The sequence below is a fragment of the Serpentinimonas sp. SMBJO2 genome (assembly GCF_056341105.1).
The window spans coordinates 1,812,949-1,924,820 of sequence record NZ_CP150628.1 but is presented as its reverse complement, the minus strand read 5'-3'; the positions used below and the strand labels follow the sequence as shown (position 1 = coordinate 1,924,820).

Annotated in this window: 105 protein-coding genes and 2 tRNA genes (2 of these 107 only partly in view); 78 read left to right on the top strand and 29 right to left on the bottom strand. The window is 67.4% G+C overall.

Annotated elements, in window-relative coordinates:
- The 15 genes from AAAZ40_RS08900 to AAAZ40_RS08830 all read left to right on the top strand — a co-directional run.
- A protein-coding gene (locus tag AAAZ40_RS08900; protein ID WP_476660035.1) for a phage tail tape measure protein crosses the window boundary here: on the top strand, window positions 1–1,414 show its 3' portion. It extends 1,223 nt beyond the left edge of the window; the window shows 1,414 of its 2,637 coding nt (coding positions 1,224–2,637); its start codon lies beyond the left edge, outside the window; the stop codon is at window positions 1,412–1,414.
- A gap of 5 nt (window positions 1,415–1,419) precedes the next feature.
- Window positions 1,420–2,337 (top strand): phage tail protein, encoded by a 918-nt coding sequence (locus tag AAAZ40_RS08895; RefSeq protein ID WP_476660034.1) that lies wholly within the window; start codon window positions 1,420–1,422, stop codon window positions 2,335–2,337.
- Entirely contained in the window at window positions 2,334–2,564 is a 231-nt protein-coding gene (locus AAAZ40_RS08890; protein WP_476660033.1) for a tail protein X, read from the top strand. Before AAAZ40_RS08895 ends, AAAZ40_RS08890 begins: the two co-directional genes overlap by 4 nt.
- Window positions 2,561–3,595: a phage late control D family protein gene (locus tag AAAZ40_RS08885; RefSeq protein ID WP_476660032.1), complete on the top strand. Its 1,035-nt coding sequence runs from the start codon at window positions 2,561–2,563 to the stop codon at window positions 3,593–3,595. The genes AAAZ40_RS08890 and AAAZ40_RS08885 overlap by 4 nt, the downstream gene beginning before the upstream one ends.
- Window positions 3,592–4,026 (top strand): phage baseplate assembly protein V, encoded by a 435-nt coding sequence (locus tag AAAZ40_RS08880; protein WP_476660031.1) that lies wholly within the window; start codon window positions 3,592–3,594, stop codon window positions 4,024–4,026. The genes AAAZ40_RS08885 and AAAZ40_RS08880 overlap by 4 nt, the downstream gene beginning before the upstream one ends.
- Before the next feature lie 3 nt (window positions 4,027–4,029).
- Window positions 4,030–4,332 carry a PAAR domain-containing protein gene (locus tag AAAZ40_RS08875; protein WP_476660030.1) on the top strand — a complete coding sequence of 101 codons (303 nt, stop codon included), beginning with the start codon at window positions 4,030–4,032 and terminating at the stop codon, window positions 4,330–4,332.
- Between the two features lie 47 nt (window positions 4,333–4,379).
- Entirely contained in the window at window positions 4,380–4,730 is a 351-nt protein-coding gene (locus AAAZ40_RS08870; protein ID WP_476660029.1) for a GPW/gp25 family protein, read from the top strand.
- Entirely contained in the window at window positions 4,727–5,545 is an 819-nt protein-coding gene (locus tag AAAZ40_RS08865) for a baseplate assembly protein (RefSeq protein ID WP_476660028.1), read from the top strand. Before AAAZ40_RS08870 ends, AAAZ40_RS08865 begins: the two co-directional genes overlap by 4 nt.
- Complete coding sequence (locus AAAZ40_RS08860) at window positions 5,538–6,701, top strand: phage tail protein (RefSeq protein WP_476660027.1); 1,164 nt, start codon at window positions 5,538–5,540, stop codon at window positions 6,699–6,701. The genes AAAZ40_RS08865 and AAAZ40_RS08860 overlap by 8 nt, the downstream gene beginning before the upstream one ends.
- A complete protein-coding gene (locus AAAZ40_RS08855; protein WP_476660026.1) occupies window positions 6,698–7,108 on the top strand; it encodes a phage tail-collar fiber domain-containing protein in 411 nt (136 codons plus the stop codon). The genes AAAZ40_RS08860 and AAAZ40_RS08855 overlap by 4 nt, the downstream gene beginning before the upstream one ends.
- Before the next feature lie 12 nt (window positions 7,109–7,120).
- Window positions 7,121–9,688 carry a hypothetical protein gene (locus AAAZ40_RS08850; RefSeq protein ID WP_476660025.1) on the top strand — a complete coding sequence of 856 codons (2,568 nt, stop codon included), beginning with the start codon at window positions 7,121–7,123 and terminating at the stop codon, window positions 9,686–9,688.
- A gap of 133 nt (window positions 9,689–9,821) precedes the next feature.
- Window positions 9,822–10,280, top strand: coding sequence for a hypothetical protein (locus tag AAAZ40_RS08845; protein ID WP_476660024.1), 459 nt, complete (start codon window positions 9,822–9,824; stop codon window positions 10,278–10,280).
- Between the two features lie 2 nt (window positions 10,281–10,282).
- Window positions 10,283–10,636: a diversity-generating retroelement protein Avd gene (gene avd / locus AAAZ40_RS08840; RefSeq protein ID WP_476660023.1), complete on the top strand. Its 354-nt coding sequence runs from the start codon at window positions 10,283–10,285 to the stop codon at window positions 10,634–10,636.
- Window positions 10,637–10,923: 287 nt separating this feature from the next.
- Window positions 10,924–11,076 carry a hypothetical protein gene (locus tag AAAZ40_RS08835; RefSeq protein WP_476660022.1) on the top strand — a complete coding sequence of 51 codons (153 nt, stop codon included), beginning with the start codon at window positions 10,924–10,926 and terminating at the stop codon, window positions 11,074–11,076.
- A 3-nt stretch (window positions 11,077–11,079) separates the two neighbouring features.
- The gene (locus AAAZ40_RS08830) at window positions 11,080–12,231 is read left to right on the top strand and encodes a reverse transcriptase domain-containing protein (RefSeq protein WP_476660021.1); all 1,152 of its coding nucleotides are present in this window, start codon (window positions 11,080–11,082) and stop codon (window positions 12,229–12,231) included.
- Window positions 12,232–12,259: 28 nt separating this feature from the next.
- Here the strand turns inward: AAAZ40_RS08830 and AAAZ40_RS08825 are convergent, their stop codons facing one another.
- Window positions 12,260–15,622, bottom strand: a complete 3,363-nt coding sequence (locus tag AAAZ40_RS08825; RefSeq protein WP_476660020.1) for a transglutaminase family protein — start codon at window positions 15,620–15,622, stop codon at window positions 12,260–12,262.
- A 357-nt stretch (window positions 15,623–15,979) separates the two neighbouring features.
- Here AAAZ40_RS08825 and AAAZ40_RS08820 point away from each other — a divergent pair, with 357 nt between their 5' ends.
- From AAAZ40_RS08820 to clpA, 4 genes are all read left to right on the top strand, one after another.
- Entirely contained in the window at window positions 15,980–17,428 is a 1,449-nt protein-coding gene (locus tag AAAZ40_RS08820; RefSeq protein ID WP_476660019.1) for a circularly permuted type 2 ATP-grasp protein, read from the top strand.
- A gap of 14 nt (window positions 17,429–17,442) precedes the next feature.
- Entirely contained in the window at window positions 17,443–18,399 is a 957-nt protein-coding gene (locus AAAZ40_RS08815) for an alpha-E domain-containing protein (protein ID WP_476660018.1), read from the top strand.
- 247 nt (window positions 18,400–18,646) lie between these two features.
- Entirely contained in the window at window positions 18,647–18,985 is a 339-nt protein-coding gene (gene clpS, locus AAAZ40_RS08810; protein ID WP_476660017.1) for an ATP-dependent Clp protease adapter ClpS, read from the top strand.
- A gap of 78 nt (window positions 18,986–19,063) precedes the next feature.
- Complete coding sequence (clpA, locus tag AAAZ40_RS08805; protein ID WP_476660016.1) at window positions 19,064–21,409, top strand: ATP-dependent Clp protease ATP-binding subunit ClpA; 2,346 nt, start codon at window positions 19,064–19,066, stop codon at window positions 21,407–21,409.
- Window positions 21,410–21,450: 41 nt separating this feature from the next.
- On the opposite strand, the gene AAAZ40_RS08800 is transcribed toward clpA, so the two are convergent.
- Window positions 21,451–22,485: a WD40 repeat domain-containing protein gene (locus AAAZ40_RS08800; protein ID WP_476660015.1), complete on the bottom strand. Its 1,035-nt coding sequence runs from the start codon at window positions 22,483–22,485 to the stop codon at window positions 21,451–21,453.
- A gap of 220 nt (window positions 22,486–22,705) precedes the next feature.
- Between AAAZ40_RS08800 and sbcB the strand changes: the two genes are divergently transcribed.
- The 9 genes from sbcB to AAAZ40_RS08755 all read left to right on the top strand — a co-directional run bounded on the left by sbcB (window position 22,706) and on the right by AAAZ40_RS08755 (window position 31,413).
- The gene (gene sbcB / locus AAAZ40_RS08795) at window positions 22,706–24,196 is read left to right on the top strand and encodes an exodeoxyribonuclease I (RefSeq protein ID WP_476660014.1); all 1,491 of its coding nucleotides are present in this window, start codon (window positions 22,706–22,708) and stop codon (window positions 24,194–24,196) included.
- An 89-nt stretch (window positions 24,197–24,285) separates the two neighbouring features.
- On the top strand, window positions 24,286–25,011 hold the full coding sequence (locus AAAZ40_RS08790) for a YebC/PmpR family DNA-binding transcriptional regulator (protein WP_476660013.1): 726 nt from the start codon (window positions 24,286–24,288) through the stop codon (window positions 25,009–25,011).
- Between the two features lie 8 nt (window positions 25,012–25,019).
- Window positions 25,020–26,300 carry a phosphoribosylamine--glycine ligase gene (gene purD / locus AAAZ40_RS08785; protein WP_476661718.1) on the top strand — a complete coding sequence of 427 codons (1,281 nt, stop codon included), beginning with the start codon at window positions 25,020–25,022 and terminating at the stop codon, window positions 26,298–26,300.
- Window positions 26,297–27,217, top strand: coding sequence for an oxygen-dependent coproporphyrinogen oxidase (gene hemF, locus AAAZ40_RS08780; protein WP_476660012.1), 921 nt, complete (start codon window positions 26,297–26,299; stop codon window positions 27,215–27,217). The genes purD and hemF overlap by 4 nt, the downstream gene beginning before the upstream one ends.
- Window positions 27,214–27,954 carry a nicotinate (nicotinamide) nucleotide adenylyltransferase gene (gene nadD, locus AAAZ40_RS08775; protein WP_476660011.1) on the top strand — a complete coding sequence of 247 codons (741 nt, stop codon included), beginning with the start codon at window positions 27,214–27,216 and terminating at the stop codon, window positions 27,952–27,954. Before hemF ends, nadD begins: the two co-directional genes overlap by 4 nt.
- Entirely contained in the window at window positions 27,951–28,700 is a 750-nt protein-coding gene (rsfS, locus tag AAAZ40_RS08770) for a ribosome silencing factor (protein ID WP_476660010.1), read from the top strand. The genes nadD and rsfS overlap by 4 nt, the downstream gene beginning before the upstream one ends.
- On the top strand, window positions 28,697–29,164 hold the full coding sequence (gene rlmH / locus AAAZ40_RS08765) for a 23S rRNA (pseudouridine(1915)-N(3))-methyltransferase RlmH (protein WP_476660009.1): 468 nt from the start codon (window positions 28,697–28,699) through the stop codon (window positions 29,162–29,164). The genes rsfS and rlmH overlap by 4 nt, the downstream gene beginning before the upstream one ends.
- A gap of 6 nt (window positions 29,165–29,170) precedes the next feature.
- Window positions 29,171–29,800: a Maf family protein gene (locus AAAZ40_RS08760; protein ID WP_476660008.1), complete on the top strand. Its 630-nt coding sequence runs from the start codon at window positions 29,171–29,173 to the stop codon at window positions 29,798–29,800.
- 41 nt (window positions 29,801–29,841) lie between these two features.
- A complete protein-coding gene (locus tag AAAZ40_RS08755; protein ID WP_476660007.1) occupies window positions 29,842–31,413 on the top strand; it encodes an Rne/Rng family ribonuclease in 1,572 nt (523 codons plus the stop codon).
- A 40-nt stretch (window positions 31,414–31,453) separates the two neighbouring features.
- Here the strand turns inward: AAAZ40_RS08755 and msbA are convergent, their stop codons facing one another.
- Window positions 31,454–33,244: a lipid A export permease/ATP-binding protein MsbA gene (msbA, locus tag AAAZ40_RS08750; protein ID WP_476660006.1), complete on the bottom strand. Its 1,791-nt coding sequence runs from the start codon at window positions 33,242–33,244 to the stop codon at window positions 31,454–31,456.
- A 222-nt stretch (window positions 33,245–33,466) separates the two neighbouring features.
- Between msbA and tolB the strand changes: the two genes are divergently transcribed.
- The 6 genes from tolB to AAAZ40_RS08720 all read left to right on the top strand — a co-directional run bounded on the left by tolB (window position 33,467) and on the right by AAAZ40_RS08720 (window position 38,643).
- A complete protein-coding gene (gene tolB / locus AAAZ40_RS08745) occupies window positions 33,467–34,801 on the top strand; it encodes a Tol-Pal system beta propeller repeat protein TolB (protein ID WP_476660005.1) in 1,335 nt (444 codons plus the stop codon).
- 38 nt (window positions 34,802–34,839) lie between these two features.
- Window positions 34,840–35,475 carry a peptidoglycan-associated lipoprotein Pal gene (gene pal / locus AAAZ40_RS08740; protein ID WP_476660004.1) on the top strand — a complete coding sequence of 212 codons (636 nt, stop codon included), beginning with the start codon at window positions 34,840–34,842 and terminating at the stop codon, window positions 35,473–35,475.
- Window position 35,476: 1 nt separating this feature from the next.
- Window positions 35,477–36,334: a tol-pal system protein YbgF gene (gene ybgF / locus AAAZ40_RS08735; RefSeq protein ID WP_476660003.1), complete on the top strand. Its 858-nt coding sequence runs from the start codon at window positions 35,477–35,479 to the stop codon at window positions 36,332–36,334.
- 114 nt (window positions 36,335–36,448) lie between these two features.
- The gene (locus AAAZ40_RS08730) at window positions 36,449–37,558 is read left to right on the top strand and encodes a YeeE/YedE family protein (RefSeq protein WP_476660002.1); all 1,110 of its coding nucleotides are present in this window, start codon (window positions 36,449–36,451) and stop codon (window positions 37,556–37,558) included.
- A 79-nt stretch (window positions 37,559–37,637) separates the two neighbouring features.
- Window positions 37,638–38,471 (top strand): tRNA threonylcarbamoyladenosine dehydratase, encoded by an 834-nt coding sequence (locus AAAZ40_RS08725; protein WP_476660001.1) that lies wholly within the window; start codon window positions 37,638–37,640, stop codon window positions 38,469–38,471.
- 96 nt (window positions 38,472–38,567) lie between these two features.
- Window positions 38,568–38,643: transfer RNA gene (locus tag AAAZ40_RS08720), tRNA-Lys, on the top strand.
- 56 nt (window positions 38,644–38,699) lie between these two features.
- Here AAAZ40_RS08720 and fliS read toward each other — a convergent pair.
- The 8 genes from fliS to AAAZ40_RS08680 all read right to left on the bottom strand — a co-directional run bounded on the left by fliS (window position 38,700) and on the right by AAAZ40_RS08680 (window position 48,977).
- Window positions 38,700–39,257: a flagellar export chaperone FliS gene (gene fliS / locus AAAZ40_RS08715; protein ID WP_476660000.1), complete on the bottom strand. Its 558-nt coding sequence runs from the start codon at window positions 39,255–39,257 to the stop codon at window positions 38,700–38,702.
- A 131-nt stretch (window positions 39,258–39,388) separates the two neighbouring features.
- On the bottom strand, window positions 39,389–40,519 hold the full coding sequence (rffA, locus tag AAAZ40_RS08710) for a dTDP-4-amino-4,6-dideoxygalactose transaminase (RefSeq protein WP_476659999.1): 1,131 nt from the start codon (window positions 40,517–40,519) through the stop codon (window positions 39,389–39,391).
- Window positions 40,516–41,097, bottom strand: a complete 582-nt coding sequence (locus tag AAAZ40_RS08705) for a GNAT family N-acetyltransferase (RefSeq protein ID WP_476659998.1) — start codon at window positions 41,095–41,097, stop codon at window positions 40,516–40,518. Before AAAZ40_RS08705 ends, rffA begins: the two co-directional genes overlap by 4 nt.
- Before the next feature lie 88 nt (window positions 41,098–41,185).
- The gene (locus AAAZ40_RS08700; protein ID WP_476659997.1) at window positions 41,186–41,518 is read right to left on the bottom strand and encodes a hypothetical protein; all 333 of its coding nucleotides are present in this window, start codon (window positions 41,516–41,518) and stop codon (window positions 41,186–41,188) included.
- A gap of 117 nt (window positions 41,519–41,635) precedes the next feature.
- Entirely contained in the window at window positions 41,636–45,328 is a 3,693-nt protein-coding gene (locus tag AAAZ40_RS08695; protein WP_476659996.1) for a glycosyltransferase, read from the bottom strand.
- 68 nt (window positions 45,329–45,396) lie between these two features.
- On the bottom strand, window positions 45,397–46,260 hold the full coding sequence (locus AAAZ40_RS08690; RefSeq protein WP_476659995.1) for a flagellin N-terminal helical domain-containing protein: 864 nt from the start codon (window positions 46,258–46,260) through the stop codon (window positions 45,397–45,399).
- A gap of 183 nt (window positions 46,261–46,443) precedes the next feature.
- A complete protein-coding gene (gene fliD, locus AAAZ40_RS08685; RefSeq protein ID WP_476659994.1) occupies window positions 46,444–47,901 on the bottom strand; it encodes a flagellar filament capping protein FliD in 1,458 nt (485 codons plus the stop codon).
- 224 nt (window positions 47,902–48,125) lie between these two features.
- Window positions 48,126–48,977, bottom strand: a complete 852-nt coding sequence (locus AAAZ40_RS08680) for a flagellin N-terminal helical domain-containing protein (protein ID WP_476659993.1) — start codon at window positions 48,975–48,977, stop codon at window positions 48,126–48,128.
- Window positions 48,978–49,283: 306 nt separating this feature from the next.
- Between AAAZ40_RS08680 and AAAZ40_RS08675 the strand changes: the two genes are divergently transcribed.
- Genes AAAZ40_RS08675 through AAAZ40_RS08660 form a run of 4 tightly spaced genes read left to right on the top strand, consistent with a single transcriptional unit; the run spans window position 49,284 to window position 52,425 of the window.
- The gene (locus AAAZ40_RS08675) at window positions 49,284–50,015 is read left to right on the top strand and encodes an endonuclease/exonuclease/phosphatase family protein (protein WP_476659992.1); all 732 of its coding nucleotides are present in this window, start codon (window positions 49,284–49,286) and stop codon (window positions 50,013–50,015) included.
- Window positions 50,012–51,247, top strand: a complete 1,236-nt coding sequence (gene clsB / locus AAAZ40_RS08670; RefSeq protein WP_476659991.1) for a cardiolipin synthase ClsB — start codon at window positions 50,012–50,014, stop codon at window positions 51,245–51,247. Before AAAZ40_RS08675 ends, clsB begins: the two co-directional genes overlap by 4 nt.
- A 26-nt stretch (window positions 51,248–51,273) precedes the next feature.
- Complete coding sequence (gene folE / locus AAAZ40_RS08665; RefSeq protein ID WP_476659990.1) at window positions 51,274–51,999, top strand: GTP cyclohydrolase I; 726 nt, start codon at window positions 51,274–51,276, stop codon at window positions 51,997–51,999.
- A complete protein-coding gene (locus AAAZ40_RS08660; RefSeq protein ID WP_476659989.1) occupies window positions 52,000–52,425 on the top strand; it encodes a BLUF domain-containing protein in 426 nt (141 codons plus the stop codon).
- Here AAAZ40_RS08660 and AAAZ40_RS08655 read toward each other — a convergent pair.
- The 3 genes from AAAZ40_RS08655 to gpmA all read right to left on the bottom strand — a co-directional run bounded on the left by AAAZ40_RS08655 (window position 52,409) and on the right by gpmA (window position 55,581).
- Window positions 52,409–53,203 carry a HesA/MoeB/ThiF family protein gene (locus tag AAAZ40_RS08655; RefSeq protein WP_476661717.1) on the bottom strand — a complete coding sequence of 265 codons (795 nt, stop codon included), beginning with the start codon at window positions 53,201–53,203 and terminating at the stop codon, window positions 52,409–52,411. The two genes, AAAZ40_RS08660 and AAAZ40_RS08655, sit on opposite strands and share 17 nt — an antisense overlap.
- Window positions 53,204–53,242: 39 nt before the next feature.
- Entirely contained in the window at window positions 53,243–54,709 is a 1,467-nt protein-coding gene (locus AAAZ40_RS08650; protein ID WP_476659988.1) for a S41 family peptidase, read from the bottom strand.
- A gap of 128 nt (window positions 54,710–54,837) precedes the next feature.
- Window positions 54,838–55,581, bottom strand: coding sequence for a 2,3-diphosphoglycerate-dependent phosphoglycerate mutase (gene gpmA, locus AAAZ40_RS08645; protein ID WP_476659987.1), 744 nt, complete (start codon window positions 55,579–55,581; stop codon window positions 54,838–54,840).
- Window positions 55,582–55,662: 81 nt separating this feature from the next.
- On the opposite strand from gpmA, the gene AAAZ40_RS08640 reads away from it, so the two are divergent.
- The 4 genes from AAAZ40_RS08640 (at window position 55,663) to AAAZ40_RS08625 (ending at window position 57,982) form a co-directional block, all read left to right on the top strand.
- A complete protein-coding gene (locus AAAZ40_RS08640) occupies window positions 55,663–56,088 on the top strand; it encodes a rhodanese-like domain-containing protein (protein ID WP_476659986.1) in 426 nt (141 codons plus the stop codon).
- Window positions 56,089–56,119: 31 nt separating this feature from the next.
- The gene (gene grxC / locus AAAZ40_RS08635) at window positions 56,120–56,374 is read left to right on the top strand and encodes a glutaredoxin 3 (RefSeq protein WP_476659985.1); all 255 of its coding nucleotides are present in this window, start codon (window positions 56,120–56,122) and stop codon (window positions 56,372–56,374) included.
- Between the two features lie 87 nt (window positions 56,375–56,461).
- Complete coding sequence (gene secB, locus AAAZ40_RS08630; RefSeq protein ID WP_476659984.1) at window positions 56,462–56,932, top strand: protein-export chaperone SecB; 471 nt, start codon at window positions 56,462–56,464, stop codon at window positions 56,930–56,932.
- A gap of 21 nt (window positions 56,933–56,953) precedes the next feature.
- Window positions 56,954–57,982, top strand: a complete 1,029-nt coding sequence (locus AAAZ40_RS08625; RefSeq protein ID WP_476659983.1) for an NAD(P)H-dependent glycerol-3-phosphate dehydrogenase — start codon at window positions 56,954–56,956, stop codon at window positions 57,980–57,982.
- 28 nt (window positions 57,983–58,010) lie between these two features.
- On the opposite strand, the gene panC is transcribed toward AAAZ40_RS08625, so the two are convergent.
- Both panC and panB read right to left on the bottom strand, forming a co-directional pair.
- On the bottom strand, window positions 58,011–58,874 hold the full coding sequence (panC, locus tag AAAZ40_RS08620) for a pantoate--beta-alanine ligase (protein WP_476659982.1): 864 nt from the start codon (window positions 58,872–58,874) through the stop codon (window positions 58,011–58,013).
- Window positions 58,875–58,966: 92 nt separating this feature from the next.
- Window positions 58,967–59,842 (bottom strand): 3-methyl-2-oxobutanoate hydroxymethyltransferase, encoded by an 876-nt coding sequence (gene panB, locus AAAZ40_RS08615; RefSeq protein ID WP_476659981.1) that lies wholly within the window; start codon window positions 59,840–59,842, stop codon window positions 58,967–58,969.
- A gap of 83 nt (window positions 59,843–59,925) precedes the next feature.
- On the opposite strand from panB, the gene nadC reads away from it, so the two are divergent.
- The 3 genes from nadC to lgt all read left to right on the top strand — a co-directional run bounded on the left by nadC (window position 59,926) and on the right by lgt (window position 63,721).
- Complete coding sequence (gene nadC / locus AAAZ40_RS08610) at window positions 59,926–60,870, top strand: carboxylating nicotinate-nucleotide diphosphorylase (protein ID WP_476659980.1); 945 nt, start codon at window positions 59,926–59,928, stop codon at window positions 60,868–60,870.
- A 118-nt stretch (window positions 60,871–60,988) separates the two neighbouring features.
- Window positions 60,989–62,899 (top strand): dihydroxy-acid dehydratase, encoded by a 1,911-nt coding sequence (ilvD, locus tag AAAZ40_RS08605; RefSeq protein ID WP_476659979.1) that lies wholly within the window; start codon window positions 60,989–60,991, stop codon window positions 62,897–62,899.
- Between the two features lie 3 nt (window positions 62,900–62,902).
- A complete protein-coding gene (gene lgt / locus AAAZ40_RS08600) occupies window positions 62,903–63,721 on the top strand; it encodes a prolipoprotein diacylglyceryl transferase (protein WP_476659978.1) in 819 nt (272 codons plus the stop codon).
- Between the two features lie 33 nt (window positions 63,722–63,754).
- Here lgt and AAAZ40_RS08595 read toward each other — a convergent pair whose 3' ends face one another.
- Window positions 63,755–64,198 carry a universal stress protein gene (locus tag AAAZ40_RS08595; protein ID WP_476659977.1) on the bottom strand — a complete coding sequence of 148 codons (444 nt, stop codon included), beginning with the start codon at window positions 64,196–64,198 and terminating at the stop codon, window positions 63,755–63,757.
- 153 nt (window positions 64,199–64,351) lie between these two features.
- Between AAAZ40_RS08595 and AAAZ40_RS08590 the strand changes: the two genes are divergently transcribed.
- The 8 genes from AAAZ40_RS08590 to AAAZ40_RS08555 all read left to right on the top strand — a co-directional run bounded on the left by AAAZ40_RS08590 (window position 64,352) and on the right by AAAZ40_RS08555 (window position 72,092).
- A complete protein-coding gene (locus tag AAAZ40_RS08590) occupies window positions 64,352–66,835 on the top strand; it encodes a heavy metal translocating P-type ATPase (RefSeq protein ID WP_476659976.1) in 2,484 nt (827 codons plus the stop codon).
- 4 nt (window positions 66,836–66,839) lie between these two features.
- Window positions 66,840–66,977 (top strand): cbb3-type cytochrome oxidase assembly protein CcoS, encoded by a 138-nt coding sequence (gene ccoS / locus AAAZ40_RS08585; protein ID WP_476463265.1) that lies wholly within the window; start codon window positions 66,840–66,842, stop codon window positions 66,975–66,977.
- A gap of 70 nt (window positions 66,978–67,047) precedes the next feature.
- Entirely contained in the window at window positions 67,048–68,538 is a 1,491-nt protein-coding gene (ccoN, locus tag AAAZ40_RS08580; RefSeq protein ID WP_476659975.1) for a cytochrome-c oxidase, cbb3-type subunit I, read from the top strand.
- Window positions 68,539–68,549: 11 nt separating this feature from the next.
- Window positions 68,550–69,179, top strand: coding sequence for a cytochrome-c oxidase, cbb3-type subunit II (ccoO, locus tag AAAZ40_RS08575; protein ID WP_476659974.1), 630 nt, complete (start codon window positions 68,550–68,552; stop codon window positions 69,177–69,179).
- A gap of 20 nt (window positions 69,180–69,199) precedes the next feature.
- The gene (locus AAAZ40_RS08570; protein WP_476659973.1) at window positions 69,200–69,337 is read left to right on the top strand and encodes a cbb3-type cytochrome oxidase subunit 3; all 138 of its coding nucleotides are present in this window, start codon (window positions 69,200–69,202) and stop codon (window positions 69,335–69,337) included.
- A gap of 29 nt (window positions 69,338–69,366) precedes the next feature.
- Window positions 69,367–70,272: a cytochrome-c oxidase, cbb3-type subunit III gene (gene ccoP / locus AAAZ40_RS08565; protein WP_476659972.1), complete on the top strand. Its 906-nt coding sequence runs from the start codon at window positions 69,367–69,369 to the stop codon at window positions 70,270–70,272.
- 24 nt (window positions 70,273–70,296) lie between these two features.
- Entirely contained in the window at window positions 70,297–71,727 is a 1,431-nt protein-coding gene (gene ccoG, locus AAAZ40_RS08560; RefSeq protein WP_476659971.1) for a cytochrome c oxidase accessory protein CcoG, read from the top strand.
- Between the two features lie 59 nt (window positions 71,728–71,786).
- Complete coding sequence (locus AAAZ40_RS08555) at window positions 71,787–72,092, top strand: hypothetical protein (RefSeq protein WP_476659970.1); 306 nt, start codon at window positions 71,787–71,789, stop codon at window positions 72,090–72,092.
- A gap of 34 nt (window positions 72,093–72,126) precedes the next feature.
- On the opposite strand, the gene fnr is transcribed toward AAAZ40_RS08555, so the two are convergent.
- Window positions 72,127–72,846: a fumarate/nitrate reduction transcriptional regulator Fnr gene (gene fnr / locus AAAZ40_RS08550; RefSeq protein WP_476659969.1), complete on the bottom strand. Its 720-nt coding sequence runs from the start codon at window positions 72,844–72,846 to the stop codon at window positions 72,127–72,129.
- Between the two features lie 150 nt (window positions 72,847–72,996).
- Here fnr and hemN point away from each other — a divergent pair, with 150 nt between their 5' ends.
- The 10 genes from hemN to AAAZ40_RS08500 all read left to right on the top strand — a co-directional run bounded on the left by hemN (window position 72,997) and on the right by AAAZ40_RS08500 (window position 84,393).
- Window positions 72,997–74,376, top strand: a complete 1,380-nt coding sequence (gene hemN, locus AAAZ40_RS08545; RefSeq protein ID WP_476659968.1) for an oxygen-independent coproporphyrinogen III oxidase — start codon at window positions 72,997–72,999, stop codon at window positions 74,374–74,376.
- A gap of 38 nt (window positions 74,377–74,414) precedes the next feature.
- Window positions 74,415–75,125: a sulfite exporter TauE/SafE family protein gene (locus tag AAAZ40_RS08540; RefSeq protein WP_476659967.1), complete on the top strand. Its 711-nt coding sequence runs from the start codon at window positions 74,415–74,417 to the stop codon at window positions 75,123–75,125.
- A 241-nt stretch (window positions 75,126–75,366) separates the two neighbouring features.
- Window positions 75,367–76,698, top strand: a complete 1,332-nt coding sequence (gene aceA / locus AAAZ40_RS08535; protein WP_476659966.1) for an isocitrate lyase — start codon at window positions 75,367–75,369, stop codon at window positions 76,696–76,698.
- Window positions 76,699–76,954: 256 nt separating this feature from the next.
- Complete coding sequence (gene thrS, locus AAAZ40_RS08530; protein ID WP_476659965.1) at window positions 76,955–78,862, top strand: threonine--tRNA ligase; 1,908 nt, start codon at window positions 76,955–76,957, stop codon at window positions 78,860–78,862.
- Between the two features lie 44 nt (window positions 78,863–78,906).
- Window positions 78,907–79,515 carry a translation initiation factor IF-3 gene (gene infC / locus AAAZ40_RS08525; protein WP_476661716.1) on the top strand — a complete coding sequence of 203 codons (609 nt, stop codon included), beginning with the start codon at window positions 78,907–78,909 and terminating at the stop codon, window positions 79,513–79,515.
- Window positions 79,516–79,638: 123 nt separating this feature from the next.
- Window positions 79,639–79,842: a 50S ribosomal protein L35 gene (gene rpmI / locus AAAZ40_RS08520; protein WP_045535757.1), complete on the top strand. Its 204-nt coding sequence runs from the start codon at window positions 79,639–79,641 to the stop codon at window positions 79,840–79,842.
- Between the two features lie 27 nt (window positions 79,843–79,869).
- Window positions 79,870–80,247 carry a 50S ribosomal protein L20 gene (gene rplT / locus AAAZ40_RS08515; RefSeq protein WP_476659964.1) on the top strand — a complete coding sequence of 126 codons (378 nt, stop codon included), beginning with the start codon at window positions 79,870–79,872 and terminating at the stop codon, window positions 80,245–80,247.
- Window positions 80,248–80,437: 190 nt separating this feature from the next.
- On the top strand, window positions 80,438–81,508 hold the full coding sequence (gene pheS, locus AAAZ40_RS08510) for a phenylalanine--tRNA ligase subunit alpha (RefSeq protein WP_476659963.1): 1,071 nt from the start codon (window positions 80,438–80,440) through the stop codon (window positions 81,506–81,508).
- 56 nt (window positions 81,509–81,564) lie between these two features.
- Complete coding sequence (pheT, locus tag AAAZ40_RS08505; protein ID WP_476659962.1) at window positions 81,565–83,994, top strand: phenylalanine--tRNA ligase subunit beta; 2,430 nt, start codon at window positions 81,565–81,567, stop codon at window positions 83,992–83,994.
- Window positions 83,995–84,027: 33 nt separating this feature from the next.
- Window positions 84,028–84,393: an integration host factor subunit alpha gene (locus AAAZ40_RS08500; protein WP_476661715.1), complete on the top strand. Its 366-nt coding sequence runs from the start codon at window positions 84,028–84,030 to the stop codon at window positions 84,391–84,393.
- A 43-nt stretch (window positions 84,394–84,436) separates the two neighbouring features.
- On the opposite strand, the gene AAAZ40_RS08495 is transcribed toward AAAZ40_RS08500, so the two are convergent.
- Window positions 84,437–84,510: transfer RNA gene (locus AAAZ40_RS08495), tRNA-Gly, on the bottom strand.
- A gap of 80 nt (window positions 84,511–84,590) precedes the next feature.
- Here AAAZ40_RS08495 and serS point away from each other — a divergent pair.
- On the top strand, window positions 84,591–85,928 hold the full coding sequence (serS, locus tag AAAZ40_RS08490) for a serine--tRNA ligase (protein WP_476659961.1): 1,338 nt from the start codon (window positions 84,591–84,593) through the stop codon (window positions 85,926–85,928).
- A 31-nt stretch (window positions 85,929–85,959) separates the two neighbouring features.
- Here serS and gloA read toward each other — a convergent pair whose 3' ends face one another.
- The 5 genes from gloA to AAAZ40_RS08465 all read right to left on the bottom strand — a co-directional run bounded on the left by gloA (window position 85,960) and on the right by AAAZ40_RS08465 (window position 92,036).
- Window positions 85,960–86,373: a lactoylglutathione lyase gene (gene gloA, locus AAAZ40_RS08485; protein ID WP_476659960.1), complete on the bottom strand. Its 414-nt coding sequence runs from the start codon at window positions 86,371–86,373 to the stop codon at window positions 85,960–85,962.
- A 20-nt stretch (window positions 86,374–86,393) separates the two neighbouring features.
- The gene (locus tag AAAZ40_RS08480) at window positions 86,394–88,190 is read right to left on the bottom strand and encodes a DEAD/DEAH box helicase (RefSeq protein ID WP_476659959.1); all 1,797 of its coding nucleotides are present in this window, start codon (window positions 88,188–88,190) and stop codon (window positions 86,394–86,396) included.
- A 264-nt stretch (window positions 88,191–88,454) separates the two neighbouring features.
- Window positions 88,455–89,534 carry a zinc ribbon domain-containing protein gene (locus tag AAAZ40_RS08475; RefSeq protein WP_476659958.1) on the bottom strand — a complete coding sequence of 360 codons (1,080 nt, stop codon included), beginning with the start codon at window positions 89,532–89,534 and terminating at the stop codon, window positions 88,455–88,457.
- A 23-nt stretch (window positions 89,535–89,557) separates the two neighbouring features.
- On the bottom strand, window positions 89,558–90,583 hold the full coding sequence (locus AAAZ40_RS08470; protein WP_476659957.1) for a hypothetical protein: 1,026 nt from the start codon (window positions 90,581–90,583) through the stop codon (window positions 89,558–89,560).
- 136 nt (window positions 90,584–90,719) lie between these two features.
- Window positions 90,720–92,036 (bottom strand): zinc ribbon domain-containing protein, encoded by a 1,317-nt coding sequence (locus AAAZ40_RS08465; protein ID WP_476659956.1) that lies wholly within the window; start codon window positions 92,034–92,036, stop codon window positions 90,720–90,722.
- Between the two features lie 190 nt (window positions 92,037–92,226).
- On the opposite strand from AAAZ40_RS08465, the gene ettA reads away from it, so the two are divergent.
- From ettA to AAAZ40_RS08450, 3 genes are all read left to right on the top strand, one after another.
- Window positions 92,227–93,891, top strand: coding sequence for an energy-dependent translational throttle protein EttA (ettA, locus tag AAAZ40_RS08460; RefSeq protein WP_476659955.1), 1,665 nt, complete (start codon window positions 92,227–92,229; stop codon window positions 93,889–93,891).
- A gap of 125 nt (window positions 93,892–94,016) precedes the next feature.
- Window positions 94,017–94,796, top strand: a complete 780-nt coding sequence (locus AAAZ40_RS08455) for a helix-turn-helix domain-containing protein (protein WP_476659954.1) — start codon at window positions 94,017–94,019, stop codon at window positions 94,794–94,796.
- A 52-nt stretch (window positions 94,797–94,848) separates the two neighbouring features.
- Entirely contained in the window at window positions 94,849–95,217 is a 369-nt protein-coding gene (locus AAAZ40_RS08450) for an Hpt domain-containing protein (protein WP_476659953.1), read from the top strand.
- A 48-nt stretch (window positions 95,218–95,265) separates the two neighbouring features.
- On the opposite strand, the gene AAAZ40_RS08445 is transcribed toward AAAZ40_RS08450, so the two are convergent.
- The gene (locus tag AAAZ40_RS08445) at window positions 95,266–95,751 is read right to left on the bottom strand and encodes a YqaA family protein (RefSeq protein ID WP_476659952.1); all 486 of its coding nucleotides are present in this window, start codon (window positions 95,749–95,751) and stop codon (window positions 95,266–95,268) included.
- Between the two features lie 175 nt (window positions 95,752–95,926).
- On the opposite strand from AAAZ40_RS08445, the gene dusB reads away from it, so the two are divergent.
- The 3 genes from dusB to purH are packed head-to-tail and all read left to right on the top strand — an operon-like array spanning window position 95,927 to window position 98,824.
- Window positions 95,927–96,949 carry a tRNA dihydrouridine synthase DusB gene (gene dusB, locus AAAZ40_RS08440; protein ID WP_476659951.1) on the top strand — a complete coding sequence of 341 codons (1,023 nt, stop codon included), beginning with the start codon at window positions 95,927–95,929 and terminating at the stop codon, window positions 96,947–96,949.
- Window positions 96,946–97,194, top strand: a complete 249-nt coding sequence (locus AAAZ40_RS08435) for a helix-turn-helix domain-containing protein (protein WP_476659950.1) — start codon at window positions 96,946–96,948, stop codon at window positions 97,192–97,194. Before dusB ends, AAAZ40_RS08435 begins: the two co-directional genes overlap by 4 nt.
- Before the next feature lie 25 nt (window positions 97,195–97,219).
- On the top strand, window positions 97,220–98,824 hold the full coding sequence (gene purH / locus AAAZ40_RS08430; protein WP_476659949.1) for a bifunctional phosphoribosylaminoimidazolecarboxamide formyltransferase/IMP cyclohydrolase: 1,605 nt from the start codon (window positions 97,220–97,222) through the stop codon (window positions 98,822–98,824).
- A 290-nt stretch (window positions 98,825–99,114) separates the two neighbouring features.
- Here purH and AAAZ40_RS08425 read toward each other — a convergent pair whose 3' ends face one another.
- From AAAZ40_RS08425 to AAAZ40_RS08410, 4 genes are read right to left on the bottom strand one after another with little or no spacing between them, the layout of a single operon-like run.
- The gene (locus AAAZ40_RS08425) at window positions 99,115–99,888 is read right to left on the bottom strand and encodes a peptidylprolyl isomerase (RefSeq protein ID WP_476659948.1); all 774 of its coding nucleotides are present in this window, start codon (window positions 99,886–99,888) and stop codon (window positions 99,115–99,117) included.
- 42 nt (window positions 99,889–99,930) lie between these two features.
- A complete protein-coding gene (locus AAAZ40_RS08420; protein ID WP_476659947.1) occupies window positions 99,931–100,221 on the bottom strand; it encodes a BolA family protein in 291 nt (96 codons plus the stop codon).
- A 19-nt stretch (window positions 100,222–100,240) separates the two neighbouring features.
- On the bottom strand, window positions 100,241–100,657 hold the full coding sequence (gene msrB, locus AAAZ40_RS08415) for a peptide-methionine (R)-S-oxide reductase MsrB (RefSeq protein WP_476659946.1): 417 nt from the start codon (window positions 100,655–100,657) through the stop codon (window positions 100,241–100,243).
- Between the two features lie 37 nt (window positions 100,658–100,694).
- On the bottom strand, window positions 100,695–102,173 hold the full coding sequence (locus AAAZ40_RS08410; RefSeq protein ID WP_476659945.1) for a protein adenylyltransferase SelO: 1,479 nt from the start codon (window positions 102,171–102,173) through the stop codon (window positions 100,695–100,697).
- Between the two features lie 94 nt (window positions 102,174–102,267).
- On the opposite strand from AAAZ40_RS08410, the gene AAAZ40_RS08405 reads away from it, so the two are divergent.
- From AAAZ40_RS08405 to AAAZ40_RS08370, 8 genes are all read left to right on the top strand, one after another.
- The gene (locus AAAZ40_RS08405; RefSeq protein WP_476659944.1) at window positions 102,268–103,905 is read left to right on the top strand and encodes a 3-(methylthio)propionyl-CoA ligase; all 1,638 of its coding nucleotides are present in this window, start codon (window positions 102,268–102,270) and stop codon (window positions 103,903–103,905) included.
- A 115-nt stretch (window positions 103,906–104,020) separates the two neighbouring features.
- Entirely contained in the window at window positions 104,021–105,274 is a 1,254-nt protein-coding gene (locus AAAZ40_RS08400; RefSeq protein WP_476659943.1) for a branched-chain amino acid ABC transporter substrate-binding protein, read from the top strand.
- A gap of 16 nt (window positions 105,275–105,290) precedes the next feature.
- On the top strand, window positions 105,291–106,316 hold the full coding sequence (locus AAAZ40_RS08395; RefSeq protein ID WP_476659942.1) for a branched-chain amino acid ABC transporter permease: 1,026 nt from the start codon (window positions 105,291–105,293) through the stop codon (window positions 106,314–106,316).
- Between the two features lie 13 nt (window positions 106,317–106,329).
- Window positions 106,330–107,628, top strand: coding sequence for a branched-chain amino acid ABC transporter permease (locus tag AAAZ40_RS08390; RefSeq protein ID WP_476659941.1), 1,299 nt, complete (start codon window positions 106,330–106,332; stop codon window positions 107,626–107,628).
- Window positions 107,625–108,395, top strand: a complete 771-nt coding sequence (locus AAAZ40_RS08385; RefSeq protein ID WP_476659940.1) for an ABC transporter ATP-binding protein — start codon at window positions 107,625–107,627, stop codon at window positions 108,393–108,395. Before AAAZ40_RS08390 ends, AAAZ40_RS08385 begins: the two co-directional genes overlap by 4 nt.
- Before the next feature lie 20 nt (window positions 108,396–108,415).
- Window positions 108,416–109,111: an ABC transporter ATP-binding protein gene (locus AAAZ40_RS08380; RefSeq protein ID WP_476659939.1), complete on the top strand. Its 696-nt coding sequence runs from the start codon at window positions 108,416–108,418 to the stop codon at window positions 109,109–109,111.
- Window positions 109,112–109,253: 142 nt separating this feature from the next.
- On the top strand, window positions 109,254–111,368 hold the full coding sequence (locus tag AAAZ40_RS08375) for a 3-hydroxyacyl-CoA dehydrogenase NAD-binding domain-containing protein (protein ID WP_476659938.1): 2,115 nt from the start codon (window positions 109,254–109,256) through the stop codon (window positions 111,366–111,368).
- 54 nt (window positions 111,369–111,422) lie between these two features.
- On the top strand, window positions 111,423–111,872 hold the start of the coding sequence (locus AAAZ40_RS08370) for an acetyl-CoA C-acyltransferase (protein ID WP_476659937.1). 726 nt of this gene lie beyond the right edge of the window; the window shows 450 of its 1,176 coding nt (coding positions 1–450); its start codon is at window positions 111,423–111,425; its stop codon lies off the right edge, out of view.

Sequence of the window (111,872 nt, the reverse complement as noted above, 5' to 3'; positions counted from 1 at the left end):
CGCCGCCGGGTCGGACTTGGTGTCGCAGGACTTTGCCCGGCGCATGGAGGCCAGCAGCGAGCAGATGAAGCGCTTTGGCGTGCTGGCGCGCGACATCGGCGTCTCCATCGGCGAGGCCCTGCTGCCGCCGCTGGTGTCGATCATGGAGACCGTGGCACCGTTTGCGCGCACGCTGGCCGCCTGGGCGCAGGCGCATCCGGCCCTGATTCAGGGCGTGGTGGCCCTGGGGCTGGCGCTCACCGCAGGCAAGCTGGCGGTGCTGGGTGCGGGCTGGGCGGTGAGCTTCCTGATTCTTTCGCCCCTGAACGCCTTGCGCACGGCGCTGCTGATGGTGGGCGGGCGTTGGCTGTGGCTCAAAGGCTTGTGGCAGATTGGCGCGTTTGCGCCGGCGCTGCGCGCCCTGTCTGGCCTGGGCGCGGCTTTCAAGGCGGTGTTGCCGCTGGCGGCCGCGTTTGGCAAAGGCCTGTGGATGGCGGTTTTTATGCCGCTCAAGCTGCTGGCGCAGGGCGTCTGGGTGCTGGCGCGGCTGCTCGGCGGCGCCCTCAAGGGCGCGCTGCTGGCGGCGGGCAAGGCGCTGCTGTGGCTGGGGCGGGCGCTGATGCTCAACCCGATCGGCCTGGCGGTGACGGTCATCGCGGGCGGCGCCTACCTGATCTGGCGCCACTGGGATCGGCTCGGGCCGCTGTTTGCCAGCCTCTGGGGCGGCATTGCCTCGACCCTGTCGGTTGTCTGGGGTCGCATTGCATCGACGGTGGGCGGCGTCTGGAGCGCGCTGCGCAGCGGCTTTGCCCAGGCCTGGGTCTGGCTGCAGGGTCTGCCCGCCCAAATGCTGTCCCTGGGCACCGCCCTGGTCGACGGCCTGGCGCAGGGCATACGCCAGCGCATCGGCGCTGCCGTGGAGGCGGTGCGCAGCCTGGGCCAGAGCGCGGTGGCGGGGCTGCGCAACTTGCTCGGCATCCGCTCGCCCTCGCGCGTGTTTGCCGCCCTGGGCGCGCACCTGGGGCAGGGGCTGGCGCAGGGCATGTACGCCAGCGCCAACGGCGTGGCGCAAGCCGCCGCCGGGCTGGCCGCTGCGGCCACCTTCGGCATGAGCGCGGCGCAGCCGACTCCGCTGCTGCTGCCGCAGCCCGCGCCGCTCGTGCAGCCCGCGCCGCAGCATCTGCCGGCCATGCAGCCCCAGCTTCTGCCACTGCCGCAGCCAGCCAGCGCCGCGCCCGCCAGCGCCGCCCCCACCCCCGGTGCGGCCGCCGGCATGGCGCTGCACTACGCGCCCGTGCTCACAATCCATGCGACAAGCGCCGAGCCCGGCGCGGTGCGCGAGCAGGTGCAGCAGGCGCTGCACTTGAGCCAGGCCGAGTTCGAGCGCTACATGCGCCGCTATCAAGCCGACGCCGCCCGGCGTGCGATCCAGTAGCCAGCATGGCCAACCTCTACGCTGTCCTGGGCCAGACCGAGCTCGAAATCGTGACCTGGCTCTCGGGCCTGGACATGAGCTGGAGCGCCAGCTACGCCGAGCAAGCCCTGATCGGGCACAAGGCGCTGCTGCAGCACACCGGCTTTGGCCCGACCGAGGTGCGCCTGCGCGTGCTGCTGCACGCCCAATGGTGCCAGCCGGCCGAGGAGCTGGCGCGCCTCAAGCGCCTGCTCGAGGCCGCCGAACCGGTGGCCTTTGTGCTGGGCAGCGGCGAGTACCGGGGCACCTTTGTGGTCGCCGAGCTGCAAGCCGTCACCACCCAGACCGACGGCGCCGGCGTGCTGATCGCGCTCGAGGCCGATGCCACCTTGCGCGAATACATCGGCGACCCGGCGCAGCCCAACCCGCCGGGCGTGATCGCGCAGGGCTTGCGCATCCCCGTAGCGGCGCGCGCCGACACCCCGGCCGCGCCCGCCAGCCCCTTGAGCGCGCTGGCGCGCCAGGTCAGCGCGGCGCTGGCGGCCGGGGCGCGCGTAGCGCAAGCCGCCAGCGGCCTGCGCTCGCTCGCCGCGCTGGCGCAGCGCAACCCGCTGGCGGCGCTGGCGCAAGTGCCCCAGCAGGCACAAAGGCTCAACGCCGCCGCTGCCGCCCTACCCACCGCCGTGCTGCCCGCGCTGCCCCGGCCTGGTGGGCTGGAGGCGGCGGCGCAGGTGGCGCGCAGCCTGGGCGCGGCACAGCAGGCGTTGCACGCTGCCGCGCAGCGTCTGCAAGGCGCGCAAGCCGCCGACCTGGGCGCGCGCCTGCCGCAGGCGCTGGCGCTGGCGCAAGGGGCGCAGGCGCACACCGAAGCCGCCGCCGCGCCGCTGGCGCTGCTGGCCGCGCAAGCCAGCGCGCGCCTGGACGACGCCGGGAGCACAGCATGAGCGGCCAGCATCTGGAGCACATCACGCGCGCTGGCGAGCGCTGGGACAGCATCGCCTGGCACTACTACCGCGACGTGCGCCAGATCGCGCGCCTGCTCGACGCCAACCCGCACCTGGCCGCCAGCGCGCTGCTGCCCTCGGGCCAGGTGCTGCGCGTGCCGCTGATCGAGGCCGCGCCCGCCGCCGCGCCCAACCCGGCCGCGCTGCCGCCCTGGAGGCGCGCATGAACCGCCCCAGCGCCTTGGCGGCGCGCGTGCGCATCGTCTACCACGGGCGCGACATCAGCGCCGATCTCGCGCCCTACCTGGCGCGGCTGGAGTACATCGACCGGTTGGACGCCGAATCCGACAGCCTCGACCTCGAGCTGGCCGAGCACGACGGCAGCGCCTCGCGCTGGCTGGCGCACTGGTACCCCGAGCACGGGCTGGAAATCGAAGCCGCGCTGGGCTACACCCACACGCCCTGGCACACGCTCGGGCGCTTCGAGGTCGACAGCGTGCAAGCCGACGCGCCGCCGCTGCGCCTGCGCATCCGCGCGCTGGCGGTGGGCCTGAGCAAGGCGCTGCGCACGCGCGCCAACCATGCCTACGAGGGCCTGACGCTGGCCGCCATCGTCGACCAGGTAGCGCAGCGCTTGGGGCTGCAGCGCCGTGGCGATGTGGCGGCGCTGGCGCTCGACCGCGTCACCCAGCACCAGGAGAGCGACTGGAGCTTCCTGGCGCGCCTGCTGCACGACTACGGCTACACCCTCAAGCTCACCGACAACAACCGCGTGCTGGCGGTGGCGCGCCTGCGCACACTGGCCCAGGCCGAGCCGCTGCGCCTGCTGCGCCCATCCGACCTGACGGCGTGGAGCTGGAGCGAGCGCGCCGCCGACGTGCCGCAGGCCAGCGAGGTCAGCTACCACGACCCGGCCAGCGCCGAGCTGCTGACGCAGCGCAGCGACGGCGCCCAGGTACACGACGCCGCCGCGCCGCGCGCCGCCGACCGCGACCGCGCCGTGCTGCGCGCGCGCAGCGCCGCCCAGGCGCAGGCGCGCGCCCAGGCCATGCAAGAGCGCCACGAGGCCGAACGCGCCCAGCTCGAGCTAAGCCTCATGGGCGACGCGCGCCTGTGCGCCGGTGCCGCCTTCGACCTGGCCGGCCTGGCGCGCCTGGACGGGCGCTACGTGGCCACCCAAGCGCGGCACACGCTCGACGCTGGCGGCTACCAGACCCACCTGACCCTGGCGCGCTGGCGCGCCAGCGGCACGCCATGAGCCTGAGCTTGCCCCGCCAGCCGACCGAGGGCGCAGCGCTGCGCCTGGGCTTTGTGGTCGCGCTCGACCTGCAGCGCTGCCGTGTGCGCGTGCGCTTCCCCGACCTCGACGGCCTGGAGAGCCACTGGCTGCCGGTGCTGCAAGCCAAGACGCACCGCGACCAGTACCACCACCTGCCCGACCTGGGCGAGCACGTCGCCTGCCTGCTCGATGCGCGCCTGGAAGACGGCGTGGTGCTGGGCGCGCTCTACAGCGCGCGCGACGCGGCGCGCGTGCAGGGGCCGGATCAGACCGAGCTGCGCTTTGCCGACGGCACCCGCATCCGCTACGACCGCACGCGCGCGCACCTGGAGGTGGACTGCGTCGGCGACGTCACCATCCGCGCCGCCGGCCGCCTGCGCCTGCAAGGCGCACGCATCGACCTCAACTAGCCCATGCCAGCCGCGCACCGCCACCGCGACCTCTGCAGCGGCCACGGCTGCTGGCCGCCGCGCCCCAACGCCCAGGCCAGCACCGATGTGCGCATCAACGGGCGCGGTGCGCACCGCGTCGGCGACGCCTGGGAGGTACACTGCTGCCCAGCCATACCCGAGTGCCACGGATCGGTGCAAGCAGGTGGCTCGCCCACGGTCTACGTCAACGGCCAGGCGCTGGCGCGCGTGGGCGACGCGGTGGCTTGCGGCAGCGCCTGCGCCAGCGGCAGCGCCGACGTGTTCGCAGACGATGCCACGGGCTAAACGCCTTTAATTCACAGCCGCGCCGCCACGGCCCAGAATGGGCCGCCATGAGCACCTGGCCGCGTCAACACCACTGGCAAGTCGCCCTCGGCGGCGACGGCTATGCCACCGGCCTGGACGATCTGCGCCAGGCCATCGCCACCATCCTGCGCACCCCGCGCGGCAGCGTGCCGCTGCGGCCCGAGTTCGGCAGCGACGTGGCGCGCTACCTCGACCACCCGATCAACCGCGCGCGCCCACACCTGGTGCGCGAAACCGTGGAGGCCATCCGGCGCTGGGAGCCGCGCGTGAGCGTGGTGCGCGTGCTGGTCACGCTCGCGGCCGAGGCGCAACTGCGCATCGAAGTCATCTTCCGCACCGCCGACGGCATCGAAGCCAGCGCCGAGGTGCTGCCATGAGCGCAGCCGCGCCGCTGCGTCTGCTCGAGGACGACCCGCAGGCCATCAGCGCCGAGCTGGTGCGCGCCTTCGAGGCCGCCAGCGGCAAGACGCTCTACCCGGCGCAGGTCGAGCGCCTGTTCGTCGACCTGATCGCCTACCGCGAAACCCTGCTGCGCGGCCTGATCAACGACGTGGCGCGGCAAAACCTCGTGGCCTACGCGCGCGCGCCCATGCTCGACTACCTGGGCGAGCTGGTCGGCGTCGCGCGGCTGGAGGGCGAGGGCGACGAGCGCCTGCGCGAGCGCATCCGCCTGGCACCCGAAGCCTTCAGCACCGCCGGGCCGCGTCTGGGCTACCGCCACGCCGCGCTGTCGGCGTCGGTACACATCATCGACGCTGCTGTCGATTCGCCCGCGCCTGGCTGGGTGCGCATCCATCCGCTGGCCGACACCGGCCTGCCCAGCGCCGAGCTGCTCGATGCCGTGCTCGCCGCCGCCAGCGCCGAAGACGTGCGCCCGCTGTGCGACCAGGTCGAAGTGCGCGCGCCGCTCGATATGCCGCAGCGCATCGAGGCCGAGCTGACGCTGTGGCGCAGAGCCGACGCCGCCGCCACCTTGGCGCTGGCGCAGGCGGCGCTGGAGCGCTACTGCACCGAGCTGGCCAGCGCACTTGGGCGCGACGTGGTGCGCTCGCAGATCATCGCCGCGCTCTCGGTGCCCGGCGTGTACCGCGTGGAGCTTGTCGCGCCGAATGCGGACACAGCCACCCCCGCGCACGCCTGGGCGCACGTGACGCAGCGCAGCCTGCGCATGGCCGGAGTGAGCGATGGCTGACTGGCTGCCCGACCCCGCCGCCCCCGACGTGCTCGCGCTCGACGCGCGCCTGGGGCCGCTGACCAGTCTGGTGCCGCGCCTGTCGGCGCTGCCGGTCGACCAACTGCTGGTCTACCTCGTCGACCAGGTCGACGCGCGCTGGCTGCCCGCGTTGGCGCAGCAGTTCCACCTGGGCGCACTCGAGGGCTGGGCGCTGGCGCGCGACGCCGCCGCGCAGCGTGCGCTCATCAAGCGCGCCATCCCCTGGCAGCAAAAAAAAGGCACACCCTGGGCGCTGCGCGAGGTGCTGCGCCAGCACGGGCTGGCGGTCGAGATCATCGAGCAAGCCGACCAGCGCCGCATCTACGCCGCCTTGCTGCCGCAGCGGCTCGATGCGCGCTGGCGCTTATCCAGCGCGGTGCGCCTGCGCGCGCTCGACCGCCAGACCTACATCCCGCAGATCGAGCACTGGGCGCAGTTCGTGGCCCGCATCAACCTGGCCGACGCGCTCGAGTCCGGCCAACTGCCGCTCATGCAAGCCCTGGTGCGCGAGTGGACGCCGCTGTCGCGCCACCCGATCTGGCAGCTCTGGCTGGCGCTGCACGCGCCGCACCTGCTGGCGGCCAGCGCCGCCGTGCGCGCCACGCTGCACAGCAGCCGCCTGCACCCTTGGGGCAACCGCAGCCTGTCGACCTACCCCGATGCGCTCTGGCGCTTGGGCACTGACGGTGCCGCCCTGCGCCTGCCGCAGCCCTTCGGCTTTGCGCTCGGGCGCTTGCACGGCGCACGCCCCGGCGCCCGCTTGCACGGCACCCGCGTCGGCCACGGCGTGCGCGCGCAACTGCCGCTGGCGCAAGCCAGCGCCTGGCGGCCCGAACGCCTGCCGCTGCAGCTTGCCCCCGCCGTCACCCCGCCCACCACGCTGTTCAAGCGCCCGCGCCGCCTCGATGGCCGCTGGCGCTTGAGCAGCGCGCGCCTGCGCGCCGGGCAACGCCTGCGCCCCGGCGGCCTGCGCCTGGCGGCGCAAACCCTGCACGAGTGCCCGCGCCTCGATGGCCGCTGGCCGCTCGGTGCCGTCACCCACCCGGCCGCACCCGTACACCTGCGCCTGTCGCCGCACTGGCGCGTCGGCGGCGCGCGCACCCCCACCCTCAGCATCACCCGCATCCAGCCATGAGTACACCCAGCCCACCCACTCTGTTGCGCGCCGAAGCCGTGGTCACCGACTACTGGCGCGAGCGCCTGGCCGAACACTGCGCCGGTGGCCGCGCGCTGCCGCGCATCACCCACATGGCCTTCGGCGACGGCGGCCATGTCGGCTCCAGCGCCCGGCCCGCCCCAGCCAACCGCAGCGCGCTCTACGCCGAGCGTGTGCGTGTGCCCATCGTCAGCCAGTCGCGCCCCGCGCCCACCGAGGCGCTGTCCATTGCCGAACTCAACGCCGCCAGCGCCCCGCCGGGCATGGCGTTTTCTGAGGCTGGCCTGATCGACGCCGACGGCGGCCTGGTCGCCTGGCGCACCATGGCACCCAAGGTCGTCGACGCCGGCGAAGTCTACGAAGTCCGCATCATGCCCCGCTTTTAAGGAGTCCCACCCATGAGCACCCTGCCGCACCACCCCATCACCCCGATCCCGAACAACGAGCCCGAGGCCATCCCGGCCCTGTGGAACGTGCGCTACGCCGAGATCGACGCCAACTTCAGCGCCCTCGACCAGCGCTCAGCCGCCAGCGCCGCCGAACTGGCCGCCGCGCGCGCCGGTCGGCCAGACCTGGGTCAGACCATCAACGCCATCATCACCCAGATCGGCGGCATCTCGGGCACACTCTCGGGCTTGGCCTCACCCGCCTCGGTGCAGCAAGCCGTGAACCTGGACTGGCTGTACCGCAACCGGCGCATCGCCTTCGAGCTTTTTGCCGCTGGCTACCAGTTGCAAAACCACCCGGGTGTCGCCGTCACCGGCGGCATCATGGGCGACGACTCGCTCGACGTTGCCAGCACCGCCGACGTGCGCGTGGGCGAAGACTATCTGCTGTCCGACGCCGGCGCCACCGCCCTGGTGCGCGTCACCGCCATCCACTCCGCCACCCGGCTGCGCCTGTCGGCCAACTTGGCGCGCCATTGGGGCGCAGGCGCCACCCTCAGCGGCTCGACGCTGGTGGCGCGCGCCGAAGGCGGCGTCAACGCCGTCGTGGGCGACCAATGGGTCTCGCGCGCCCTCAACCTGGGCGACGACCACACCCCGCGCGCCGTCGTCATCCGGCGCAGCCTCAATGCCGGCGAAGTGCGGCTGTTCTTCCGCGATGAGCACACCCCCGCCTGGAGTGAGCGCCCGTGGTCGGTGCGCCGCTCGGGCGGCGGCACCACCGGCATCCCCGAAGGCTTTGCCGACTTCGAGTACCTCGTGCCCATGCGCGGCGACGGCTTTTTGCGCCTGGAAGTCGCGGGCGAAGCCATGACCATCCGCCACCTCGTGGCCCTGGGCAGCGCCACCGGGCAGGCCGGCTTCGTCAACCCCGCCATGCGCCCGGCTGCGCCTGTCATCAACGCGCCCGCCAACGGTGCCACCAACGTGGTGGAGACGCCCACCCTGTCGGTGGCGGGCTTTGCCAGCCCGGCGGGCAACGCCTTTGCCTCGACCCAGTTCCAGATCAGCACCAACGCCACCTTCGCCACCGTGCTGCACGACAGCGGGCCGCGCGCCGCGCTCACCTTCTCGGTGCCAGCCGGGGTGCTGCCGGTCAATACCACCTTCCACGTGCGTGCGCGCGTCACCGACGCCGCCGGCCTGGTCTCTGACTGGTCGGCCAGCAGCAGCTTCACCACCCGCGCCAGCTACGCCTTTGTCAACACCCCGGCTGTCATTGCGCCCACGCCGGGGCAGACGGATGTGCCCGAGCAGCCCACCTTCCAGACCGCCGCCTTCGCCACCACCGGCGGCGCCGACGCCCATGCCTCCAGCCAATGGCAATTGCGCTTGAGCAGCGGCACCTGGGCCGCGCCGCTGTGGGATTCGGGCGCCAGCGCAGCCGCTCGCACCAGCCTCACCCTGCCCGCCGGTGTGCTGCTGGCCGGGCAAACGCAGTACGTGTTGCGCGTGCGCCACACCGGCACCAGCCTGGGGGCATCCGAATGGTTGGCGGATGTGGCCTTCACCACGCGCCAGCAGTTCGCGCACATCATTGGCATCGTGCAAACCGCCACCGGCGGCGGGGCCGGGGCCTGGCAGCGCGTCGACGAGCACTTCAACAACCTCAGCACCACCACCGCCACCTTCGCCAACCACCCGGTCTATGCCGGCATCGTCGACCAGACCATCGACGGCCAGGCCATGGTGCGCGTGCCGCGCTTTTTCTTTCGCACCGGCACCGTGCCCAGCGGGCCGCACGCCGGGCGGCGTTTTTGGCTCATCTCCGACCAGCCGGCGGCCAACTTTGCCGTCCACCCGGCCTTCATGCACGCCGGGGCGCAGATTGCGCAATTCTGGGTCGGCAAGTTCCAGGGCACCAACGACGGCGGAACACGCCTGGGCTCGGTGGGTGGTGTTGCGCCGCTGGTGTCGATCGACTTCCCGACCATGCAGGCGCGCGCCAACGCGCGCAACACCGGCGGCGTGACCGGCTTTGCGCTCTGGGACGTGTACCAGCTCGGCGCCATCCAGATGCTGGCCCTGATCGAGCTGGGCGGCTCCGACAGCCAGGCTCTCATCGGTCAAGGCCATGTGGCGGGCTCAAGCGCACTCAACGTCGACCACGCCACCGTGGCGCAGGCCACCTGGCGCGGCATCGTTGGCCTCTGGGGCAACGTCTGGCAGATGCTCGACGGCTTGCAGACCGATGCCAGCTCGCGCTACCGCATCTGGGGCACCGACGGCCAGCGCAGCTACCAGACCAGCAGCCGCACCGCCCCAGCCAGCGGCGCGCCGCTCACCATGGCCAGCGACAGCGCCGGGCTCGTCAACCTGGGCGCGGTCTTTGCGCCCGACGCCGTGGCTGCATCCGGCCAGGGCAGCTTTGGCGACCACTTCTGGCAAGCGCCCAACTGCGTCGCGTATCACGGCGGCAGTTGGGGCAACGGCGCGCACGCCGGTCTGTTCTCTCTCAGCCTCAGCAACGCCGCGTCGAACGTGCACACGAGCTTCGGCGGCCGCCTCGCAAAGGTGTAAAGCGTCATGTGGCCTGCGTCATGTGGCTGTTGGGCTGCCCCGCCGAGCGGGGCGGCCCCGGCGCGCATGCAGCCGCGCGACTTGATGCGCGTGCTGCATCCCATCATCAACCTCAACCCCCAAGGAGCCTTTCATGCACATTGAAAACCGCACCCTGCACCTGAGCCGCCAGGGTGCAGAGCACGCCATCGCCCTGCCCACACTCGCGGTCGCATCCACCGTCTGCGTCTGGGCCGTACCCGCCGACTACCGCGCCGACGGGCTGTTCGTCTCGGTGCGCATCCCCGGCGTAGCGCAAGACATCCCGGCCTGCGACCTTGCCGCCTGCACCCTGCTCGGCGAACTCGATCTCGAGCCCGACGCCGCCGCCGTCGAAGCCGCTGCCGCCGCCGAGCGACTGGCCGAGGTCAATCGCCTGGCTGCCGCCGCCATCCAGGCTCGCTACCCCATCCACCGCCAGCTCAACCTGCTGCGCGACGGCCCCGCCGCCGAGCGCAAGGCCATGGCCACCTACATCAACGCCGTGCGCGACTGGGCCAACTCGAGCGCGCCCGACGCGGCCGATCTGCGCGCCATCGAGCAGGCGGCTTGAGCGTGGCGCAACCCGCCCCGTATCTGGCCTTGCTGACCAAGCTCGAAGAACTCGATGCCTACACCCACACCGTGCTGCACCAATTCCCGCGCCTGGAGCGTCATCTGCTTTGCGCCGACCTGCGCGCCGCCATGAACCGGCTGCTGCGCCTGACCATCGTCGCCTGGAAACGCCGCCAGAAAGCGGCCGCCCTGTTCGACCTCGACGTGGAAATCGAATTGCTGCGCGGCCTGGTGCGCAAGGCGCACCGCGCCGCTTACATCAACAGCCACCGGCTGGGCGTGTGGATGCGTCACATCAACGAAATCGGCGCCATGGTCGGTGCCTGGATCAAATACGAAGGGGTAAGCGCATGAATTAGTCCTTGCAATCAAATAAAGGAGCAGGGCTTATAACGGCGGCAATTGGGGCAACGGCGCGAACGCCGGTCTGTTCTATCTCAACCTCAACAACGCCGCGTCGAACGTGAACACGAACATCGGCGGCCGCCTCGCAAACGACCCACGCCAGCAGGCGCGTCGCCCACCGGGCGCGCGTCCAGCGCGCATCCTTTGGGGTCTTGCTCCCGACCCTTGCCGGTCTGGGCCAGTGGCTGCGCGATACAGCCGACATGCTGGACGGTCGGTGCACGTTGGCTGTAGACATGGACTCTGACCCGCCCGTGCCGGTTTCGGTGCAGACCGAGGTGCTGCACAAGGGTCTGCAGCACATGACCCGGCTGCTCAAGGACGAGGTGGAACAAGAATGCCGCGAGCGACTGCTGAAGAAAGCGGTGCCGCACCTATTCGACGCCTGACCCATGCCCCGCACCCACAACGGCCTTTGGCCTGATCTCATCGCCTTCGAAAACCTGCACGCCGCCTACCGCGCTGCGCGCATGGGCAAGCGCTACAGCCCCGACGTCATGCGCTACGCCCTCAACCTCGAAGAAAACCTCATCAACCTGCACAACCACCTCGTTTGGCGCAGTTGGCAGCCCGGCGCCGCGCGCGCCTTCGTCGTCTTCGAGCCCAAGCGGCGCCAGATTCAAGCCCCGCCCTTTGCCGACCGCGTGCTGCACCACGCCCTGGTGCGCCGCGTCGAACCCCTGTTCGAGGCCGGCTTCATCGCCGACACCTACGCCTGCCGCAGCGGCAAAGGCACGCAAGCGGCTGTGGCGCGTGTGCAACACTTCATGCGCGTTGCCAAGCGCGCCTGGGGCGAGCGCGCCTACGTCCTCAAGGCCGATATCAGCAAATACTTCGCCAGCATCCGGCACGACGTCCTTATGGCAGAAATCGAGCGCACCATCGCCGACCGCGACGTGCTCTGGCTCTGGCGCGCCGTCATCGGCGGCTACGGCCACGAAGGCGGAGTCGGCCTGCCCGTCGGTGCGCTCACCAGTCAGCTCGCCGCCAACATCGTGCTCAACCGGCTCGACCACATCGCCAAAGACGAACTCGGTCTGCGCTTCTACGCCCGCTACATGGACGACTTTGTCGCCATCCTGCCCGACAAAGCCAGCGCACAGCGCGCCCTGCGCGATCTCGGTGCAGCCGTCAATGGCCTGGCCCTGACGCTCAACCCCAAGACCGGCATCCATCCCTGGCAGCGCGGCATCGACTTTTGCGGCTACCGCATCTGGCCCACCCACATCCTGCCGCGCAAGCGCAACATCAAGCGCGCGCGCCTGGCCTTCAAGCACATGGCCGCCGACTACCACGACGGCCACATCGACCTCGACTACGTGCGCCAGCGCGTCAAGTCCTTCCTTGCCTACGCCAAACACTGCAGCGCCCGCCGCAGTGTCGAATCCGCCCTGGGCGACCTCATCCTCGCCCGTAAAACTGCCGCCCAATGTCGCACGCAATCCGAGCAAAACGCCGCCCAATGTCACACGCAATCCGAGCAAAACGCCGCCGAATGTCGCACGCAATCCGAACAAAACCCAGTTCCGTCGCACGCAATGTGATCACGCGTCGCAAACAATTCGAACAGGCCTACCGGCTCGGCTGCGTGGCTTGCAGCGCCAGCGTGCCCGGGGTGTGCCCCATGCGGAAGAAGCGTTCCAGGCGCCGGCTCTCGGCTTCGAAGGCGTTGACTGGCAGGCGTTCGTGGTTGCGCCCGCCCGGGTGCATGACGTGGTATTGGCAGCCGCCCACCGAGCGCCCCAGCCAGGTGTCGAAAATGTCGAAGGTCAGGGGTGCGTGCACGCCCACGCCCGGGTGCAGGCTGGAAGCCGGGTTCCAGGCCTTGAAGCGCACGCCAGCCACGTATTCGCCCGCCAGGCCACTGGGGTGCAGCGGCAGCGCGCGCCCGTTGACGCCCAGAGCATAGCGGCTGTCGTTGTAGCCGCTGAGCTTGACCTCCAGCCGCTCGACGGAAGAATCGACGTAGCGCACGGTGCCGTGGGTCGAGCCTTCCTCGCCCAGCACATGCCAGGGTTCGAGCGCGTGGCGCAGCGTCAGCACCATGCCGCGCGCCGCCAGTTGGCCGATGAGTGGAAAGCGAAACTCGAAGTGCGGCTCGAACCAGGCGCGTTCAAAACCAAAGCCGTGTTGCGCCAGGTCGTCGAGTACGTCCTCAAAGTCCAGGCGCACAAAAGTCGGCAGCAGGAAGCGGTCGTGCAGTTGGGTGCCCCAGCGCGTGAGGCGAGCGCGCCCAGGTTGCTGCCAGAACCGGGCCACGAGTGCGCGCAACAGCAGTTGCTGCACCAGGCTCATGCGCGCGTGCGGTGGCATCTCGAAAGCGCGCAGTTCGAGCAGCCCCAAGCGTCCACTCGGCCCGTCGGGGCTGTACAGCTTGTCGATGCTGAACGCGCTGCGGTGCGTGTTGCCGCTGACATCGACCAGGATGTTGCGCAAGCAGCGGTCCACTTGCCAGGGCGGCATCTGCTGCCCGTAAAGTTCGCGGCTGCGTTCGATCTGGCTGAGTGCGATCTCGAGCTCGTACACCTGGTCGTTGCGCGCTTCGTCCACGCGCGGGGCCTGGCTGGTCGGGCCGATGAACAGGCCGCTGAACAGGTAGCTCAGGCTGGGGTGGTTGTGCCAGTAGGCCAGCAGGCTGGCCAACAATTCGGGGCGGCGCAAAAAGGGGCTGTCGAGCGGCGTGGCTGCACCGAGCACGAAATGGTTGCCGCCCCCGGTGCCGGTGTGGCGCCCGTCGATGAGGAACTTCTCGGCGCACAAGCCCACTTGCTGCGCCGCCTCGTACAAAAACTCGGTGCGTTCGACCAGTTCACCCCAATGCCGGGCCGGGTGGATGTTGACCTCGATCACGCCTGGGTCGGGTGTGACTTGCAGCATCTGCAAGCGCGCATCGCGTGGCGGTGGGTAGCCCTCCAGCACGATCGGCAGCCCCAACTGCGCGGCCGTGGCCTCGACGGCGGCGAGCAGGTCGAGGTAGTCTTCCAGCTCGGGCAGCGGTGGCATGAAGACGTACAGGCACGACTGCGGCGCACTGCCCTCCTTGGGGTCGGGTTCGCAGCCGTTGCCGCGTTGCGGGTCGCGCGCTTCCACGCACAGGGCGGTGCGCACCAGCCAGGCGGCAGATTCACCGCGCTGCGGCATGCGCGCCGCCACAGCCGGCGCTGCGGCGCTGCCCAGGGGAGGCTGCGCATAGCGTAGGCGCAGGGCGCTGGCGGCGGGTAAGTCGGGGCGTGGCTGAGCCGGGTCGGGCTCGGTGGGCAAGGGGCAGTCGCTCGCTGCCACCCAGGGCAGCGCGTCCAGCGGCAGGCGGTAGCCCATGGGTGAATCGCCAGGAATCAGGTACAGGCGCTGCTCGCGCAGGAACCAAGGCCCGCTGCGCCAACGGCTGCTGGCGGCACACGAGCCCGGCGCAGCGGGCTGTGCCTGCAAGGGCAGGGCGTAGCCGACCACGGCGTCCAGCCCCTGGCGAAAGACGCGGCGCAGGCGGGCGCGTTCGAGTTCGTCGTCGAGCCGGGCTTCGAGCGGGTCCACGTTGAGCGGCAGTCGGCCTTCGCGCCAGAGGTGGTACCAACTGTCTTCGTAAGCCGGCTGGACGGTCTCCAAACCCAGGCCGAGGCGCTGCGCCAAGGCAGCGATGAAGCGCTGTGCGTCGGCGCTGTCGCAGCGCTGGGGCGCGTGTTCGCCGTCCAGCAGCGCTGGGTTGTGCCAGATCGGCTCGGCGTCGGTGCGCCAGTAGAGCGACAGCGCCCAGCGCGGCAGGGGCTCGCCCGGGTACCACTTGCCCTGGCCCAAATGGACGATGCCGCCGGCGCCGTAGCGTTCGCGCAAGCGCTGCAGCAGCTCCAGCGCGTAGCGGCGCTTGCTCGGGCCCAGCGCAGTGGTGTTCCACTGCGGCGCGTCGCGCTCGCTGCTGCTGACGAACGTGGGCTCGCCGCCCATGGTCAGGCGCACGTCGCCGCGCTCGAGCTCGGCGTCGACTTGCTGCCCCAAAGCATGAATTGCCTGCCACTGCGCCTCGCTGTAGGGCTTGGTCACGCGCGCGCTTTCGTGTACGCGCTCGAGCCGCATCTGGTGCTCGAACGCGACTTCGCATTCGTCCAGCGCACCGCTGATCGGGGCCGCGCTCGAAGGCTGTGGCGTGCAGGCCAGGGGAATATGGCCCTCGCCAGCCAGCAGGCCCGAGGTCGGGTCGAGCCCGATCCAGCCCGCGCCGGGCAAATAGACCTCGCACCAGGCGTGCAGGTCGCAAAAGTCCTGCGCCGCGCCAGCCGGGCCGTCGGTGGGCTTGACGTCGGGCTTGAGTTGAATCAGGTAGCCCGAGACGAAGCGCGCCGCCAGCCCCAACTGGCGCAGCATCTGCACCAGCAGCCAGGCGCTGTCGCGGCACGAGCCGGTGGCGCGGCCCAAGGTTTGTTCCGGCGTTTGCACACCAGGTTCGAGCCGTATGGTGTAGGCAATATCGCGTTGCAGTTGCTGGTTGAGCGCGACCAGAAAGTCCACCGTGCGCGCCGCTGCGCCCGCCAACTGGGCGCGCGTGGGGGCCAGATACGCCTGCAAGTGCGGCCCGGCTGGGGCGGCTTCCAGGTAAGGTGCCAGTTCGGTCTGCAAGTCGCTCGGGTAGGCAAAGGGGAAGGTTTCGGCGTAGGGCTCCAGAAAGAAGTCGAACGGGTTGTGCACCGCCATTTCCAGCACCAGATCGATGGTGACCTGAAAGCTGCGCATGGGCTGCGGGAACACCACCCGGGCCAGGTAATTGGCGAACGGGTCTTGCTGCCAGTTGATGAAATGCTCGGCAGGCTCGATGCGTTGCGCGTACGACAGCACCTGCGAGCGCGTGTGCGGTGCCGGGCGCAGCCGCAGCACCTGCGGGGCCAGTTTCACCCAGCGGTCGTAGCGGTAGTGGGTGACGTGGTTGAGGGCAACATGGATCGGCATGGCAGACTTTCGCTGATTTGGGTTGCACCGGTAAAGGGCGGGCCGGCAGCGCCACCCGCGCGGGGCAAGCGCTTGCTGGCAAGCGGGCACTGTGCATGCAAGCAAGGATTGCGCCAGGGCTCATTGCAGCCGCTGCGCCCCGGCACCGGGCATGGCAACCCGGCGCAGGCCCAAGATGGTGCAGCTTGTGCGGCGTTTGCCCCAGCGCGGTGCGTTGGGCTGCGTGCCTGGGGCAAGGGCAGGGGGAGAGGGAGGGCGATGGGGCCAAGCAACAAACCAGGGCCGCTGCCGGCAGGGCTGGCCTGGATTTTGCTTGGCAGGCTTGCAGGAGCGCACCGTTTGCCTCCCCCTGTCACCATGAGCAGCCCCCTTCCATACGACGAAATGTACGACGCCTGCGGGCAGGTACGGGCGCACTACCAGGCCTATGCACGCTGGCTGGCCGAGCAGCCCGCCGCGGCCATGGCCGACATGCGCGAGCAAGCCGAGATGATTTTTCGCCGCGTCGGCATCACCTTTGCGGTCTATGGCGAGAAGGACGAAAACGGTGCTGGCACCGAACGCCTGATCCCCTTTGACCTGATTCCGCGCGTGATCCCGGCGCACGAGTGGCGCAGCATCGAGCAAGGGCTGATCCAGCGCGTCAATGCCCTGAACCGCTTCATCCACGACATCTACCACGGCCAGGAAATTGTGCGCGCGGGCATCGTGCCGCAGGAACAGATCGCCGGCAACGCGCAGTTGCGGCCCGAAATGCGCGGCGTGGCCGTGCGTGGCGGCGTCTACGCGCACATTGCGGGCATCGACATCGTGCGCGCGCCGCGCCCCGGCAGCGCCGAGGGGGCCGAGTACTACGTGCTCGAAGACAACCTGCGCGTGCCCAGCGGCGTGAGCTACATGCTCGAAGACCGCAAGATGATGATGCGCCTGTTTGCCGCACTGTTCAGCGAAAACCGCGTCGCGCCGGTCGACCACTACCCGGACTGGTTGCTCGACACCCTGCGCGCCGTCAGCCCGGCCCATACCACCGAGCCGACTGTGGTCTTGCTCACGCCCGGCATGTACAACAGCGCCTATTTCGAGCACGCCTTCCTGGCGCAACAAATGGGCGTCGAGCTGGTGGAAGGCCAGGACTTGTTCGTCAAGGACGACTTCGTCTACATGCGCACTACGCGCGGCCCGCGCCGCATCGACGTGATTTACCGCCGCGTCGACGACGACTTCCTGGACCCGAACGCCTTTCGGAGCGACTCCACCCTCGGCTGCCCGGGCTTGCTGCAGGCCTACCGCAAAGGCCGCGTGACGCTTTGCAATGCCATCGGCACCGGCGTGGCCGACGACAAGTCGATCTACCCCTACGTGCCGCAGATGATCGAGTTTTACCTCGGCGAGCGCCCGATCCTGCAAAACGTACCGACCTTTCAGGGCCGCAACAGCGAGGATTTGGCCTACATGCTGGCGCACCTGAAGGAGCTCGTGGTCAAGGAGGTGCACGGGGCTGGCGGCTACGGCATGTTGGTGGGCCCGGCGGCCAGCGGTGCAGAAATCGAGGCCTTCCGCGCCGCGCTGCTGGCCAACCCGCAAGGCTACATTGCCCAGCCTACCCTGAGCCTGTCGACCTGCCCAACCTACGTCGAGGAAGGCATTGCGCCACGCCACATCGACCTGCGGCCCTTTGTGCTGAGCGGCAAGAAAGTGCAAATCGTGCCCGGCGGCCTGACGCGGGTTGCGCTCAAGGCCGGCTCGCTGGTGGTCAACTCGTCCCAGGGCGGCGGCACCAAAGACACCTGGATACTGGAAACCTGACGGAGACGCGAGCCATGTTGTCACGCACTGCCGACCACCTGTTCTGGATGGCGCGCTACACCGAACGCGCCGAAAACACCGCGCGCATCCTCGACGTCAACCACCAAAGCGCCTTGTTGCCGCAACCCAGCGCCATGGCCGAGGCTGGTTGGGCCGGGCTGTTGCGCATTTGCGAGCTGATGCCGGCCTACCAGCAGCAGTACGGCGAAGTCACCCCGGCCAAGGTGCTGCACTTCATGGTGTGCAACGAAGACAGCCCGTCGAGCATCGTCAGTTGCCTGCGTGCCGCGCGCGAAAACGCCCGCGCCGTGCGCGGCGTCCTGACCACCGAGCTGTGGGAGACGCAAAACCAGACCTGGCTTGAGCTGCAGCGCCGATTGCGCAATGCCAGCATAGCCAAGGACCCGTCGGAGTTTTTTGAATGGGTCAAGTACCGCTCGCACCTCTCGCGCGGGGTGGCGGTAGGCACCATGCTGCAAGACGAGGCGTTTCACTTTTACCGCCTGGGCACCTTCCTGGAGCGCGCCGACAACACCGCGCGGCTGATCGACGTCAAGTTTCAGAGTGCCCACAACGAGCTCTACGGCAGCATGGGGCGGCCCGAGCAAGAACTGGATTTTTACCATTGGAGCGCGATTCTGCGCAGCGTCAGCGCCTTTGACGTCTACCGCAAGGTCTACCGCACCCTGATCACGCCCGAACGTGTGGCTGAACTGCTGATTCTGCGCCCCGATATGCCACGCAGCCTGCTGGCGTGCATGAACGAGGTGGTGAACAACCTGCGCGCCGTGCGCAACGAGTCGTCGGCCGAAACCGAGCGCCACGCCGGCAAGTTGCGCGCCGAATTGCAATTTGGCCGTGTGGAAGAGATCCTGGCCAACGGCTTGCACGCCTTTCTGACGCAGTTCCTCGACCGCGTCAGCCTGCTCGGGCAGCGCATCAGCCAGAACTTCCTGATGCCGGTGCCGTAAGCCGGTGCCGAGTTGCGGCCCATAGGCGCGCCGATCGAGCTCCACTGCCGCACGGCAGCACGGGTGGTGGGCTGCAACTGCATCGGGTTTTACCACGAGTTCACGCGCTTCCTGCTCTGGCGCAACCTGCGTGACCCGTGCGCGTACGCGTGGAAAGACGGCTGCGGTGGTGTTTTCCTGCCCCAGCCTGCCCCTAAGTCAGTTCAGACAGCCTGCAGGCGAACGTATAGCTGCGTAAAATTCCGCTATGCCTATTCAGCCCGACCTCAAACCACGGTTGCCTGCAGACGACGGTGCCACGGTGCTCGAGCGCCGCCGCCAGCGCGTGCGCCCACCCAAGCTGCACCAGGTGCTGCTGCTCAACGACGACTTCACCCCGATGGAGTTCGTGGTGCAGGTGCTGCAGGAGTTTTTCAACAAAGACCGCGAGCACGCGACCCAGATCATGCTCAAAATCCACCTCGAAGGGCGAGGGGTGTGTGGCGTGTTCACGCGCGACGTGGCCCAGACCAAGGTCGATCAGGTGCTGCAAGCCGCGGCGCACCACGGCCACCCGCTGCAGTGCGTGTCTGAACCCATTGAATAAGGGCGGATTTGCCCCAATTGCTGCGCACAGATGCCGCAAATCGCAGTAAATTACAGGCTAGACTGAAGGAAACGCACCATGATCGCCCAGGAACTCGAAGTCAGCTTGCACATGGCCTTCGTGGAAGCGCGCCAGCAGCGCCACGAATTCATCACCGTCGAGCACCTGCTGTTGGCCCTGCTCGACAACCCCAGCGCCGCCGATGTGTTGCGCGCCTGTTCGGCCAAACTTGACGAGTTGCGCAAGTCCTTGTCGCACTTCATCAAGGACAACACGCCTCAGGTCGCCGGGGCCGACGAGGTCGACACCCAGCCCACGCTGGGCTTCCAGCGTGTGATCCAGCGCGCCATCATGCACGTGCAGAGCACCGGCAACGGCAAGAAGGAAGTCACCGGCGCCAATGTGCTGGTGGCGATCTTTGGCGAGAAAGACTCGCACGCCGTTTACTACCTGCACCAGCAGGGCGTGAGCCGGCTCGACGTGGTCAACTACATCGCCCACGGCATCAAGAAGAGCGACCCGCCCGAGCCCGCCAAGCCCTCCGAGGGCGGCGCCGCCGACAACGAGGAAGCCAGCGGCGAGAGCAAAGCCCCCGAGAAGGCCTCGCCGCTCGAGCAGTTCACGCAAAACCTCAACGTGCTGGCGCGCGACGGCAAGATCGACCCTCTCATCGGCCGCGACTACGAGGTCGAGCGCGTGATCCAGATTCTGTGCCGCCGGCGCAAGAACAACCCGCTGCTGGTGGGCGAGGCCGGGGTAGGCAAGACGGCGATCGCCGAGGGCCTGGCCTGGCGCATCGTGCAAAAAGAAGTGCCCGAGGTGCTGGCCGAGGCCACCGTCTATGCGCTCGACATGGGTTCGCTGCTGGCGGGCACCAAGTACCGCGGCGATTTCGAGCAGCGCCTCAAGGGCGTGCTCAAGTCGCTCAAAGACAAGCCCAACGCGATTTTGTTCATCGACGAGATCCACACCCTGATCGGCGCCGGCGCGGCCTCGGGCGGCACGCTCGATGCCTCCAACCTGCTCAAGCCGGCGCTCTCGAGCGGCGTGCTCAAGTGCATCGGCGCCACCACCTTCACCGAGTACCGCGGCATTTTCGAGAAAGACGCCGCGCTCAGCCGCCGCTTCCAGAAAATCGATGTGGTCGAGCCCACGGTGGCGCAGACCATCGACATTCTCAAGGGCCTGAAAAGCCGTTTCGAAGAGCACCACAGCGTCAAGTACGCGGCGGCGGCGCTGCAGGCGGCGGCCGAGCTTTCGGCCAAGTACATCAACGACCGCCACCTGCCCGACAAGGCCATCGACGTGATCGACGAGGCCGGCGCGGCGCAGCGCATCCTCACCCCGTCCAAGCGCAAGAAAACCATCGGCAAGGCCGAGGTGGAGGAAATCGTCGCCAAGATCGCGCGCATTCCGCCCGCCAGCGTGAGCAGCGACGACCGCGGCAAGCTGCAAACCCTGGAGCGCGACCTCAAGGCGGTGGTGTTCGGGCAAGACAAGGCGCTCGAGCTGCTGGCGGCCAGCGTGAAAATGGCGCGATCGGGGCTGGGCAAGCCCGACAAGCCGATCGGCGCCTTTCTGTTCAGCGGCCCCACCGGCGTGGGCAAGACCGAGGCCGCCAAGCAACTGGCCTTCATCCTGGGCATCGAGCTGACGCGCTTCGATATGTCCGAATACATGGAGCGCCACGCCGTGAGCCGGCTGATCGGCGCGCCCCCCGGCTATGTGGGTTTCGACCAGGGTGGCTTGCTCACCGAGGCCATCAGCAAGAAGCCGCACTGTGTGCTGCTGCTCGACGAGATCGAGAAGGCGCACCCCGACATTTTCAACGTGCTGCTGCAGGTGATGGACCACGGCTCCCTGACCGACAACAACGGGCGCAAGGCGGATTTTCGCAACGTGATCCTGATCATGACCACCAACGCCGGCGCCGAGACCATGAACAAGGCGGCCATCGGTTTCACCAACGTGCGCCAGGCCGGCGACGAAATGGCCGACATCAAGCGCCTGTTCACGCCCGAGTTTCGCAACCGGCTCGACGCCATCGTCGGCTTCAAGGCGCTCGATGAGCAGGTCATCATGCGCGTGGTGGACAAATTCCTGCTGCAGCTCGAGCAGCAACTGGCCGAGAAAAAGGTCGAGGTCAGCTTCAGCGACGCCTTGCGCAAGCACCTGGCCGCCAAGGGCTTCGACCCGCTGATGGGCGCGCGCCCGATGCAGCGCCTGATCCAGGACACCATCCGGCGCTCGCTGGCCGACGAGCTGCTGTTTGGCCGCCTGACCGAAGGCGGGCGGCTCGAGGTGGACATCGACACCAGCAACCCAGAAAAGCCCGAAGTCAAGCTCGACATTCAGCCGCTGAGCAAAAAAGAGCGCCAAGCCCGCGCCGAACCGGCCGAACCCGAAGAGGCCACGGCCGACTGAAGACCGATGCTGGGCTGGGGGCTGGGGGCTGGGGCTGGGGCTCAACCCAGCCGCCAGACCAGCACTTGGCCGCTGGTCGCGGCGACCAGCACCTGACGGGTTTGCGCATCGAAGCCGATATCGAGCACGCCCAGGCGCTCGGTGCGGTCCAAGGGCGAGCGCGGCAGTTGCCAGCTTTGCCGCAGCTGCCCGCTTTGCACCGTCCACAGGTTGATCTGGCCGTTGGCGGCGGCGGTGAGCAGCAGCGCGCCATCGGCCGAAAACCGCGCCTGGCTGAAGCCGCCGCGCACTCCGCCCAAGGTCGGGTGCAGCACGGTGCCCTGGGCCAGGTCCCAGATCCGCCCTTGGCCGTGCGCCGGGCCGGCAAACAGGAGCCGCCGGTCGGGCGAGAACACGGCGGTGGTCACCGGGGCCTCGAATTTCCAAGTGATGAAGGCCGCGCCCCGCTCCAGGTCCCAAGCGCGCAGCAGGCCGTCGTCGGCGCCGGTCGCGCCCAAGGCCGCGTCGGCGCTGATGTCCACCGCGCGCACCGCCTCGGCGTGCGGGATGACCACCGGCAGGCGCACGTTGTGGCCGTCGAGCAGCCAGGCTTCGCGCGAGTTCAGGCCGGCCAGAATGCGTCGGCCCCGGTTGGCCACCGCCACGCTGCGTACGCTGGCCTGTGCGCTCCAGTGGCCAAGCACGCGGCCAGTGCCCAAATCCCAATGCACCAGGTTGTGGCGCTCGGCCGTCACACCGCGCGTGCCGTCTGGGGCAAAGGCGCTGGCAAACACCTGCGCCAGCTCTTGCTCGGCGTGGCTCAGGGTGGCCAGGCGCTGCTGGGTGCGCCAGTGCCACAGCCCGGCGCCTTGCTGCACCGAGCCGACCAGCACCTGCTCGCCGTCGGCGCTCAGGCGCATCGACAGCACGCCGCCGTAGCCCAGCGCCACGGTTTGGTGCGGCGCTTCGGCGCAGCCGCTCAGCCCCAGGCTGCCCAAGGCGCCCAGACTGGCCAATGCGCCGCGCAGCACCAGCCTGCGGTTGGGGTGCCAAACCGGGGGCTGCTCCGGGGCAGCAGGGGGCAATGAGGGGTTCATGGCGTGGCGCAAATCGGGGCAGAGAGCGAGACAGTCATCGGCAGCAAGGCGGGCAGCAAGAGCGAAGCAACGGGGCGGGGTGCGGCAGGAGTCTGCCAGCATAACGCATCGGGCGGGCGCAACCGGCCCGCGGTCGAGGGGGCGCTGTGCCAGCTGGGGATGAGCTGGCGGTTTCGCTGCCACCCAGGGCCGCGCACGACTTGGGCTTTAATAGCACCTCATGAAGCCACACACCTTTCTTTGGCACGACTACGAAACCTTTGGCGCCAAGGCGCGGCTGGATCGGCCGGCGCAGTTTGGCGCCGTGCGCACCGACGCCGAGCTCAACCCCATCGGCGCGCCGCTGATGTTCTACTGCCGCCCGGCGCCCGACTATCTGCCCGACCCCGAGAGCTGCCTCATCACCGGCATCACGCCGCAGCAGTGCCTGCAACACGGCCTGCCCGAGCACGAGTTCGCCCAGCGCATCGAGGCCGAGCTGGGGCAGCCCGGCACCGTGGGCGTGGGTTTCAACTCAATCCGCTTTGACGACGAATTCACCCGCTTCATGCTCTGGCGCAACCTGCTCGACCCCTACGCGCGCGAGTGGAAAAACGGCTGCGGCCGCTGGGATCTGCTCGACGTGCTGCGCCTGTGCTACGCCCTGCGCCCCGAGGGCTTGCAGTGGCCGCTCAAGGCCGACGGCCGGCCCAGCTTCAGGCTCGAAGACCTGGCGCGCGCCAACGGCATCGAGCACGGGGCGGCGCACGATGCCCTGTCCGATGTGTACGCGACGCTGGGCTTGGCGCGGCTGCTGCGCCAGCGCCAGCCGCGTTTGTTCGACTTTGCCTTTGGTCTGCACAAAAAAGAGCAGGTGGCGCACGAGCTGGGGCTGCCGACCACGCCGCAGCGGGCCCAGCCTTTTTTGCACGTGTCGGGGTTTTTCCCGCCCGAGCGCGGCTGCCTGGCGCTGATGTGGCCGCTGGCCAGCCACCCCAGCAACCGCAACGAGCTGCTGGCCTGGGACCTGGCCCACGACCCCGCCGAGCTGGCCACGCTCAACGCCGCCGAGGTGCGCGCGCGGCTCTTTGTGCGCCCTGAGGACCTGCCTGCGGGGGTCAAGCGCCTGCCGCTCAAGAGCGTGCACCTGAACAAATCGCCCATGGTGGTGGGCACACTCAAAACCCTGCGCCCCGAGCTGGCGCAGCGCTGGGGCATCGATCTGGAGCAGGGGCTGCGCCACGCTGAGCGCGCCGCGATGTTGCCCGATTTGAGCGCGCTCTGGCGCGCGGTCTATGAGCGCGACGGCGGCACCCAAACCGCCCACGCGGCTGCTCAGACCGCCGCCCAGCCAGACCCCGAGCAGGATCTGTATGGTGGCTTCGTGGGCGACGCCGACCGCCTGCGCCTGCTGGAGTTGCGCCAGCAACCAGCCGACGGCCCGGCGTGGACGCGCACGCCATTTGACGACCCGCGCCTGGCCGAGCTGGTGTGGCGCTATCGGGCGCGCAATTTCCCCGAGCTGCTCAGTGCCGACGAACAGGCGCGCTGGCGCGCGCACTGCCAGGCGCGGCTGCTGCATGGCCAAGGCGGGGCGCTGACGCTGGAGCGCCAGATGGCGCGCATCGACGAGCTGGCCGAGCAGGCCGGCGAGCGCGGCGACGAACGCGCCGAAGCCATTCTGGGCGAATTGCACGACTACTCTCAGACCCTGGCCGAGGCCCTGACCTAGCCCCCACCCTCCAGCCCCTTACAATGGAGGGTTTGCTGCCACCGCTTCGGGCGGCAGCCCCAATTTTTTATCCATTCGAGGCTTGAGCCATGGCAGGGCATTCCAAATGGGCCAACATCCAGCACCGCAAGGGGCGCCAGGATGAAAAACGCGGCCGGGTCTGGACCCGCGTGATCCGCGAAATCATGGTGGCGGCGCGCCAGGGCGGCGGCGACACTGCGGCCAACCCGCGCCTGCGGCTGGCGATCGACAAGGCCAAGGCGGCCAACATGCCGGCCGACACCATCAAGCGCAACATCGACAAGGCCACCGGCAACCTCGAAGGCGTGCAGTACGAGGAGATCCGCTACGAAGGCTACGGCATCGCCGGCGCGGCCGTGATCGTCGAAACCATGACCGACAACCGCGTGCGCACGGTGGCCGAAGTGCGCCACGCCTTCAGCAAGCACGGCGGCAACCTGGGCACCGAAGGCTCGGTGGCGTTCCAGTTCAAGCACTGCGGCCAGTTCATCTTCGCCCCCGGCGTGCCCGAAGAGCGGCTGTTTGAGGTGGCGCTGGAAGCCGGGGCCGAAGACGTGCTCGGCAGCGACGACGGCGCCTTCGAGGTGCTCACGGCGGTGGCCGATTTCGAGGCCGTGCAGCAGGCGCTGCAGGGCGCCGGTCTGCGCCCCGAGCTGGCCGAAGTGACGCTGCGCGCCGACAACCCAGTGGCCTTGAGCGGCGACGACGCGCTGCGCATGCAAAAACTGCTCGACGCCCTGGAAGACCTCGACGACGTGCAAAACGTCTATCACAACGCAGAACTCAACCCATGAACGCAGAACTGAAGGTGCTGGTGGTCGGCGGTGGCGGACGCGAACACGCGCTGGCCTGGAAGCTCAAGCAGTCGCCGCTCGTGGCGCAGGTTTACGTGGCGCCGGGCAACGGCGGCACCGCGCTCGACCCGGCGCTGCAAAACGTGCCCATCAGCGACCCGACCGAGCTCGCACGCTGGGCGCAGCAGCAGGGCATCGCCCTGACCGTGGTCGGCCCCGAGGGGCCGCTGGCGGCGGGCATCGTCGATGTCTTTCGCGCCCACGGCCTGCGCATCTTTGGCCCCACACAGGCGGCGGCGCAGCTCGAGAGCTCCAAGGCCTACTCCAAAGCCTTCATGCAGCGCCACGGCATCCCGACGGCGGCCTACCAGGTCTTTGCCGACGCGCGCGCCGCCCACGCCTACGTGGAGCAAATGGGCGCGCCGATCGTCGTCAAGGCCGATGGCTTGGCCGCTGGCAAGGGCGTGGTGGTGGCACAAACGCTGGCCGAGGCGCACGCCGCGATCGACTTCATGCTGCAAGGCCAAGCGCCGGGGCTGGCCCACAACGCCGGCGGGGCGCGGGTGGTGATCGAAGCTTTTTTGCAGGGCGAAGAAGCCAGCTTCATCGTGCTCTGCGACGGCGTGCAGGCGCTGGCGCTGGCCAGCAGCCAAGACCACAAGCGCCTGCTCGACGCCGACCTGGGCCCCAACACCGGTGGCATGGGGGCCTACTCGCCGGCTCCGGTGGTCACGCCCGAGGTGCACCAGCGCGCGCTCGACGAGGTGATCTTGCCGACGCTGCGCGGCATGGCCGCCGACGGCATCCCCTACACCGGCTTCCTCTATGCCGGGCTGATGATCGGCCCCGACGGCAGCGTGCGCACGCTCGAGTTCAACTGCCGCTTGGGCGACCCCGAGACGCAACCGATCCTGCTGCGCCTGCAAAGCGATCTGGCCGCGGTGTTGCTGGCGGCCACCGAGCAGCGCCTGCACGACATCGAGCTGCAATGGGATGAGCGCGTGGCGCTGGGCGTGGTGCTGGCCGCGCACGGCTACCCACAGCAGCCGCGCACGGGCGACGCCATCACACTCAGCGCCCCCGATGACCCCGACGCGGTGCTGTTCCATGCCGGCACGGCCCTGCAACAGGGGCAGCTGTGCACCGCCGGCGGGCGCGTGCTGTGCGCCACCGCCCTTGGGGCCGACGTGGCGCAAGCGCAACGCCGCGCCTACCAACTGGTGCAGGGCGTACACTACCCTGGCATGCAATACCGACACGACATCGGCTTCAGGGCCTTGCCGGCATGAGCGGCGCGCCCACTGCCGCCATGCGCGACTACCTGCTGGGCTTGCAGCAGCGCATCACCTCGGCCATCACCGAGATCGACGGCCAGAGCTTTGTCTCCGACGCCTGGGAAAAGGCCCCCGGCGAGCCCTTGCAAGGCAATGGCGTGACGCAGATTCTGGAGGGCGGCGAGGTGTTCGAGCGCGCCGGTTGCGGTTTTTCGCACGTCCAGGGCCCGCGCCTGCCGCCTTCGGCCACCCAGCACCGGCCCGAACTGGCCGGGGCGCCGTTCGAAGCGCTCGGGGTCTCGCTGGTGTTTCATCCGCGCAACCCCTACGTGCCCACGGTGCACATGAACGTGCGCCAGATCACCGCGCTGCCTTCGGGTGGCGGCGCGCCGGTGAGCTGGTTTGGCGGCGGCATGGACCTCACGCCCTATTACGGTTTCGAGGAAGACGCGCAGCACTTTCACCGCACCTGCGCCGCCGCCCTGGCCCCCTTTGGCGCCGACAAATACCCACGCTTCAAGGCCTGGTGCGACGATTACTTCTACCTCAGGCACCGCAACGAGGCCCGCGGCATCGGCGGCATCTTCTACGACGACCTGTCCGAACTCGGCTTCGAGGGCGGGCTGGCGCTCACCCAAGCGGTGGGCGACGCCTTTTTGCACGCCTACCTGCCGCTGGTGCAGCGGCGCCGCGACATGCCCTACGGTGAGCGCGAGCGCCAGTTTCAGCTCTACCGGCGCGGCCGCTATGTCGAGTTCAACCTGGTGTGGGACCGCGGCACCCACTTTGGCCTGCAATCGGGCGGGCGCAGCGAATCCATTCTGCTTTCGATGCCGCCGCTGGTGCGCTGGGCTTACCAGGAACAACCGGCGGTGGGCACGCCCGAGCACCGGCTGACGAGCGAGTTTTTGCTGCGGCGAGACTGGTTGTGAGCGCCACCCCAGCGGCCGCGCAGCGCATCGGCGTGTTTGGTGGCGCCTTCGATCCGCCGCACTGGGCGCACCGGGCGCTGGCCGAAACGGCGCTGGCCCAGCTGGCGCTCGACGCGCTGCTCATTTTGCCAACCGGCCACGCCTGGCACAAAAGCCGCCCGCTCACGCCCGCGCCGCACCGGTTGGCGATGTGCAGGCTGGCCTTTGATGGGCTCGAGCGCGTGCACATCGACGCGCGCGAAACCCACCGCCCCGGCCCCAGCTACACCGCCGACACCTTGCAAGAACTGGCCGCCGAACACCCGGGGGCGCAGCTTTTTCTGGTGTTGGGGGCCGACCAGCTGCTCGCTTTCCAGAGCTGGCAGCGCTGGCAGGAGGTGCTGCGCCATGCCACGCTGGCGGTGGCCAATCGGCCCCTGCACGCCGACGGCAGGGTGGCCGACGGGCCGGTGGCCGAGCCCGATCTGAGCGGCGTCGATCTGCCTTTCGCGCGCCTGCACATGCCGCTGCACCCGATCAGCGCCACGGCGGTGCGCGCGCGCGTGCAGCGCTCGGGTGGCTCGAGCGGCGTGGGCGCCGCCCCAGGCGGCCAAGGGGATTGCACCCGCCCTGCAGACCAGGCCAACCCCGGCCGATTGCACCTGCCTCACCAGGCGGCACCCGCGCTCGAGCTGCTGGTGCCGGCCGCCGTGGCGCGGTATATTTCCGATCATCACCTTTACCTACAGCCAGAATGAGCAGCCCAACCCGCAGCGCACCCAGCCGCCAGACCGCTGGCCCCAACAGCCGCGGCACCGCGGCGGCTTCAGCCGTCCTGGCCAGCTTGGGCGCCCCAGCCGCCAGCCCGCAGAGCGAGAGCACCGCCAAGCGCAATACCCAAAAGCTGCAGCGCGCCGCCGTCGATGGCCTGGAGGACGTGAAGGCGCAAGACATCCGGGTTTTCAACACCGAGGCGCTGTCGGCGCTGTTCGAGCGCGTGATCGTGGCCAGCGGCACCTCCAACCGGCAGACCAAGGCGCTGGCGGCCAGCGTGTGCGACGCGGTGCGCGAGGCCGGCTTTGACAAGCCGCGGGTGGAGGGCGAAGAAAACGGCGAGTGGATCGTCGTGGACTGCGGTGCGGTGGTGGTGCACGTGATGCAGCCCAGCATCCGCCAGTACTACCGGCTGGAAGAAATCTGGGGCAGCAAGCCGGTGCGCTTGAAGGTTGGCGCGCCGGCCCCGGCGGCCCGACCCGCCGCCGCCAAGGACAAACCCGTCGCCGACCAGCCCAAAGCCAAGCCCGCCAAGGCCAAAGCCGCTGAGGATGCGCCCAAGGCCAAGCCCGCCAAAGCCAAGCCCGCCAAGGCCAAAGCCGCTGAGGATGCGCCCAAGGCCAAACCCGCCAAAGCCAAGCCCGCCAAGGCCAAAGCCGCTGAGGATGCGCCCAAGGCCAAGCCCGCCAAGGCGACCAGGCCGCGCCAGCCCGCCCCGCCCAAGACATGAAGCTGGTGCTCGTCGCCGTAGGGCAGCGCCTGCCCGATTGGGCGCAAGCCGCCTGCGACGATTTCGCCAAGCGGCTGCCGCCCGAGGCGCGCTTCGAGTTGCGCACGGTCAAGGCCGAGCCGCGCGGCCACAAGGCGGTCGAGCAGCTGCTGGCGGCCGAGCGCGCGCGCATCGAAGCGGCGCTGCCCAAAGGGGCGCGGCTGGTGCTGCTCGACGAGCGCGGCAGCGCCTGCACCACGGTCGCGCTGGCGCGCCAGTGGCAGCAGTGGCAGCAGCAGGGCGTCGACGTGGCGCTGCTCATGGGTGGCCCAGACGGCATCGACCCGGCCTTGAAGGCCGCTGCGCAGCAGAGCCTGCGCCTGTCCGACTTCACCTTGCCGCACGCGCTGGCGCGCCTGCTGCTGATCGAGCAACTCTACCGCGCCTGGTCGCTCAACGCCGGGCACCCCTACCACCGCGAGTAAACGCCGATGCCCGACCACGCTGCCGCCCCTTGGCTGTACCTGGCTTCGCAAAGCCCGCGCCGGCGCGAGCTGCTGGCGCAGTGGGGCTGGCGTGCCGAGCCGCTGCTGCCCGAGACCGAGCCAGATTTGCACGCCCTCGAGGCCCTGGAAGCCGTGCGGCCGCACGAGGCGCCGGCGCGCTACGTGCAGCGCGTGACCCGGCTCAAGCTGCAGGCGGCGCTGCAGCGGCTCGAGCGCCGGGGCTGGCCGCCGGGGCCGGTGTTGTGCGCCGACACCACGGTCGCCCTCGGGCGCGAGATCTTCGGCAAACCCGCCGACGCCGCCGCGGCCGCGCAGATGCTGCAGCGCCTGGCCGGGCAGCGCCACTGGGTGCTCACTGCCGTGGCGCTGGCGCACCAAGGCCAGGTCTGGCAGGCCTTGAGCCGCTCCACGGTCGAGTTCGCGCCCTGGAGCGCTGCCGAGATCGGGCGCTACGTGGCCAGCGGCGAGCCGCTGGGCAAGGCCGGGGCCTACGCCATCCAGGGCCGCGCCAGCCAGTGGATTCGGCGCATCAGCGGCAGCCACAGCGGCATCGTCGGGCTGCCGGCCTATGAAACGGCGCAGCTGCTGCGCGCCGCCGGTCTGGCGCTGCCCTAGGCCGCCGCCAGCCCCCCAGCCCCCCAACCAAAAATCCCCCCATGACCCAAGACATCCTCATCAACTGGTCGCCGCAAGAGACGCGGGTGGCGGTGGTCGAGCACGGCGCGGTGCAGGAGGTGCACATCGAGCGCGCCCTCGAGCGCGGCCTGGTGGGCAACGTCTATCTGGGCAAGGTGGCGCGCGTGCTGCCGGGCATGCAGTCGGCGTTCATCGACATCGGGCTCGAGCGCGCCGCCTTTCTGCACGTGGCCGACCTGTTGCCCAACATCAGCGCGCGCCATCTGGGCAAGGAACGCCCGGCCACGCCCGCCGCTGCCGCAGCGCCGGCGCTGCCAGCCGCGCCCGCCACGCCCGCCACGCCCGAAGCCACCGAGCAGGCCGCAGCGCCCACCGAGGCCGGCAACGGCGCCCTGCCGATCGAGCGCCAGCTGTTCGAGGGCCAGGCGCTGCTGGTGCAGGTGCTCAAGGACCCGATCGGCTCCAAGGGCGCGCGCCTGACGGCCCAGATCAGCGTCGCCGGCCGTCAGCTGGTGTTTTTGCCGCAGGATCAACATCTGGGCGTGTCGCAAAAAATCCCGCCCGCGCAGCGCGAGGCCCTGCGCCAGCGCCTGCAAGCGCTCACGGCGGGCGAGGGCGGCGGCTTCATCCTGCGCACCAACGCCGAAGACGCCAGCGACGAGGAACTGGCCGAAGACGTGGCCTACCTGCGCAAAATCTGGGCCCACATCAAGGCGGCGGCGGCGCGCTTGCCCGCCCCCAGCCTGTTGCAGCAGGATTTGAGCCTGTTGCAGCGCGTGCTGCGCGACCTCGCCAGCGCCGAGACGCAATCGATCCAGGTCGATTCGCTCGAGCAGTTTGCCCAGTTGCAGCAGTTTGCGCGCGCCTACATGCCCGCCATGCTCGAGCGCATCGGCCACTACCGCGGCGAACGCCCGATCTTTGATCTGTACCAGATCGACGAAGAAATCGCGCGCGCGCTCGGGCGCCGGGTCGAACTCAAATCGGGCGGCTACCTGGTGATCGACCAGACCGAGGCGCTGACCACGATCGACGTCAACACCGGCGGATTCGTCGGGGCGCGCAACTTCGACGACACCGTTTTTCGCACCAACCTCGAGGCCACGCAAGCCATTGCGCGCCAGCTGCGGCTGCGCAACCTGGGCGGCATCGTGATCGTCGATTTCATCGACATGCTGCGCGAGGCGCACCGCGAGGCGGTGTTGACCGAGCTGCGCAAGCAACTGGCACGCGACCGCGTCAAGACCAACACCGGCGCGTTTTCGCAGCTCGGGCTGCTGGAGATGACGCGCAAGCGCAACCGCGAGTCGCTGGCGCAGATGCTGAGCGAAAGCTGCCCGGCTTGCGGCGGCAGCGGTCGGGTCAAGACCGCGCGCAGCGTCTGCTACGACATCCTGCGCGAGATTTTGCGCGAGGCCCGCGCTTTCAGTCCGCGCGAGTTTCGCATCGTGGCGGCGGCACCGGTGATCGAGCTCTTGCTCGACGAGGAAAGCGCGCACCTGGCGGGCTTGAGCGAGTTCATCGGCAAGCCGATTTCGCTGCAAAGCGAGGCCGCGCTGCGCCCCGACCAGTACGACATCGTGTTGCTGTAGCGCGCTTGGGTGGCGCCCAGCCGCGCCGCCGGGTCAGACCTCATTCCGACCATTTGCCCCCCAGGCTGAGCGCGTGCAGCCGCGCATACACGCCGTTGGCGGCCAGCAACGCCTCGTGGCGGCCCTGCTCGACGATCTGGCCCTGCGCCAGCACCAGCACCCGGTCGGCGTGTTCGATGGTCGAGAGCCGGTGCGCGATCACCAGCGTGGTGCGCCCGCGCATCAGCCGCTGCAGGGCCTCTTGCACCAGGCGCTCGGATTCGTTGTCGAGCGCCGAGGTGGCTTCGTCCAGAATCAGGATGGGTGCGTCTTTGTAGATCGCGCGCGCAATCGCCAGCCGCTGGCGCTGGCCGCCCGAGAGCTCGGTGGCGTTGTGCCCGACCGGGGTGTGCATGCCCTGCGGCAGGGTCTGCAGCAGCTCGCCCAGGTTGGCCGACTCCAGCGCCTGGCGCACCCGTTCCTCGTCAAACTCGGCGCCCAGGGCCACGTTGGCCGCCAGGGTGTCGTTGAACATCACCACGTCTTGGCTGACCATGGCGTACTGGCGCCGCAGGCTGGCCAGATCCCAGTCGGGCAGCGGCACGGCATCGAGCCGCACCGTGCCGGCGCTGACCTCGACGAATCGCGGCAGCAAGTTGGCCAAGGTGGTTTTGCCCGAGCCCGAGGGGCCCACCAGCGCCACCACCTCACCGGCCGCCACCTCGAGGCTGATGCCGCGCAGCGCCGCGTCGTCTTTGCTGCCGTACTGCACCCACACCTGCTCCAGGCTCAGGCGCCCGACGGCGCGATCGGTGCGGTGCGTGCCGCCGCGCTGCACCGGGGTGTGCTCGATCAGCTCCAGCGCGCGCTCCAGCGCCGCCAGCCCGCGCGTGATCGGGGTCACGAGGTCGGCCAGTTGGCGGATCGGGCTGATGAGCATCAGCATGGCGGTGACAAAGCCGACGAAGCTGCCCACCGTCACGCCGCTGGTCGCACTTTGCCAGAGCGCGATCATGATCACCGTGGACAGCGCGGCGGCGGCCAGCATCTGCGTCAGCGGAGCCACGGCGGCCCCGGCCACGGTGGCCTTGAGCGCCAGCCGGCGCAGCACCTGGTTGAGCCGCTCGAAACGCTGCGTCTGCTGCCCCTGCGCCCCGTGCAGCCGCACCACGCGGTGCGCCAGCGCGTTTTCTTCCACCACGTAGGCCAGCTCGTCGGTGGCCAGTTGGCTGCTGCGCGTCAGGCGGTACAGGCGCTTGGAGAGCACCCGCATCACCCAGGCCAGCGGCGGAAACAGCGCCAGCACGATCAGCGTCAGCTGCCAGTTCAAGAACAGCAGATAGGCCAGCAGCGCGATCACGGTGAGCACATCGCGCACCAGCGTCAGCACGCTGTTGACCAACAAGTGGGCCCCGGTCTGCACCTCATAGACCAGGGTGTTGGAGAGCTTGCTGGCGCTTTGCTCGCCATACAGCGTCAGTTCGGCGTCGTTGAGGCGCTCGAACATGGCGCGGCGCAGCTGCACCAAGGCCCCCGCCGCCACGTAGCTGAGCGCGTACTTGGCGGCAAAGGTGGCCAGGCCGCGCACGGCAAACAGCCCCATCAGCGCCACCGGCACCAGCCAGAGCGGAAAGCTGCCGGCCACAAAGCCTTCGTCGAGCAGGATTTGCAGCAGCGCCGGGATCGCGGGCTCGGTGAGCGCGGCGATGAGCGCGCCCAGAAAAGCCAGCCCCAGCGCCCCCTTGTGCGCGCGGAAATAGGGCCACACCCGCAGCAGGCGTTGGCCCAGGGAGCGGACATCGGTCGGGGCGGTGTGGGCGGCCTCGTGGGCGGGGGCAGGGCGGTCGTGCAAGATCGGTGCGTGTCAAAACTGCGGGCAGCAAGCGCTGCCGTGGCCTGGCCTGCAGCGCGCCGGCTGCGCGGCGAACAGGGGAACTTTAGGGGCCTGCGGCCTCACCCAGCAGGTACGAAGCGCAGCACTTCCGCTATTATCGGTCTGATGCGCCGGTGGCTGGGGCGCTGGCAGCCTGCCAGCAAAGCCCGGCCGCGTTCCACTGTTTCTGTTTCTTGATTCATGCACCCGTCACTCTTGCAAACGCCTTTTCCCACACCCGCCGGCCTGAGTCGGCGCCGTTTCCAGGCCTTGGCGGCGCTGGGCGGGGCCGGCTTGGCTTTGGGTGCGTGGGGGCCGGCACAGGCGCAGTTCCGAGTCGAGGTCACCGGGGTCGGCCTGCAGCAGATCCCTTTTGCCATCGCCCCGTTTCGGCTGGCCACCGGACTGCCGCAAGATGTGCCGGCGATCGTGCGCGCCAACCTCGAGCGCAGCGGCCAGCTGCGTGCCCTGCCCGGGGGCAGCGCCATCCTCGACGAAACCGCCCGGCCCGACTTGGCCCCTTGGCGCGCCGCCGGCGTCGATGCGCTCATCACCGGCAGTGTGAACCGCTTGGCCGATGGGCGCTTTGATGTGCGCTTCAGGCTCTGGGACGTGGTGCGGGCGCAAGACCTCGGGGGCCTGAGCTTCCCCGTGCCCGCCAGCGACCTGCGGCTGGCGGCGCACCGCCTGTCCGATTTCGTCTATGAGCGCCTGACCGGCGACCCGGGGGTTTTTGCCACCCGCATCGCCTACATCTCGCGCCACGGCGAGCGCCACAACCTGTGGGTGGCCGATGCCGACGGCGAAAACGCCCAGACCGCCTTGGCCAGCGCCGAACCGATCATCTCGCCGGCCTGGTCGCCCAATGGGCAACAGCTGGCATATGTGTCGTTCGAGGCGCGCCGACCGGTCATCTACACCCACGAAGTGGCCACTGGGCGCCGCCGCTTGCTGGCCGGCTTTCGCGGCTCCAACAGCGCCCCGGCGTGGTCGCCCGACGGGCGCCGGTTGCTGGCCACGCTCACCTTTGGCGGCGCGTCGCAGATTTTTGCCATCGACGCCGCCGGTGGCGGGCAGCCGCAGCGCATCACCCAGACCAGCGGCATCGAGACCGAACCGGCCTTTACCCCCGACGGGCGCTGGGTGTATTTCGTCAGCGACCGCGGCGGCTCGCCGCAGATCTACCGCATGACCCCTGCCGGTGCCGACACGACCCGCATCACCTTCGAGGGCAACTACAACATCTCGCCGGCCGTCAGCCCCGACGGCCGCTGGTTGGCCTACATCGCGCGCATCGGTGGCGCGTTTCGGGTCTGCGTGATGGAGCTTGCCAACGGCCGCATCACCCCCTTGACCGACACCAGCGCCGACGAAAGCCCCAGTTTTGCGCCCAACAGCCGCCTGATCATGTACGCCACCCAGGCCCAAGGCCGGGAAGTGCTGATGACCACCTCGCTCGATGGCCGCATCAAGACCCGGCTGGCCAGCGCGCCGGGCGGCATCCGCGAGCCCGACTGGGGCCCGTTCCAGCGCTAAGGGCTTCGAATTCACCCATTTTCATCTACAAGACCACCATGCAATCACTCTTTGGCCCCCTGTTCGGCAGCGCAGTCAAGCGCGCCGGTTTGCATCCCCAGCCGCTCACGCGCACGCTCCAGGCCGCCACCGTGCTGTGCGCCGCCCTGCTGTTGGCCGCTTGCGGCTCCAATGTCAATTTGGCCGAAGACGTGCCGGTGCAAGACCGCACCGCCGTGCCGGTGCAGCAGATCGGGGTCGCGCCGGCGGCACCGGCTGTTGCGCCGCCAGGGGCGGCAGCGGTGGATCAGCGCGCCGTGGCCCCGGTGCAGGCTGGCACCACCGCCATTGGGCAGCCGCCGGCGCACCTGGCGCGCTTGGTGTTTTTTGATTTCGACCAATACACCGTGCGCGCCGAATTCATTCCCCTGCTCGAAGGGCACGCGCGCTTTCTGGCGGCCGACCGCCAGCGCCGCGTGGCGCTCGAAGGCCACACCGACGAGCGCGGTGGCCGCGAATACAACCTCGCGCTGGGCCAAAAGCGCGCCGAAGCGGTGCGCCGCTCGCTCGCCCTGATGGGGGTGCAGGACGCGCAGATGGAGGCGGTCAGCTTTGGCGAAGAAAAACCGGCCAGTGCCGGCACCGACGAAGCCGCGCACAGCCAGAACCGCCGCGTCGAACTGGTTTATCGCTGACATGCCTGCACGTTCCACCTTTGCTGGCGCCCGTCTGGGCGCATGGGGTCTGCTGCTGGCGCTGCTGGCTGCGGCCTTGCCGGCGCAGGCGCAGCTGTTTGGCGGCGACGACCAGGCCCGACGTGCGATCATCGATCTGCGCGAGCGCGTCGAGGCCAACCGGGTGACGGCCGAGCAAGCCACCCAAGCCCAGCAGCAGCAGCAACAGCAGTTGCGGCAGCAGCAAACCGAGCTCATCCAGCGCTTCGACGAAGAACTGCTGGGTCTGCGCCGCAATCTGGTCGAGATCGGGGCGCAAAACGACGCCCTGCGCCGCGAATTGGCCGAACTGCGCGGGCACAACGAGCGCCTGGCGCACCTGGTGGCCGAGCTGCAGCGCCAGCAGCGCGATTTGCAGCGCGACTGGCAGGGACAGCTCGACCAGCGCCTGCGTCCGCTGGAGCCGCTCACCGTCACCGTCGAGGGGGTGGAGTTTCAGGCGCGGCCCGAAGAGGTGCAGGCTTTCGACGCCGCCATGGTGGTGCTGCGCGCCTCCGAGTTTGAGCGCGCAGCACGCCTGTTTGGCGAGGTGGTGGCGCAGTTTCCGCGCAGCGGCTACGTGGTGCCGGCCCTGTATTGGCAGGGCAACGCGCAGTATGCGGCGCGCCAGCACGCCGCAGCCGTCGAAACCTTCAGGCGCATGATCGCTGCTTCGCCGCGCCACCCGCGGGTGCCCGACGCCTTGCTCGGCATCGCCAATGCGCACATCGCGCAGCGCGACAACCGGGCCGCCCGAGCTGCCCTGCAAGAGCTGATCCAGGCGCACCCCAACACCGAAGCCGCCGCCGTGGCGCGCGAGCGGCTGGCGCGGCTGCGCTGAGCGGATTGGCCTTGCGCGCCTGCCGTGTAGGGTTCACGGCCTGCGTCGCAGCCTGGGCCCGGTCGGGGGCCGCAAATAGGCAGGCAAATGCTGGGGCCACTACAATCGCTGGCCATGGAAATGTCTGATCTCCAAGCGCAAGCCAGCCTTGTGCTGTGGGCCGCCTTTGCGGTCGCTTTCGTGTTTGGCGCCCTGGCCCAGCGCACCCATTTTTGCACCATGGGCGCCATCAGCGATGTCGTCAACATGGGCGACTGGACGCGCCTGCGCATGTGGGGCATGGCGGCCGGTGTCGCCATGCTCGGCTTTTATGGCATGGCGGCGCTGGGCTGGATCGATCCGACGCAAACCATCTACGGCGGCAGCCGGGTGCTGTGGCTGTCGGCCCTCGTCGGTGGGGCCATGTTTGGCTTTGGCATGGTGCTGGCATCGGGTTGCGGCAGCAAGACGCTGGTGCGCATCGGCGCCGGCAACCTCAAATCGCTGGTGGTTTTCTTCGTCATGGGTTTTGCAGCCTACGCCACCCTGAGTGGCGTGACGGCGGTGCTGCGCCACCAGACCATCGATCAGGTGGCGCTGGATCTGGATGGCAGCAGCGCCTTGCCCCTGTGGCTGGCGGGGCTGTGGGGCGCGCCGGGTGCGGCGCTGGGGCTGGCCGGGCTGGTCGGCGTGGCCCTGATCGTCTGGGCGCTGGCCAGCCGTGATTTTCGTTCCTCGCCCGACAACTGCCTGGCCGGAATCGGCATCGGTGCCACGGTGGTGGCGCTGTGGTGGGTCACGGGCGTGCTGGCCTTCGTCCCCGAGCACCCCGAGACGCTGGATCCAGTGTTTCTGGCCACCAACACCGGCGTCATGGAGTCGCTCACCTTCACTGCGCCCATGGCCTACGCGCTCCAGTGGCTGATTTTTTTCAGCGACGCCTCCAGGGTCCTCACCCTCGGGGTGGTGTCGGTGCTGGGGGTGGTGCTGGGTTCCTTGGCTTATGCGTTGCTGAGCCGCGGCTTTTACTGGGAGGGCTTTCGCAGCACCCAGGACACCGCCTTGCACCTGGTCGGCGCCGTGTGCATGGGGGTGGGCGGCGTGACGGCGATGGGCTGCACCATCGGGCAGGGCCTCTCGGGCCTCTCGACCCTGAGCCTGGGCAGCCTGATCGCTGTGGCGGGCATTGGCCTGGGGGCGGTGGGCGGGCTGCGTTTCCAGATCTGGCTGCTCGAGCGTGGCTGAAACCGCGCCGCTGGCCATCGAGCCCGCGCTCCTCGAGCCCGCAGTTGCCCAGCCTTCGACCCCCGAACAGAGGCCTGCTGTGGCTGAGCCTTTCGAGGGCTTCGAGCGCCGTTTTGGCGCCTTGCGCCGCCTCTACGGTGCCGCTGGGGCGCAGCGCATTTTTGATGCCCATGTGGTGGTGGTCGGCATCGGGGGCGTGGGTTCGTGGGCGGCCGAGGCGCTGGCGCGCAGCGGCGTCGGGCGTCTGACGCTGATCGACCTCGACCACGTGGCCGAGTCCAACGTCAACCGCCAGCTGCACGCCCTCAACGGCACCCTGGGGCAGTCCAAGGTGCAGGCCATGCAGCAGCGCATCGCCCAGATCAACCCGGCCGCGCAGGTGCACGCGCTGGACGAGTTCGTCACGCCCGCCAACTGGGGCGCGCTGCGGCAGCAGATCGAGGACCGCAACGGCTTGCCACAGGCCCTGATCGACGCCTGCGACCAGCGCAGCGCCAAGGAAGCGCTGGCGGCTTGGGCCTTGCAAGCCCGGCCGCACTTCATCACCTGCGGCGCCGCCGGTGGCAAGCGGCAGGCGCAGCGCATCGAGATCGCCGATTTGTCCGCCGTCACCCACGACCCGCTGCTGGCCCGGCTGCGCTCCAGTCTGCGCCGTGTCCGTGCCGCAGCCGCGCGCGGGCCGATGGGGCTGGCCTGCGTGTTCAGCCGCGAACCCGTGGCCCCACCCGACCCTGCCTGCGGTGTGCAGGGTGCAGGCGACGGCAGCCTCAACTGCCACGGTTACGGCTCCAGCGTGGCGGTGACGGCGGGCTTTGGCATGGCGGCGGCCTCATGGGTGCTGGAGCGTTTGGCGGGGGAAGTGCGGACGTCTGGGGCGAAAGACCCTGGGCGCAAGCAAGCCCGAACCCGATAAGCGCAGCCCGCTACACAAAAACAGGCCGCAAAGGCTAAAAAACAGGATATAATGCGAGGCTTGGCGGCGTTGGTTATCGGCGTTGTCAAGCAGAGTGGGTCGTTAGCTCAGTTGGTAGAGCAGCGGACTTTTAATCCGTTGGTCGCAGGTTCGAATCCTGCACGACCTACCAAAATACAGAAAAGCCGCCAGAAACCTTCGCTTCTGGCGGCTTTGCCTGCCTGTCGCTTACGCAGCGTAGCGCAGCAGCGCCCCACCCAAGCTCGAGCCGCCACTGCGCCCGGAACCATAGCTGGGTGCAGGGTTGGGTGGGTAGGTGGCCGTCTCATTCTTGGCAGGGCTGGCGCTGGCTGGCGCTGCCGCTGCGGCAAACGCATGGGCTCCTGGTGCCCCGGATGGCGGCCGGCATTCGCGCCAGGCGTCGGCCACCGGTTTGAGCAAGCCGTGCACTTCGTCGAGCGCGGCGGCGTCGTTGTGCGCGTTGGCATCCAGCAGGCGCACCGAGCAGTAGGCGTAGAGGCTGTCGAGCTGCTGTGCCAGCTCACCGCCGGCCTTGGTGTCGAGGTGCGTGCGCAGGCCCTCGCCCAGAATCTGCAGGGCCTTGTTGATGTGGCGGATTTTGTTGTCCACATCGCGCTGCTCCAGCGCCAGCTTGCTCAGCTGGATGCGCTCGAGCAGGCCCTCGAACAGCAGGGTGACGACCTCGTGCGGGCCGCTGCCGTCGGCGCGGCTCTCGAATCCGACGCTGGCATAGGCACGGGCAGAGCGGTGGGCGGCTGGGTTCATGGAGCTGACCTGGGGCAAGCAGTGGTGATGCCCTTATATCGGCCGCGAGCTGGTGCAACTTGAGCCCAGGCCAGTTCCGGCCGGTGCCTGAGCTGGTGAAGGCGCGCGCTTGGCGTCCAAGGGCGGCAGCCTCATTCGGCAACGAAGCCATCGATCGCAGCCAGCACATGCTCGAGTTGCGCCTCCAGCCCCAGCCACAGTGGCAAACGCACCAGGCGCTCGGACTCGCGCTGCGTGGTTTCCAGCGTGCCCACACACCGCCCCAGGCGCTGGCCGAGCGGGGCTGAATGCAGCGGCACATAGTGAAACACGCTGTGTATGCCTTGCTGCTTGAGCTGCCCGATGAAAGCGCTGCGCTGCTCCAGGTCGCGCAGGCGGATGGCGTACATGTGGGCGTTGTGCTGGCAGTGCGGTGCCACATAGGGGCGATCGAAGCGCAGCGAGCGGCTGGCGGCCGAAAAAAAACGGTCGTAGCGCTGCCAGAGTTCCAGCCTCTGCGCCGTGATGCGGTCGGCTTCCTGCATCTGTGCCCACAGAAAAGCCGCTACCAACTCGCCCGGCAAAAAGCTCGACCCGACGTCGCACCAAGTGTATTTGTCCACTTCGCCGCGAAAGAACTGGCTGCGGTTGGTGCCTTTCTCACGCAAGATTTCGGCCCGCTCCAGCCAGCGCGGGTCGTTCACCAGCAAGGCTCCGCCTTCGCCCGAGATGATGTTCTTGGTTTCGTGAAAGCTCAGGCAACCCAGATGCCCGATCGAGCCCAGGGCGCGGCCGCGGTAGCTGGCCATCAGCCCCTGTGCGGCGTCTTCTACCACGAACAAACCGTGGCGCTGGGCTATGGCCATGACGGCGTCCATCTCGCAACCCACACCCGCGTAATGCACGACGACAATGGCCCGGGTGCGCGGTGTAATGGCCGCTTCGATCAGCGTCTCGTCGATATTGAGGGTGTCGGGCCGAATGTCAACGAATACCGGCGTTGCGCCGCGCAGCACAAAGGCATTGGCGGTCGAAACAAAGGTGTAGGACGGCATGATGACTTCATCGCCCGGGGCCAGATCGAGCAGCAGCGCCGCCATCTCGAGTGCCGCGGTGCATGAATGCGTCAGCAGCGCCTTGCGCGTGCCGGTGCGCTGTTCGAGCCACTCGTGGCAGCGCCGGGTAAAGGGGCCGTCGCCGGCGAGTTTGCCGTTGAAATGGGCCTCGGCAATGTAGTACAGCTCCTTGCCTGTCATGTAGGGTTTGTTGAACGGAATGTTCATGGCGTCAGGCGGTGGTAGATGTCTTGTGCATGGCGGAACTTGAATCCGAGGGAGGCATAGAGATTGAGCACGGCAAGGTTGCTGGCCGAAATCGAGCTGCGCACCTCAGCGTGGCCACGCTCGAAGAGCAGGCGACACAAAGCTGACCAAAGGAATTTCGATTTGCCTTGGCCGCGTGCATGGTTGGCCGTGGCATGCAGCACCAATTGGTTGCCCTCAACTGCAATAAAGGCCTGCAAGTCCTGCTGCCAGGTTAGGCCCCAGACTTTGCCGCTGGCGTGCAGTTGCTCGAGCCACCGAGCGTAACGTGCCTCGGCCTGCGCGCGGCCGATGCGGGGGTCGCGGTGAAAGCGGCCATGGACAAAAGCCCCGCTGGCGATCGCCAACAGTTCGTTCAGGGGGGGGTGGGGCAGCAAACCGACCTCTGGGTGGGGATGCTCGCGCAGCCAATCGGGCCGGCAGTAGGGCTCGATCAGCGTGTCGCAGTAGTAAAAACCGTGGCTGTGCAATTCTTGGGTGCAGGCCAGCGGATCGACGCGCACCGTGTAGTGGCCCGGCTGCTGCGAGGCGCGCAGCAAGGTGGTGGCATTTGCATCGCAGAGCTCAAAAGTCGGGCAGCCCAGAATCAAAGCGTCCCAAGGGGTGGGGCGTGCCCAGGGTATGGGTTCACTTGAAGCTGATGTTGATGCCATGGGCCGATTGAACCACACGCGCCGCCGGCAGGAGCTGGTGCGGCACCTCGACGTAGCGCAAGTCGATGCTGCGCACCACTTGGTCGAGCAAAAGCTCCATGACGCCGGCACTGCGGCACAGGACAAGGTCAGACCAATCGGTGTGGGTCAGCAGCACCGGGATGAATGGGCTGCGCTTGACAAAGGCGCCCACGGCCTCGAGCACGCCCAGGTTCTGTCGCACCCCGGCCGGGCTGTGGCAGCAGTCGTTGAGCATGAGCACGCCGTCGGGCGCGCACAGCTCGCTCCACTCCAGCAGATCGCGCAAAATCCACTCGTATTGGTGGTTGGCGTCGATATAGATCTAATCGTGGCAGTTGTTTCAGTGCCGTAAATGCCACGCCCAAGATCTGGTAAAAATACTGGCGGTCGCATTGGCAGACTTTCATGGCTGTGGGGCCTCAGGAGTGGGGGCAAACAAGGCTTCGAACCAGCGCTGCTGCAAGCCGCGCAAGGCGTAGTTGCGCTGCACCCAGAGGTGCAAGGCAGCGCCCAGGCGGGCGCGTTCGTCGGGCTGGTCGATGAGCCGGCGCAGGGCGGCACGCCAGTCGTCGAGGCTGGCGCAGCGCAGCACCGGAGGCTCATCGGTGCGGTAAGTGGCGACATCGGAGCACGCCACCGCCCAGCCCATGGCGCCGTATTCGAGCAGGCGCAGGTTGCTCTTGCAGCGGTTGAACAGGTTGTCTTCGAGCGGCGCGATGGCGATGTCCAGCCCCAGGCTGGCCATTTTGGCCGGGTAGTCGGCGATCGAGACGAAGCCATGAAACTCTTTGAGGTGGGGCCGGATGCCGTCGGTGCACATGCCCATAAACACCCAGTCAACCTCGGATGCAAACTCGGCTACGATGGGCTCGATCAGCTCCAGATCGCCCTGGTGCTGGCCGGCCCCGACCCAGCCGATGCGCAGCCGCGCTCCGGGCGGGTTGCGTTTGGGTTCGAGCCCAAACCACTGGGTGTCGAGGCTGTTGGGCACCAGCCGCACATCGCTCAGGTACTGGCCGTAGTGCTTTTGCAAAGCTTCTGTGGTGACGATCAGTCGGTCGCTGGCGCGCAAGGCTTGCACCATGCGCTGGTGCCCTTCGCGGCTCTGGAACACGCGGTTGGGGTGTTTCTCGGGCACTTCGCCCAACAGGTCATCGACCATCTGCACGATCGGTATGTTTGGAGCGGTGCTTTTGTAGTGGCGCACCTGGTTGAGCTGCGCGTCGTCCACCGAGTGCTGCAGCACCAGCAGATCGGGTTCGGCACGGCGCAGTTCGAGCGGCTGCAGCACCCGGCTGGCGCCGCCGGGCAAGGGCATGACGACGCAGCTTTGCACCAGTCCGGCGTCCTGGAGCGCGTTGAGCGGTTCGACCACCCGGTACTGGCCGGCCCCGCTGCGCAGCGGCAGCGCCAGCACCCGCGGCCGGTCGCGCCGCTGCGGGTTCCAGTCGATCACGATGTCGGCTTCGATGTCAAAGGGTTTGAGCAGCGACAGCTGCCGGTTGTAGTGGGGGTCGTGCGCCAGCTCGGCGGCCCAGTCGGCGAGCAACTGCTGGCGTTCGGCCAGTTCCTGATCGATCAGGCGCACCTTGTCGTGGATGTCGTGGCGGCGCTGCTCGAGCGTCTTGCCGCCGTGGTGTACCCAGTTGCTCAAGGGCGTCCAGACGTGGCGCAGCCCGAGCGCGCTCAGGCGCAGGCACAGGTCGAGCACCGGCAAGTAGAGCGGATAGCGCTCGGCGCGCAGGCCGCCCACGCGCTCCCAGTGCGCTTTGCGCAGCACGAAGCAGTGGCCGGCCACGGCGCTGCAGTCCTGCGTCAGTTGCAGGCGCGAATAGACGCCGGCTTCGTCTAGCCACTGCTCCTGGCCACAGTAGCTCGCCGCCAGCCCATGGATGCCCAGCAGCACCGGCCCGCCCACCACCTTGGGGTCGCGGTCTTTGGACGATAGCAGGCGCGGAGCCACCAGACCGACGTCGCTTTGCTGCGCGATCGCCACCAGCCGCGCCAGCCAGCCGGCGTGCAGCGCCTCGGTGTCGTCGTCGCAGATCAGTACGAACTCGCCGCTGGCACGCGCCACGCCGGCGTTGAGTGCGGCGGCGTGTTGGTATTCGCCATCGGGCAGGGTGACGCAGTGCAGGGGCACGCGCACGCTGCCCGCGCAAGCGAGCGCCACTTCGTCGGCCTGTGCCTGCTGGCAGACCACGATCACTTCATGCAGGGGCAGGTCGTCGAGTTTGGCCGTGGCTTGCAGCAGGCTGCGCAGATAACCGGTCTGCAAGCCGCTGGGCACCACCAGCGAGACCTGTGGCTGGCCGTGCAGCGCGTGCTCGGGCAGCCAGGTGCCCAGGCGCGGCAGGGGTTGCAGGCGCGAAGCCACGCTGGGCACGAGCAGCGCCTGCACGGCGTCGAACTCGCGCGCTTCCTGGGCGGCGCAAGCTGCGTCCGGTGCGGCGTGCGCCAGCACGGTGCTGATGTGGCCCAGCGCCGCGCGGCCGTGCTGCTGCAGCAGCGCCAGCGCGGCAGCGTACAGCTCGGCACCGGGCAGGGGTGCGCCGAGTTGCTGCCAGACCTCGGTGTGCAGCGCCACGGCCGGGCCAAGGTAATTGATGCAGCGCAGCAGCTCGACGTTGGCGTCGGGTTTGAAAAACGGGTAGCGCTGCTGCTCGTCGGGGTGTTGCAGGTCTTCGTCGGCGTAGATGAGCACGGCTTGGGGGAACTGCGCCGGTGCCAGACCCCATTCGATCAGAGCGCGCGGGCTCAAGCGGGTGCCGCTGCGCAGCAGCAGCGTCCAGGCGCTGTGCAGCTCCAGTGCCGCCAAAGACCCGCCAGCCGCCAGCTGGTGCCAGGCAACGCCGGGGGCGTCGGTCAGGGCCGCTGGCGCCGGTTCGTGCGCCACGATGTGCAGCGCCGCAGGCTGGCCCAGGCATTGGCTCAGGCTGTCGAGCGTGTCGGCCAGCGCGTCGGTGCCGGCACCGCGCTGGTCGATGACCACGCTCAGCGGCTGCACCCGGCCTGCGGCCAGGTGCTCGGCGTAAATGTCGGCGTCGATCTCACGCAGCGAGCTGCGCTGGCACCACTGGGCGTACTGCTTGTGCAGGGTCTGCCAGTGCAGGCGGTCGGCGCGCGCCGCCAGGTCGGTGGCGGTGGTGTAAACGCCGGGCAGGCGGTCGAGGGTGGCTTGGGGCCAGGCGCGCTCGAAGGGCAGGGCGGCGGCGGCGGATTGGGTGCTTTCTACGAAGTGCAGCACGTCTTGGTGCCAGTGGGCCAGGCGCTGGGCGTAATCGCTGGCAAACAGATGCACGCTGGCACGCGCTTGCAGCACGGCTTCCGGTTCGTCGCCCCAAGCGACGCCATTCATGCCCCAGAAGCCGATGATCGGGTCAAGCTTGGGCAAGGACTCTGGGTTGGGCAGGTACACCACTGGGCAGCCGCACAGCCGCGCCTCCTGCGCCGCGGTGGAGTATTCGTAGCAGTAGAGCACGCTGGCGCTTTGGTAGAGTGCCGCCGTTTCGGCCAGGGTTTTGGGTTTTTTAGGTGATATTTCGGTTGCGTTGGGGCCGAAATCGCGCACTTTGCCGCTGTAGCGGTTGTAGTAGTAGAGCACCCGGTCGCGTGGCTTGGGCTCCTGGGGGGGGCAAAACAGCTCGGTCTTGATGGTTGGCAGTTCCAGGCCGTGCCCGCCGGGGTAGAGCACGTCGGCACCGAGTTTGAACACCAGCGTGTCGGCGTCGAAGGATTTGGGGCCGCCGTGTACGCCGGGATAGTAGAGCAAAAATCGAACCGGCAGACCCAGTTCCATGGCGTGGCTGGCCGATACCTCGGGATAGACCACGATCGGCACCTTGTGCGCCTGCCAGTGTGCCAGCTTGATGGCCGGTGTCAGTTGCGGCGTCCACAGCGTGCCGTCGGTGCGCGCCGCAGCAATGTAAGCCGGATAGCCGATCTGGTTGAGCAGGCTGCACAACTCGTGCAGCAAGCGCACGCCCGCCGAGCTTTCGGCGTAGTCGGGCGCGACGATGTAATAGGGATGGGCTGATACACGGTAGCTGGACGCACTGGTGGGAAGATCGAGCAAGCGAGCCAGCGTTTTTTTCATGGGTTCGTGCATCCAGATGATCGGCCAGCGCCCCGCACCGGCATGAGATTAGTGCAGATTGACCATCTTCAGCCTTGCAACAGCCGCAGCACACCCTGCGGAATCTGGTTGGCTTGCGCGATCATAGCGGTTCCGGCCTGTTGCAGGATTTGTGTGCGGCTCAGGTTGGCGGTTTCGGCGGCAAAGTCGGCATCCATGATGCGCCCACGCGCGGCGGCCTGGTTTTCCACTGCAGTGCGCAGGTAGCTGATGGTGTTTTCGAACCGGCTTTGCACCGCACCCAGCGTGGCGCGGGTGGCGTTGATGGTGCCGATGGCCGAATCCAGCGCCGTCAGGACGGCGGCGTTGGCCGAGTTGGCAGAGGTGTTCAGGCTCGATGCCACCCCGGTGGTTTGCGTCACACCCGACATGCCGCCGGTGCTGGCGTTGATGTTGAGCGCCGTGCCGGCAATGGTGATCGTCTGGCCCGAATTGGCCCCCACCTGGAAGTCGAAGCTGGCGGTGGTGGTAAAGAGGTTGGTGCCGTTGAACTGCACCGCGTTGATGGTGCGGTTGACTTCTTCGCGCAACTGCGTGAACTCCTGGTTCAGCGCCCCCAGGTCGCCGTCGGTGCCGGTGGTGTTGGTGGAGTTGATGGCTTGCACGGCGAGCTCGCGCATGCGTTGCAGCATTTCGGCCATGGTGGCCAAGCCGCCTTCCGCTACCTGCGCGAGCGAGATGCCGTCGTTGGCGTTGCGGATGGCGACATTCATGCCGCGCACCTGGGTGTTCATGCGTTCGGCAATGGCTAGGCCAGCAGCGTCGTCCTTGGCGCTGTTGACGCGCAGGCCCGATGAGAGGCGCTGCATCGTCGTCGCCATCTGGTTCTGGGTATTGACGGTGTTGCGCTGCGCATTGAGCGACATGACGTTGGTGTTGATGGTCATGGCCATGGGGATGCTCCGGTGGAATTGCGATTGAGGCTTGAGGGTTCAATCCACTCGGCTGGAAGCGGTTGCCGCTGCAACCAGACTCACCGGGTGTTGGAGCAATTGTGGCCAGCCGCAAGCAACACAAAGCCCCGATAAACGGGGCACTCGCGGGGTATTTGTGCGCTTGTGCGCGCCGCTATGCCATCAGCCGCTGCTGCGGTTCCACTGCGCCAGTTGCTGGTTGACGAAGGCACCCAGGCCGTTGATGGCGCCCAGCGAGGTGTCGAGTCGGCTGTACTGCGCCAGCAGGTTGGCGCGGGTGCGCGCCACGCGTTCTTCCATCTGTTCGATGCGGTCCTGCTTGCGCTCGACCGCAGCTTGCAAGGCGTTGTTGCGCCCGGTGACGGCGCCGTCGATGCCGTTGGCGGCGAGCGCAAAGTCGCGAATGCGCCGCGCCACGCCAGGCGGGTTGGAGCCGCTGGCCACATCGGCGAGCAAGCTGCGCAGGCCGCTGGGGTTTTGCAGTGCGGCGTCGAGCCGGGCGCTGTTGACGCTCAGGCTGCCGTCGCGCTGCAGTTGCAGTCCCATGTCGCTCAGTCGGCCCAAGGCCGCGCCTGCCGGCCCGCCCGGGCTGCCGACCATCTGGCGCAGCATGTTCTGCAGCCCGATGGCGGTGGCGTCGCCTTGCAGCGGGCCATTGTTGCGCCCGGCAGGGTCCACCCGGGTCAGGTTGGCCAGGGTGGACTGGATGCGGTTGAAGGCGCTGCGAAAAGCTTCAATCGCTTCGCGCACCACGGTGTTGTTTTCTTGCACCGATACCTGCGCCGCCGTGGCTGGGCTGCCGGGCAGACTGGGCGTGGTGGGGGCGAGCAGGTTGAGCGTGATGCCGGGCACCGGGTCGCGCACGGTGTTGGTGGGCGAATTGAGCGCAATGCCGTCGAGACTGAACTGGGCGTCGAGCGCGTCTTGGGTGCGGCTCATGCCCACCAGTGTTGTGCCGCTGTGGAAGTGGTTCAGGGCGCCCAGGGCGCTGGTGCCGTCGGTCACGGGAGCGCCGCCGGCGTCGCGCGCGCGCACCTCAAAACCCGCTGCGGCTCCGGTGTTGCTGCTGCGCAACAAGAGCTGTTCCTGCCCGCCGCTGCGCACCACCAAGGCGCTCACGCCCACGTTCGGGGTGCTGTTGATGCGCTGCGCCAGCGTGGTCAAGGTGTCAGCGGCCTGCACCGCCACCGACACCGCTGCGCCGCCGGCAAAGGCGTTGCCGCTCCAGGTGCCGACGCGGATGTCGAGCGTGCCGTCGGCTCCCAGGGGCGTGTCGATGGCGCGCGCGCTGCTGACCGCGCCCTGGGTTTGCGCCAACCTTGCCACCTGCACCGAGAAGTTGCCCACCAGGGCCGAAGCCGCCGCGCTGCCGCCGACGGCCTGGGCGTTGCTGGAGCTGAAGCTGCGCGTGCCCCACAGGCCCGGGTCGAGCAGGCGGTTGGCGGCGTCTTGCAGGGCGGCAAGGTCGGAACGCACGCTGGCGTAGGCCGAAATGCGCGTCTGCAGGCCGCTGGCCAGGGTTTGCAGTTGCTGGATCGGGCGCCGCTCCAGCGCCACCAACTGGTTGACGATGGCGTTGACATCGAGGCCGCTGCCGATGCCGGGAGATGAGAGGGCCATGGTGCACTCCTGCAGGGAGGTTGAGGCGAAGGGGGCGCCAACGCTTGTTTATAGCAGTTCCTGCCGCCGTGGCCAAGTCGAAAAAGGGGCTGGCTCCAAGCTCAGTTTTGCCGACTGGCGTCCAAGGCCAGCCGGCCAGCTTGGCGCTGGCGCGCAACAAGCGCCAAGGCCGGCTGTTGCCAGCCGGCCCCGATCAAGCCTTGAGCTGATGCGCCCGCGCCCCTTCAGCGCAGCAGGGCCAGCACGCCTTGCGGCAACTGGTTGGCCTGCGCGATCATGGCGGTGCCAGCCTGCTGCAGAATTTGCGTGCGGCTCAGGTTCGCGGTTTCGGCGGCAAAGTCGGCGTCCATGATGCGGCCACGGGCTGCAGCTTGGTTCTCGACCGCGCCACGCAGGTAGCTGATGGTGTTTTCGAACCGGCTTTGCACGGCACCCAGGGTGGCGCGGGTGGTGTTGATGGTGGCAATCGCGGTATCGAGCGTGGTCAGCACGGCTGCGTTGGCCGAGTTGGCGGTGGTATTGAGGCCAGAGGCAGCGCCGGTCCCTTGCGTCACACCCGACATGCCGCCACCTGTGGCAGCGAGGTTGATTGCGGTACCCGCAATGGTGATGGTCTGGCCCGAATTGGCGCCCACCTGGAAGTCGAAGCTGGCGGTGGTGGTAAAGAGGCTGGTGCCGTTGAACTGCACGGCGCTCATGGTGCGGTTGACTTCGTCGCGCAACTGGGTGAATTCCTGGTTCAGCGCATTGATGTCGGCCGAGGTGTTGGTGGAGTTGATCGACTGCACCGCCAGCTCGCGCATGCGCTGCAGCATGTCGGCCATGGTGGCCAAGCCGCCCTCGGCGGTTTGCGCCAGCGAGATGCCGTCGTTGGCGTTGCGAATGGCGACGTTCATGCCGCGCACCTGGACGTTCATGCGCTCGGCAATGGCCAAGCCGGCGGCGTCGTCCTTGGCGCTGTTGACGCGCAAGCCCGACGAGAGCCGTTGCATCGAGACGGCCAGCGAGTTTTGCGTGGCCATGGCGTTGCGTTGCGCGGTGAGCGAGTTGACGTTGGTGTTGATGGACATGACCATGATGCAGCTCCTTGGAAGCAGTGACGAATCACTCCGGCTGGGCCGGAGGGTCAAAACCAACCCCATGCTGGCTTGACGACGAACCCCTGTGCAAGTCCGTTATGTGGGTTTTCGGGTGCGGGCGCGCAAACTTGAGTGCGCAGTCGCAAATATTCTTGCGCCCGGCGCGGCTTGCATCCAGAACTTGAACCCGCCAACGCCCGACCCCGCAGGGCGCCCAGCCCAAGGGCCGCAGCCTGCCCCCGCGCTGCAGCAGGGCTTGCTGGCATGAGTTTGCTGGCATGAGTTTGCTGGCATGATAGGCACATGAACTCGCTGCGCGTTGCCACCTACAACATCCACAAGGGCGTACAAGGGCTGGGCCCGGCGCGCCGGCTCGAAATCCACAACCTGGTGCACGCGGTCGAGCAGTTCGACGCCGATCTGGTCTGCCTGCAGGAGGTGCGCGGCCTCAACCGCAAGATGCAGCGCGCCTTTGCCCACTGGCCCGCCGGCGACCAAGCCAATTTTTTGGCGCCCGAAGGCTACGAGGCCATTTACCGCAGCAACGTGGTCACGCGCCACGGCGAGCACGGCAACGCGCTGCTGAGCCGCTGGCCGGTGCTGGGCCACGGCCACCACGACGTGACCGACCTGCGCTTCGAGCGCCGCGGCATGCTGCACGCCACGCTGCAGGTGCAGCAGCGCCCGGTGCATGTGGTGGTGGTGCACCTGAGCCTGATTCCGGCCAGCCGCGCGCGCCAGGTGCAGGCGCTGGGGCGCTTCGTGCAGCAGCACGTGCCGGACCATGAGGCGCTGGTGGTGGCGGGCGATTTCAACGACTGGGACCAGCGCCTGCACAAGCCCATGGCGCTGTTGGGCCTGCACACCTTCGAGGACATTCGCCTGCCCACCTTCCCGGCCCGGCTGCCGCTGCTGTACCTGGACCGGGTGTATGTGCGCGGCCTGCGCCTGCTGCACGCGCAGGTGCCGCACGGCAAGGCCTGGCGCAGCATGTCGGACCACCTGCCGCTGATTGCCGAACTGGGTTGGCCATGAAGCACCCCATGCGCAGCGGTCACCGGTTGCGCCTGCTCGAAGGCGGTGCAGCGCTGTTTGCGGCCATGGCGCTGGCCATCGACCGTGCGCAGCACCTGGTGCACGTGGAAACCTACATTTTCGAGTTCGCGCACGATGCGCTGCAGGTGGCGCAGGCGCTCGAGCGCGCGGCGCAGCGCGGGGTCACGGTGCGGCTGGTGACCGACGCCTTCGGCACGCCCAAACCGCCGCCTGAGTGGCGCGCCCGGCTCGAAGCGGCCGGGGTGCAGTGGCGCGTTTATCGGCCCTTGGGGCCCATCGGGCTGCTGCTGCCGCGCAACTGGCGCCGCCTGCACCGCAAGCTGTGCATCGTCGATGGCGTGCTGGGATTTTGCGGCGGCATCAACCTGATCGACGACCGCGACGACGTGGTGCTCGGGCGCCTGAGCGCCCCCAGGCTCGACTACGCGCTGCAGGTCAGCGGCCCGTTGCTGGACGATATGCAAGAGGCGATGGAGCAGCTTTGGTGGCGGCTGCAGGCGCTGAGTGCGGCGCGCCGGCACGCCTTTCGGGCCGCCTGGCAGGCGCTGCGCGCCGGCATGCCGCAGTCCGAGCCCTGGCCGTGGTGGGAGCACGCGGTGCACCCTGGGCGGCCGCAACTGGAGCAGTCGGTCAACGGTGCGGCGGCCGCGTTCTTGCTGCGCGACAACGTGCGCAACCGGCACGACATCGAGCGCGCCTACTTGGCCGCGATCGAACTGGCGCGCAGCGAGATCGTGATCGCCAACGCCTACTTCATTCCCGGGCGGCGGCTGCGCCGGGCGCTGGTGCGCGCGGCCCAGCGCGGGGTGCGGGTGCGGCTGCTGCTGCACGGCAAGTACGAGCGCTTTTTGCAATACCACGCGGCGCGCCCGGTCTATCACCAGTTGCTGGCGGCCGGGATCGAGATTTTCGAATATGCGCCCAGCTCCTTGCATGCCAAGGTGGCGGTGGTGGACCAGCGCTGGGCCACGGTGGGTTCGACCAACCTCGACCCGGTGAGCCTGCTGCTCACGCGCGAGGCCAACGTGGTCACGCGCGACGCGGCCTTTGCCAGCTTGCTGCGCGAGCGCTTGGCCGAGTTGATGGCGCACGCGGGCGAACGCGTCGATGCGCTGCGCTTGGCCAGCCGCCCGTGGCAGCAACGGCTGCTGGATCGGGTGGCGTTTGGCCTTATGCGCGCCCTGCTTTATTTGGGCGGCTACCGCTACTAGGTGTGAAGCTGATAGGATCGCAGCCCATGCTCATGCAAGCCCCCACCCCCACCCCTGCGGCCGAGAGCGAAACCGGTCAGCCGATGTCGGTCGTGATTCGCCAGCGCCTGCAGGCGGCGCGCAAGCGCTTTCACGCCAACGACAACATTGCCGACTTTGTGCGGCCCGGCGAGCTCGAGGCCCTGCTCGAGGAGGTGACCGGCAAAATGCAGGCCGTGCTCGACAGCATGGTGATCGACACCGCACACGACCACAACACCGACCAAACCGCGCGCCGCGTGGCCAAGATGTACCTCAAAGAGGTGTTTGCCGGCCGCTACGTGCACGCTCCGGCGATCACCGAATTCCCCAATGCCGAGCACCTCAACGAGCTCATGATCGTGGGCCCGATCACCGTGCGCAGCGCCTGCAGCCACCACCTGTGTCCGGTGATCGGCCAAATCTGGATCGGGGTCTTGCCCAACGAGCACACCAACGTCATCGGCCTGTCCAAATACGCCCGCTTGGCCGAATGGGTCATGGGGCGGCCGCAAATCCAGGAAGAAGCCGTGGTGCAACTGGCCGACCTGATCCAGGAAAAAACCCAGCCCGATGGCTTGGCGATCGTGATGGAGGCCAGCCACTACTGCATGGCCTGGCGCGGCGTCAAGGACATGGACAGCCGCATGATCAACTCGGTCATGCGCGGCGTGTTCCTCAAGGACAGCAACTTGCGGCGCGAATTCCTGTCGCTCATTTCCAGGGGCAAATGAATGCTGGTGCGCCTGCTCTACGTCAGCCGCGCGTGCGAGCGCGACCTCGAGGCCTCGCTCGAGTCGATTTTGGCCACTGCGCGCCTGCACAATCTGCAAAACGGCATCACCGGCATCCTGTGTTACGGCGGCGGCATTTACGTACAAGCCATCGAGGGCGGGCGGGAGGCCGTGAATCGGCTCTATCGCCAGATCGTGGCCGACGCGCGCCACACCGACGTCGAGCTGCTGCACTACGAGGAAATAGCCGAGCGCCGTTTTGGCGGTTGGACCATGGGGCAGGTGAACCTGAGTCGGCTCAACACCTCGGTGGTGCTCAAGTACTGCGAAAAACCCGAATTCAATCCCTACGGCATGTCGGGCCGGGTGTCGCTGGCACTGCTCGAAGAGCTGATGGCCACGGCCTGCATCATCGGTCGGGCCTGAGGGCGGCCTGGGCGGCGCGCTGCCGCCCCGATGACTCCCCGCACACCGGGCAGCCGGGGTCGCGCGCCAGCTGCAGCGGCTGAAAATCGCTGCGCAGGGCGTCGAGCAGCAGCAGGCGCCCGACCAGACTCGAGCCCATGCCCGACAGCAGCTTGAGCGCTTCGGCGGCCTGCATCGACCCCACCAGCCCTACCAGCGGCGCCAGCACGCCCAGCGTGGCGCAGCGCGTCTCTTCGGGGGCTTGGGCCTCGGGGAACACGCAGGCGTAGCAGGGTGAGGCCGGCTGGCGCGGGTCGTACACCGCCAATTGGCCGTCGAAGCGGATCGCCGCGCCCGAGACCAGCGGCACCCGGTGGCGCACGCTGGCGCGGTTGAGGATGTGGCGGGTGGCGAAGTTGTCGCTGCAATCGAGCAGCACCTGGGCCGATGACAGCAGCTGATCGAGCAACGCCGGTTCAGCGCGCTGCGCCCAGGTGTCGATGCGCAGTTCGGGGTTGAGGGCGCGCATGGCCAGCGCCGCCGACTCCACCTTGGGCCAGCCGATGCGCTCTTGGGTGTGGGCAATCTGGCGCTGCAGATTGGTGCCATCGACCGCGTCGTGATCGATCAGGCTGATGTGCCCGACGCCGGCTGCCGCCAAATACAACGCCACCGGCGAGCCCAGCCCACCGGCCCCCACCACCACGGCGTGCGCCGCCAGCAAGCGCTGCTGCCCGGCGATGCCGAATTCGTCGAGCAAAATGTGGCGCGAGTAGCGCAGCAGCTGCGCGTCGCTCAGATCGGGCAGGGCGGTCTGCTTGGGCAAGGCGGGCGGCTTTCAGTTGGCGCTGCGCGCTGCAGCCGGGCGTTCGCGCGCGCTCTGGCTCACCTGCACTGGCAGGCCCTGCAGGTGGTTGAGCGCTTGGCGCAGCTGGAAATCTTCGGCCGAGCCAAACTCGGGCAGCAGGCGCTGGCCGGGGTTGAGGCGCTGCTGCTCTTCGAGCCGCTGGCGCGCCGCTTCGCGCTCCAGTTCGCGCTGGCGCTCGCGGGCCCGTTCTTCCTCGCTGAGTTCGCGCGCCGGGGCGCCGTTGCGGCCGGCGCTGATGTCGGCCTGGCGTGGGCGCAGGGCGGCCAGCACGTCACCCGCAGCGGTTTCGTCGAGCCAGAGGTCGGGCACGATGCCGCGGTCTTGAATGGCGCGGCCGCTGGGGCTGAAGTAGTGCGCGGTGGTCAGCTTGAGTGCGGTGTCGGGCCCGAGCGGGCGCACGGTTTGCACCGAGCCCTTGCCAAAGGTCTGGCTGCCCATGAGGGTGGCGCGGCGGTGGTCCTGCAGCGCCCCGGCCACGATTTCGCTCGCCGAAGCCGAGCCCTCATTGACCAGCACGACCAGCGGCACGGTGCGCAAGCGGCCTTGGGTGGCCTCGGTCAGGCGCTGGATGTGGTCTGGGCCGCTGCGCAGGTAGTAGCGCGGCGCGGCGCGGAAGGTGGCGCGGCTCTCGGGCAACTGGCCGTTGGTGCTGACCACCACCGCGTTTTCGGGCAGGAAGGCGGCCGACATGGCGACCGCCGCATCGAGCAGGCCGCCGGGGTCGTTGCGCAAGTCGAGCACCAGCCCGCGCAGCTGCGGGTCTTGCTGGTAGAGGGCCTGCACCTGGCGCGCAAAATCTTCGATCGTGCGCTCCTGGAACTGCGACACCCGCACCCAGGCGTAACCGGGCTCGACCATGCGGCTGCGCACGCTCTGGGTGCGGATTTCCTGCCGTGTGATGGTGACGCTGAAGCTGCGGTTTTCGCTGCGCCGCATGATCATCAGGCGCACCTGGGTGTTGGGTTCGCCGCGCATGCGCCGCACCGCTTCACCGATGGTCATGCCGCGCACCGGCGTGTCGTCGATCTGGCTGATGAGGTCGTTGGCCATCAGGCCAGCGCGAAAGGCGGGCGAGCCCTCGATCGGCGAGACCACCTTGACCAGCCCGTCTTCCATCGAGATTTCGATGCCCACGCCCACGAAACGGCCGGCGGTGCCTTCGCGGAATTCGCGGAATTCCTGGGGGTTGAAAAATTGCGAGTGCGGATCCAGCCCGGAGACCATGCCCGAAATGGCGTCGTGGATGAGCTCGGTGTCGTCCACCGGCTTGACAAAATCGCTCTTGATGATGCCATAGACGGCGGCCAACTGCTGCAACTGCTCCAGCGGCAGCGGCGTCACAGCCCCGCGCGCCACCGCCTGCAACTGCATGGTGGTGAGGGCACCGGCCAAGGCACCGACGGCGATCCAACCCGCGACTTTCAATTTGTATCCCATTTGCTCAACCTCTGCCCGCAGTGGGCAACGCACACGCACTATAGCGCTTGGAGAGTGGGGGGCGCATTGCGTTCCCGGGAAAAACCGTTGCCGTCACTGGGCGGGGCTGTGCCCGGGCCCGGCGCCGATCAGGCACGGCTTTGGCGCGCCACGGCGGCGGCTGCGGCCTCGGCCGCTGCGGCGTCGCCCAGGTAGTGGCGCCGCAGCGGGCGCAGCGCGGCGTCGAACTCATACACCAGCGGGATGCCGTTGGGGATGTTGAGCTGCACGATGTCGGCGTCGGACACGCCGTCGAGGTGCTTGATCAGGGCCCGGATCGAATTGCCGTGCGCCGACACCAGCACCCGCTGCCCGCTGGCAATGGCCGGCACCAGCGTCTGCTCCCAGTACGGCACCATGCGCGCCACCGTGTCCTTGAGGCATTCGGTCAGGGGCACCTGGTGCGGTGCGAGGGCGGCGTAGCGGCGGTCGGTGCGCTCGCTGCGTGCGTCGTCGGCGGCCAAGGGTGGCGGCGGCGTGTCGTAGCTGCGCCGCCACAGCAGCACCTGCGCCTCACCGTACTGGCGCGCCGTTTCGGCTTTGTTGAGCCCTTGCAGGGCGCCGTAGTGGCGCTCGTTGAGGCGCCAGTCTTTGATCACTGGCAGCCAGGCGCGGTCCATGGCGTCGAGGCAGTGGTTCAGGGTGTGGATGGCGCGCTTGAGCACGCTGGTGTGGCAAAGGTCGAATTCCCAGCCCTCGGCCTTGAGCAACTGCCCGGCCGCCAGCGCCTGCGCCACGCCGGTGGGGGTGAGGTCCACGTCGGTCCAGCCGGTGAAGCGGTTTTCGAGATTCCAGATGGATTCGCCGTGGCGGATCAGGACGAGCTTGTGCATGGGGGGAATTTCTTGCGTGTGGGCGGGGCTGGATGAAGATGTGATTCTAAAATACCGGCTGCTCGTGTTTTGAGGACAGTCGTGGATTTCATTTTGCAAAATTGGGTGTTGGTGCTGATCGCCGTGACGGCGCTGGCGCTGTTGGTGTGGCCGATGTTGAGCGCTGGCGGCGGTGCCGGCAGCCTGACGCCCAACGAGGCGGTGCAGCTCATCAACCGCGAAAAAGCGGTGGTCATCGACGTCTGCTCGCTCGACGAATACGCCGCCGGACACATTGGGCTGGCCAAGCACGTGCCGCTTGACGAACTGGACAAGCGCTTGTCGCAAACGGTCAAGAACAAGGCCACGCCGCTGCTGCTGGTGTGCGCCTCGGGCATCCGTTCCAGGCGCGCCGCGGGCGTGGCCAAAAAGCTCGGGTTCGAGAAAGTGCACACGCTGGCCGGGGGCATGGGGGCTTGGCGTGCGGCGGCCTTGCCGGTGCAAAAGGGGCCGCCGGGCAAGGGCTGATGCGGTGCCCAACAGACGCGAGAACTTGCACATGGCCCAGATCACCTTCTACAGCAGCGATTACTGCCCCTACTGCCACCGCGCCAAGGCGCTGCTGCGCGCGCGCGGGGTGCAGGCGTGGGACGAGATCGTCGTCGATGGCCGGCCCGACCTGCGCGCCGCCATGACCGAGCGCGCCGGGCGCAGCAGCGTGCCGCAGATTTTCATCGATGGTCAGCACATCGGCGGCTGCGACGACCTGCACGCGCTCGATGCGCGCGGGGGGCTGTTGCCCTTGCTGACATAATCGCCTTCGGTCTGCCCAGTTTGGGCGTCTGACTGGCCCGCTGCAGGCTCGACAGGCCCAGCGGCTGTTTCCACCACGAGATCCATCATGTCCGATACCCCTGCCGTTCCGGTGTTCCAGATTCAGCGCGTCTATCTCAAGGAGGCCTCGCTCGAGCAGCCCAATTCGCCCAACATCCTGCTGCAGCAAGAGCAGCCGGGGCTCGACATCCAGCTCGGGGTGGCCGCCGAACCCCTGGCCGAAGGGGTGTTCGAAGTCACCGTGACCTGCACCGTGACGACCAAGATCAAGGACAAGACCCTGTACCTGGTCGAGGCCAGGCAGGCCGGCATTTTCGAGCTGCGCAACCTGCCGCAAGAGCAGATGGGCCCGATCCTGGGCATCGCCTGCCCGCAGATCATCTACCCCTACTTGCGCGGCAACGTGGCCGACCTGATTCAGCGCGGCGGCTTTGCGCCGGTGCATCTGGCCGAGATCAACTTTCAGAGCATGTACGAGCAGCAACTGCAGCGCGAGGGCGCGGCGGCCACAGCGGCTGCAGCCCCCACGGTGCAGTAAGGCCCAGCACCGCCGCTGGGCATGAAGATCACCCTGCTGGGGGCCGGTGCCTGGGGCACGGCGCTGGCCATCGCGGCGGCGCGTGCTGCAGGCGCTCCGGGTAGTGCGGTGCAGCGGGTGCGCCTGTGGGCGCGCGACCCGGTGCAGGTGGCGGCCATGCAGGCCACGCGTGCCAACGCGCGCTACCTGCCCGGCTGCGCCTTCCCCGACGCGCTGGAGCTGTGCGCCGCCGACGAAGCCGACCTGGCGCAGCTGTGCGCGGCCGACGACCTGGTCGTGCTGGGCACCCCGATGGCGGCGTTGCGCGGCCTGCTGCAGCGTTTGCGCGCTCTGGATGCGCCCGTGGTCTGGCTGTGCAAGGGCTTTGAGCAGGGCACTGGCTTGCTTGGGCACGAGATCGCGCTGCAAGTGGCCCCCAGCCTGCCCGTGGGCGTGCTCAGCGGCCCCAGCTTTGCCAAAGAAGTGGCCGCTGGCGCGCCCACCGCGCTGGTGGCCGCCAGCGCGCAGGCGCACGTGAGCCAGCGGCTGGTGCAGGCCTTGCACAGCCGCACACTGCGCGTCTATGCCAACGACGACGTGGTGGGCGTGGAGGTCGGCGGCGCGGTGAAGAACGTGCTGGCCATCGCCACCGGCCTGTGCGACGGCCTGCAGCTGGGCCACAACGCACGCGCGGCCCTGATCACGCGCGGGCTGGCCGAAACCGTGCGTCTGGGGCTGGCGCTGGGCGCACGCGCCGAAACCTTCATGGGCCTGAGCGGCTTGGGCGATCTGGTGCTCACCGCCACCGGCGACCTGAGCCGCAACCGCCAAGTGGGGCTGCGTTTGGCGCAAGGCCAGAGCCTGGGGCAGGCGCTCGATGCCCTCGGTCACGTGGCCGAAGGGGTGTACAGCGCCCGCACGGTGGCGCAGCGCGCGCGCGCCTTGGGGGTGGAGATGCCGATCACGCAAGCGGTGGTGGCGCTGCTCGATGGCGAAATCAGCCCGGCGCAGGCCGTGCAGCAGCTCATGGGGCGCGACCCGACGCCGGAGCAGCGCACCCAGGGCGTCTGAGCGATGCCGCGCAGCGGGTCGCCGGGGCTCAAAACTCCCAGTTGTCGATCAGGCGGGTGCGCCCCAGCCGCGCCGCCCCGAGGGCGACCCACTGGCCAGCCGTGGCCGCGCCCGGCCAGTCTGTGCCCTGTGGGGCTTGCAGATCGCTGCGGCGGCGCACCGTGAGGTAATCCGTCTGCCAGCCGCGCCCGTTGAGCTGCGCCGTGGCTTGCTGCTCCAGCGCCGCCAGGTCGGTTGCGCCAGCGGCCACGGCAGCGGCCAGGCGGCGCAGCGCCAGGATGAGCTGCACCGCCTCGGCGCGCTCGACCGACGACAGGTAGGCGTTGCGCGAGCTCAGGGCCAGTCCGTCGGGGGCGCGCTCGGTCGGGCCGGCGTGCAGGGTCACCGGCAGCGCCAGTTGCTGCACCATCTGGCGCAGCAGCAGCCACTGCTGGTAGTCCTTTTGCCCAAAAACGGCGTGGCCACCGCCCTTGCTCTGTCCAAACACGAGCGCAAACAGCTTGAGCACCACGGTGCACACGCCGGTAAAGAAACCGGGCCGGAACTGGCCCTCCAGGATGTCGGCCAGCTCGGGCGGCGGCAGCACCTTGAAGCGCTGCGGCTGCGGATACAGCTCGGTTTCTGTGGGGGCAAACAGCAGGTCGCAACCGGCGGCTTCGAGCTGCGCGCAGTCGGACTCGAAGGTGCGCGGGTAGCTGTCGAAATCTTCGTGGGGCAAAAACTGCAGCCGGTTGACGAAGATGCTGGCCACCGTCACATCACCCAGCGGTTGGGCTTGGCGCACCAAAGCCAGATGGCCGGCGTGCAGGTTGCCCATGGTGGGCACGAAGGCGGGACGATCGAAGCGCGCCAGGTGCTGGCGCAGTTCAGAACAGCGGTGGATGACGCGCATGGGGTGGCAGGGGCAAAGGCTGGGGGAATAGGGGGCTTGTGGGGCAAGGGGTTTCAGGGCGCTCGCGGCCAGAGGCGCCGCGCCGCCCCTGTTCACCAGGCGTGCAGGGCCGGATCGGGGAAGCTGCCGTCCTTGACCGCGCGCACGTAGGCCGCCATGGCCTGAGCCACGCCGTCGTGCCCGTGCATGAAGTTGCGCACAAACTTGGGCGGCTTGCCCAGGTTCACGCCCAGCATGTCGTGCATCACCAGCACCTGTCCGGCGGTGCCCGCACCCGAGCCAATGCCGATGGTGTGGCAGTGCGGCAGCTGCGCCGTGATGGCGCTGGCCAAGTGGGCCGGCACCATCTCGAGCACCAGCATGGTGGCGCCGGCGTCCTGCAGCGCGCGCGCGTGGGCTTGCAGGCGTTCGGCGTCGGCTTCGCTGCGCCCCTGCACCCGGTAGCCGCCCAGGGCGTGCACGGTTTGCGGCGTCAGCCCCAAGTGCGCGCAGACCGGGATGCCACGCTCGACCAAAAAGCGCACCACCTCGGTGGTCCAGCCGCCGCCTTCGAGCTTGACCATGTGCGCGCCGGCGTGCATCAGCGCGGTGGCGCTGCGCATGGCCTGCTCACGCGACTCCTGGTAGCTGCCAAAGGGCAGGTCGCCGATCACCCAAGCGGTGCCCTGCACCCGGCGCAGCCCGCGCGTCACGCTCTGGGTGTGGTAGCACATGGTGTCGAGCGTCACGCCGACCGTGCTGCTCAGGCCCTGGCAGACCATGCCGAGCGAGTCGCCCACCAGCAGGCACTCGATCCCGGCGCTGTCGGCCACCGCGGCAAAGGTGGCGTCGTAGGCGGTGAGCATGGTGATTTTTTCGCCGCGCTGGCGCAGCTCGTGCAGGCGCGGCAGGCTCACCGGCTTGCGCGGCGGCAGCGGCGAGGCGGCAGGCAAGGTGCCGTAGGGGGTGCTGGCGGTGGCTTCGCTCATGGTGTGGGTAGGGTGGCCGTAGGGGAGGGGGCAATGGCACCGATTGTCCATCATACCCCGCACTCTGGAGCACAATTCGGCCCATGACGCTCGCCCACCTTGCCCCGACCCCCGAACCCAAGCCTTGCACAGGCCCCGTTGCCGACCCCTTCACCCCCACCGCCCTAGCCGCGCTGGCGCAGGCCGACGTGGCGCGCGCGCTGGCCGAAGACGTGGGCACTGGCGACCTGAGCGCCGCCCTGATCGACCCCGAACGCCGTGCCTGCGCGAATTTGCTGGCGCGCGAGGCGGCGGTGCTCTGCGGTGCGCCGTGGGTGCAGGCGGCGGTGCTGGCGCTCGACCCCGAGGCGCAGCTGCATTGGCTGGTGCCTGAAGGCCAACGCTGCGCCGCCAACCAGGTGGTGCTGCGCCTCGAGGGCCGCGCGTGCGCCCTGCTCAGCGCCGAACGCACGGCGCTCAACTTCTTGCAGACCCTGAGCGCCGTGGCCACGCAGACCGCGCGCTTCGTGCAGCAGGTGGCGGGCACGCGGGCGCAGATCGTGGACACGCGCAAAACCTTGCCCGGTCTGCGGCTGGCGCAAAAATACGCGGTGCGCACCGGCGGCGGCACCAACCACCGCCTCGGGCTCTACGACGCCGTGCTGATCAAGGAAAACCACATCGCTGCCGCCGGCGGCGTGACGGCGGTGCTGCGGCAGGCGCAGCAGTGGGTGGCGCAAAGGGCGGCCACGGTGCGCTTCGTGCAGATCGAGGTCGAGACGCTGGCGCAGCTCGACGAGGCGCTCACCGCAGGCGCACGCATGGTCTTGCTCGACAACATGGACTTGCCGACCTTGCGCGAAGCGGTGCGCCGCAACGCCGCCCACCCCAGCGGGCCGGCGCTGCTCGAGGTGTCGGGTGGCGTGAACCTCGAGACGGTGCGCGCGCTGGCCGAAACCGGGGTCGATCGCATCTCCATCGGGGCCCTGACCAAAGACCTCAAGGCGGTGGATTTTTCGCTGCGCTTCGAGGTGCAGCCGAAGGTTTGATGCGCCCCCGGGCGCAGCAGCCTGCAGGGGCGCGGCCCGCAGGGTCTTGCCGGGCATGCAGGCTTTGCAAGCGATAATGCCCGATCGTGTGCCACCCCCTTTTCCAGCAGACGCTTCCATGCCCACCTACCGCTCCAAAACCTCCACCGCTGGCCGCAACATGGCGGGCGCCCGTGCCCTGTGGCGCGCCACCGGCATGAAAGACGGCGATTTTGACAAGCCCATCATCGCCATCGCCAACAGCTTCACCCAGTTCGTTCCCGGCCACGTGCACCTCAAGGACCTGGGGCAACTGGTGGCGCGCGAGATCGAAGCCGCCGGCGGCGTGGCCAAGGAGTTTCACACCATCGCCGTGGACGACGGCATCGCCATGGGCCACGACGGCATGTTGTACTCGCTGCCCAGTCGCGAGGTGATCGCCGATTCGGTCGAGTACATGGTCAACGCGCACTGCGCCGACGCGCTGGTGTGCATCTCCAACTGCGACAAGATCACCCCAGGCATGCTCATGGCCGCCATGCGGCTGAACATCCCGGTGGTGTTCGTCTCGGGCGGGCCGATGGAAGCCGGCAAGGTGTTGCGCAGCGTGCCGGGCGAGCAGACGGTGCAGATCAAGAAGCTGGACTTGGTCGATGCCATGGTGCTGGCCGCCGACGCCTCGGTGTCGGACGCCGAGCTGGCCGAAGTCGAGCGCAACGCCTGCCCCACCTGCGGCTCGTGCTCGGGCATGTTCACCGCCAACTCGATGAACTGCCTGACCGAAGCCCTGGGCCTGAGCCTGCCCGGCAACGGCACCGTGCTCGCCACCCACACCGACCGCGAGCAGCTGTTTCGCCGCGCCGGACGCCTGATCGTCGAACTGGCGCGGCGCTGCTACGAGGGCGATGACGCCTCGGTGCTGCCGCGCTCGATCGCCACCTTCGAGGCCTTCGAGAACGCGATCGCGCTCGACATTGCCATGGGCGGCTCCACCAACACCGTGCTGCACCTGCTGGCCACGGCGCGCGAGGCCGAGGTCGAGTTCACCATGGCCGACATCGACCGCCTGTCGCGCCGCGTGCCCACGCTGTGCAAGGTCGCACCCAACACCGACCGCTACCACATCGAAGACGTGCACCGCGCCGGGGGCATTTTTGCCATTCTGGGTGAGCTCGACCGCGCCGGCCTGCTGCACGCCCACTGCGGCACCGTGCACAGCCCGAGCTTGGCGGCGGCGCTGGCGCAGTGGGACATTGCACGCGCGCCCAGTGCCGAGGTGCAAACCTTCTACCGCGCCGCACCGGGCGGGGTGCCGAGCCAGACCGCCTTCAGCCAGAGCCAGCGCTGGCCCAGCCTGGACACCGACCGTGCCCAAGGCTGCATCCGCGACCTGGAACACGCCTACTCGCGCGACGGTGGGCTGGCGGTGCTCTACGGCAACCTGGCGCTGGATGGCTGCATCGTCAAGACCGCCGGCGTCGATCAGAGCATGTTCGAGGCCGAGCAACTGCGCTACACCACCAGCGTGCCCACCTCGACCCTGCGCGCCTTCGAGGGCCCGGCGCGCGTCTTCGAGAGCCAGGACGCGGCCGTGCAAGCGATTTTGAGCGACCAGATCGTGCCCGGCGACGTGGTCGTGATCCGCTACGAAGGCCCACGCGGCGGCCCCGGCATGCAAGAGATGCTCTACCCGACTTCGTACCTCAAGTCCAAGGGGCTGGGCAAGGTCTGCGCCTTGCTCACCGACGGGCGCTTCTCGGGCGGCACCTCGGGCCTGAGCATCGGCCACGCCTCACCCGAGGCCGCCGCCGGCGGCGCCATCGGCCTGGTGCGCGACGGCGACCGGATTCGTATCGACATCGCCCAGCGCCGCATCGAACTGCTGGTGACCGACGACGAGCTGGCGCAGCGCCGCACCGAGCAAGACCGCCTGGGCTGGAAACCGGCCCAGCCGCGCGCGCGCAAGGTCTCGGCGGCGCTCAAGGCCTACGCCAAGCTGGTGCTGTCGGCCGACAAGGGCGCGGTGCGCGATCTGTCGGCGCTGGACTGAGCCATGAGCGCAAGCACCTTTTTGCAGCACCCGCAGATCGACCCGGTGGCGCTGCAGCTCGGGCCGCTGGCCATCCACTGGTACGGGCTCATGTACCTGATCGCCTTTGGCCTGTTCTTCCTGCTGGCGCTGCGCCGCTTGCGCCACCCCAGTTACGCCGCGCTGGGCTGGGGCCGGCGCGACGTGGAAGATTTGCTGTTTTTGGGCGTGATTGCCATCATCGTCGGCGGACGCCTGGGCTATGTGCTGTTCTACAAGCCGCTCGAGTTTCTGGCCGAGCCGCTGCGCATTTTTGCCGTCTGGGAAGGGGGCCTGAGCTTTCACGGCGGCTTTCTGGCCCTGTTGCTGGCAATGGCGTGGTTTGCCTGGCGGCGGCGCTGCCACTGGTTGCAAGTGACCGACTTCGTCGCCCCCTGCATTCCGCTCGGTATTGCCAGCGGGCGCATCGGCAACTTCATCAACGGCGAACTCTGGGGCCGCGTGGCCGACCCGGCGCTGCCGTGGGCGATGGTGTTTCGCGGCGCCGGCGACTTGCCGCGCCACCCCTCGCAGCTCTACCAGGCGCTGCTCGAAGGCGTGTTGCTGTTCGTGCTGCTGTGGCTGTACGCGCGCGGGCCGCGGCGTCTGGGCGAAGTGTCGGCGGCGTTCCTGGTTGGCTACGGCAGCATGCGCTTCATCGTCGAGTTCTTCCGCGAGCCCGACGCGCATTTGGGGCTGCTCGCGCTGGGCTTGAGCATGGGCCAGTGGCTCAGCCTGCCCATGATCCTGGCCGGTGCGGCCTTGTGGGGCTGGGCGCACCGGCAGCGCACGACTGCGGCTTGAAGGGGCCGCCCAACGGGCCCACTCCGATGGGCCTCAGCGCAGCACCAGCACCGGCGTGCTGGTGTGCGTCAGCACCTGCTGGGTTTCGCTGCCCAGCAGCAGACGCTTGAGGCCACGCCGACCGTGCGAGGCCATGATGATCAGGTCGGCCTTGTGCTGCTGCGCGGCCGCCATGATGGCTTCAGCGATCAGTTCCGACTGCACCGTCAGCGGCCGCACCTTGACGCCAAGCTTTTGGCCCTCGGCCTGGATCGCATGCAGGCTGTCCATGGCGTCATCGTGCCACTGCTGTTCGATGCGCCGCACTTCTTCTTCGGCCAGCGCCACACCGCCCTCGAAATAGGTCTTGGGGTAGGGTGCGACCACGCGCAGCGCCAGCAGTTCGGCGCAGAGCGCGTTGGCGAGCTTGAGTGCGTGTGCGACGGCCTGATCCGACAGTTCCGAGCCGTCAGTGGTCACGAGGATGCGTTGGTACATGGCAAAGGAGCTCCAGAAAAATAGGGGTGCCTCGATTGTGCCTGCAACTTTGGGGCCAGGTCGGCCCGCAAGTGCAGCGCCCAGGCACGAATAGCCCTCAAACTTGATCTGAATCAAGCCAGCCCGGCCAAGCCCGATGGTATGCTCGCGCGCATGTCGAACTCCACCGCCGTCACCGGCAGCGATCTGGCTGCCAGCACAGCGACGGCCCCGGGCTTGGGCGCGCTTTTGGGCCAGCACCGCGGCCCGCTCACCGTTGACGACGACTTCCTGGTGCTCGACGACCCCATCGAGCAAGAGGATTTCTGCCGTCCGGTGCAGGTTGACGGGCGCGAACTGCAAGAGGCGGTGCTGATGGTGCAGGGCATGTACTGCCCAGCCTGCTCCGAAACCGTCGAAGCCGCCCTGGGCGGGCGCCGCGGCGTCGAGTCGGTGCGGGTGCATGCCGCCACCCGGCGCGTCACGCTGCGCTGGGACCCGGCCCAGACCCTGCTCTCGGCGCTGGCGCGCAACGTCGGTCAAAGCGGCTACCGGCTGCTGCCCATGCGCCAGGCGCTCAGCGTCGAGGAGCGCCTGGCCGAAACCCGGCTGCTGATGTGGCGCCTGTTCGTGGCCGGCTTTTGCACCATGCAGGTCATGATGTACTCGTGGCCGTTCTACATCACCGAGCCGGGCGAGATCCCCTTGGTTTATGACCAGCTGTTGCGCTGGGCCAACTGGATGCTGAGCGTGCCGGTGGTGCTGTTTTCCAGCATGCCCTTTTTCCAGAGCGCCTGGCGCGACCTGCGCCACGGGCGCATCGGCATGGACATGCCGGTCTCGATCGGCATCCTGGTGACCTTCATCGCCAGCACCGGCGCCACCTTCGACCCCACGGGCGTCTGGGGGCACGAAATCTGGTTCGATTCGCTCACCATGTTCGTGTTCTTCCTGCTCGGTGGGCGCTACCTGGTCTCGCGCCTGCGCGACCGCACCGCCGGCGCGCTCGACGTGCTCATGAACCGCCTGCCCGAGCAGTGCGAGCGCCAGCTGGCCGACGGCAGCTTCGAGACCGTCTCGCTCAAGCGCCTGCGCGTGGGCGACGTGCTGCGCGTGCAGGCCGGCATCGCCTTCCCGGGCGACGCCACCGTGCTCGGTGACAGCGCCACCGTCGATGAGGCGCTGCTGACCGGTGAATCGCAGCCGGTGACGCGGCTGCGTGGTCAAGCGGTGGTAGCCGGCAGCTACAACCTGGCCGGCACGGCGCTGGTGCGCATCGAGCGCCTGGGGCGCGAGACCCGTTTCGCCCAGATCGTGGCGCTGATGGAGCAGGCGTCCACCGAAAAACCCGAGCTGGTCAAGCTCGCCGACCGCATCGCCGGGCCGTTTTTGGTCGCGGTCTTGCTCAGCGCCGCCTTTGGTGCTTGGTACTGGTGGCAGATCGACCCCGCCTTGGCGGTGCCGATCGCGGTCGCGGTGCTGGTGGCCACCTGTCCGTGTGCGCTCGCGCTCTCGACGCCGTCGGCCATGCTGGCCGCGGCCGGGGCCTTGGCCGAGCGCGGCATCCTGGTGCGGCGCCTGCTGGCCTTCGAGGCCCTGTGCAAGATCGACACCGTGGTGTTCGACAAGACCGGCACCCTGACCCAGGACCGGGTGGTGCTGCGCGAGGTGCGGGTGCGCCCAGGCCTCACAGATGAGCAAGCGCTGGAGCTGGCTTGGCCACTGGCTGCGGCCTCGCTGCACCCGGTGTCGCGTGCGATTGCGGCGCGGGCACGGCCAGCGGACAGTGCGGCTGTGCCCGCTGCCACCACAGCCACTTCAGCCACTGCAGCCACTGCTTCAGCCGCCCCCGACGCCCCAGAGGCCGCTTCGCAGGCCGCGCTCGATCTGGTGCGCGACGTCCCCGGCGCCGGCTTGGTGCTCGAGCGCGCCGGTGGGGGCGTTTACAAACTCGGTTCGGCGGCGCTGTGCGGACTGGATCAAGATCAACTGCTGGCCCAGGGGCGCAGCGTCGCCGACGCGCCCTGCGCCTACCTCAGCGACGAGCAGGGCTGGCTGGCCACCTTCGTCATGGACGAGGGCGTACGCGCCGACGCCGCCGCGGCCGTGGCCGACTTGCGTGCCATGGGCTTGCAGGTCCATCTGCTGTCGGGTGACAAGATCGGCGCGGTGCAGCGCGTGGCGCAGCAGCTCGGCATCACCCAAGTGGTGTCCGAGGCCAGCCCCGAGCGCAAGCTCGAAGTCGTCGCCGCCCTGCAAGCCCAGGGGGCACGGATCGCCATGGTGGGCGATGGCATGAACGACGGCCCGGTGCTGGCGCGTGCCGAAGTCGCGTTCGCGCTCGGCCACGGCGCGCCCCTGACGCAGTCGCAGTCCGACCTGGTGGTGCAAAGCGGCCGTTTGTCAGAACTGGTACAAACCATGAGGCAAGCCCGGCGCACCATGCGCATAATCAAGCAGAACCTGATCTTTTCGGCTAGTTACAATGGCAGCATGGTGCCGCTGGCCATCGCCGGCTATGTGCCGCCTTGGCTAGCCGGCTTGGGCATGGCGCTGAGCTCATTTGTGGTCATCGGCAACGCCATGCGGCTGTCGCGCCTGCCCGACTTTCCTGTTCCCGATCCGGCCCTGGTGCCGGTCGCAGCCTACGCGAGGTGATGCCATGGAATCCTTGTTGTTGTTGATCCCCTTGTCGGTGCTGCTGGTGCTGGCGATCATCGGGGTGTTCTGGTGGGCGCTGTACAACGGTCAGTACGACAACGTCGAGCGCGAAGGCGAACGGATTTTGAAAAACGATTGATCTAGGTCAAATGGCGTAGCCGCGCCAGCGGCGACACTCTGGCGGTGTTTTTAAAAAGAGGAGTAGGTGCATGAGTGCAATCACGGCGGATGCCCATCCGGGCAGCGTATCCGACGCCCGGCAGGGTGTCTATGAAGACAAGGTCATCCGACAGTTCTCTGTCATGGCGGTGGTCTGGGGTGTGGTCGGGATGCTGGTCGGCGTGGTCATCGCCGCCCAGATGATCTGGCCGGCACTCAACCTGGGCCAGCTCGGGCTCGAGTGGTTCTCGTTCGGGCGCCTGCGTCCGCTGCACACCAACGCCGTGATCTTCGCCTTTGGCGGCTGTGTGCTCTTTGCCACCAGCTACTACGTGGTGCAGCGCACTTGTCAGACCAAGCTCTTTTTGCCACAACTGGCAGCCTTCACATTCTGGGGCTGGCAACTCGTGATCGTGCTGGCGGCCATTACGTTGCCCCTGGGCCTGACTTCCGGCCAAGAGTACGCCGAACTGATCTGGCCGATCGACGTGCTGATCACGGCGGTTTGGGTCTCGTACGCGGTCGTGTTCTTCGGCACCCTGGCCACGCGCAAGATCAACCACATCTACGTTGCCAACTGGTTCTTTGGTGCCTTCATTCTGGCGGTTGCGCTGCTGCACGTGGTCAACAGCTTGGCCGTCCCGACTGGCCTGCTGCACGCCTACTCGCTCTACTCGGGTGTGCAAAGCGCCATGATTCAATGGTGGTACGGCCACAACGCGGTGGGCTTCTTCCTCACGGCGGGCTTCCTGGGCATCATGTACTACTTCATCCCGAAGCAGGCTGAGCGCCCGATCTACAGCTACCGCCTCTCGATCGTCCACTTCTGGGCCCTGATCTTCACCTACATGTGGGCTGGCCCACACCACCTGCACTACACCGCGCTGCCCGACTGGACGCAATCGTTGGGCATGGTGTTCTCGCTCATCCTGCTGGCACCGAGCTGGGGCGGCATGATCAACGGCATCATGACGCTCTCGGGCGCCTGGCACAAACTGCGCGACGACCCGATCCTGCGCTTCCTGATCGTGTCGCTGTCGTTCTACGGCATGTCCACCTTCGAAGGGCCGATGATGTCGATCAAGACCGTCAACGCCCTGAGCCACTACACCGACTGGACCATCGGCCACGTGCACTCCGGCGCACTGGGCTGGGTCGGCCTGATCTCCATGGGTGCGCTCTACTTCCTGATCCCACGCCTGTTTGGGCAGAAGAAGATGTACTCGGTCAAAGCCATTGAGCTGCATTTCTGGATCGCCTGTATCGGCATCGTGATCTACATCGCCGCTATGTGGATTGCCGGTGTGACCCAAGGCCTGATGTGGCGTGCCCTGGCCGACGACGGCACCCTGGCCTTCACCTTCAGCGAGTCGGTGCGCGCCAGCTACCCCTTCTATGCGATACGTTTGGTCGGTGGCTTCATGTACTTTGCTGGTATGTGCATCATGGCCTGGAACGTTTGGATGACGGTGCGTGAGGGCTTGCGCGCTGGCCCGGTGCCCCAGGTCCGGATTCCGGCGGTTTCCCCGGCCCACGCTTGAGTCAGGAGCACATGAAAATGGCAAGCAATGCAACCAAAGGCAACTCGCACCAAAAGGTCGAGACCAACAGCTTCTTGATGATCGTCCTGATCCTGGCCGTGATTTCGATCGGCGGCCTGGTCGAGATCGTGCCGCTGTTCTTCAAGAAGTCCACCACCCAGCCGGTCGAGGGCCTCAAGCCCCACACCGCGCTGCAACTGGCCGGCAAGGACGTGTACATCCGCGAGGGCTGTTTCACCTGCCACTCGCAGATGATCCGGCCCTTCCACGCCGAGACCATGCGCTACGGCCACTTCTCGCTCGCGGGCGAGTTTGTGTACGACCGCCCGTTCCAGTGGGGCTCCAAGCGCACCGGCCCGGACTTGCACCGCATCGGTGGCCGCTACTCCGACGAATGGCACCGCCAGCACCTGATGGATCCGCGCTCGCTGCGCCCATACTCCAACATGCCGGCTTACCCCTGGCTGGCTGAGCGGCCCGTGAATGCAGAGGCCATGCCGCAGCGGCTGCGTGTGTTGCAAATGCTCGGCCACCCCTACACAGACGAGGAAGTCGCCGGCGCCGCCGCTGCCGTGGAGGGCAAGACCGAGATGGATGCCCTGATCGCTTACCTGCAGGTTCTGGGCACAGCGGTGCGCTGAAGCGACCAGGAGCAGAGCGCATGGATATCAACGACTACCGAAGCATCGTGACCGTGGTCAGTTTGGTGGTGTTCTTGGGCATCGTCTGGTGGGCGTGGTCCAAGCACAACAAGGGCCGTTTCGATGACGCCGCCCAACTGCCCTTCAAGGAAGATTAAGCCGCGCACTCACTCACAAGAGAAACATCATGAGCGACTTCACTAGCGAATTCTGGCATTTTTACGTGGCCGGGCTGAGCCTGATCAGCATCCTGGCCTGCTTTGTCCTGCTGTGGTACAGCAGCAAGGTCAAGGTCACACCGACCGAAGACAACTCCACCGGCCACGTCTGGGACGAGGACATCATCGAAAAAGACAACCCGCTGCCGAAATGGTGGGTCTGGATGTTTGTCATCACCATCGTCTTTGCCCTGATCTATGGGCTGTTGTACCCGATGTTTGGCAAATTCCCGGGCTTGCTGAACTGGACTTCAGTCGGGCAGTATCAGGCTGAAAAGGCCGCCAACATTGCTGCCGTGGCACCCAAGTTCGAGGCCTTTGCGCAAAAGTCGGTCGAGCAGTTGGCCGCCGACCCGGTGGCGATGCGCATCGGTGAGAGCCTGTTCATGAACAACTGCGCCGTCTGCCACGCCGCCGACGGTCGCGGCAGCCTGACGTTCCCCAACCTGGCCGACAACGACTGGTTGTGGGGCGGAGACGCCGAGGCCATCAAGGTCTCGATCACCCAGGGTCGGGTGGCGGTCATGCCGCCCTTGGCCGAAGCCGTGGGCTCCCCGGAGGACGTCACCAACGTGGCGCACTACGTGTTGAGCCTCTCGGGTGCGCCGCACGACAGCGTGCGCGCAGCCGCCGGCAAGGCCAACTTTGCCACCTGCATCGCCTGCCACGGCGCCGATGGCAAGGGCAACACCGCCATGGGCGCGCCCAACCTCACCGACGACATCTGGCTGCATGGTTTTGGCGTCGATGCCGTGGTGCGCAGCATCAACGAAGGCATCATGAACGTCATGCCGCCACAAAACGTGTTGCTGTCCGAGCAGCAGATCCATGTGTTGACCGCCTACGTGTGGGCCAAATCCAACCGTCCGCAATAACACCGATTCGACGTCGTTCCTCAATTGTCAAATAGCACCCAACCGGATGGCGGCAACTCAGCCGCCAGACCGGACGAAATCGAGATATCGCTCTACGCCGACCGGCAAAAGATCTACCCGCGTTCCGTCGCGGGGGTCTTTACCAACTGGCGTTGGGCCATGGTCTGGCTGACCCAGATCGTTTTCTACGGCCTGCCCTGGTTGCAATGGAACAACCGGCAGGCTGTATTGTTTGACCTCGAAGAGCGCCGTTTCTACCTCTTCAACCTCGTGCTCTACCCGCACGACCTGATCTACCTCACCGGTCTGCTGGTCATCTCGGCGCTGGCCTTGTTCCTGTTTACGGCCGTTGCCGGGCGCCTGTGGTGCGGCTTTGCCTGCCCGCAGACGGTCTATACCGAAATCTATCTGTGGATGGAAAAGCTGGTCGAGGGCGACCGCACGGCCCGGATGCGACTCGATCAATCCGGCCATACGCTGGAAAAATACGGCAAGAAAACCCTCAAGCAAGCGCTCTGGATCGCGTTTGGCTTGTGGACCGGCTTCACCTTCGTCGGCTACTTTACGCCCATCCACGAGCTGTGGGCGGCGGTTTGGGCAGCCCAACTCGGGCCTTGGCAAACCTTCTGGATTCTGTTCTACGGTTTTGCCACCTACGGCAACGCCGGCTACATGCGCGAGCAGGTGTGCAAATACATGTGCCCCTACGCGCGCTTTCAGAGCGCGATGTTCGACCGCGACACGCTCATCGTCACCTACGACGAGCAGCGCGGCGAACCGCGCGGGCGGCGCTCGCGCAACGCCGATCTGGCGCAGCTCAAGCTCGGCGCTTGCGTCGACTGCTCGCTGTGCGTGCAGGTTTGCCCCACGGGCATCGACATTCGCAAGGGGCTACAGTACGAATGCATAGGCTGCGGCTCCTGCGCCGACGTCTGCGACCAGGTCATGGACAAGGTGGGTTACGAGCGTGGTCTGGTGCGCTTCACGACCCAGAACGGGGTGCAGGACAAGCTCAGCCGGGCCCAGATGTGGCGCCGCGTGCTGCGGCCCCGCGTCCTGGTCTATGGCGCCATTTTGCTGCTCATCACCGTGGCGCTGTTTACCAGCCTGTACCTGCGCACCCCGCTCAAGGTGGACGTGATACGCGACTCGAGCGTGCTGTCGCGCATCGTGCAGCAAGGCCAGATCGAGAACGTTTACCGCTTGCAACTGCTCAACGCCACCGAACGCGAGCAGCACTTGCGCATCAGCGTGCAGGGCTTGCCAGGTTTGCAGATGGTGTCAGAGTCTGAGCTCAAGCTGGCCCCAACCGATGCGCGCTCATTGGCCGTCACCTTGCGCCTGCCTCCTGGGGTCAGCCCGCCTGGTGCGCACCCGATCGAGTTTCAAGTGCAAGCCCTGGGAGCCGATGGGTTTACGGTGCGGCAGGACTCGGTTTTCATGGTGCCGCGCTGAACCCACGCTGGCAGCAGCGTCTTTTGAACTTTTCGCATCCGACCTTACACTCACCGATCATGAACAGCACCACCCCGAAGGCTCCTCCCCCCCAAGCCGCTCGCCCTTGGTACCGCGAGCCTTACGTGTGGTTGGTGCTGGGTTTGCCGGCGTCGTCGATCGCGCTCTCGATGGCGCTGGTGACCACGGCGGTGATGAACCGCGACCCAGTGCTGGACCGCAACGCGCCCATGGTGCCTGCCGACCAGCGCCGTCTGCAGATGATGACGCCCGAGCAGCGCGCCACCTATCTGGCCAGCCTGCGCCCGGCACGTGAGGCGCGCAACCACGCCGCCAGCCCGGAAGTGCCCCCGCCGCGGGAGTAAGGCGAACAGGTCGCGCTCGACGTGGGCGTGGTGTTCAGTTGCGCATCGGCGGGTTCACCAGCCGCTCCAGTGCCTGCGTGTCTTTGATCTGCACGTAGCGCTGGCGCACATCGATGATGCCGTCTTCCATGAAGCGCGAAAAAGTGCGGCTCACGGTCTCGAGTTTCATGCCCAGGTAGCTGCCGATCTCTTCGCGCGTCATGCGCAGCACCAGTTCGGACTGCGAAAACCCGCGTGCGTGCAAGCGCTGCACCAGATTGAGCAAAAAGGCCGCCAGCCGCTCCTCGGCGCGCATGGTGCCCAGCAGCAGCATCACGCCTTGGTCGCGCACGATCTCGCGGCTCATGATCTTGTGCACGTGGTGCTGCAAGGCGCTGAACTCGCGCGACAGTTGCTCGATGCGGTCAAAGGGCAGCACGCAGACCTCGGCGTCTTCGAGCGCGATGGCGTCGCAGGCGTGCTGGTCGTGCACGATGCCATCCATGCCGATGATCTCGCCCATCATCTGAAAGCCGGTGACCTGGTCGCGGCCGTCGGCGCTGGTGATGCAGGTCTTGAAAAAACCCGAGCGCACCGCGTACAGTGCGGTGAAGGCATCGCCGGCGCTGAACAGCGACGCTCCGCGTTTGATGCGGCGCCGATTCGATATGATCTGATCGAGATGCTCGAGTTCTTGCGGTTTGAGCCCCATAGGCAAGCACAACTCGCGCAGATTGCAGCCAGAACAGGCGACTTTGATGCTCTGAATATCCATGTAAGCGCGGCCAAATAGTGCGCGAAGCTTAACCCATGTGTGGCCGTGTGGGCGTGGGCGCCAAAGAAAACAAAAAATGGGCTAGGCTTGACTCAGGTCAAGGGTGATGGGGGCTGTTCGGTGCATATTCTCGCACCAGGAGAAATTTTTGTGAAACCTGTCATCGACGAGGGGTTGCTGCGGCGTTTTGACGTGCCCGGCCCCCGTTACACCTCATACCCGACCGCCGACCGCTTCGTCGAAGCCTTTGGCGAGCAAGACTATGTGCAGGCTTTGCGCCAGCGCCATGCCGGCTCGCTGGCCTTGCCGCTGTCGATCTACGTCCACATTCCGTTTTGCGATTCGCTGTGCTACTACTGCGCCTGCAACAAGGTCATCACCAGGCACCACAGCAAGTCGGCCGAGTACCTGCGCTACCTCACGCGCGAGCTCGAGTTGCAGTGCAGCCACCTGGGGTCGGGCCACAGCGTGTCGCAGATGCACCTCGGTGGCGGCACCCCGACCTTCATGTCGGATGAGGAACTCAGCGATCTGGTGGCGATGGTGCAGCGTCACTTCAAGCTGGTGCCGGGGGGCGAGTATTCGATCGAGGTCGATCCGCGCACCGTGACCCCCGCGCGGCTGGAGCATCTGCACCGCCTGGGTTTCAACCGCCTGAGCTTTGGGGTGCAGGATTTTGACCCCACGGTGCAAAAGGCCGTGCACCGCATCCAGCCCGCCGAGCAGGTGTTCGACTTGGTGGCGGCGTCGCGACGCATCGGTTTTGAATCGGTCAACGTCGATCTGATCTACGGCCTGCCGCAGCAGACGCCCGAGTCGTTTCGCCATACGCTGGAGCGCGTGCGCGAGCTGCGCCCAGACCGCATCGCGCTCTACGCCTACGCGCATCTGCCCGCGCGCTTCAAGCCGCAGCGGCGCATCGTGGCCGCCGAACTGCCGCCCGCAGCCGACAAGCTGGCCATGCTCGCGATCTCGCTCGAGGTCTTCAACCAAGCGGGTTACGTCTATGTGGGCATGGACCACTTCGCACTGCCCACCGATGCCTTGGCGGTGGCCAAGCGCCAGGGGCGGCTGCACCGCAATTTTCAGGGCTACAGCACGCAGCCTGACTGCGATTTGATCGCCCTGGGGGTCTCGGCCATCGGCCGCATCGGCGCCACCTACAGCCAGAACGCCAAGACGCTCGAGGAATACTACGACCACCTCGACCAGGGGCGGTTGCCGATCGTGCGTGGGCTGGCGCTGAGCCGCGACGACCTGCTGCGCCGCGCGGTGATCATGGCCCTGATGTGCCAAGGGCGGGTGGATTTTGAGGCCATCGGGTTGGCGCACCTGATCGAGTTCAGCAGCTTTTTTGAACCCGAGCTGGAGCGCTTGCGCGAGTTCGAGGCGCTGGGCTTGCTGCGCCTGAGCGCAGGCAGCATTGAAGTCAGCGACACCGGCTGGTACCTGGTGCGCGCCATCGCCATGCAGTTCGACCGGCACTTGCAGCAGGATCGGGACCGGGCGCGCTTCTCCAAAATCATCTGAACGCTGCAGCGCCGCGGCCAAACTGCTAGAGTCGGCCTATGTTTGAATCGATGCTGCTTTCGGCGCTGGTGATGGGCTTGGTGGGCGGTCCGCACTGCATCGCCATGTGTGGCGCCGCTTGCGCCGGCATTGCCCACGCCGGCGAGCCGCGGCGCGTGCGCGCCCTGTTCACCTTCCAATGCAGCCGCTTGCTGGGCTACGCGCTGTTGGGCGCGCTGGCCGCCGGTACCGTGCAGGGCCTGGCCTGGATGGGGCAGCACACCGCCATCATCCGCCCGCTCTGGACGCTGATGCACGTGGCGGCGCTGCTGCTGGGGCTGGTGCTGCTGCTGCAGGCGCGCCAGCCAGCCTTCATCGAGGGCTGGGCGCAAGGAGTGTGGCGGCGTGCGCGCCCGCTCATGAACCGGCTCGGGCCCAGGGCGCCGGCGGTGCTGGGCGTGGGCTGGGCGCTCATGCCCTGCGGGCTGCTGTATTCGGCGCTGCTGGTGGCCTCGCTGTCGGCCAGCGTGGTCAATGGCGCCGCCATCATGGCCGCTTTTGCGCTGGGTACCATGGTCTCGCTCACGGCCGCGCCGTGGCTGTTGCTCAAGCTCAAAGACGCGCGCAGCGGCGGCTGGGGCATTCGTCTGGCGGGTCTGGCGCTGGTGCTGGTGTCGGGCGTGGCGCTGTGGATGGGCATCGCGCACCCCACGGGTTTGTGGTGCGACGCGCCGGTGGCTTTTTTGCATACCGAGTGCATGGTTTCATAATGCAAAAAACCGCGCTGCTGCACTGCAATAATTTTTTCCTTATAAGAAAATCCGTTTCTCAATACAAAATACAATCTATAGGCCATTGTTTTACAATGGCTATTTTTTTGTCTTGTATAAGACATAAGATTTACGACTGACCCCCTCTGCGGTCTTACACTACAGGCAAGGGCGCGGTGCATCGGCTTGTCAACCGATCCCCGAAGCCCAACCCGGTTTTTTCAACCTTCAGGAGTGAAGCATGTCCTCTGCCATCAACAAACAACTCAGCCGCCAGCAACAGATCGAGGCGCTGGAGCTCGACTGGGCGCAAAACCCGCGCTGGAAAGGCGTCAAGCGCGGCTACAGCGCCGCCGACGTGGTGCGCCTGCGCGGCAGCGTGCAGCCCGAGTACACGCTGGCGCAAAACGGCGCCCGCACCCTGTGGGAGCGCGTCAACGGCGGCGCCAAGAAGGGCTATGTGAATGCCTTTGGGGCCATCACCGCTGGCCAGGCGATGCAGCAGGCCAAGGCCGGGCTGGAGGCGGTGTACCTGTCGGGCTGGCAAGTGGCAGCCGACGGCAACACCTCCGAGACCATGTACCCGGACCAGTCGCTCTACGCCTACGACTCGGTGCCGACCATGGTGCGCCGCATCAACAACACCTTCAAGCGCGCCGACGAAATCCAGTGGAGCCGCGGCATCGAGCCCGGTTCGCCTGAGTTCATCGACTACTTCCTGCCCATCGTGGCCGACGCCGAAGCCGGCTTTGGCGGCGTGCTCAACGCCTTCGAGCTGATGAAGAACATGATCGCCGCCGGCGCTGCCGGCGTGCACTTCGAAGACCAGCTCGCCGCCGTCAAGAAGTGTGGCCACATGGGCGGCAAGGTGCTGGTGCCGACGCAAGAAGCGATCGAAAAACTGATCGCCGCGCGTTTCGCCGCCGACACCATGGGCGTGCCCACACTCATCCTGGCGCGCACCGACGCCGAGGCCGCGAACCTGATCACCAGCGACCACGACGCCAACGACCAGCCCTTCCTCACCGGCGAGCGCACCCAAGAGGGCTTTTACCGTGTGCGCAACGGCCTCGAGCAGGCCATCAGCCGCGGCGTCGCCTACGCCCCTTACGCCGATCTGGTGTGGTGCGAAACCGGCACGCCCGACCTCGGCTTTGCGCGCGAGTTCGCGCAAGCCGTGCACGCCGCCTGCCCGGGCAAGCTGCTGTCGTACAACTGCTCGCCTTCGTTCAACTGGAAGAAAAACCTCGACGACGCGACCATCGCCAAGTTCCAGGACGAACTCTCGGCGCTGGGCTACAAGTACCAGTTCATCACGCTGGCTGGCATCCACATCAACTGGTTCAACACCTTCCAGTTCGCCCACGCCTACGCCCGCGGCGAGGGCATGAAGCACTACGTCAACATGGTGCAAGAGCCCGAGTTCGCGGCGCGCCAACAGGGTTACACCTTCGTCTCGCACCAGCAGGAAGTGGGCGCGGGTTACTTCGACGACGTGACCACCGTGATCCAGGGCGGCTCGTCCAGCGTCAAGGCGCTCACGGGCTCGACCGAAGAAGAGCAGTTCCACTGATCGGCTGAAACAAGCAGGGCAGGGGAGCGCCTGAGCCCGGGGCACGAGCCTCGGGCTTTTTTGTGGGAAAATGGCGCGGTTGATTCACCGGCAAGAACCAGAAAGGCAGCTTGGGTTATGACACCGCGAACTCGGATGGAGCATCCACCGGCCCTTTGAGGGGCGGCAGTACGCGCCTGCTTTTTAGTCTGTCCCTCTGCGCGGCCTTGGTGCCGCGTTTTTATTTTCTGCCCCCAATTTACCGCCCCACCGCACCATGTTGACCCTCACCCTCCCCGACGGCGCGCAGCGCCAGTTTCCCGGCCCGGTCACGGTGGCCGACGTGGCCGCCTCCATCGGCAGCGGCTTGGCCAAGGCCGCGCTCGGGGGCAAGGTGGATGGTGAGTTGGTGGACGCCTCGTTCCTGATCGAGCGCGACGCCGCGCTGGCCATCGTCACCGCCAAAGACCCGGAGGGGCTGGAGCTGATTCGGCACTCGAGCGCGCACCTGCTGGCCTACGCGGTCAAGGAGCTGTTCCCCGATGCGCAGGTGACCATCGGCCCGGTGATCGAGCACGGTTTTTATTACGACTTCGCCTACAAGCGAGCGTTCACGCCCGAAGACTTGGTCGCGATCGAAAACAAAATGCTCGAACTCGCCGCCAAGGACGAAAAAATCGAGCGCCGCCTGCTGGGGCGCGACGCCGCGGTGGCGCACTTCAAGGCCCAAGGCGAGCACTACAAGGCCGAGATCATCGCCGGCATCCCGAGCGACGAAGCCCTGAGCCTGTACCGCGAGGGCGCCTTTGAAGACCTGTGCCGCGGCCCGCACGTGCCCAGCACCGGCAAGCTCAAGCACTTCAAGCTCATGAAAGTGGCCGGAGCCTACTGGCGCGGCGACCACCGCAACGAGATGCTGCAGCGCATCTACGGCACCGCCTGGGCCAGCAAGGAAGACTTGCAAGCCTACCTGCGCCGGCTCGAAGAGGCCGAACGGCGCGACCACCGCAAGCTCGGGCGCGAGCTCGACCTGTTTCACATCGACGAACATGCGCCGGGGCTGGTGTTCTGGCACCCCAAGGGCTGGACGCTGTGGCAGCAAGTGGAACAATACATGCGCGGCATCTACCGCCAGCACGGCTACCACGAGGTGAAAGCGCCGCAGATCCTGGAGCAGACGCTGTGGCAGAAAACCGGCCACTGGGACAAGTACCGCGACCACATGTTCATCACCGAGAGCGAAAAGCGCGACTACGCCCTCAAGCCCATGAACTGCCCTGGCCACATCCTGATCTACAAACAGGGGCTCAAGAGCTACCGCGACCTGCCGCTGCGCTACGGCGAGTTCGGCCAGTGCCACCGCAACGAACCCTCGGGCGGGCTGCACGGCATCATGCGCGTGCGCGGCTTCACGCAGGACGACGGCCACATCTTCTGCACCGAAGAGCAGATTCTGGCCGAATGCGACACCTTCACCCAGGTGCTGAAAAAAGTCTATGCCGATTTTGGCTTTCACGACATCCTGTACAAGGTCTCGACGCGCCCAGCGGCGCGCATCGGTTCCGATGCCCAGTGGGACAAGGCCGAACAGGCGCTGATCGACAGCCTGCGCCACGCCGGCTGCGAGTTCCAGATTTCGCCGGGTGAGGGCGCCTTTTACGGCCCCAAGATCGAGTACACGCTCAAGGACGCGATCGGGCGCGAGTGGCAGTGCGGCACCATTCAGGTCGATTTCAACCTCGGCGAGCGGCTCGAAGCCGAATACGTGGCCGAGGACGGCAGCCGCCGTGCGCCAGTGATTTTGCACCGCGCCATCGTCGGCAGCCTGGAGCGTTTCATCGGCATTCTGATCGAGCAGCACGCCGGTGCGCTGCCGCTGTGGCTGGCGCCGCAGCAGGTGGCGGTGCTCAACATCACCGACGCCCAGGCCGATACCTGTCGCGAAATTGCCAAAAAACTCGAGGCGCAGGGCTTCAGGGTGGCGCTGGATTTGCGCAACGAGAAAATCACGTATAAAATCCGAGAGTTTTCCATGCAAAAGCTGCCTTACTTGGTCGTCGTGGGCGACAAGGAGAAGGCCTCTGGGGCGGTTGCGGTGCGTGCGCGCGGCAACCTCGACCTCGGTGTCATGGCCTTCGATGCCTTCGTGCAGCGTCTGCAGCACGAACTCGACACCAAGGCTTGAGCTTTTTGCTTGGCCCCCCTTCGTTTGAACCAAAGGATTTCACCATCGCTACGACTGCTCCGAACTTCCGCGATCGCCGCCACCGCGAAGAGCGCGCCCACCGCCTGAATCGCGAGATCCTCGTGCCCGAGGTGCGCCTGCTGGGCCCCGAGGGCGAGGCCATCGGTGTGGTCAGCATTCAAGAAGCTCTGCGCATGGCCGGTGAACTCGATGTCGATCTGGTCGAGATCGCCGCCATCGCCAAACCCCCGGTGTGTCGCCTGATCGATTACGGCAAGTTCAAGTACGCCGAGCAGAAAAAAGCCGCCGAAGCCAAGTCGAAGCAAAAAGTCATCGAGGTCAAGGAAATCAAGTTCCGCCCCGGCACCGACGACGGCGACTACCACATCAAGATGCGCAACATCCGCCGCTTCCTCGACGAGGGCGACAAGTGCAAGGTGACGCTGCGTTTTCGGGGTCGCGAGATCACGCACCAGGAAATCGGGCTGGCGCTGTTGCAGCGCATCCGCGAAGAGCTCGGCGACGCGATCGTGGTGGAGCAATTCCCCAAGCTCGAAGGGCGCCAGATGATCATGATGATTGCCCCCGGACGCAAAAAGTCGGGGGGCGCCAAACCGGTGTCGGAAACGGCACCCGTCGCCCAGCCTGCCTAAGGGCCGGGCGACAACGCGGGCAGCGGGGCGGTCACCCGCTGCCAGCCATAAGTGGCTCGGGGCCTACAAGCCTGCGGTGGGTATCGCAGCGCCTCACGAGCACCATTCAAGAAGGAGCACACCATGCCCAAAATGAAGACCAAGAGCAGCGCGAAAAAGCGTTTTCGCGTTCGTCCGGGTGGCACCGTCAAGCGCGGCCAGGCCTTCAAGCGTCACATCCTGACCAAGAAGAGCACCAAAAACAAGCGCCAGCTGCGCGGTGCAGTGAATGTGCATGAGACCAACATGGGTCACATGGCGCAGATGCTGCCCTTTGCCGGCCTGTAATCCAACCCGACGAACAAGGAGTTTTCCATGCCTCGCGTCAAACGTGGTGTCACGGCACGTGCCCGTCACAAAAAAGTATTGGCTTTGGCCAAAGGTTTCCGCGGCCGCCGCGGCAATGTCTATCGCATCGCCAAGCAGGCGGTGATGAAGGCCGGCCAGTACGCCTACCGCGACCGCCGTGCCCGCAAGCGCGTGTTCCGCCAGCTGTGGATTGCGCGCATCAACGCCGGCGCGCGCGAACTCGGCCTGAGCTACAGCCAGTTTGCCAACGGCCTGAAAAAAGCCGCCATCGCCATCGACCGCAAGGTGCTGGCCGATCTGGCCGTCAACGACCGCCCCGCCTTTGCGCGCATCGTCGAGCAGGCGCGGGCGCACCTGGGCGCAGCCCCCGCTGTGGCAGCCTGATCTGGGCCTGATGAGGGCTTGAAGGGTGTGGCGCTGCGCTTGCGCGGCGGCTTCCCAGAGCCCCCCTCGAAGCGAGGGCCAGCGCTGTACGGCACTGGCCCTTTTTTTGTTTGTGTTCCCACCCAGCCTTTACCGGCTCCCTTGATGGCCCATGAGTCGCTGCTGCAAGCCTGGGCTCGGATGCAATGCGATGAACGAACTCGATACCCTGCTGCAATCGGCGCGCGCACAGTTCGCGCGGGCTCACACCCCGGCCGAACTCGAAAACGCCAAGGCCCAGTATCTGGGCAAGAGCGGCCGCCTGACCGAGCTCATGAAGGGGCTGGCGAGCCTGAGCGTGGACGAGAAAAAGACCCAGGGCGCGGCCATCAACCTGAGCAAGCAGGCCATCGAGGCCGCGCTCAACCAGCGCCGTGCCGAGCTGGCCGAAGCCGAACTGCAGCGCCAGTTGCAGGCCGAGGCGCTGGATGTGACGCTGCCCGGGCGCCAGCGCGGCGGCGGCGGCCTGCACCCGGTGAGCCTGACGCTCGAGCGCATCGAGGCCATTTTTGGCTCCATGGGTTTTGCGGTCGCCGACGGCCCCGAGATCGAAACCGACTGGTTCAACTTCACCGCACTCAACACGCCCGCCGACCACCCGGCGCGCTCGATGCACGACACCTTTTATGTGCAGGTGGGCGAGCAGCCCGAGCCCTATCTGCTGCGCACCCACACCAGCCCGATGCAGATCCGCCACGCGCTGCAACACGTGCAGCGCCACAAGCAACTGGCGGGCGCGGATGCGGCGGCACTGTTTGACGGCGCCATGCCCGAAATTCGCGTGATCGCGCCCGGCCGCACCTACCGCGTGGACAGCGACGCCACCCATTCGCCCATGTTCCACCAGTGCGAGGGGCTGTGGATCGGCGAGAACGTGAGCTTCAAGGATCTGAAGTTCGTGTTCACCGATTTTTGCCGCACCTTCTTCGAATCCGACGACCTGGTGTTGCGTTTTCGCCCCAGCTTCTTTCCCTTCACCGAGCCCAGCGCCGAGATCGACATCCAGTTTCAGTCTGGCCCGCTGGCCGGGCGCTGGCTCGAGGTGGCGGGCAGCGGCCAGGTGCACCCCAACGTGGTGCGCAATATGGGCCTGTGCCCCGAGCGCTACATCGGATTTGCCTTTGGCATGGGGCCCGACCGCCTGACCATGCTGCGCTACGGCGTGGCCGATTTGCGCCTGTTTTTCGACGGCGACCTGCGGTTCCTGCGCCAGTTTCAATGAGTCTGGCGCCGTCCATCCCTGGTTGACCCCCTCAATGCCCCGCCCGAGAGCACACGATGCAATTCCCCGAATCCTGGTTGCGCGAATTCTGCAACCCATCCCTGAGCAGCGAGCAGCTGGCCGACACCCTGACCATGGCCGGACTGGAGGTCGAAGAGCGCCGCCCCGCCGCGCCGCCTTTCAGCGGCGTGGTGGTGGCGCGCATCGAACACCTCGAGCCGCACCCACAGGCCGAGCGGCTGCGCGTCTGCCAAGTCGAGGTGGGCGGCGGCGAACGCTTGCAGATCGTCTGCGGTGCGCCCAATGCGCGCGCCGGCATGGTGGTGCCGTGCGCGCGCGTGGGGGCGGTGCTGCCGCCGGGGCCCAACGGCGAGCCGCTGCACATCGGTCTTGGGCAGCTGCGTGGCGTGGCCAGCCACGGCATGTTGTGCTCGGCGCAGGAGCTGGGCATCGCCGACGACGCCAGCGGCTTGCTCGAACTGCCCGCCGACGCCCCGCTGGGGCAAGACGTGCGCGTCTGCCTGCAGCTCGATGATCAGATTTTCACCCTCAAGCTCACCCCCAACCTGGCGCACTGCCTGAGCGTCCATGGCGTGGCGCGCGAGCTGGCCGCGCTCACCGGGGCGCCGCTGCACACCCCGGCCTGGCCGCAGGTGGCCCCCACGCACACCGAGGTGCTGCCGGTGCAGGTGCAAGCCCCCGATCTGTGCGGGCGCTTCAGCGGCCGCATCGTGCGCGGCATCGACGCCGGCGCCGCCACCCCGGCCTGGATGGTGCAGCGGCTGGCACGCTGCGGCCAGCGCAGCGTTTCGGCGCTGGTGGACATTTCCAACTACGTGATGTTCGAGTTCGGCCGCCCCTCGCACATCTTTGATCTGGCACACATCGACGGCGGCTTGCAGGTGCGCTGGGGCCGCGCCGGCGAAACGCTGCAGCTGCTCAACGGCCAAACGGTGAGCGTGGACGAAACGGTGGGCGTGATCGCCGACGCGCAGGCGCTGGAGTCGCTGGCCGGCATCATGGGCGGAGCGGCCACGGCGGTGAGCGCTGCCACGCGCGATGTCTATCTCGAAGCCGCTTTCTGGTGGCCCAAGGCCATCGCCGGGCGCTCGCGCCGCTACCACTTCAGCACCGACGCCGGGCACCGCTTCGAGCGCGGGGTCGATCCGGCCACCACGGTCGAACACCTGGAGCGCATCACCGAGCTGATTGTGCAGATCTGCGGCGGCCAACCCGGCCCGATCGACGACCAGAGCCTGAACCTGCCGCAGCCGCAGCCGGTGGCGCTGCGGGTGGCGCGCGCGGCCAAGGTGATCGGCATGCCGCTCACGCCAGAGCAGTGCGCGCAGACACTGCGCCGCCTCGGGCTGCAGGTACACGAAGGGCAGGGCAGCCTGAGCGTGACGCCGCCTTCGTACCGCTTCGATTTGCAGATCGAAGCCGACCTGATCGAAGAAGTGGCGCGCCTGATCGGCTACGAGCACCTGCCGCACACGCCGCCGCTGGCGCCGGTGACGGCGCTGGCGCAACCCGAGCGCCGCCGCGGCCCCTACGCGCTGCGGCGCCAGCTGGCGCAGCTGGGCTACCAAGAGACCATCAACTTCAGCTTCGTGCAAGAGCGCTGGGAGCGCGACTGGGCCGGCAACGCCCAGCCGATCGCCCTGCTCAACCCGATCGCCAGCCAGATGAGCGTGATGCGCTCCTCGCTGCTGGGCAGCTTGCTGGCGGTGCTCAAGTTCAACACCGACCGCAAGGCCGAGCGCGTGCGCGTGTTCGAGCTCGGGCGCGTGTTCCGACACGACGCAGCGGTGCCAGACGGCCCCACCAGCGTGGCCGGGGTGGCGCAGCCGCTGCGCGTGGCGGCGCTGGCTTGGGGCGATGCGCTGCCGCTGCAATGGGGCGAGGGTGCGCGCAGCGTCGATTTCCACGACCTCAAGGGCGATCTGCAAGCCCTGCTGGCCCCGCGCCAGGCGCGCTTCGAGCCGGCCGAGCACCCGGCGCTGCACCCGGGCCGCTGCGCCCAGGTGTGGCTCGACGGGCAGGCGATCGGTTACATCGGCGAGCTGCACCCGCGTTGGCGCCAGAGCGAGGGCTGGCAGCAGGCCCCGGTGCTGTTCGAGCTCGAGCTCGAGCCGCTGCTGCAGCGCGAGCTGGTGCAGGCGCAGCCGGTGCACCGGCACCAGCCGGTGCAGCGCGACCTGGCCGTGGTGCTGCCCGAGCGCGTCGCGCACGCCGAACTGCTGGCCACCGTGCGTGGCGCCGACCGCACAGGCTGGCTCACCGACGTGCGACTGTTTGATATTTACCGCCCCAAGCTGGGGCACAATGCGGGGGCTGGTGGTCTGGCCGAAGGCGAGCAGAGCTGGGCCTTGCGCCTGACGCTGGAGCGCGACGACGCCAACCTGACCGATGCGCAAATCGATGCCGTGGTGCAGTCGGTGCTGGCCGCGTTGTCGGCACAGTTGCACGCACGCTTGCGCGCCTGATTACCCCATCCGCTGGAGACCTCTGTTGTGAGCCTGAGCAAGCCCCTGCCCGACCCCGATCTGAACGACACCGCGCCAGACGACCACACCCTGACCAAAGCCCAGATGGCCGAGTTGCTGTACCAGCAAATCGGCTTCAACAAGCGCGAATCCAAAGACCTGGTCGAGGCTTTTTTTGACCAGATCGCCGAACGCCTGATACAGGGCGACGACGTGAAGCTGTCGGGCTTTGGCAATTTTCAGGTGCGCACCAAATCCCCGAGGCCCGGTCGCAACCCGCGCACGGGCGAGTCGGTGGCCATTGCGGCGCGGCGCGTGGTCACGTTCCACGCCAGCCCCAAGCTCAAAGAGGCGGTGCAATCCGGGAGGGTGGAGGAGGGGGCGCCGGATGGGCCCTGATCCCAGGCGCAGGGTTAAGACAGAGCCATAGACCGGGCTGAAGTGGAGCGGGTGAAGGGAATCGAACCCTCGTATGAAGCTTGGGAAGCTGCCGTTCTGCCATTGAACTACACCCGCGGCAGCGTTCGATTGTATTGCAAAAGCGCGCCTCGCTTGGCGCCGTCCAGGGTGCGGCAGCGCCTAGAATCGGGGCCACCATGCTAGAACTCGCACACCTGCGCAAAGACCTCGACGCCGTCGTCGAGCGCTTGCAAACCCGCAAAAACCCGCAACCCTTCCTCGATGTAGAGGCCTTTGCTGCGCTGGAGCACGAGCGCAAGGCCTTGCAGGTGCAGACCGAGGATCTGCAGGCGCAGCGCAACAGCCGCTCCAAACAGATCGGCGTGCTCAAGGGCCAAGGCCGGCATGCCGAGGCCGAGGCGGCGATGGCCGAAGTGAGCCAGCTCAAGGCCGCGTTGGAGCGCTCGGCCGCGCGGCTGGAACAGATTCAGGCCGAGCTGCAAGACATGCTGCTGGCGCTGCCCAACCTGCCGCAGCCCGAGGTGCCGCTGGGCGCCGACGAGAGCGCGAATGTGGAATTGCGCCGCTGGGCGCCGCCGGGAGCCGGGCAGTCGGGCGGCTACGGCGCCAACCCCAGTCCGCTGGGTTTTGAAGCGCGCGACCACGTCGATCTGGGCGAGCCTTTGGGCCTGGATTTCGAGGCCGCGGCCAAGCTCAGCGGCTCGCGTTTTGTGGTGCTCAAGGGGCGGCTGGCGCGGCTGCACCGGGCGCTGGCGCAGTTCATGCTCGACGTGCAGACCGAGCGCCACGGCTACACCGAGTGCTACACGCCCTACGTGGTCAACGCCGCCACGCTGCGCGGCACCGGCCAGTTGCCCAAGTTCGAGGCCGACCTGTTCGCCGCCAAGAAAGGCGGGGTCGAGGGCGAGGACGAGGGTGCGCTCTACCTCATCCCCACGAGCGAGGTCACACTCACCAACCTGGTGCGCGAGCGCATCGTGCCCGAGGCCGAGCTGCCGCTCAAATACACCGCCCACACCCCGTGTTTCCGTTCCGAAGCCGGCAGCGCCGGGCGCGACACGCGCGGCCTGATCCGCCAGCACCAGTTCGACAAGGTGGAGCTGGTGCAGATCGTGCATCCCGAGCGCAGCCACGAGGCGCTGCACGAGATGACGCAGCACGCCGAAACCATCCTGCAGCTGCTCGAACTGCCCTACCGTGTGGTGCTGCTGTGCAGCGGCGACATGGGTTTTGGCGCGGCGCGCACGCACGACCTCGAAGTCTGGCTGCCGGCCCAAGGCACCTATCGCGAAATCAGCTCGGTGAGCAACTGCGAAGCCTTCCAGGCGCGGCGCCTGCAAGCGCGCTTCAAAAACGCCCAAGGCAAGAACGAGTGGCTGCACACCCTCAACGGCTCCGGTCTGGCAGTGGGCCGCACCCTGGTGGCGGTGCTCGAAAACCACCAGCGCGTCGACGGCCGCATCGGCATCCCGGCGGCGCTGCGGCCCTACCTGGGCGGGTCCGAAACGCTTTGAGGGCCTGCCCGAGCGGCAGCAGCAGCCGGTTCTAGCGCAAACCCGCCCCGGCCGCAGCGAAGTCGCGTTGGATCAGCTCAATCTTGTAGCCGTCGGGGTCGGTCACGAAGGCGATCACCGTGCTGCCACCCAGCACCGGGCCGGCTTCGCGCGTGACGCGGCCCCCAGCGGTCTTGATGCGCTCGCAGGCCGCGTAGGCGTCGGGCACGCCGATGGCGATGTGGCCGTAGGCGCTGCCGTGCTCGTACTGCGTCACGCCCCAGTTGTAGGTGAGCTCGATTTCCGCCTGGCCGGGGTTGCCGCCCTCAAAGCCCAAAAACGCCAGCGAGTAGCGGTGTTCGGGGTTTTCGGAGCGGCGCAGCAAGGCCATGCCCAGCACCTCGGTGTAAAAGGCGATCGAGCGCTCCAGATCGCCGACGCGCAACATGGTGTGCAAAATGCGCATGCCTTGCTCCTCGTTTTTCCTTATTTGATGCGGCCAAAACGGGTGCGCAGCGGGTCGATGCCGCCTTGGCCGCCCCCACCGCCGCCGCTGCGTGCGCGGTTGCCGCCACCGCCGCCGCGCTGGCCCAGCGCGTCGATGCCGGTGCGCAGCGGGTCGGGCTGGCGCGCCGGGCCGCCGGAGCCAGCCGTGCCCGCGCTGCCTGCACCGCGGCTGCGTGCCGGGCCTTGGCCAGCGCCTTGACGTGGCCCGCCAGCGGGGGCTTGGCTGCGGGCGCCGGCGGGGCCGAAACCGCCGCCATTGGGGCGCGGGTTGCGGCGCCGGCCGGCGGCGTTGGCTGGCCGCGCCGGGGCCAAGGGGTCGGCGTGGCGCGGTGGCGGGGCGTCGTCATCGTAGTCGTCGTCGCGGACCACGGGCGCGGCCGCTGCGCGCTGGGTTGCGGGCCGCGCCGGGTGGGCGCCAGCGCGCGGATGCGCAGGCTTGGCATTGCGTCCGCCGCCCTTGCTGTCGCGCACGCGGTCGGTCATTTCTTTGCGCGCCGCGCGGCCGGCTGCGGCCATCACTTCGCGGCTTGGTGGTTTGCCGGCCCCGCCCCACAGGGTTTGGCGCCCCATGGCGATGGGTTCGGCTTTTTCGTCGGCTTCGGGCATGAAATCGGGGAAGGCCTGCACCGCGATCTGCTGCTTGGTGAACTTCTCGATCGCCATCATGAAGCCTTCTTCGTCCAGGCTCACCAGGCTCACCGCCGCGCCCTCGGCCCCGGCGCGCCCGGTGCGGCCGATGCGGTGCACGTAGTCTTCGCACACATTGGGGATGTCGTAGTTGACCACGTGCGGCAAGTCGTCGATGTCGATGCCGCGCGCCGCGATGTCGGTGGCCACCAGGGCGCGGATGCTGCCGCTCTTGAAGTCGGCCAGCGCCTGAGTGCGCGCGCTCTGGCTCTTGTTGCCGTGCAGCGCCATGGCCCCGATGCCGTGGGCATTGAGATAATCGGCCACGTTGTTGGCGCCGAACTTGGTGCGCGTGAACACCAGCACCTGGCTCCAGTCGTGCGCTTTGATGATGTGCGCCAGCAGCGCCTTCTTTTTGCTGCGCCCCACCGGGTGGATGGTCTGCACGATGCGCTGCACCGTGGTGTTGGGCGGCGTGACCTGAATGTGCTGGGGGTTGCGCAGCAAGCCGTTGGCCAGCTCCCGGATCTCGTCGCTGAAGGTGGCCGAAAACAGCAGGCTTTGTTTGTTTTGCGGCAACAGGCGCAGGATTTTTTTCACATCGTGGATGAAGCCCATGTCGAGCATGCGGTCGGCTTCGTCGAGCACCAGGATTTCGACTTTGGACAGATCCAGGCGCCCCTGATCCACCAGATCGAGCAGCCGCCCCGGGGTGGCCACCAGCACGTCCACACCGCGGGCCAGCTTGTCGATCTGCGGGTTCATGCCGACGCCACCAAAAATCACGGTCGATTTCAGGTGCAGGTGCTTGCCATAGACGCGCACCGATTCTTCCACCTGCGCCGCGAGCTCGCGTGTGGGCGTGAGCACCAGGGCGCGGATCGGGCGCGACTGGCCGCGTTTGGGGGCATCATGGGGAACTTGGGCCGCTTGGCCTTCGGTGCCTTTGGGGCCGCCGTGCAGGCGCTGCAGCAGTGGCAGCGTGAAGGCGGCGGTTTTGCCGGTGCCGGTCTGGGCGCCAGCCAGCAGGTCGTGGCCGGCCAGCACCAGCGGTATGGCTTGCGCCTGCACCGGAGTGGGTTGGGTGTAGCCTTGCTCGCGCACGGCGTCCAGCAGGGCTGGGGCTAGGTTCAGTTGTTCAAAAGTCATTGTCAGGGGTAAGCCCCAAGGCGGGCATGAAAGGGTATCGGCCACTTCCCGCGCCGAAGGCGCTGGGCAATCCAGAGGGCAGATGAGACCGGAGATAGCCGCCGCAGCGAACACGGCGGCCCCAGCAAGGCGCTGGCGTGGCACCGACTGCAAGTGCACACGAGAGCCACATTGTCGCACAAAGCGCGCCAGGTGCGGCGCACGCCAAATACACGCCATAGTCATGCGCCCAGGCGCTGGCCAGCGCCTGGCATGCTTGGCCAGTCAGTTGGTTTGCGTGGCCGCTTGCCGATTGCAACCCGGCAGGTTGTGGTTCCAGTTGCGCAAGTCGGGGGCGCAACGGCGAATGATCGCAGGGCCTTCGATCTCGCACGTCAGGCGCAGGGCAAACGGCAGTTGTGCACAGGTAAACGCTGGAGCGGCGGCAGGAGCGCTAGGCGCAGGTACAGGGTCAGGAGTGGGTACAGGTGCTGGCGCTGGCGCTGGCGCTGCAGGTACGGGTGCGCTGGGTATGGGCGTGGCTGGCGTGGGTGGCAGCGTGGTGGGGCGGGTGGGTGTAGGCGCTGGCGCAGGCACCGCACCGGCAGGGGGAGGGGTGCGCGCTGGCGCCGTGACCGGGGCGGTAGGGGCCGGAGTTGGGGCACCAACGGCAGCAGCGGGTGGTGGCGCTGGAACCTGGCCGGGTGGCGGTGTGCTTGGCGTCGCGGGTGGGGTGGCTGGCGCCGGTGCAGCAGGCGTACCAGGTTCCCCCAACGCAGCAGGAGCGGGCGCAGTGGGGGCTGCGGCCTGAGCCGGTGCGCTTGCATCGGCTGGCGCTTCAGGAGCCGTTTCCGTGATCACCGGCAGCGCGTGGGGCTGGGGCGCCGGACGCAGCAAAAAGAAGGCCAGCACCGCCACTGCCAGCGCCGAAAGCCCGGAAAAGCCGATCAGCGCCAGCGAGCGTTTGTTCCAACCCGGGGCTTGCGCTTGTGGCGCCACCCGTGGCCCTGCCTGTACGCTGGCCTGCGTGGCCTGCAGGTGGGGCGCCGAGGGTACGGGCGCAAGCACAGGCGCTGCCAAGGGCGCGACCTCCGCTTCGGGGGCGGGATCGGGAGCATGGGCGGGTGGCGGTGGCGGTGGCGGTGGCGGTGGCGGTGGCGGTGGCGGTGGCGGTGGCGGTGGCGGTGGCGGTGGCGGTGGCGGTGGCGCACTCGCAAACGAATGGCCACAGTGTGTGCAGAACTTGGTGCTGGTCGAGCGCATGCCGCAGGCCGGGCAGGCCTGTGGGGCAGGGATGGGCGTGCCGCAGGCGGCGCAAAACTTGGCGCGGTCAGAGTTTACTGTCTGGCATTTCGGACATTGCATGGTTCTTGCCTCCGTAAATTGTTTCAGCGTACGCGAACCATATCAATGGTCCTGCCTTCTGAGCGCAACCGCATGCGGTCGTTGTTGATCATTTCAAAGACAAGCTCTATTTCTCCGTCTTGCTTGACCAGGACCCGATTGCCATCGAACTCATAAGTTACGGGGATTTCATTTCGCTGGCCGACTGAGCGAATCGAGTTGCGTTTGAGCTCGATTTCAATTGGGCGGGGAAGATCGATTGAGTTTTCGCTGCGCCAGGTGCCTAAAAACGGCTTTGGTTGAAGAAAGCTGAGCAGGCCACCGAACCAGCCGGAAGGGCTGGGGTCGGCTGGCGCTGCGCCTTTGTTCTGTCCAAGTTCGCCTTCCAGGTGGGCCTGTTGCAGGGCTGCTATTTCATTCGGGTTGGCGAGTTCCCAGCGCCCTTCGCGCAGTACCAGAACAAACCCTTGTGAAAACTCCGGCATAAAGGCGGGGTTGAGTTGGCGAGCCTGCTCGGTTTGCGACCAGGGCGCTGGTTCATGCAGACGCAAACTGGCTTTGACATGGACCAGTTCGAAGTCAGCCAACTTGCTTGGTTGACTGAAATCTTTGATTTCGACAAGTTCCACCCCTTGCGCAAAACACAGGCGGCCATCGCGTATGAACTGTGCCGCCTGTTCGCCCCAACGGTAGCGGTTGTTTTGCACGAATCTGAAGAAATGTTGCTCTTGAACGAGTTCCGGGCCGCTGTACACTCCGGCTTGCACCAGAAATTGCAGCCAATTGTTGGTGACGGTGTCGAAACGGTTCACATCAACCGGGTTGGCTGCGTAATTGAAGTTGTCTAGGCAGAAGCGCTCGCGCAGCAGCGCCGGGTTTTGCTCCAGTCCGCGTGTCAGGGCGCGTTCGAAATTGGCCTTCGAGGCACCTTCGGGGGCCAACAGCAACCAGGCCGTCAGGCCCAGAGCGAGCACGCTCAGCAGCGCGGCTGCGGCCAGCAAGAGCACGCGCCGAGGCGGCCAACCAAGCGGCGCGGCGGCCAGCGTCGGCCCCGATGGCATGCCGGTCATAGGCACGGTGCGGGGCGCAGGCGGGGAGGGTGCAGGGCTAGGCTGCGCGCCCAAGGGGTGGCCGCATTCCTCGCAAAAGCGCCCTGCATCGGGGTTGAGATGGCCACAACGGGTACAAAAAGCCATGGCCGCCCCCCTACTTGAGTTTGTACCCGCAATGGCCGCAAAAAATGTCGGCCTCTGCAACCGGTTGGGTGCAACTCGGGCAATTGGACTTGGAGCCTGCCGGGTTGGCGTCGGTGACGGTTGGCGCGCCCTGCGGCGGCGCAAGGTTGAAGGACTGAGCCTGAGCTGCCTCTGCTTGCTGAGCTGCCTGAGCTGCCTCTGCTTGCTGAGCTGCCTGAGCTGCCTGAGCTGCCTGAGCTGCCTGAGCTGCCTGAGCTGCGCGCGCTGCAGCCAATTGAGCCTGCGCCTGGGCCTTGGTCTCTTCTGCCTTGCGTTTCAGTTCACGCATGCGCTGGTCGAGTTCGACTTTGCTGCGCTCCAAATCCAGCCCTGCTGTGCCGCTGCGGTGAATGATGGCCAGGCCTTTGAGGTAAACCAGAAATACCGGCGTGGTAATGACTATCGCCAGCAGCGCGCTGCCCAGACCCAGCGCCCACAGGTAGTCTCCGCCGCGGCCCATGCCGCGACCGCCAAACAGGCCGCCCACCACACCGGCCAGATCGGCGTTGATGTTCAGGATGCCGGCGCTCAGGCCCAAGGTCAGGGCGGCGCCGGTCAAAACAATGGTGGACAAAATGAAGCTGGTCAGCAGCAGCAACAGCAGCAACAGCAGCAGCATCATCATGACCGGAACCAGGCGGTAATGGGCCACTTCCTTGATCGAAACCAGGGCGTATTGCACGTTGGCGCCGTTCCAGATGGCGGGCGCTGCAATCGGCACGCCCAGCCAGAACACGGCAAACCACAACATGCCGATCAAAATTGCACCAGCGGGGTAGACGAAGGCGTACAGCAGCGGGCCGATGCCCGGAATTTTGGTGATGAAAATCAGGATCGCCAGCAGCACCACACCGATCACGAATACCAGCAGCAGCAACAGCAGCACCAGCACCAGGCGATGGCTGGTGGCCAGCGACAGCAACACCCCTTGCAGCATGGTGCGCTGTGGCCGCTGCCAAACGTCATCGGCGAGCAAAATGCCGGCGGCGTTGACGCCCACCAGCGCCGTGGCGAAGATCAGCAGCATGCCAATAAAGCCAAACAGCGCCCCCAGTGCGCCCGCTTGCCGCGCCAGGGCGCCCGCAATGCCCAGAAAAACAGCGCCGACCAGCAAGCAGGCCAGGAAGGTGAGCAGCAGCAGGACGAAGGGGCGCCAACGTGTGATGGCTTCCAGCGCGCTGAGCAGGGAAGCCGGGCCGTTCAACTGCTGGCGCAGGTCGGGCGTGTCAGGGCTGGGGTTCAGGTGGGGGGTGGAGCCCGAATCGGGGCTGGGTGTGACAGTGTTCAAGAGCGACTCCCTGCAGGTTGAGGACTGATCAATCTGGCAAGCAAAAGTCTAGCACAGCCCAAAGGCGCTCCCGGCGCCCGTGCAGCGCGGATAATCGGGGCTTTCGTGCCCATCTGCGCCGCAGCGGCTCAGGCCTGCGGCACGGCGCGCCGCTTGCGGCGTTTTGCTGCTTTCATCGACCGCACTCACCATGGCCCAATACGTTTTCTCCATGAACCGCGTCTGCAAGACGGTGCCGCCCAAGCGCCAGATCTTGAAAGACATCTCGCTCAGCTTCTTTCCCGGTGCCAAGATCGGCGTGCTGGGCCTCAACGGCTCGGGCAAATCGACCTTGCTCAAGATCATGGCTGGGGTGGACAAGGAGATCGAAGGCGAGGCCGTGCCCATGCCCGGCATCCGCATTGGCTACCTGCCGCAGGAGCCGCAGATCAACCCCGAGCAAACCGTGCGCGAGGCGGTGCAAGAGGGCATCGGCGGCGCGCTGGCAGCGAAGGCGCGCCTCGAGGAGGTCTATGCCGCCTACGCCGAACCCGACGCCGACTTCGACGCCCTGGCCGCCGAACAGGCCGAGCTCGAGGCCATCATCGCCGCCTCGGGCAGCGAAAACGCCGACCTGCAGCTCGAGCTCGCCGCCGACGCGCTCAACCTGCCGCCCTGGGATGCGCTGATCAAGAACCTCTCGGGCGGCGAAAAACGCCGCGTGGCGCTGTGTCGCCTGTTGCTCAGCCGCCCCGACATGCTGCTGCTCGATGAACCGACCAACCACCTCGACGCCGAAAGCGTGCACTGGCTCGAGCAGTTCCTGAAGCGTTTTTCAGGCACGGTGGTGGCCATCACCCACGACCGCTACTTCCTCGACAACGCCGCCGAGTGGATTCTGGAACTCGATCGCGGCCAGGGCATCCCCTACAAAGGCAACTACACCGACTGGCTGGAGCAGAAAGAGCGCCGCCTCGAGAGCGAGCAAAAGAGCGAAGACGCGCGCATGCGCGCCATGAAAGAAGAGCTCAAGTGGGTGCGCGCCAACGCCAAGGGACGCCAGGCCAAGAGCAAGGCGCGGCTGGCGCGCTTCGAAGAACTGTCGGACGTGGATTACCAGCGCCGCAACGAGACCAACGAGATCTTCATTCCCGTGGCCGAGCGCCTGGGCGCGCAAGTGATCGAGTTCCACGGCGTGAGCAAGTCCTTTGGCGACCGGCTGCTGATCGACAAACTGAGCTTTGCCGTGCCGGCGGGAGCCATCGTCGGCATCATCGGCCCCAACGGCGCCGGCAAATCGACCCTGTTTCGCATGATCCAGGGCAAGGAGCAGCCCGACAGCGGCACGATCGTCGTCGGCAAGACCGCGCAGCTGGCCTTTGTGGACCAGAGCCGCGAATCGCTGGCGGGCGACAAGACGGTCTGGGAAGATGTGTCGGGCGGGCTCGACAACATCACCGTGGGCAAGTTCGTCATGCCCAGCCGGGCTTACCTGGGGCGCTTCAACTTCAAGGGCAACGACCAGCAAAAGCTGGTCAAGAACCTCTCGGGCGGCGAGCGCGGCCGGCTGCACCTGGCCAAGACGCTGGCGCTGGGCGGCAATGTGCTCATGCTCGACGAGCCCTCGAACGACTTGGATGTGGAAACCCTGCGCGCGCTCGAAGAGGCGCTGCTCGAGTTCGCCGGCAGCGCGATGGTGATCAGCCACGACCGCTGGTTCCTGGACCGCATCTGCACCCACATCCTGGCCTACGAGGGCGACAGCCAGTGGGTGTTTTTCGACGGCAACTTCACCGAGTACGAAGCCGACAAGCAACGCCGCCTGGGCGAGGAGGGCGCGCGGCCCAAGCGCGTGCGTTTCAAGTCGCTGGCCTGAGCGCCGCCGGCTATATGCGCCACATGTTGCCCACATTTCCGACAAAATTACTAACAACAGTCTTGCGCTGAATGTGCCATTTGTTGCAGAATATGCCCATGAATTACACAAACAACTCTGTTGACATGTCCTCCGGCGCCTACTACACCACGCTGGAGGTGGCCAAGATGCTCGGTATGGCCGTGCGCTCGGTGCAACTGATGGTCGATCGGGGCGATCTGCAGGCGTGGAAGACCCCCGGTGGGCACCGGCGCATCACGCGCGACTCGCTCGAGCGCTGGATCAAGGGCAGCCGCGCTGGCGTCACGGGCGTGGTGGCCATGCACGGCGGCGCGTCGCTGCGCCCCAGCGGACGGCGCCGCCATTCGGTGCACGTGCCGCGCATTTTGCTGATCGAAGATTCGGCGCACTTTCAAGGCTTGGTCTCGACGCTGGTCAGGCAACGCTTCCCGGACATCGAATTGCACGTGTCCGCCGACGCCATTGCCGGCCTGGTTTCCTTCGGTCACCTGCAGCCCGACCTGATCATCGTCGATATTTTGTTGCCGGGCATGGACGGTGCCACACTCATCACCGGGCTGCGCAACCACGCCCTGTTCGGCAACTGCAAGCTGGTCGTGCTCACGGCGCTCGATGCGCAGCAGCGCGAACCCTACGCCGCTGCCTTGGACGGGGTGGAGGTGGTGCACAAGCCGCGTCTGGTGCAGGAACTGCCGCCCCTGATCGAGGCGGCGCTGGGGCATTTGCTGGCCGATTCGGAGGCTGCCTCCCCGGTCTCCGCCACCCCTGCGGCCCCGGATGTAGCAGGAAACGGGGCTTTGGCGTCAGCCCCCAGCAGCAAGCGCCCCGCCAAAGTCGTCAAGGGCAAGGGCAAGGCGAAGGCCGCACCCCAGCCTGCGCCGTAGCCCTCGAGCCCCAAAGGCTGAGGTGGAGCAAGAGCCCTCCAGGCCGTGCCCGTTGCCGGCCTTGACGGCCGGCGGCGAGGCGGCGCATCTGCCCCAGTGCGAGCAGGTGGCCTTGCAGACCCTGTTCGAAAACGACAGCGCCTTGTTCCTGGCCTTTCGCGCCGCCTGCATCGAGCAGTTTGCGCACGATTTTCAGCTCGCTGCCGCGCTGCTGGCTGCACAGCAGGATCGGGCCGCATTGGGCCGCCTGGCGCACAGCCTCAAGGGTGTGCTCAACACCCTGGGTCATACCGAAATCAGCCCCACGGCTCACGCCTTGCAACTCGAGGCCGAGCGCGCCGACTGGCCCGAGCTGCAAAGGCTGTGGTCGGCGCTGCGCGCGCGCATGGTCGCGGCCTTTGGGCTTGATCCGCTCCCATGAGTGTGCAGCCAGGCAGCGGATTTCTGGGTTGCGCAGCAGAGGATCAACCTAAAACTCGGCCCACTCGTCGGGCAGCAGCCACAGCAGGGCCGTGATGAAGGTCAAGTAGCGCAAAAACATGCCCAGCCCCATGTAGAACACGCAAGGCCAAAAAGGCAGGCGCAACCAGCCGGCCACCGCGCACAACGGGTCGCCGATGCCCGGCAACCAGCTCACCAGGCAGGCCTTGGGGCCAAAACGGCGCAACCACTCGAGCGCCTTGACGTGGGTGGCCGAGCCGCGCACCTTGTCCACCGCCGAATGGGCGCCGTAGCCCAGCAGCCAGTTGGTGATGGCGCCCAAGGTGTTGCCGGCCGTGGCCACCAGCATCACTGGCCAGTAGAGCTCCGGGTTGAGCTTGATCACGCCCAGCACCACTGGCACCGAACCCAGCGGCAGCAAAGTGGCCGACAGATAGGCGACCACAAACACCGTCGTCAGGCCAAATTGTGGCAGACGCAAGGCATCCAGGATCGACCACAGCAGCGCTTCCATCGTGGGGCCAGTATAAGGGCGACGCCGTGAGCGCGGCAGCTCCGTTGTCGGGCTGGGCTTGGGCTTTTTTCGGGAAATGCGCCGGGTACAATCGCCTGCTCAACTCATAGGCAGCCGCTGCACCGGGCGCCCTCCCAGGGGGTGGCGCGGCTGGGTGTTTCTTGCGGTATTTTGGATGCGCATCGGTCCCTACACCCTCGACAACCCCCTGTTCGTCGCCCCCATGGCCGGGGTCACGGATCGGCCCTTTCGCACCCTGTGCAAGCAGTTGGGGGCGGGCTACGCGGTGAGCGAGATGATCAGCGCCCGGCCCGAGCTGCGCGACAGCCTCAAAACCCTGCGCCGCCTCGATCATGTGGGCGAACCCGGCCCGATCGCGGTGCAGATTGCCGGCACCGAGCCGACGCAGATGGCGGATGCGGCGCGCAGCAACATCGACCGCGGCGCGCAGATCATCGACATCAACATGGGTTGCCCGGCCAAAAAGGTGTGCAACCAGTGGGCCGGATCGGCCCTGATGCAAGACCCGCCGCGCGCGCTGGCGATCATCGAGGCGGTGGTGGCGGCGTGCCTGCCGCACGGCGTGCCGGTGACGCTCAAAATGCGCACCGGCTGGTGCGAGGCCGAAAAAAACGCGCTGCAACTGGCGCGTGCGGCCGAGGCCGCCGGGGTGCAGATGGTCGTGCTGCACGGGCGCACGCGTGCGCAGGGCTACAAGGGCCTGGCCGAGCACCACACGGCAGCGGCGGTGAAGGCGGTGCTGCGCATTCCGGTGGTGGCCAACGGCGACATCGACAGCCCCGAGCAAGCGCGTGCGGTGCTGGCGTCCAGCGGTTGCGACGCGATCATGATCGGCCGCGCCGCCCAAGGCCGGCCGTGGCTGTTTCGCGAGATCGCGCACTATTTGGCCACCGGCGTGCATCTGCCTGCGCCAGACGCAACCGAACTGAGCCGGCTGCTGCGCGCGCATCTGCTCGAACACTACCGGCTTTACGGCGAACACAGCGGCGTGCGCAGCGCACGCAAACACCTGGGCTGGTACGCCCGCTCCCTGGCCGATTCGGCACTGCAACAAGCCGAGTTCAGGCAGGCCGTGAACCGCGCCGAAACCGCCGCGCAACAGCTGCGCTGCGTGCAGGCGTGGTTCGAGCGCGCCCCCGAGCGCACCCCCGACCCTCGATGGAGGCTGGCCGCATGAGTCCCCCAACCGCCCCCAACCTGCCCGACAGCGTGCGCGCCAACATCGAGGCCTACTTCAAGGATTTGGGCGCCAGCGAACCGGCCAACATGCACGACATGCTGCTGCGCACGGTAGAGAAACCGCTGCTCGAGGTGGTGCTGGCGCGCGCCGGCGGCAACCAGTCGCGCGCCGCGCAATGGCTGGGCCTGAACCGCAACACCTTGCGCAAAAAGCTGCAAGAACACGGCCTGCTCGATTTTTGATTTTTGTTTCAAGTGAATGTTGCCCATGAAAGCCCTGCTCTCGGTCTCTGACAAAACCGGCCTGCTCGAACTCGCGCGCGGCCTGCACGCGCTGGGCGTGCAGCTCATCTCAACTGGTGGCACGGCGCGCCTGCTGGCCCAGGACGGTCTGCCCGTGACCGAGGTGGCCGAGCTGACCGGCTTCCCCGAAATGCTCGATGGCCGCGTGAAAACCCTGCACCCCACGGTCCATGGCGGCTTGCTGGCGCGGCGCGAGCGGCCCGAGCACATGGCGGCGCTGCAGGCGCAGGGCATCGGCACCATCGACATCCTGGTGGTCAACCTCTACCCCTTCGAGGCCACGGTGGCGCAGCCCAGCTGCACGCTGGATGAGGCGATCGAGAACATTGACATCGGCGGCCCGGCGATGGTGCGCTCGGCGGCCAAAAACTGGCGCGACGTGGCCGTGCTCACCGACGCCAGCCAGTACCCGCTGCTGCTGGCCGAGCTGCAGGACGGGGGCTTGAGCGAGCGCACCCGTCTGCAATTGGCGGTGGCGGCTTTTAACCGCATCAGTCATTATGATGGCGCCATCAGTGATTATCTGTCGGCATTGGACTTGTCTGCTGGCGTGCCGTCGGGGGCTGCGGTGGCCCCGCGCCTGCTGTTCCCGGGCCAGAGCAACGGCCGCTTCGTCAAGCTGCAGGATTTGCGTTACGGCGAAAACCCGCACCAGCAGGCCGCTTACTACCGCGACCTCGATCCGGCCCCGGGCTCGCTGGTCACCGGCACGCAGCTGCAGGGCAAAGAGCTGTCGTACAACAACCTGGCCGACGCCGATGCGGCTTGGGAGTGCGTCAAAAGCTTGGCCCAGCCGGCTTGCGTGATCGTCAAGCACGCCAATCCGTGCGGTGTGGCGGTGGGCGCAAGCGCGCACCAGGCTTACGAGAAGGCGTTCCAGACCGACCCGACCAGTGCCTTTGGCGGCATCATCGCCTTCAACCGCGCGCTCGACGGTGCCGCGGCGCAGGCGGTGTCCAGGCAGTTCGTCGAGGTGCTGATCGCCCCCGACTTCACGCCCGAGGCGCTGGCGGTGTTCAAGTCCAAGGCCAATGTGCGCCTGCTCAAGATCGCCCTGCCGGCGCTGGCCCAGACCGATGCCAGCGACTGGGCGCGTGGGCGCAATGCCATCGACATCAAGCGCGTGGGTTCGGGCCTGCTGCTGCAAACTGCCGACAACTTCGAGCTGCAGCGCAGCGACCTGAAAACCGTGACGGCGCTGCAACCCACGCCGGCGCAGCTCGACGACCTGCTGTTTGCCTGGAAGGTGGCGAAGTACGTGAAGTCGAACGCGATCGTGTTTTGCCGCGACGGCATGACGCTGGGCGTGGGGGCGGGGCAGATGAGCCGCCTCGATTCGGCGCGCATCGCCGGTCTCAAGGCGGCGCATGCCGGCTTGACGCTGCAGGGTTCGGTGGTGGCCAGCGATGCCTTTTTCCCGTTCCGCGACGGGCTCGACGCGGTGGCCGACGCCGGTGCCTGCTGCATCATCCAACCCGGTGGCTCCATGCGCGACCAAGAGGTGATCGACGCCGCCAACGAGCGCGGCCTGGCGATGGTGTTCACCGGGGTGCGGCACTTCCGGCATTGAAAGTGCCGTGCGCTGGTCATCTGGGGCGGCTGGGCGGGCCGTCGGCCTCATGCTGTCCGCTGGCGCGGCCAGGAAATCGGCCTTCAGACTGGCCAGCTGGGGCGGCTGGGCGGGCCGTCGGCCTCATGCTGTCCGCTGGCGCGGCCAGAAATCGGCCTTCAGACTGGCCAGCTGGGGCGGCTGGGCGGGCCGTCGGCCTCATGCTGTCCGCTGGCGCGGCCAGGAAATCGGCCTTCAGCCCGCCCAGCCACCCCAGCTGGCCTTGGGGGCTGGCTGGCTTGGGCGGCGTTTCAGCGTATCCGCGCCCGGCTGCGCAGCTCTTCCTGGAATGCCATCAGGCGCTGTTCCATCAGGTTTTGCTCGATCTGCGGCCTGAGCGCCTCCAGCGGCGGCAGTTGCGCGGTGCGCACGTCGTCGACGCGGATCAGGTGCCAGCCGAACTGGGTGCGCACCGGCTCGGCGCTCAGCTGGCCTTTGCCGAGCTTGATCATGGCTTGCGAGAACTCGGGCACGAACACATCAGCGCCGGCCCAGTCGAGGTCGCCACCGCGGGGGGCGGAGCCGGGGTCGCGCGAGCGCGTGCGCGCCAGTTCCTCGAAGTTGGCGCCGGCGCGGATTTCGGTCAGCAGGGCGCGGGCCTCGGCCTCGGTCTCGACCAGGATGTGGCGCACGCGGAACTCCTGGCCTTGGTTGGCGGCGGCGAATTTGGCGTATTCGGCCTGTACCTGGGCTGCGGTGACCGGGTTTTTGCGCTGGAAGTCGGCGAACAGCTCGCGGATGAGCAGGGTTTGCGTGGCCAATTGCACCTGGGCGCGGAACTCGGGGCTGGCGCGCAGACCGCGGCGTTCGGCTTCCTGCGCAAAAATCTCGCGCATGATGGCCTCTTCGCGCAACTGGGCGCGCATGGCGTCGTCCACGGTGCGGCCGCCGCGTTCGGCTTGTTGCACCAGCGCATTGAGGCGCGCCGTGGGCACGGGTTGGCCGTTGACGATGGCCAGATTTTGCGCGTGGGCGGGCAGGGCGAGGGCGGCGGCCAAGGCCACGGCAGTGAGCAGGAGTTTCATGGGCTGAGGGCAGGGAGCAGGAGGGTAAGGGGGGCGTGCCAACTAGCGGCGAATCTCGATCGCCAGCGCGTGCAGGCCTGCGTCTATAAAGGGACGAAGCGCATCATACACAAGCCGGTGCGCCGCCACCCGGCTCAAGCCGTCAAAGCGCGCGGCCGCGATGCGCACCCGAAAGTGGCTGCCATAGCCGTGCGCGTTGGCTCCAGCGTGGCCGGCGTGCGCGGCGCTCTCGTCGATCACTTCCAGCAGGTGCGGCGCCAGGCTTTGCTGCAAGGTGGCGCGCAGCGCCTCGGCGCTGGGGGGTAGGGGGGTCGGGGTCGGGGTCGGTATCACAGGGAGCCCTTATCGCTGTTCACTGGCTGTCTGGTGCCTGCCACTCGAGCGCGGCCGAATTCATGCAGTAGCGCAGGCCCGTGGGGGCCGGGCCGTCGTCGAACACATGGCCGAGGTGGGCGCCGCATTGCTTGCACAAGGTTTCGGTGCGCACCATGCCGTGGCTGTGGTCGCGGCGTGCGCTCACCGCACCCGCCAGGGCCTGGCTGAAGCTGGGCCAGCCGCAGCCGGCGTCGAACTTGGTGCTGCTGTCAAACAAAGGCTGGCCGCAGCAGATGCAGTGGTAGCGGCCTACGGCCCAGTGCGCTTCGTAGCGGCCGGTGAAAGGGCGCTCGGTGGCGGCTTGCCGGGTCACGGCGTAGGCCAGCGGCTCGGCCGCCTTGGTGGCCAGCAGTTCGCGCCACTGCTCGGGGCTTTTGTGGATGGCAAATTCCATGGTCGGTAGCGGGCAGGCTGCGGCGTTGATAGGCAGATCAGGACGAGCAGCTTAGCACGATCTGTGCCGCCCATTCGGGTGCCGCAGCGGCCAGATCGTCGCAGTCGGGCAGGTCGTCGTAGGGTTGTGCCAGCGCGGCTTGCAGGCGCTGCAGGGGCTCGAACTGGCGCTGCTCGGCGGCCTCGATGGCCGCTTGTGCCAGGTGGTTGCGCAGCACCAGGCGCGGGTTGCTGCGTCGCATCAGGGTGCTGGCCTGTTCGGGCGTGTGTCCGGCTTCACTGAGCAGGCGTTCGCGCCAGCGCCGTGCCCAGGCATCGAAGGCATCGGTTTGCTGCAGTTGGGCGCGTGCTGGCCCCAGGTCGGCCACACGGGCGCTGTGCGCATAGTCGGCCACGCCAGCGCTCAGGCAGCGCCAGAACCAGGTGAAATCGGCGCGCTCGTCGGCCAGCAGGCGCAGCAGATCGTCGCTCAGCTGGGCGTCGTCGGGGCGAAGCTCGCTCAGGCCCAGCTTGGCGTTGAAGCGCTGCTGCAGCGCGGCGGCAAAGTGGCTTTCGAAAGGCTGCAGGGCCGCCCGCGCCTGCTCCGGATCATCCAGCAGCGGCAGCAGCGCTTGTGCCAGGCAGTACAGGTTCCAGAGCGCGATGCGCGGCTGTTGCGCCCAGGCGTAGCGGCCGCTGTCGTCGGAGTGGTTGCAGATGTGCTGCGGGTCGAAGCCGTCCATGAACTGGAACGGGCCGTAGTCGATCGTCAGCCCCAAGATGCTCATGTTGTCGGTGTTCATGACGCCGTGGCAAAAGCCCAGCGCCTGCCACTGCGCCAGCAGCTCGGCGGTGCGCCGCGTCACGGCTGCCAGCAGCGCGGCGGTGCGCTGCGCCGGTTGTGGCCAGGCGGCGCAATCGGGGTAGTGGTGGGCAATCACGAATTCGGTCAGGGCGCGCAGCTCGGCGTGCAACCCGCGCCGCGAAAAATGCTCGAAATGCCCGAAGCGGATGAAGCTCGGGGCCAGCCGCGTGACGACTGCCGCCGTCTCGACGCGCTCGCGCCGCACGGCCGTGGGCGAGCCGGTGACGCACAAGGCGCGCGTGCTCGGCACGCCCAGCGCGTGCATGGCCTCGCTGCACAGAAACTCGCGGATCGAGCTGCGCAGCACGGCGCGGCCGTCGCCCATGCGCGAGTAGGGCGTGCGGCCGCTGCCCTTGAGCTGCACCTCCCACAGCGCCTCGGGCCCGGCGCGCTCGCCCAGCAGCAGCGCCCGGCCATCGCCCAACTGGCCGGCCCAGACGCCAAACTGGTGCCCGCTGTACACGCTGGCCAGCGGCGAGGCGCCGGGCGCGAGCGCATTGCCGCTGGCCAGTGCCAGGTGCGCGGCGCTGTGCGGCCAGGCAGCAGGCAAGCCGAGGTCGGCCGCGGCGGCGGGGCTGCAGCCCACCCAATAGGGGTCGGCCAAGGGCTGCGGCCCGAGCCGGGTGTAGAAGGCCGGGCCCAGCGACTCGAAGCGGCTGCTTTGCAATTCCATGCCGACATTGTCCGCTGTGCGTCTAGGCCCCGTTGCCGGTGGGGATGAGGCGCGACTAAGATCGCACCATGACAACCCACACCGGAGACACGACATGCTTGGCCTGATGCAAGAGCAACCCCTGCTGATTTCAGACCTGATCGAACACGCGGCCCGTCACCACGGCGAGGTCGAGATCGTCTCGCGCCGGGTCGAGGGCGACATCCACCGCAGCACCTACGCCCAGGCGGCGCAGCGCTCGCGCCAACTGGCGCAGGCCCTCGACGCGCTGGGCCTGGAGCAAGGCGAGCGCGTGGCCTCGCTGGCCTGGAACGGCTACCGCCATTTTGAGCTGTATTTTGGCGTCAGCGGCTCTGGGCGCGTGCTGCACACCATCAACCCGCGCCTGCTGCCGCAGCAGATTGCCTGGATCGTCAACCACGCCCAAGACCAGGTGCTGTGCTTCGACCTCAGCTTTTGGCCCATCGTGCAGGCCATCGCCGCCCACTGCCCGAGCGTGCGCCTGTGGGTGGCCTTGTGCGACCAGGCCGCGCTCGCCAGCTTGTCCGGGGCCGCGCAGGTGCCCGCATTGGCCAGCTACGAGAGCTGGATCGAGGGCCACAGCGGCGGCTATCGATGGCCGCGTTTCGATGAGCGCAGCGCCTCCAGCCTGTGCTACACCAGTGGCACCACCGGCAACCCCAAGGGCGTGCTCTACAGCCACCAATCGACCATCCTGCACGCCTACGCCTCTGCCTTGCCCGACGTGATGTGCCTGAGCGCGCGCGACAGCGTGCTGCCGGTGGTGCCGATGTTTCACGTCAACGCCTGGGGCATACCCTACTCGGCATGCGCGGTCGGCTGCAAGCTGGTGCTGCCCGGGCCCGCGCTCGATGGCAAATCGGTCTATGAGCTGCTGAGCAGCGAGGGCGTGAGCTTTGCCGCTGGTGTGCCCACGGTGTGGCAGATGCTGCTGACGCACATGGGGCAGCACGATCTGAAGCTGCCGCAGCTGCAGCGCACCGTGATCGGTGGCTCGGCCTGCCCGCCGGCCATGATCCGCGCCTTCAGGGAGCGTTATGGGGTCGAGGTGCTGCACGCTTGGGGCATGACCGAGCTCAGCCCGCTGGGCACCCTGTGCACGCTCAAGAACCAGCACCTGAGCCGGCCCGAAAGCGAGCAGATGCAGATCCGCCTCAAACAGGGGCGGGCGATTTTTGGCATCGACATGAAGGTCGTCGATGCCAACGGCGACGAGCTGCCCTGGGACGGGCGTTCGGCGGGCGAGCTGCTGGTCAAGGGGCCGTGGGTGGTGCGCGATTATTTTCGTGGCGAAGGCCCGCCGCCGCTGCTCGACGGCTGGTTTCCCACCGGCGACGTGGCCACCATCGACGCCGACGGCTTCATGCAGATCACCGACCGCAGCAAAGACGTGATCAAGTCCGGCGGCGAGTGGATCGGCTCCATCGACGTGGAAAACATCGCCATGGCGCACCCGGCGGTGCTGATGGCGGCCTGCGTGGGCGTGCCGCACCCCAAGTGGGACGAGCGCCCGGTGGTGGTGGTGGTCAAAAAGCCCGGGCAGGAGCTGACGCGCGAGCAACTGCTCGACTTCTACGCCGGCAAGATCGCCAAGTGGCAAATCCCCGACGACGTCATCTTCATGGACTCGATTCCGCTGGGCGCCACCGGAAAGATGCAAAAAATGAAGCTAAGGGAGCAGTTGCGCGATTACCGCTTGCCGGGTCTGTGAGCGGCTGGGTGCACAGTCACCAAAGCGATAGCAGCTAGGGCAATCCCTTAGAACCCTGGCGCCCAATAGTGGCTAAGCTGCATGGGCGACAACCACACCCACAGGAGACCCACCCATGAAGCTCACTCGCCGCGAACTCACCGCCGCCGCCTTGCTCACCAGCGCCTTGCCTGCCGTACCGGCGTGGGCGCAGCGCGGCGAGACCGTGCGCATCGCCCTGATCGACCCGCAATCCGGCCTGATGGGGCCGGTGGGGATCAACCAGCTGCGCAGTTTCCAGTTTTTTGCCGAAAAATTCAGCGGCGCCGGCAACCCGGCCGGGGTCCGTTTCGAGGTCGAGGGCTTTGACAACAAGCTCAGCGCCTCCGAAACCCTCACCGCCGTGCAGGCAGCGATCGGCCGCGGCATCCGCTTCATCTCGCAGGGCAACAGCTCGGGTATTGCCGGGGCGATCATCGAGGCCGTGAACCGCCACAACAGCCGCAACCCGGGTCAGGAAGTGGTATTTTTGAACCACTCGGCGGTAGACCCCGATCTGACCAACAGCCGCTGCAGTTTCTGGCATTTCCGTTTCGACGCCGACACCTCCATGAAGATGGAGGCCCTGACCACCCACATACGCGGCGAGCCCACCATCCGGCGCGTGTTCCTGATCAACCAGAACTACGCCCACGGGCACCAGGTGGCGCGCTTTGCCAAAGAGATGCTGGCGCGCAAGCGGCCCGACATCCAGATCGTCGGTGAAGACCTGCACCCGCTGGCGCAAGTGCGCGATTTCGCCCCCTATGTGGCCAAAATCATGGCCTCGGGCGCCGATTCGGTGATCACCGGCAACTGGGGCTCGGACCTCACGCTGCTCATTCGCGCCGCCAACGACGCCGGCTACCGGGGCCGCTTTTTCACCTACTATGCCGGCGTCACCGGTACCCCGACGGCGCTGGGCACCGCCTCCGAAGGCCGCGTGTACCAGATCGCCTACAACCACTACAACATGGGCGGCCAGATGCAGACCTGGATGAACGAGTTCCGCCAGCGCTTCAACGACGATTTTTATACCGGTTCGATCATCCACATCCTGAACGCGCTCGGGGTGGCGATGCAGAACGCGCGCTCGACCAACCCGGTGCGGGTGGCGCACGCCATGTCGGGGCTGCGCTTCAACAGCTTCAGCGGCCCGGTGGAAATGCGCCGCGCCGACCACCAGTTGCAGCAGCCACTGTTTCTGACGCGCTGGCAGCGCGTCGATGCCCAGCACCCCTACAGCCCCGAGAACACCGGCATGACGCTGGCCCTGGTGCGCCGTTTCGATGCCTACGTGGCCAGCACCCCGACGAGTTGCGCCATGCAGCGCCCGGCTGCCCCGGCCTGATCCGCAAAGCGCGCCGATGGAGTTCTTCATCATCTCGTTGCTCAACGGCATCAGCTTTGGGCTGCTGCTGTTCATGCTCAGTTCGGGCCTGACGCTGATCTTCAGCATGATGGGCGTGCTCAACTTCGCCCACGCCAGCTTCTATATGGTCGGGGCCTACATGGGCTTTGCGGTGTCGCAGATCGTGGGCTTTTGGGCCGCGCTGTTGCTGGTGCCGCTGCTGGTGGGCTTGCTCGGGGCCCTATTCGAGAAGTACAGCCTGCGCAAGGTGCACAAGTACGGGCACGTGCCCGAGTTGATGGTCACCTTCGGCCTGTCCTACATCATCCTGGAGCTGGTGCAGCTGATCTGGGGCCGGATCGCGGTCGAGTTCCGGCCGCCCGAGCTGTTGCAGGGTTCGGCGTTCACGCTGCTCAGCCAGCCCGACGGCAGCCTTGGGTTTGCCTGGGGCCGGGCCGCGCTGGAGCAGTGCCAGCCGCTCGGGCCGGCGATCTGTTCACTGTTTCCGGCCACGCGCGCCTTCATCATGGGCGTGGCGCTGCTCATGCTGGTCTCGCTCTGGCTGCTGATCACGCGCACCCGGGTCGGGCTGGTGATTCAGGCGGCCTTGAAGCACCCCGAAATGGTGGAGGCGCTGGGGCACAACGTGCCACGCGTGTTCATGCTGGTGTTTGGCGCCGGCACCGGGCTGGCCGGGCTGGCCGGGGTCATGGGGGGCAGCACCTTCGTCACCGAACCGGCGATGGCGCTCACCCTCGGGGCGATCGTGTTCGTGGTGGTGGTGGTGGGCGGGCTGGGCTCGCTGGCAGGGGCCTTTTTGGCTTCGCTGCTGATCGGCATCATGCAGACCTTTGCGGTGGCGATCGACCAATCGCTGGGCAGCATGTTGCTGGCCATGGGGGTGGCGCTGTCGGCCGAGGCGCAAGCGCACGAGCTCATGCGCTTCACGCTGTCCAAGGCGGCGCCGCTGTTGCCCTTTTTGCTGCTGGTGCTGGTGCTGATCTTCCGGCCGCACGGTTTGCTCGGCAACCGCGACCACTGAAAGACCGCAGTCCATGACCGCTACCAAGTACTATCAATTCCGGCCCATCAATGTCGGGCGCTGGTTCATCTGGTCGCTCTTTGCCCTGGTGCTGCTGTTGGCGCCGCTGGTGTTCGACAGCAGCTTTGCCATCAGCATGATGGCGCAAATGGGCATTGCCATCATCGCCTGCCTGTCGTTCAACATGCTGCTGGGGCAGGGCGGCATGCTCAGCTTCGGTCACGCCGTCTATGCCGGGCTGGGCACCTATGTGGCCATGCATGCGCTGCTGCTGCTGGGCGACGCCGGTTTGCCGGTGCCGGCGGTGGCGCTGATCCCCCTGGTTGGCGGCTTGGCGGGGCTGTTTTTCGCCTTGCTGTTTGGCTACGTGACGACCAAAAAGGCCGGCACCGCTTTCGCCATGATCACGCTCGGGGTGGGTGAGCTGATCTTCATTGCCTCGATGGTGTTCTTCATCTTTTTTGGCGGTGAAGCCGGGGTCTCGGCCGACCGCGTGATCGGGGAGCCGTTCTGGGGCATCAGTTTCGGGCCCCTGATCGAGGTCTATTACCTGATCGCGGGGTACACCTTCCTGTGCGTGGCGCTGATGTTTGCCTACACCCGCACGCCGCTGGGGCGCATCATCAACGCGGTGCGCGACAACCCGGAGCGGGTCGAGTTCATCGGCTACGACCCGCAAACCGTGCGCTACCTGGTGTTCATGATCGCTGGCTTCTTTGCTGGCATCGCGGGCGGCATGGCAGCGGTGCTGTTCGAGATCGTCACCTCCGAGGTGGTGGGCCCGATCCGCTCTGGTTCCTACCTGCTGTTTGCCTTTCTGGGTGGCGTGACCTTTTTCTTCGGCCCCATCATTGGCGGCATCCTGATGGTGCTGGCGTTCGTGATGTTCTCCGAAATCACCAAGGCGTGGATGCTCTACCTCGGGTTGATCTTCGTCTTCATGGTGATGTACGCACCGGGCGGCATTGCCGGGCTGATCATGATGAACCTGCGCCTGGCGCTGTTTGGCCGCTTGGGCGAGCTCTGGGCCAGTTACCTTGGGCTGGGGGCCACGGCACTGGCGCTGCTGGTCAGCCTGGGGGCGTTGATCGAGATGATCTACCACCTGCAACTGGGTACCGCCATGGGCGATGTGGTGCCGTTCCTCGGCATGTCGCTCAACACGCTCGATCCCGACGTCTGGTTTGGGGCCGTGTTCGTGGCGCTCACCAGTTTTGGCCTGTTCGAGCTTTGTCGGCGCAGCTTCAGCCAGCAGTGGGCCGCAATCCAGACCGACATCGAAAAAGAAATCAAACGCCGGGAGACCGCATGAGCAGCCCCGCACCGTACGCAATCGAGCTCAAGGGCGTGTGCAAGCGCTTCGGCAAGACCGAGATCATCCGTGGCGTCGATCTGGCCGTGGCCGCTGGGGAGCGGGTGGCCATCATCGGCCCCAATGGGGCTGGTAAATCGACCCTGTTCAATCTGATGAGCGGTCGCTTTGGGCCCAGCAGCGGCGAAATCTGGCTCAACGGCCAGCGCATCGACGGCAAACCGGCTTACGTCATCAACCGCATGGGCCTGAGCCGCAGCTTCCAGATCACCAACCTGTTTCCCAAGCTGAGCGTGTTCGAAAACCTGCGCTGCGCCGTGCTCTGGAGCCTGGGCTACCGCTACACCTTCCTCAAGTTCTTGGCCGACCTCGAAGACGTGATCGAGCGCGTCGATGCGCTGCTGCACCTCATGCGGCTGGAGAAAAAACGCGACACCCTGGCCATGAACCTGAGCTACGCCGAGCAACGCGCGCTCGAGATCGGCGTCACCATCGCCGGGGGCGCCGGCGTGGTCTTGCTCGACGAGCCCACGGCGGGCATGAGCAAAAGCGAGACCAAGCGCTTCATCGACCTGATCCGCGAAGTCACGGTGGGCAAGACCCTGCTCACGGTCGAGCACGACATGGGTGTGGTGTTTGGCTTGGCCGACAAGATCGCGGTGCTGGTCTATGGCGAGCTGATCGCCTTCGACACCCCCGAGGCGGTGCGCGCCAACCCGCGGGTGCAGGAGGCCTACCTGGGCTCGGTGCTGGCCGCAGCGCACTGAAAAGGGCGCAGAGAGCAAACATGCTGGAAATCGACAACCTACACGCCTTTTACGGCAAAAGCCACATCCTGCACGGGGTGCAGTTCAAGGTTGCGCCGGGTGAAATCGTGGCCCTCCTGGGGCGCAACGGTTCCGGGCGCTCGACCACCGCCAAGGCCATCATGGGGCTGGTCGATACCGAGGGCAGCATCGTCTGGAAGGGCCAGCGCATCGGTGGGCGCAAACCCTACGAGGTGGCGCACCTCGGCATCGGCTACGTGCCCGAGAGCCGCGACATTTTCCCCAAGCTCACGGTGCAGCAAAACCTGCTGCTGGGCGTCAAAAGCGGCCACAGCAACAGCCGCTGGAGCTTTGACGACATGTACGCCATGTTCCCGCGCCTCAAGGAGCGCGAGCACACCGAGGCCGGGGTGCTGTCGGGTGGCGAGCAGCAGATGCTGACCCTGTGCCGCACCCTCATGGGCGACCCGGAGCTGATCATCATCGACGAGCCCACCGAGGGCCTGGCGCCCAAGATCGTCGAGCAGGTGGCGGCGTTTCTGCAAACCCTCAAGGCCCGGCGCGTGTCGGTGCTGCTGATCGAGCAAAAGCTGACCATCGCCTTGCAGATCTCGGACCGCGCGCTGGTCATGGGCCACGGCAGCATCGTGTTCGACGACACCCCGGCGGCCTTGCAAGAGAACCGCTACATCCGCCGTGAGTGGCTGGAGGTCTAGTGTTGGTGTGGTGCTGCAGCTGACAAACCGGCGACAGCCCCCAATGGGCGCCGCCGCCGCGCCTTTGTAGAATGTCTGTCGAGCGAACGGTCGTGCTTTTTTGTCGTCCGTTGCTGCCTTGCCACCCCCCACAGGAGACCGCATGACCGCGCATTACCAGACCCACGGCGCAGTGGCCGTGATCACGCTCGACAACCCGCCCATGAACGGCTTGGGGTTGGCCACGCGCCGCGCCGCGGTGCAGGCGCTGTGGCGGGCGCAAGACGACCCGGCGGTGCAGGCGATCGTGCTCGCCGGGGCCGGCAAGCTGTTTTCCAGCGGCGCCGACATCAAAGAGTTCGGCTCCCCCAAGGCCTACCAAGAGCCCAATCTGCACGGCCTGATCCGCGTCTGCGAGTCCTCGCCCAAGCCGGTGCTGGCGGCCCTGCACGGCATCTGCATGGGTGGCGGGCTGGAGCTGGCGCTGGGCTGCCACTACCGCATCGCTGCTCCGGGCACGCGCATGGCGCTGCCCGAAGTCAAGCTGGGCCTGATTCCTGGCGCCGGCGGCACCCAGCGCCTGCCGCGCGCCCTGGGCGTAGAGCCGGCGTTGAACCTGATCGTCAGCGGCGAACCGGTGGCCAGCGAGCTGCTGGCCCAGTTGCCGGGGCAAAAGCTGTTTGACCGCATCGCCGCTTCGAACGATGCGCTGCTCGACGAAGCGCTGGCGCTGGCGCGCGAGGTGGCGCAGCGCCACGCCGACGGCACGCCGCTGCCACGGGTGCGCGATCTGCCGTGCCGGCACCCGCAGGGCGCGGCCTATTTCCAGTTTGCGCGCAACATGGCCAAGGGCATGGCGCCGCGCTACCCGGCCCCGCTCAAGTGCATCGACGCCGTGGAGCTGGCCACGCTCAAGCCCTTCGAAGACGGGCTGGCGCTGGAGCGCGAAATGTTCGTCAACCTGATGCACACGCCCGAGAGCATGGCGCTGCGCCACGTGTTCGCGGCCGAGCGCGCCGCCAGCAAAATCGCCGACGTGCCCGCCGACACCCCGCTGCGCCCCATCCGCTCGGTGGCCGTCATCGGGGCCGGCACCATGGGCGGCGGCATCGCCATGAACTTCCTCAACGCCGGCATTCCGGTGGTGTTGCTCGAGCAGCAGCAGGCCGCGCTCGATCGTGGGCTGGCCACCGTCCACAAAAACTATCAGGCCCAGGTCATCAAGGGCAAGCTCAAGCAGGAACAGCTCGACCAGCGCCTCGCCTTGCTGCGCAGCACCCTGAGCTACGCCGACTTGGCCGACGCCGATCTGGTGATCGAAGCCGTGTTCGAGGACATGGGCGTCAAGGAGCAGGTATTCAGACAGCTCGATGCGGTCATGAAGCCCGGCGCCATTCTGGCGTCCAACACCTCGACGCTGGACCTCAACCGCATCGCCGCTTTCACCCGGCGCCCGCAAGACGTGGTCGGGCTGCACTTCTTTAGCCCCGCCAACGTGATGAAGCTGCTCGAAGTGGTGCGCGGCGCGCAAACCGCCCACGACGTGCTGGCCACCGTCATGGCGCTGGGCAAAACGATCAAAAAAACCTGCGTGGTCTCGGGCGTGTGCGACGGCTTCATCGGCAACCGCATGCTCGAGCAGTACGTGCGTCAGGCCGGCTTCCTGCTCGACGAGGGCTGCACGCCGCAGCAGGTCGATCGGGCCCTGGAGCAGTTCGGATTTGCCATGGGGCCGTTTCGCGTCGGCGACCTGGCCGGCAACGACATCGGCTGGGCCATCCGCAAGCGCCGCTACGTGGAAAAGCCCGAGGTGCGTTACAGCAAAAGCGCCGATTTGCTGTGCGAACTCGGGCGTTTTGGCCAAAAAACCGGCGCCGGCTGGTACGACTACGCCCCGGGCAAGCGCGACCCCATCCCCAGTCCGCTGGTGCAGCAACTGCTCGCCCGGCATTGCCAGAGCCTGGGGCTCGAGGCGCGCGCCATCGACGACGAAGAAATCGTGCAGCGCATGGTGTTTGCGCTGGTCAACGAGGGCGCGCACCTTCTGCAAGAGGGCATCGCCGCCAAGGCCGGCGACATCGACATGGTGTACCTCACCGGCTACGGCTTTCCGGTCTGGCGCGGCGGCCCGATGCACTACGCCGACCAGTACGGCCTGTGCAACGTGGTGCAAGCCATGCGCCGCTTTGCCCGCAACCCCTACGACGACGGCGCCTTTTGGCAGCCCGCCCCCTTGATCGAGCGCCTGCTCGCCGAAGGCCGCACCTTCACCGGCTAAGCCACCGGCACATGCAACGGCCCCTTGCCGCAACCGAATCTGGAGCATCAGCCCATGAGCCACGCCCTCATCGTATCGACCGCACGCACCCCGCTGGCCAAAAGCTGGAAAGGGTCTTTCAATCTCACCCATGGCGCCACGCTGGGCGGCCATGCGGTGCGCCATGCCATTGCCCGCGCCGGCATCGACCCGGCCGTGGTCGAAGACGTGATCATGGGCTGCGCCAACCCCGAAGGGGCCACCGGCATGAACATCGCGCGCCAGATCGCGCTGGCCGCCGGTTGCCCAGTGAGCACCTCCGGTCTCACGGTCAACCGCTTTTGCTCCTCGGGCTTGCAAAGCATCGCGCTGGCGGCGCAGCGCATCATCGCCGGCGAGGGCGAGGTCTATGTCGCCGGGGGCGTCGAGAGCATATCGTGCGTGCAGCAGGAAATGAACCAGCACATGCGTTTCGACCCGGCGCTCGAGCAGGCCAAACCGACGCTCTACTGGAGCATGCTGCAA

Coding starts and splice junctions, on each gene's coding strand:
- AAAZ40_RS08590 (WP_476659976.1), top strand. CDS start 64,352: ATGTCGAACTCCACCGCCGTCACCGGCAGCGATCTGGCTGCCAGCACA.
- rplT (WP_476659964.1), top strand. CDS start 79,870: ATGCCTCGCGTCAAACGTGGTGTCACGGCACGTGCCCGTCACAAAAAA.
- AAAZ40_RS08475 (WP_476659958.1), bottom strand. CDS start 89,534: ATGCAATGTCCGAAATGCCAGACAGTAAACTCTGACCGCGCCAAGTTT.
- AAAZ40_RS08755 (WP_476660007.1), top strand. CDS start 29,842: ATGACCCAAGACATCCTCATCAACTGGTCGCCGCAAGAGACGCGGGTG.
- AAAZ40_RS08480 (WP_476659959.1), bottom strand. CDS start 88,190: ATGACTTTTGAACAACTGAACCTAGCCCCAGCCCTGCTGGACGCCGTG.
- aceA (WP_476659966.1), top strand. CDS start 75,367: ATGTCCTCTGCCATCAACAAACAACTCAGCCGCCAGCAACAGATCGAG.
- ccoP (WP_476659972.1), top strand. CDS start 69,367: ATGAGCGACTTCACTAGCGAATTCTGGCATTTTTACGTGGCCGGGCTG.
- clsB (WP_476659991.1), top strand. CDS start 50,012: ATGAAGCACCCCATGCGCAGCGGTCACCGGTTGCGCCTGCTCGAAGGC.
- pheS (WP_476659963.1), top strand. CDS start 80,438: ATGAACGAACTCGATACCCTGCTGCAATCGGCGCGCGCACAGTTCGCG.
- AAAZ40_RS08425 (WP_476659948.1), bottom strand. CDS start 99,888: ATGAAACTCCTGCTCACTGCCGTGGCCTTGGCCGCCGCCCTCGCCCTG.
- ccoO (WP_476659974.1), top strand. CDS start 68,550: ATGAAAATGGCAAGCAATGCAACCAAAGGCAACTCGCACCAAAAGGTC.
- grxC (WP_476659985.1), top strand. CDS start 56,120: ATGGCCCAGATCACCTTCTACAGCAGCGATTACTGCCCCTACTGCCAC.
- gpmA (WP_476659987.1), bottom strand. CDS start 55,581: ATGCACAAGCTCGTCCTGATCCGCCACGGCGAATCCATCTGGAATCTC.
- AAAZ40_RS08445 (WP_476659952.1), bottom strand. CDS start 95,751: ATGGAAGCGCTGCTGTGGTCGATCCTGGATGCCTTGCGTCTGCCACAA.
- AAAZ40_RS08380 (WP_476659939.1), top strand. CDS start 108,416: ATGCTGGAAATCGACAACCTACACGCCTTTTACGGCAAAAGCCACATC.
- hemF (WP_476660012.1), top strand. CDS start 26,297: ATGAGCGGCGCGCCCACTGCCGCCATGCGCGACTACCTGCTGGGCTTG.
- AAAZ40_RS08825 (WP_476660020.1), bottom strand. CDS start 15,622: ATGCCGATCCATGTTGCCCTCAACCACGTCACCCACTACCGCTACGAC.
- clpA (WP_476660016.1), top strand. CDS start 19,064: ATGATCGCCCAGGAACTCGAAGTCAGCTTGCACATGGCCTTCGTGGAA.
- AAAZ40_RS08890 (WP_476660033.1), top strand. CDS start 2,334: ATGAGCGGCCAGCATCTGGAGCACATCACGCGCGCTGGCGAGCGCTGG.
- pheT (WP_476659962.1), top strand. CDS start 81,565: ATGCAATTCCCCGAATCCTGGTTGCGCGAATTCTGCAACCCATCCCTG.
- AAAZ40_RS08385 (WP_476659940.1), top strand. CDS start 107,625: ATGAGCAGCCCCGCACCGTACGCAATCGAGCTCAAGGGCGTGTGCAAG.
- AAAZ40_RS08850 (WP_476660025.1), top strand. CDS start 7,121: ATGAGCACCCTGCCGCACCACCCCATCACCCCGATCCCGAACAACGAG.
- AAAZ40_RS08895 (WP_476660034.1), top strand. CDS start 1,420: ATGGCCAACCTCTACGCTGTCCTGGGCCAGACCGAGCTCGAAATCGTG.
- nadC (WP_476659980.1), top strand. CDS start 59,926: ATGACGCTCGCCCACCTTGCCCCGACCCCCGAACCCAAGCCTTGCACA.
- rlmH (WP_476660009.1), top strand. CDS start 28,697: ATGAAGCTGGTGCTCGTCGCCGTAGGGCAGCGCCTGCCCGATTGGGCG.
- pal (WP_476660004.1), top strand. CDS start 34,840: ATGCAATCACTCTTTGGCCCCCTGTTCGGCAGCGCAGTCAAGCGCGCC.
- sbcB (WP_476660014.1), top strand. CDS start 22,706: ATGAAGCCACACACCTTTCTTTGGCACGACTACGAAACCTTTGGCGCC.
- AAAZ40_RS08375 (WP_476659938.1), top strand. CDS start 109,254: ATGACCGCGCATTACCAGACCCACGGCGCAGTGGCCGTGATCACGCTC.
- AAAZ40_RS08855 (WP_476660026.1), top strand. CDS start 6,698: ATGAGTACACCCAGCCCACCCACTCTGTTGCGCGCCGAAGCCGTGGTC.
- AAAZ40_RS08395 (WP_476659942.1), top strand. CDS start 105,291: ATGGAGTTCTTCATCATCTCGTTGCTCAACGGCATCAGCTTTGGGCTG.
- AAAZ40_RS08835 (WP_476660022.1), top strand. CDS start 10,924: ATGGACTCTGACCCGCCCGTGCCGGTTTCGGTGCAGACCGAGGTGCTG.
- msrB (WP_476659946.1), bottom strand. CDS start 100,657: ATGGAATTTGCCATCCACAAAAGCCCCGAGCAGTGGCGCGAACTGCTG.
- ilvD (WP_476659979.1), top strand. CDS start 60,989: ATGCCCACCTACCGCTCCAAAACCTCCACCGCTGGCCGCAACATGGCG.
- AAAZ40_RS08540 (WP_476659967.1), top strand. CDS start 74,415: ATGTTTGAATCGATGCTGCTTTCGGCGCTGGTGATGGGCTTGGTGGGC.
- serS (WP_476659961.1), top strand. CDS start 84,591: ATGCTAGAACTCGCACACCTGCGCAAAGACCTCGACGCCGTCGTCGAG.
- rpmI (WP_045535757.1), top strand. CDS start 79,639: ATGCCCAAAATGAAGACCAAGAGCAGCGCGAAAAAGCGTTTTCGCGTT.
- AAAZ40_RS08400 (WP_476659943.1), top strand. CDS start 104,021: ATGAAGCTCACTCGCCGCGAACTCACCGCCGCCGCCTTGCTCACCAGC.
- AAAZ40_RS08625 (WP_476659983.1), top strand. CDS start 56,954: ATGAAGATCACCCTGCTGGGGGCCGGTGCCTGGGGCACGGCGCTGGCC.
- AAAZ40_RS08435 (WP_476659950.1), top strand. CDS start 96,946: ATGAGTCCCCCAACCGCCCCCAACCTGCCCGACAGCGTGCGCGCCAAC.
- AAAZ40_RS08390 (WP_476659941.1), top strand. CDS start 106,330: ATGACCGCTACCAAGTACTATCAATTCCGGCCCATCAATGTCGGGCGC.
- AAAZ40_RS08470 (WP_476659957.1), bottom strand. CDS start 90,583: ATGACCGGCATGCCATCGGGGCCGACGCTGGCCGCCGCGCCGCTTGGT.
- secB (WP_476659984.1), top strand. CDS start 56,462: ATGTCCGATACCCCTGCCGTTCCGGTGTTCCAGATTCAGCGCGTCTAT.
- AAAZ40_RS08680 (WP_476659993.1), bottom strand. CDS start 48,977: ATGGTCATGTCCATCAACACCAACGTCAACTCGCTCACCGCGCAACGC.
- fliD (WP_476659994.1), bottom strand. CDS start 47,901: ATGGCCCTCTCATCTCCCGGCATCGGCAGCGGCCTCGATGTCAACGCC.
- AAAZ40_RS08455 (WP_476659954.1), top strand. CDS start 94,017: ATGTCCTCCGGCGCCTACTACACCACGCTGGAGGTGGCCAAGATGCTC.
- gloA (WP_476659960.1), bottom strand. CDS start 86,373: ATGCGCATTTTGCACACCATGTTGCGCGTCGGCGATCTGGAGCGCTCG.
- clpS (WP_476660017.1), top strand. CDS start 18,647: ATGCCTATTCAGCCCGACCTCAAACCACGGTTGCCTGCAGACGACGGT.
- AAAZ40_RS08830 (WP_476660021.1), top strand. CDS start 11,080: ATGCCCCGCACCCACAACGGCCTTTGGCCTGATCTCATCGCCTTCGAA.
- AAAZ40_RS08815 (WP_476660018.1), top strand. CDS start 17,443: ATGTTGTCACGCACTGCCGACCACCTGTTCTGGATGGCGCGCTACACC.
- AAAZ40_RS08760 (WP_476660008.1), top strand. CDS start 29,171: ATGCCCGACCACGCTGCCGCCCCTTGGCTGTACCTGGCTTCGCAAAGC.
- AAAZ40_RS08885 (WP_476660032.1), top strand. CDS start 2,561: ATGAACCGCCCCAGCGCCTTGGCGGCGCGCGTGCGCATCGTCTACCAC.
- AAAZ40_RS08790 (WP_476660013.1), top strand. CDS start 24,286: ATGGCAGGGCATTCCAAATGGGCCAACATCCAGCACCGCAAGGGGCGC.
- AAAZ40_RS08875 (WP_476660030.1), top strand. CDS start 4,030: ATGCCAGCCGCGCACCGCCACCGCGACCTCTGCAGCGGCCACGGCTGC.
- AAAZ40_RS08860 (WP_476660027.1), top strand. CDS start 5,538: ATGGCTGACTGGCTGCCCGACCCCGCCGCCCCCGACGTGCTCGCGCTC.
- tolB (WP_476660005.1), top strand. CDS start 33,467: ATGCACCCGTCACTCTTGCAAACGCCTTTTCCCACACCCGCCGGCCTG.
- lgt (WP_476659978.1), top strand. CDS start 62,903: ATGAGCGCAAGCACCTTTTTGCAGCACCCGCAGATCGACCCGGTGGCG.
- AAAZ40_RS08555 (WP_476659970.1), top strand. CDS start 71,787: ATGAACAGCACCACCCCGAAGGCTCCTCCCCCCCAAGCCGCTCGCCCT.
- folE (WP_476659990.1), top strand. CDS start 51,274: ATGCTCATGCAAGCCCCCACCCCCACCCCTGCGGCCGAGAGCGAAACC.
- AAAZ40_RS08405 (WP_476659944.1), top strand. CDS start 102,268: ATGCTTGGCCTGATGCAAGAGCAACCCCTGCTGATTTCAGACCTGATC.
- AAAZ40_RS08650 (WP_476659988.1), bottom strand. CDS start 54,709: ATGGGATACAAATTGAAAGTCGCGGGTTGGATCGCCGTCGGTGCCTTG.
- fliS (WP_476660000.1), bottom strand. CDS start 39,257: ATGAACCCAGCCGCCCACCGCTCTGCCCGTGCCTATGCCAGCGTCGGA.
- AAAZ40_RS08570 (WP_476659973.1), top strand. CDS start 69,200: ATGGATATCAACGACTACCGAAGCATCGTGACCGTGGTCAGTTTGGTG.
- fnr (WP_476659969.1), bottom strand. CDS start 72,846: ATGGATATTCAGAGCATCAAAGTCGCCTGTTCTGGCTGCAATCTGCGC.
- AAAZ40_RS08820 (WP_476660019.1), top strand. CDS start 15,980: ATGAGCAGCCCCCTTCCATACGACGAAATGTACGACGCCTGCGGGCAG.
- AAAZ40_RS08845 (WP_476660024.1), top strand. CDS start 9,822: ATGCACATTGAAAACCGCACCCTGCACCTGAGCCGCCAGGGTGCAGAG.
- AAAZ40_RS08865 (WP_476660028.1), top strand. CDS start 4,727: ATGAGCGCAGCCGCGCCGCTGCGTCTGCTCGAGGACGACCCGCAGGCC.
- AAAZ40_RS08695 (WP_476659996.1), bottom strand. CDS start 45,328: ATGAAAAAAACGCTGGCTCGCTTGCTCGATCTTCCCACCAGTGCGTCC.
- AAAZ40_RS08690 (WP_476659995.1), bottom strand. CDS start 46,260: ATGGCCATGACCATCAACACCAACGTCATGTCGCTCAATGCGCAGCGC.
- ccoN (WP_476659975.1), top strand. CDS start 67,048: ATGAGTGCAATCACGGCGGATGCCCATCCGGGCAGCGTATCCGACGCC.
- AAAZ40_RS08595 (WP_476659977.1), bottom strand. CDS start 64,198: ATGTACCAACGCATCCTCGTGACCACTGACGGCTCGGAACTGTCGGAT.
- AAAZ40_RS08675 (WP_476659992.1), top strand. CDS start 49,284: ATGAACTCGCTGCGCGTTGCCACCTACAACATCCACAAGGGCGTACAA.
- AAAZ40_RS08660 (WP_476659989.1), top strand. CDS start 52,000: ATGCTGGTGCGCCTGCTCTACGTCAGCCGCGCGTGCGAGCGCGACCTC.
- panB (WP_476659981.1), bottom strand. CDS start 59,842: ATGAGCGAAGCCACCGCCAGCACCCCCTACGGCACCTTGCCTGCCGCC.
- purH (WP_476659949.1), top strand. CDS start 97,220: ATGAAAGCCCTGCTCTCGGTCTCTGACAAAACCGGCCTGCTCGAACTC.
- AAAZ40_RS08870 (WP_476660029.1), top strand. CDS start 4,380: ATGAGCACCTGGCCGCGTCAACACCACTGGCAAGTCGCCCTCGGCGGC.
- ettA (WP_476659955.1), top strand. CDS start 92,227: ATGGCCCAATACGTTTTCTCCATGAACCGCGTCTGCAAGACGGTGCCG.
- AAAZ40_RS08730 (WP_476660002.1), top strand. CDS start 36,449: ATGGAAATGTCTGATCTCCAAGCGCAAGCCAGCCTTGTGCTGTGGGCC.
- rsfS (WP_476660010.1), top strand. CDS start 27,951: ATGAGCAGCCCAACCCGCAGCGCACCCAGCCGCCAGACCGCTGGCCCC.
- AAAZ40_RS08880 (WP_476660031.1), top strand. CDS start 3,592: ATGAGCCTGAGCTTGCCCCGCCAGCCGACCGAGGGCGCAGCGCTGCGC.
- AAAZ40_RS08800 (WP_476660015.1), bottom strand. CDS start 22,485: ATGAACCCCTCATTGCCCCCTGCTGCCCCGGAGCAGCCCCCGGTTTGG.
- ccoS (WP_476463265.1), top strand. CDS start 66,840: ATGGAATCCTTGTTGTTGTTGATCCCCTTGTCGGTGCTGCTGGTGCTG.
- dusB (WP_476659951.1), top strand. CDS start 95,927: ATGCGCATCGGTCCCTACACCCTCGACAACCCCCTGTTCGTCGCCCCC.
- rffA (WP_476659999.1), bottom strand. CDS start 40,519: ATGAACATTCCGTTCAACAAACCCTACATGACAGGCAAGGAGCTGTAC.
- panC (WP_476659982.1), bottom strand. CDS start 58,874: ATGCGCGTCATCCACCGCTGTTCTGAACTGCGCCAGCACCTGGCGCGC.
- ybgF (WP_476660003.1), top strand. CDS start 35,477: ATGCCTGCACGTTCCACCTTTGCTGGCGCCCGTCTGGGCGCATGGGGT.
- AAAZ40_RS08410 (WP_476659945.1), bottom strand. CDS start 102,173: ATGGAATTGCAAAGCAGCCGCTTCGAGTCGCTGGGCCCGGCCTTCTAC.
- thrS (WP_476659965.1), top strand. CDS start 76,955: ATGTTGACCCTCACCCTCCCCGACGGCGCGCAGCGCCAGTTTCCCGGC.